The organism is Aminobacter sp. HY435 (assembly GCF_027568395.1).
Classification (GTDB): domain Bacteria; phylum Pseudomonadota; class Alphaproteobacteria; order Rhizobiales; family Rhizobiaceae; genus Aminobacter.
Genome location: NZ_JANKZL010000006.1, coordinates 168,500 through 276,925, shown reverse-complemented (window position 1 = coordinate 276,925; position 108,426 = coordinate 168,500). Strand labels below are relative to the sequence as shown.

Annotated in this window: 119 protein-coding genes, 1 tRNA gene, 1 other RNA gene and 1 pseudogene (1 of these 122 running past the window's edge); 62 read left to right on the top strand and 60 right to left on the bottom strand. The window is 63.5% G+C overall.

All coding sequences use genetic code 11. From position 1 onward, the window contains the following. The first annotated feature begins 30 nt into the window (after positions 1 to 30). Positions 31 to 252 carry a 50S ribosomal protein L31 gene (gene rpmE, locus PCJ21_RS10730; protein ID WP_269931388.1) on the top strand — a complete coding sequence of 74 codons (222 nt, stop codon included), beginning with the start codon at positions 31 to 33 and terminating at the stop codon, positions 250 to 252. 228 nt (positions 253 to 480) lie between these two features. On the opposite strand, the gene PCJ21_RS10725 is transcribed toward rpmE, so the two are convergent. Then, positions 481 to 1,104: a TetR/AcrR family transcriptional regulator gene (locus PCJ21_RS10725; RefSeq protein WP_269931387.1), complete on the bottom strand. Its 624-nt coding sequence runs from the start codon at positions 1,102 to 1,104 to the stop codon at positions 481 to 483. Positions 1,105 to 1,199: 95 nt separating this feature from the next. Here PCJ21_RS10725 and PCJ21_RS10720 point away from each other — a divergent pair, with 95 nt between their 5' ends. Then, positions 1,200 to 2,042, top strand: a complete 843-nt coding sequence (locus tag PCJ21_RS10720; protein ID WP_269931386.1) for an SDR family oxidoreductase — start codon at positions 1,200 to 1,202, stop codon at positions 2,040 to 2,042. Further along, entirely contained in the window at positions 2,039 to 2,527 is a 489-nt protein-coding gene (locus PCJ21_RS10715) for an anthrone oxygenase family protein (protein ID WP_269931385.1), read from the top strand. The genes PCJ21_RS10720 and PCJ21_RS10715 overlap by 4 nt, the downstream gene beginning before the upstream one ends. A gap of 137 nt (positions 2,528 to 2,664) precedes the next feature. Here PCJ21_RS10715 and PCJ21_RS10710 read toward each other — a convergent pair whose 3' ends face one another. From PCJ21_RS10710 to PCJ21_RS10700, 3 genes are all read right to left on the bottom strand, one after another. Further along, the gene (locus PCJ21_RS10710) at positions 2,665 to 3,741 is read right to left on the bottom strand and encodes a D-alanine--D-alanine ligase family protein (protein WP_269931384.1); all 1,077 of its coding nucleotides are present in this window, start codon (positions 3,739 to 3,741) and stop codon (positions 2,665 to 2,667) included. Between the two features lie 96 nt (positions 3,742 to 3,837). Beyond that, entirely contained in the window at positions 3,838 to 4,149 is a 312-nt protein-coding gene (locus tag PCJ21_RS10705; RefSeq protein ID WP_269931383.1) for a SelT/SelW/SelH family protein, read from the bottom strand. Positions 4,150 to 4,388: 239 nt separating this feature from the next. After that, positions 4,389 to 5,138, bottom strand: a complete 750-nt coding sequence (locus tag PCJ21_RS10700) for a YebC/PmpR family DNA-binding transcriptional regulator (RefSeq protein WP_269931382.1) — start codon at positions 5,136 to 5,138, stop codon at positions 4,389 to 4,391. 166 nt (positions 5,139 to 5,304) lie between these two features. On the opposite strand from PCJ21_RS10700, the gene PCJ21_RS10695 reads away from it, so the two are divergent. Next, positions 5,305 to 6,111 (top strand): MBL fold metallo-hydrolase, encoded by an 807-nt coding sequence (locus PCJ21_RS10695; RefSeq protein WP_269931381.1) that lies wholly within the window; start codon positions 5,305 to 5,307, stop codon positions 6,109 to 6,111. Positions 6,112 to 6,339: 228 nt separating this feature from the next. On the opposite strand, the gene PCJ21_RS10690 is transcribed toward PCJ21_RS10695, so the two are convergent. The 4 genes from PCJ21_RS10690 to ssrS form a co-directional block, all read right to left on the bottom strand. After that, the gene (locus PCJ21_RS10690) at positions 6,340 to 7,101 is read right to left on the bottom strand and encodes a TerC family protein (protein WP_269931380.1); all 762 of its coding nucleotides are present in this window, start codon (positions 7,099 to 7,101) and stop codon (positions 6,340 to 6,342) included. 111 nt (positions 7,102 to 7,212) lie between these two features. Continuing rightward, positions 7,213 to 8,037, bottom strand: a complete 825-nt coding sequence (locus PCJ21_RS10685; RefSeq protein WP_269931379.1) for a TIGR00282 family metallophosphoesterase — start codon at positions 8,035 to 8,037, stop codon at positions 7,213 to 7,215. Positions 8,038 to 8,045: 8 nt separating this feature from the next. Beyond that, the gene (locus PCJ21_RS10680; RefSeq protein ID WP_269931378.1) at positions 8,046 to 8,633 is read right to left on the bottom strand and encodes a 5-formyltetrahydrofolate cyclo-ligase; all 588 of its coding nucleotides are present in this window, start codon (positions 8,631 to 8,633) and stop codon (positions 8,046 to 8,048) included. Positions 8,634 to 8,748: 115 nt separating this feature from the next. After that, a non-coding RNA gene (gene ssrS / locus PCJ21_RS10675) (6S RNA) lies at positions 8,749 to 8,904 on the bottom strand. Positions 8,905 to 9,042: 138 nt separating this feature from the next. Here ssrS and PCJ21_RS10670 point away from each other — a divergent pair. After that, positions 9,043 to 9,882: an AAA family ATPase gene (locus PCJ21_RS10670; protein WP_269931377.1), complete on the top strand. Its 840-nt coding sequence runs from the start codon at positions 9,043 to 9,045 to the stop codon at positions 9,880 to 9,882. Between the two features lie 277 nt (positions 9,883 to 10,159). Then, entirely contained in the window at positions 10,160 to 10,606 is a 447-nt protein-coding gene (locus PCJ21_RS10665; protein WP_269931376.1) for a GNAT family N-acetyltransferase, read from the top strand. Positions 10,607 to 10,650: 44 nt separating this feature from the next. On the opposite strand, the gene PCJ21_RS10660 is transcribed toward PCJ21_RS10665, so the two are convergent. After that, positions 10,651 to 11,730, bottom strand: coding sequence for a GH25 family lysozyme (locus tag PCJ21_RS10660; protein WP_269931375.1), 1,080 nt, complete (start codon positions 11,728 to 11,730; stop codon positions 10,651 to 10,653). A 231-nt stretch (positions 11,731 to 11,961) separates the two neighbouring features. On the opposite strand from PCJ21_RS10660, the gene PCJ21_RS10655 reads away from it, so the two are divergent. Continuing rightward, positions 11,962 to 13,152 carry a vWA domain-containing protein gene (locus tag PCJ21_RS10655; RefSeq protein WP_269931374.1) on the top strand — a complete coding sequence of 397 codons (1,191 nt, stop codon included), beginning with the start codon at positions 11,962 to 11,964 and terminating at the stop codon, positions 13,150 to 13,152. Positions 13,153 to 13,267: 115 nt separating this feature from the next. Beyond that, positions 13,268 to 13,669 (top strand): peptide-methionine (R)-S-oxide reductase MsrB, encoded by a 402-nt coding sequence (msrB, locus tag PCJ21_RS10650; protein ID WP_269931373.1) that lies wholly within the window; start codon positions 13,268 to 13,270, stop codon positions 13,667 to 13,669. Here the strand turns inward: msrB and PCJ21_RS10645 are convergent. Both PCJ21_RS10645 and PCJ21_RS10640 read right to left on the bottom strand, forming a co-directional pair. After that, the gene (locus tag PCJ21_RS10645) at positions 13,666 to 14,019 is read right to left on the bottom strand and encodes a hypothetical protein (protein ID WP_269931372.1); all 354 of its coding nucleotides are present in this window, start codon (positions 14,017 to 14,019) and stop codon (positions 13,666 to 13,668) included. The genes msrB and PCJ21_RS10645 overlap by 4 nt on opposite strands. Positions 14,020 to 14,165: 146 nt before the next feature. Beyond that, on the bottom strand, positions 14,166 to 14,636 hold the full coding sequence (locus PCJ21_RS10640) for an Lrp/AsnC family transcriptional regulator (RefSeq protein WP_269931371.1): 471 nt from the start codon (positions 14,634 to 14,636) through the stop codon (positions 14,166 to 14,168). Between the two features lie 128 nt (positions 14,637 to 14,764). Here PCJ21_RS10640 and PCJ21_RS10635 point away from each other — a divergent pair, with 128 nt between their 5' ends. After that, complete coding sequence (locus PCJ21_RS10635; protein ID WP_269931370.1) at positions 14,765 to 16,222, top strand: aminotransferase class V-fold PLP-dependent enzyme; 1,458 nt, start codon at positions 14,765 to 14,767, stop codon at positions 16,220 to 16,222. A gap of 273 nt (positions 16,223 to 16,495) precedes the next feature. Here PCJ21_RS10635 and PCJ21_RS10630 read toward each other — a convergent pair whose 3' ends face one another. The 3 genes from PCJ21_RS10630 to PCJ21_RS10620 form a co-directional block, all read right to left on the bottom strand. Next, positions 16,496 to 16,756 carry a DUF2312 domain-containing protein gene (locus tag PCJ21_RS10630; protein WP_269931369.1) on the bottom strand — a complete coding sequence of 87 codons (261 nt, stop codon included), beginning with the start codon at positions 16,754 to 16,756 and terminating at the stop codon, positions 16,496 to 16,498. Positions 16,757 to 16,899: 143 nt separating this feature from the next. Continuing rightward, on the bottom strand, positions 16,900 to 17,208 hold the full coding sequence (locus PCJ21_RS10625) for a DUF1244 domain-containing protein (protein ID WP_269931368.1): 309 nt from the start codon (positions 17,206 to 17,208) through the stop codon (positions 16,900 to 16,902). 11 nt (positions 17,209 to 17,219) lie between these two features. Continuing rightward, positions 17,220 to 18,017 carry an N-formylglutamate amidohydrolase gene (locus PCJ21_RS10620; RefSeq protein ID WP_269931367.1) on the bottom strand — a complete coding sequence of 266 codons (798 nt, stop codon included), beginning with the start codon at positions 18,015 to 18,017 and terminating at the stop codon, positions 17,220 to 17,222. Between the two features lie 243 nt (positions 18,018 to 18,260). Here PCJ21_RS10620 and PCJ21_RS10615 point away from each other — a divergent pair, with 243 nt between their 5' ends. Next, positions 18,261 to 18,749 (top strand): DUF1036 domain-containing protein, encoded by a 489-nt coding sequence (locus PCJ21_RS10615; RefSeq protein WP_269931366.1) that lies wholly within the window; start codon positions 18,261 to 18,263, stop codon positions 18,747 to 18,749. Then, positions 18,746 to 20,182, top strand: a complete 1,437-nt coding sequence (gene pyk, locus PCJ21_RS10610; RefSeq protein WP_269931365.1) for a pyruvate kinase — start codon at positions 18,746 to 18,748, stop codon at positions 20,180 to 20,182. Before PCJ21_RS10615 ends, pyk begins: the two co-directional genes overlap by 4 nt. 83 nt (positions 20,183 to 20,265) lie before the next feature. Here pyk and PCJ21_RS10605 read toward each other — a convergent pair whose 3' ends face one another. The 6 genes from PCJ21_RS10605 to PCJ21_RS10580 all read right to left on the bottom strand — a co-directional run bounded on the left by PCJ21_RS10605 (position 20,266) and on the right by PCJ21_RS10580 (position 24,349). Continuing rightward, entirely contained in the window at positions 20,266 to 21,315 is a 1,050-nt protein-coding gene (locus tag PCJ21_RS10605) for an alpha/beta fold hydrolase (RefSeq protein WP_269931364.1), read from the bottom strand. A gap of 124 nt (positions 21,316 to 21,439) precedes the next feature. Beyond that, positions 21,440 to 22,021, bottom strand: coding sequence for a tetratricopeptide repeat protein (locus PCJ21_RS10600; RefSeq protein ID WP_269931363.1), 582 nt, complete (start codon positions 22,019 to 22,021; stop codon positions 21,440 to 21,442). Positions 22,022 to 22,100: 79 nt separating this feature from the next. Further along, the gene (gene ykgO / locus PCJ21_RS10595; RefSeq protein WP_269931362.1) at positions 22,101 to 22,226 is read right to left on the bottom strand and encodes a type B 50S ribosomal protein L36; all 126 of its coding nucleotides are present in this window, start codon (positions 22,224 to 22,226) and stop codon (positions 22,101 to 22,103) included. Positions 22,227 to 22,484: 258 nt separating this feature from the next. Beyond that, positions 22,485 to 23,567, bottom strand: a complete 1,083-nt coding sequence (locus tag PCJ21_RS10590) for a 5-(carboxyamino)imidazole ribonucleotide synthase (protein ID WP_269931361.1) — start codon at positions 23,565 to 23,567, stop codon at positions 22,485 to 22,487. Continuing rightward, the gene (gene purE / locus PCJ21_RS10585; RefSeq protein WP_269931360.1) at positions 23,564 to 24,061 is read right to left on the bottom strand and encodes a 5-(carboxyamino)imidazole ribonucleotide mutase; all 498 of its coding nucleotides are present in this window, start codon (positions 24,059 to 24,061) and stop codon (positions 23,564 to 23,566) included. The genes PCJ21_RS10590 and purE overlap by 4 nt, the downstream gene beginning before the upstream one ends. A gap of 84 nt (positions 24,062 to 24,145) precedes the next feature. Next, positions 24,146 to 24,349 (bottom strand): YdcH family protein, encoded by a 204-nt coding sequence (locus PCJ21_RS10580; protein WP_269931359.1) that lies wholly within the window; start codon positions 24,347 to 24,349, stop codon positions 24,146 to 24,148. Between the two features lie 238 nt (positions 24,350 to 24,587). Here PCJ21_RS10580 and PCJ21_RS10575 point away from each other — a divergent pair, with 238 nt between their 5' ends. Beyond that, a complete protein-coding gene (locus tag PCJ21_RS10575; protein WP_269931358.1) occupies positions 24,588 to 24,767 on the top strand; it encodes a YdcH family protein in 180 nt (59 codons plus the stop codon). Between the two features lie 269 nt (positions 24,768 to 25,036). On the opposite strand, the gene PCJ21_RS10570 is transcribed toward PCJ21_RS10575, so the two are convergent. The 3 genes from PCJ21_RS10570 to PCJ21_RS10560 form a co-directional block, all read right to left on the bottom strand. Then, a complete protein-coding gene (locus PCJ21_RS10570; RefSeq protein WP_269931357.1) occupies positions 25,037 to 25,300 on the bottom strand; it encodes an ArsR/SmtB family transcription factor in 264 nt (87 codons plus the stop codon). 65 nt (positions 25,301 to 25,365) lie between these two features. Beyond that, positions 25,366 to 26,613 carry an MFS transporter gene (locus PCJ21_RS10565; RefSeq protein ID WP_269931356.1) on the bottom strand — a complete coding sequence of 416 codons (1,248 nt, stop codon included), beginning with the start codon at positions 26,611 to 26,613 and terminating at the stop codon, positions 25,366 to 25,368. A gap of 80 nt (positions 26,614 to 26,693) precedes the next feature. Next, entirely contained in the window at positions 26,694 to 26,894 is a 201-nt protein-coding gene (locus tag PCJ21_RS10560) for a DUF1192 domain-containing protein (protein ID WP_269931355.1), read from the bottom strand. A gap of 113 nt (positions 26,895 to 27,007) precedes the next feature. Here PCJ21_RS10560 and PCJ21_RS10555 point away from each other — a divergent pair, with 113 nt between their 5' ends. Continuing rightward, positions 27,008 to 28,018 carry an NAD(P)H-quinone oxidoreductase gene (locus tag PCJ21_RS10555; RefSeq protein ID WP_269931354.1) on the top strand — a complete coding sequence of 337 codons (1,011 nt, stop codon included), beginning with the start codon at positions 27,008 to 27,010 and terminating at the stop codon, positions 28,016 to 28,018. A 62-nt stretch (positions 28,019 to 28,080) separates the two neighbouring features. On the opposite strand, the gene PCJ21_RS10550 is transcribed toward PCJ21_RS10555, so the two are convergent. Beyond that, positions 28,081 to 28,878 (bottom strand): class I SAM-dependent methyltransferase, encoded by a 798-nt coding sequence (locus PCJ21_RS10550; RefSeq protein WP_269931353.1) that lies wholly within the window; start codon positions 28,876 to 28,878, stop codon positions 28,081 to 28,083. Positions 28,879 to 29,144: 266 nt separating this feature from the next. Here PCJ21_RS10550 and PCJ21_RS10545 point away from each other — a divergent pair, with 266 nt between their 5' ends. Both PCJ21_RS10545 and PCJ21_RS10540 read left to right on the top strand, forming a co-directional pair. Next, positions 29,145 to 29,510: a hypothetical protein gene (locus PCJ21_RS10545; protein WP_269931352.1), complete on the top strand. Its 366-nt coding sequence runs from the start codon at positions 29,145 to 29,147 to the stop codon at positions 29,508 to 29,510. Then, complete coding sequence (locus tag PCJ21_RS10540; RefSeq protein ID WP_269931351.1) at positions 29,507 to 30,022, top strand: hypothetical protein; 516 nt, start codon at positions 29,507 to 29,509, stop codon at positions 30,020 to 30,022. The genes PCJ21_RS10545 and PCJ21_RS10540 overlap by 4 nt, the downstream gene beginning before the upstream one ends. Positions 30,023 to 30,091: 69 nt before the next feature. Here PCJ21_RS10540 and PCJ21_RS10535 read toward each other — a convergent pair whose 3' ends face one another. Then, the gene (locus tag PCJ21_RS10535) at positions 30,092 to 31,696 is read right to left on the bottom strand and encodes a hypothetical protein (protein WP_269931350.1); all 1,605 of its coding nucleotides are present in this window, start codon (positions 31,694 to 31,696) and stop codon (positions 30,092 to 30,094) included. A 327-nt stretch (positions 31,697 to 32,023) separates the two neighbouring features. On the opposite strand from PCJ21_RS10535, the gene PCJ21_RS10530 reads away from it, so the two are divergent. The 4 genes from PCJ21_RS10530 to PCJ21_RS10515 all read left to right on the top strand — a co-directional run bounded on the left by PCJ21_RS10530 (position 32,024) and on the right by PCJ21_RS10515 (position 35,865). Next, positions 32,024 to 33,691 (top strand): sensor histidine kinase, encoded by a 1,668-nt coding sequence (locus tag PCJ21_RS10530; RefSeq protein ID WP_269931349.1) that lies wholly within the window; start codon positions 32,024 to 32,026, stop codon positions 33,689 to 33,691. Further along, complete coding sequence (locus PCJ21_RS10525; protein ID WP_269931348.1) at positions 33,688 to 34,278, top strand: response regulator transcription factor; 591 nt, start codon at positions 33,688 to 33,690, stop codon at positions 34,276 to 34,278. Before PCJ21_RS10530 ends, PCJ21_RS10525 begins: the two co-directional genes overlap by 4 nt. Before the next feature lie 181 nt (positions 34,279 to 34,459). After that, positions 34,460 to 34,948 carry a GlcG/HbpS family heme-binding protein gene (locus PCJ21_RS10520; RefSeq protein ID WP_269931347.1) on the top strand — a complete coding sequence of 163 codons (489 nt, stop codon included), beginning with the start codon at positions 34,460 to 34,462 and terminating at the stop codon, positions 34,946 to 34,948. 221 nt (positions 34,949 to 35,169) lie between these two features. Beyond that, positions 35,170 to 35,865 carry a DUF1013 domain-containing protein gene (locus PCJ21_RS10515; RefSeq protein ID WP_269931346.1) on the top strand — a complete coding sequence of 232 codons (696 nt, stop codon included), beginning with the start codon at positions 35,170 to 35,172 and terminating at the stop codon, positions 35,863 to 35,865. A 77-nt stretch (positions 35,866 to 35,942) separates the two neighbouring features. Here the strand turns inward: PCJ21_RS10515 and PCJ21_RS10510 are convergent, their stop codons facing one another. The 5 genes from PCJ21_RS10510 to PCJ21_RS10490 all read right to left on the bottom strand — a co-directional run bounded on the left by PCJ21_RS10510 (position 35,943) and on the right by PCJ21_RS10490 (position 39,041). Further along, positions 35,943 to 36,368, bottom strand: coding sequence for a GFA family protein (locus PCJ21_RS10510; protein ID WP_269931345.1), 426 nt, complete (start codon positions 36,366 to 36,368; stop codon positions 35,943 to 35,945). Between the two features lie 166 nt (positions 36,369 to 36,534). Then, positions 36,535 to 37,251: a helix-turn-helix transcriptional regulator gene (locus tag PCJ21_RS10505; RefSeq protein ID WP_269931344.1), complete on the bottom strand. Its 717-nt coding sequence runs from the start codon at positions 37,249 to 37,251 to the stop codon at positions 36,535 to 36,537. Positions 37,252 to 37,351: 100 nt separating this feature from the next. Continuing rightward, positions 37,352 to 37,945: a DJ-1/PfpI family protein gene (locus PCJ21_RS10500; RefSeq protein ID WP_269931343.1), complete on the bottom strand. Its 594-nt coding sequence runs from the start codon at positions 37,943 to 37,945 to the stop codon at positions 37,352 to 37,354. 28 nt (positions 37,946 to 37,973) lie between these two features. Then, a complete protein-coding gene (locus PCJ21_RS10495; RefSeq protein ID WP_269931342.1) occupies positions 37,974 to 38,144 on the bottom strand; it encodes a hypothetical protein in 171 nt (56 codons plus the stop codon). A 117-nt stretch (positions 38,145 to 38,261) separates the two neighbouring features. Then, the gene (locus PCJ21_RS10490; protein WP_269931341.1) at positions 38,262 to 39,041 is read right to left on the bottom strand and encodes an SDR family NAD(P)-dependent oxidoreductase; all 780 of its coding nucleotides are present in this window, start codon (positions 39,039 to 39,041) and stop codon (positions 38,262 to 38,264) included. 115 nt (positions 39,042 to 39,156) lie between these two features. Here PCJ21_RS10490 and PCJ21_RS10485 point away from each other — a divergent pair, with 115 nt between their 5' ends. From PCJ21_RS10485 to ybaK, 3 genes are read left to right on the top strand one after another with little or no spacing between them, the layout of a single operon-like run. After that, complete coding sequence (locus tag PCJ21_RS10485; protein WP_269931340.1) at positions 39,157 to 39,426, top strand: metal/formaldehyde-sensitive transcriptional repressor; 270 nt, start codon at positions 39,157 to 39,159, stop codon at positions 39,424 to 39,426. After that, positions 39,423 to 40,397, top strand: a complete 975-nt coding sequence (dmeF, locus tag PCJ21_RS10480) for a CDF family Co(II)/Ni(II) efflux transporter DmeF (protein ID WP_269931339.1) — start codon at positions 39,423 to 39,425, stop codon at positions 40,395 to 40,397. The genes PCJ21_RS10485 and dmeF overlap by 4 nt, the downstream gene beginning before the upstream one ends. A 45-nt stretch (positions 40,398 to 40,442) precedes the next feature. Beyond that, on the top strand, positions 40,443 to 40,916 hold the full coding sequence (gene ybaK / locus PCJ21_RS10475) for a Cys-tRNA(Pro) deacylase (protein ID WP_269931338.1): 474 nt from the start codon (positions 40,443 to 40,445) through the stop codon (positions 40,914 to 40,916). Positions 40,917 to 41,051: 135 nt separating this feature from the next. Here the strand turns inward: ybaK and PCJ21_RS10470 are convergent, their stop codons facing one another. Both PCJ21_RS10470 and PCJ21_RS10465 read right to left on the bottom strand, forming a co-directional pair. Continuing rightward, the gene (locus PCJ21_RS10470) at positions 41,052 to 42,704 is read right to left on the bottom strand and encodes an alpha/beta hydrolase (protein WP_269931337.1); all 1,653 of its coding nucleotides are present in this window, start codon (positions 42,702 to 42,704) and stop codon (positions 41,052 to 41,054) included. A 293-nt stretch (positions 42,705 to 42,997) separates the two neighbouring features. Beyond that, positions 42,998 to 44,908: a propionyl-CoA synthetase gene (locus tag PCJ21_RS10465; RefSeq protein WP_269931336.1), complete on the bottom strand. Its 1,911-nt coding sequence runs from the start codon at positions 44,906 to 44,908 to the stop codon at positions 42,998 to 43,000. Positions 44,909 to 45,159: 251 nt separating this feature from the next. On the opposite strand from PCJ21_RS10465, the gene PCJ21_RS10460 reads away from it, so the two are divergent. After that, positions 45,160 to 45,315, top strand: coding sequence for a hypothetical protein (locus tag PCJ21_RS10460; RefSeq protein WP_269931335.1), 156 nt, complete (start codon positions 45,160 to 45,162; stop codon positions 45,313 to 45,315). A gap of 420 nt (positions 45,316 to 45,735) precedes the next feature. Then, positions 45,736 to 45,894: a hypothetical protein gene (locus PCJ21_RS10455; protein ID WP_269931334.1), complete on the top strand. Its 159-nt coding sequence runs from the start codon at positions 45,736 to 45,738 to the stop codon at positions 45,892 to 45,894. A 71-nt stretch (positions 45,895 to 45,965) separates the two neighbouring features. On the opposite strand, the gene PCJ21_RS10450 is transcribed toward PCJ21_RS10455, so the two are convergent. Continuing rightward, positions 45,966 to 46,220, bottom strand: coding sequence for a DUF982 domain-containing protein (locus PCJ21_RS10450; RefSeq protein WP_269931333.1), 255 nt, complete (start codon positions 46,218 to 46,220; stop codon positions 45,966 to 45,968). A 181-nt stretch (positions 46,221 to 46,401) separates the two neighbouring features. Between PCJ21_RS10450 and PCJ21_RS10445 the strand changes: the two genes are divergently transcribed. After that, complete coding sequence (locus PCJ21_RS10445) at positions 46,402 to 46,866, top strand: hypothetical protein (RefSeq protein WP_269931332.1); 465 nt, start codon at positions 46,402 to 46,404, stop codon at positions 46,864 to 46,866. A 151-nt stretch (positions 46,867 to 47,017) separates the two neighbouring features. Here PCJ21_RS10445 and PCJ21_RS10440 read toward each other — a convergent pair whose 3' ends face one another. From PCJ21_RS10440 to tkt, 5 genes are all read right to left on the bottom strand, one after another. Next, on the bottom strand, positions 47,018 to 48,043 hold the full coding sequence (locus PCJ21_RS10440) for a class I fructose-bisphosphate aldolase (protein ID WP_269931331.1): 1,026 nt from the start codon (positions 48,041 to 48,043) through the stop codon (positions 47,018 to 47,020). A 169-nt stretch (positions 48,044 to 48,212) separates the two neighbouring features. Next, positions 48,213 to 49,409 carry a phosphoglycerate kinase gene (locus tag PCJ21_RS10435; RefSeq protein WP_269931330.1) on the bottom strand — a complete coding sequence of 399 codons (1,197 nt, stop codon included), beginning with the start codon at positions 49,407 to 49,409 and terminating at the stop codon, positions 48,213 to 48,215. A gap of 861 nt (positions 49,410 to 50,270) precedes the next feature. Further along, positions 50,271 to 52,139 (bottom strand): potassium/proton antiporter, encoded by a 1,869-nt coding sequence (locus PCJ21_RS10430; RefSeq protein ID WP_269931329.1) that lies wholly within the window; start codon positions 52,137 to 52,139, stop codon positions 50,271 to 50,273. Positions 52,140 to 52,421: 282 nt separating this feature from the next. Continuing rightward, the gene (gene gap / locus PCJ21_RS10425; protein ID WP_269931328.1) at positions 52,422 to 53,432 is read right to left on the bottom strand and encodes a type I glyceraldehyde-3-phosphate dehydrogenase; all 1,011 of its coding nucleotides are present in this window, start codon (positions 53,430 to 53,432) and stop codon (positions 52,422 to 52,424) included. Positions 53,433 to 53,455: 23 nt separating this feature from the next. Continuing rightward, a complete protein-coding gene (gene tkt / locus PCJ21_RS10420) occupies positions 53,456 to 55,444 on the bottom strand; it encodes a transketolase (protein WP_269931327.1) in 1,989 nt (662 codons plus the stop codon). A gap of 286 nt (positions 55,445 to 55,730) precedes the next feature. Between tkt and PCJ21_RS10415 the strand changes: the two genes are divergently transcribed. After that, positions 55,731 to 56,003 (top strand): DUF4164 domain-containing protein, encoded by a 273-nt coding sequence (locus tag PCJ21_RS10415; protein ID WP_269931326.1) that lies wholly within the window; start codon positions 55,731 to 55,733, stop codon positions 56,001 to 56,003. Between the two features lie 7 nt (positions 56,004 to 56,010). After that, a complete protein-coding gene (locus PCJ21_RS10410) occupies positions 56,011 to 56,373 on the top strand; it encodes a cell division protein ZapA (protein WP_269931516.1) in 363 nt (120 codons plus the stop codon). Positions 56,374 to 56,470: 97 nt separating this feature from the next. On the opposite strand, the pseudogene PCJ21_RS10405 reads toward PCJ21_RS10410, so the two are convergent. The 4 genes and pseudogenes from PCJ21_RS10405 to PCJ21_RS10390 all read right to left on the bottom strand — a co-directional run. Continuing rightward, a pseudogene (locus PCJ21_RS10405) lies at positions 56,471 to 56,620 on the bottom strand (sigma factor-like helix-turn-helix DNA-binding protein); the annotation flags it as partial. Between the two features lie 93 nt (positions 56,621 to 56,713). After that, complete coding sequence (locus PCJ21_RS10400; RefSeq protein WP_269931325.1) at positions 56,714 to 58,507, bottom strand: sensor domain-containing diguanylate cyclase; 1,794 nt, start codon at positions 58,505 to 58,507, stop codon at positions 56,714 to 56,716. A 186-nt stretch (positions 58,508 to 58,693) separates the two neighbouring features. Then, positions 58,694 to 59,593: an RNA polymerase sigma factor RpoH gene (gene rpoH / locus PCJ21_RS10395; RefSeq protein ID WP_269931324.1), complete on the bottom strand. Its 900-nt coding sequence runs from the start codon at positions 59,591 to 59,593 to the stop codon at positions 58,694 to 58,696. A gap of 186 nt (positions 59,594 to 59,779) precedes the next feature. Further along, complete coding sequence (locus PCJ21_RS10390; protein ID WP_269931323.1) at positions 59,780 to 60,808, bottom strand: RluA family pseudouridine synthase; 1,029 nt, start codon at positions 60,806 to 60,808, stop codon at positions 59,780 to 59,782. A 24-nt stretch (positions 60,809 to 60,832) separates the two neighbouring features. On the opposite strand from PCJ21_RS10390, the gene PCJ21_RS10385 reads away from it, so the two are divergent. The 6 genes from PCJ21_RS10385 to PCJ21_RS10360 all read left to right on the top strand — a co-directional run bounded on the left by PCJ21_RS10385 (position 60,833) and on the right by PCJ21_RS10360 (position 64,158). Beyond that, a complete protein-coding gene (locus PCJ21_RS10385; protein WP_269931322.1) occupies positions 60,833 to 61,219 on the top strand; it encodes a fimbrial protein in 387 nt (128 codons plus the stop codon). Next, a complete protein-coding gene (locus PCJ21_RS10380) occupies positions 61,216 to 61,626 on the top strand; it encodes a VOC family protein (RefSeq protein ID WP_269931321.1) in 411 nt (136 codons plus the stop codon). Before PCJ21_RS10385 ends, PCJ21_RS10380 begins: the two co-directional genes overlap by 4 nt. 88 nt (positions 61,627 to 61,714) lie before the next feature. Continuing rightward, positions 61,715 to 61,789 (top strand) — tRNA-Glu (locus PCJ21_RS10375). Positions 61,790 to 62,034: 245 nt separating this feature from the next. After that, entirely contained in the window at positions 62,035 to 62,730 is a 696-nt protein-coding gene (locus PCJ21_RS10370; protein WP_269931320.1) for a YoaK family protein, read from the top strand. A gap of 259 nt (positions 62,731 to 62,989) precedes the next feature. Further along, complete coding sequence (locus PCJ21_RS10365; RefSeq protein WP_269931319.1) at positions 62,990 to 63,592, top strand: outer membrane protein; 603 nt, start codon at positions 62,990 to 62,992, stop codon at positions 63,590 to 63,592. Positions 63,593 to 63,855: 263 nt separating this feature from the next. Beyond that, entirely contained in the window at positions 63,856 to 64,158 is a 303-nt protein-coding gene (locus PCJ21_RS10360) for a helix-turn-helix transcriptional regulator (RefSeq protein ID WP_269931318.1), read from the top strand. A 6-nt stretch (positions 64,159 to 64,164) separates the two neighbouring features. On the opposite strand, the gene PCJ21_RS10355 is transcribed toward PCJ21_RS10360, so the two are convergent. After that, entirely contained in the window at positions 64,165 to 64,560 is a 396-nt protein-coding gene (locus tag PCJ21_RS10355; protein WP_269931317.1) for an iron chaperone, read from the bottom strand. Between the two features lie 181 nt (positions 64,561 to 64,741). Between PCJ21_RS10355 and PCJ21_RS10350 the strand changes: the two genes are divergently transcribed. Beyond that, positions 64,742 to 65,092: a hypothetical protein gene (locus PCJ21_RS10350; protein WP_269931316.1), complete on the top strand. Its 351-nt coding sequence runs from the start codon at positions 64,742 to 64,744 to the stop codon at positions 65,090 to 65,092. Positions 65,093 to 65,298: 206 nt separating this feature from the next. Further along, positions 65,299 to 65,433, top strand: coding sequence for a hypothetical protein (locus PCJ21_RS10345; protein WP_269931315.1), 135 nt, complete (start codon positions 65,299 to 65,301; stop codon positions 65,431 to 65,433). Positions 65,434 to 65,491: 58 nt separating this feature from the next. Here the strand turns inward: PCJ21_RS10345 and PCJ21_RS10340 are convergent, their stop codons facing one another. The 3 genes from PCJ21_RS10340 to PCJ21_RS10330 form a co-directional block, all read right to left on the bottom strand. Beyond that, the gene (locus PCJ21_RS10340; protein ID WP_269931314.1) at positions 65,492 to 66,214 is read right to left on the bottom strand and encodes a hypothetical protein; all 723 of its coding nucleotides are present in this window, start codon (positions 66,212 to 66,214) and stop codon (positions 65,492 to 65,494) included. 33 nt (positions 66,215 to 66,247) lie between these two features. Further along, a complete protein-coding gene (locus PCJ21_RS10335) occupies positions 66,248 to 66,475 on the bottom strand; it encodes a hypothetical protein (protein WP_269931313.1) in 228 nt (75 codons plus the stop codon). Positions 66,476 to 66,549: 74 nt separating this feature from the next. Beyond that, on the bottom strand, positions 66,550 to 66,753 hold the full coding sequence (locus tag PCJ21_RS10330) for a hypothetical protein (RefSeq protein ID WP_269931312.1): 204 nt from the start codon (positions 66,751 to 66,753) through the stop codon (positions 66,550 to 66,552). Positions 66,754 to 67,295: 542 nt separating this feature from the next. Between PCJ21_RS10330 and PCJ21_RS10325 the strand changes: the two genes are divergently transcribed. The 8 genes from PCJ21_RS10325 (at position 67,296) to phoB (ending at position 77,356) form a co-directional block, all read left to right on the top strand. After that, positions 67,296 to 67,652, top strand: coding sequence for a putative quinol monooxygenase (locus PCJ21_RS10325; RefSeq protein WP_269931515.1), 357 nt, complete (start codon positions 67,296 to 67,298; stop codon positions 67,650 to 67,652). 130 nt (positions 67,653 to 67,782) lie between these two features. Beyond that, positions 67,783 to 70,719, top strand: coding sequence for a response regulator (locus PCJ21_RS10320; protein WP_269931311.1), 2,937 nt, complete (start codon positions 67,783 to 67,785; stop codon positions 70,717 to 70,719). Between the two features lie 356 nt (positions 70,720 to 71,075). After that, entirely contained in the window at positions 71,076 to 72,113 is a 1,038-nt protein-coding gene (locus tag PCJ21_RS10315; protein ID WP_269931310.1) for a PstS family phosphate ABC transporter substrate-binding protein, read from the top strand. Positions 72,114 to 72,204: 91 nt separating this feature from the next. Continuing rightward, entirely contained in the window at positions 72,205 to 73,671 is a 1,467-nt protein-coding gene (gene pstC, locus PCJ21_RS10310) for a phosphate ABC transporter permease subunit PstC (protein WP_269931309.1), read from the top strand. Continuing rightward, entirely contained in the window at positions 73,668 to 74,984 is a 1,317-nt protein-coding gene (gene pstA / locus PCJ21_RS10305) for a phosphate ABC transporter permease PstA (protein WP_269931308.1), read from the top strand. Before pstC ends, pstA begins: the two co-directional genes overlap by 4 nt. Before the next feature lie 20 nt (positions 74,985 to 75,004). Further along, the gene (gene pstB, locus PCJ21_RS10300) at positions 75,005 to 75,826 is read left to right on the top strand and encodes a phosphate ABC transporter ATP-binding protein PstB (protein ID WP_269931307.1); all 822 of its coding nucleotides are present in this window, start codon (positions 75,005 to 75,007) and stop codon (positions 75,824 to 75,826) included. Positions 75,827 to 75,865: 39 nt separating this feature from the next. Continuing rightward, on the top strand, positions 75,866 to 76,570 hold the full coding sequence (gene phoU, locus PCJ21_RS10295; protein WP_269931306.1) for a phosphate signaling complex protein PhoU: 705 nt from the start codon (positions 75,866 to 75,868) through the stop codon (positions 76,568 to 76,570). Between the two features lie 96 nt (positions 76,571 to 76,666). After that, positions 76,667 to 77,356, top strand: coding sequence for a phosphate regulon transcriptional regulator PhoB (gene phoB, locus PCJ21_RS10290; protein WP_269931305.1), 690 nt, complete (start codon positions 76,667 to 76,669; stop codon positions 77,354 to 77,356). Here phoB and PCJ21_RS10285 read toward each other — a convergent pair. Then, the gene (locus tag PCJ21_RS10285; RefSeq protein WP_269931304.1) at positions 77,353 to 78,585 is read right to left on the bottom strand and encodes an ROK family protein; all 1,233 of its coding nucleotides are present in this window, start codon (positions 78,583 to 78,585) and stop codon (positions 77,353 to 77,355) included. The two genes, phoB and PCJ21_RS10285, sit on opposite strands and share 4 nt — an antisense overlap. 343 nt (positions 78,586 to 78,928) lie before the next feature. Between PCJ21_RS10285 and xylF the strand changes: the two genes are divergently transcribed. The 4 genes from xylF (at position 78,929) to PCJ21_RS10265 (ending at position 83,983) form a co-directional block, all read left to right on the top strand. Next, positions 78,929 to 79,969 carry a D-xylose ABC transporter substrate-binding protein gene (gene xylF, locus PCJ21_RS10280; protein ID WP_269931303.1) on the top strand — a complete coding sequence of 347 codons (1,041 nt, stop codon included), beginning with the start codon at positions 78,929 to 78,931 and terminating at the stop codon, positions 79,967 to 79,969. 146 nt (positions 79,970 to 80,115) lie between these two features. Further along, entirely contained in the window at positions 80,116 to 81,468 is a 1,353-nt protein-coding gene (locus PCJ21_RS10275) for a sugar ABC transporter permease (RefSeq protein WP_269931302.1), read from the top strand. 21 nt (positions 81,469 to 81,489) lie between these two features. Then, positions 81,490 to 82,272, top strand: a complete 783-nt coding sequence (locus PCJ21_RS10270) for an ATP-binding cassette domain-containing protein (RefSeq protein ID WP_269931301.1) — start codon at positions 81,490 to 81,492, stop codon at positions 82,270 to 82,272. A 109-nt stretch (positions 82,273 to 82,381) separates the two neighbouring features. Next, a complete protein-coding gene (locus PCJ21_RS10265; RefSeq protein ID WP_269931300.1) occupies positions 82,382 to 83,983 on the top strand; it encodes a CHASE domain-containing protein in 1,602 nt (533 codons plus the stop codon). A 72-nt stretch (positions 83,984 to 84,055) separates the two neighbouring features. Here PCJ21_RS10265 and PCJ21_RS10260 read toward each other — a convergent pair whose 3' ends face one another. The 5 genes from PCJ21_RS10260 to PCJ21_RS10240 form a co-directional block, all read right to left on the bottom strand. Then, a complete protein-coding gene (locus tag PCJ21_RS10260) occupies positions 84,056 to 84,301 on the bottom strand; it encodes a YMGG-like glycine zipper-containing protein (RefSeq protein WP_269931299.1) in 246 nt (81 codons plus the stop codon). A gap of 131 nt (positions 84,302 to 84,432) precedes the next feature. After that, entirely contained in the window at positions 84,433 to 84,750 is a 318-nt protein-coding gene (locus PCJ21_RS10255; protein ID WP_269931298.1) for a hypothetical protein, read from the bottom strand. Between the two features lie 107 nt (positions 84,751 to 84,857). Further along, positions 84,858 to 85,847 carry a sensor histidine kinase gene (locus PCJ21_RS10250; protein WP_269931297.1) on the bottom strand — a complete coding sequence of 330 codons (990 nt, stop codon included), beginning with the start codon at positions 85,845 to 85,847 and terminating at the stop codon, positions 84,858 to 84,860. Positions 85,848 to 86,015: 168 nt separating this feature from the next. Further along, complete coding sequence (locus PCJ21_RS10245) at positions 86,016 to 86,183, bottom strand: DUF1328 domain-containing protein (RefSeq protein WP_269931296.1); 168 nt, start codon at positions 86,181 to 86,183, stop codon at positions 86,016 to 86,018. A gap of 79 nt (positions 86,184 to 86,262) precedes the next feature. Continuing rightward, positions 86,263 to 87,057 carry a response regulator gene (locus PCJ21_RS10240; RefSeq protein WP_269931295.1) on the bottom strand — a complete coding sequence of 265 codons (795 nt, stop codon included), beginning with the start codon at positions 87,055 to 87,057 and terminating at the stop codon, positions 86,263 to 86,265. A 222-nt stretch (positions 87,058 to 87,279) separates the two neighbouring features. Here PCJ21_RS10240 and PCJ21_RS10235 point away from each other — a divergent pair, with 222 nt between their 5' ends. Beyond that, positions 87,280 to 87,477: a NepR family anti-sigma factor gene (locus PCJ21_RS10235; protein WP_269931294.1), complete on the top strand. Its 198-nt coding sequence runs from the start codon at positions 87,280 to 87,282 to the stop codon at positions 87,475 to 87,477. A 6-nt stretch (positions 87,478 to 87,483) separates the two neighbouring features. Next, positions 87,484 to 88,032, top strand: coding sequence for an RNA polymerase sigma factor (locus PCJ21_RS10230; RefSeq protein WP_269931293.1), 549 nt, complete (start codon positions 87,484 to 87,486; stop codon positions 88,030 to 88,032). Here PCJ21_RS10230 and PCJ21_RS10225 read toward each other — a convergent pair. Beyond that, positions 88,018 to 88,350, bottom strand: coding sequence for a response regulator (locus tag PCJ21_RS10225; RefSeq protein ID WP_269931292.1), 333 nt, complete (start codon positions 88,348 to 88,350; stop codon positions 88,018 to 88,020). The genes PCJ21_RS10230 and PCJ21_RS10225 overlap by 15 nt on opposite strands. Positions 88,351 to 88,825: 475 nt before the next feature. On the opposite strand from PCJ21_RS10225, the gene PCJ21_RS10220 reads away from it, so the two are divergent. After that, positions 88,826 to 89,152, top strand: a complete 327-nt coding sequence (locus PCJ21_RS10220) for a DUF883 family protein (protein WP_269931514.1) — start codon at positions 88,826 to 88,828, stop codon at positions 89,150 to 89,152. A gap of 21 nt (positions 89,153 to 89,173) precedes the next feature. Further along, a complete protein-coding gene (locus tag PCJ21_RS10215; RefSeq protein WP_269931291.1) occupies positions 89,174 to 89,629 on the top strand; it encodes a hypothetical protein in 456 nt (151 codons plus the stop codon). 92 nt (positions 89,630 to 89,721) lie between these two features. On the opposite strand, the gene PCJ21_RS10210 is transcribed toward PCJ21_RS10215, so the two are convergent. Continuing rightward, complete coding sequence (locus PCJ21_RS10210; protein ID WP_269931290.1) at positions 89,722 to 91,200, bottom strand: sensor histidine kinase; 1,479 nt, start codon at positions 91,198 to 91,200, stop codon at positions 89,722 to 89,724. 67 nt (positions 91,201 to 91,267) lie between these two features. Between PCJ21_RS10210 and PCJ21_RS10205 the strand changes: the two genes are divergently transcribed. Together PCJ21_RS10205 and PCJ21_RS10200 are read left to right on the top strand one after the other, a co-directional pair. Beyond that, a complete protein-coding gene (locus PCJ21_RS10205) occupies positions 91,268 to 91,444 on the top strand; it encodes a hypothetical protein (RefSeq protein ID WP_269931289.1) in 177 nt (58 codons plus the stop codon). A gap of 206 nt (positions 91,445 to 91,650) precedes the next feature. Further along, complete coding sequence (locus tag PCJ21_RS10200) at positions 91,651 to 92,595, top strand: PRC-barrel domain-containing protein (protein ID WP_269931288.1); 945 nt, start codon at positions 91,651 to 91,653, stop codon at positions 92,593 to 92,595. A gap of 60 nt (positions 92,596 to 92,655) precedes the next feature. Here the strand turns inward: PCJ21_RS10200 and PCJ21_RS10195 are convergent, their stop codons facing one another. Beyond that, the gene (locus PCJ21_RS10195) at positions 92,656 to 94,212 is read right to left on the bottom strand and encodes an alkaline phosphatase family protein (RefSeq protein WP_269931287.1); all 1,557 of its coding nucleotides are present in this window, start codon (positions 94,210 to 94,212) and stop codon (positions 92,656 to 92,658) included. Positions 94,213 to 94,441: 229 nt separating this feature from the next. Here PCJ21_RS10195 and PCJ21_RS10190 point away from each other — a divergent pair, with 229 nt between their 5' ends. The 5 genes from PCJ21_RS10190 (at position 94,442) to PCJ21_RS10170 (ending at position 97,978) form a co-directional block, all read left to right on the top strand. Then, the gene (locus tag PCJ21_RS10190; RefSeq protein ID WP_269931286.1) at positions 94,442 to 95,374 is read left to right on the top strand and encodes a VOC family protein; all 933 of its coding nucleotides are present in this window, start codon (positions 94,442 to 94,444) and stop codon (positions 95,372 to 95,374) included. Positions 95,375 to 95,383: 9 nt separating this feature from the next. Next, the gene (locus PCJ21_RS10185; RefSeq protein ID WP_269931285.1) at positions 95,384 to 96,004 is read left to right on the top strand and encodes an alpha/beta hydrolase; all 621 of its coding nucleotides are present in this window, start codon (positions 95,384 to 95,386) and stop codon (positions 96,002 to 96,004) included. After that, on the top strand, positions 96,001 to 96,300 hold the full coding sequence (locus PCJ21_RS10180; RefSeq protein WP_269931284.1) for a GNAT family N-acetyltransferase: 300 nt from the start codon (positions 96,001 to 96,003) through the stop codon (positions 96,298 to 96,300). Before PCJ21_RS10185 ends, PCJ21_RS10180 begins: the two co-directional genes overlap by 4 nt. A gap of 319 nt (positions 96,301 to 96,619) precedes the next feature. Beyond that, positions 96,620 to 97,030 carry a hypothetical protein gene (locus PCJ21_RS10175; protein ID WP_269931283.1) on the top strand — a complete coding sequence of 137 codons (411 nt, stop codon included), beginning with the start codon at positions 96,620 to 96,622 and terminating at the stop codon, positions 97,028 to 97,030. Between the two features lie 174 nt (positions 97,031 to 97,204). Continuing rightward, positions 97,205 to 97,978 (top strand): glucose 1-dehydrogenase, encoded by a 774-nt coding sequence (locus PCJ21_RS10170; protein ID WP_269931282.1) that lies wholly within the window; start codon positions 97,205 to 97,207, stop codon positions 97,976 to 97,978. A gap of 236 nt (positions 97,979 to 98,214) precedes the next feature. On the opposite strand, the gene PCJ21_RS10165 is transcribed toward PCJ21_RS10170, so the two are convergent. Together PCJ21_RS10165 and PCJ21_RS10160 are read right to left on the bottom strand one after the other, a co-directional pair. Then, the gene (locus tag PCJ21_RS10165) at positions 98,215 to 100,299 is read right to left on the bottom strand and encodes a PAS domain S-box protein (protein ID WP_269931281.1); all 2,085 of its coding nucleotides are present in this window, start codon (positions 100,297 to 100,299) and stop codon (positions 98,215 to 98,217) included. Positions 100,300 to 100,325: 26 nt separating this feature from the next. Beyond that, on the bottom strand, positions 100,326 to 101,105 hold the full coding sequence (locus tag PCJ21_RS10160) for a response regulator (protein ID WP_269931280.1): 780 nt from the start codon (positions 101,103 to 101,105) through the stop codon (positions 100,326 to 100,328). A 199-nt stretch (positions 101,106 to 101,304) separates the two neighbouring features. On the opposite strand from PCJ21_RS10160, the gene PCJ21_RS10155 reads away from it, so the two are divergent. Continuing rightward, on the top strand, positions 101,305 to 102,012 hold the full coding sequence (locus tag PCJ21_RS10155; RefSeq protein WP_269931279.1) for a response regulator transcription factor: 708 nt from the start codon (positions 101,305 to 101,307) through the stop codon (positions 102,010 to 102,012). Positions 102,013 to 102,034: 22 nt separating this feature from the next. Here PCJ21_RS10155 and PCJ21_RS10150 read toward each other — a convergent pair whose 3' ends face one another. After that, positions 102,035 to 102,187 carry a hypothetical protein gene (locus PCJ21_RS10150; RefSeq protein WP_269931278.1) on the bottom strand — a complete coding sequence of 51 codons (153 nt, stop codon included), beginning with the start codon at positions 102,185 to 102,187 and terminating at the stop codon, positions 102,035 to 102,037. Positions 102,188 to 102,958: 771 nt separating this feature from the next. Here PCJ21_RS10150 and PCJ21_RS10145 point away from each other — a divergent pair. Beyond that, positions 102,959 to 103,420, top strand: coding sequence for a L,D-transpeptidase (locus PCJ21_RS10145; RefSeq protein WP_269931277.1), 462 nt, complete (start codon positions 102,959 to 102,961; stop codon positions 103,418 to 103,420). A gap of 35 nt (positions 103,421 to 103,455) precedes the next feature. Here the strand turns inward: PCJ21_RS10145 and fcl are convergent, their stop codons facing one another. Continuing rightward, positions 103,456 to 104,397, bottom strand: a complete 942-nt coding sequence (fcl, locus tag PCJ21_RS10140) for a GDP-L-fucose synthase (protein WP_269931276.1) — start codon at positions 104,395 to 104,397, stop codon at positions 103,456 to 103,458. A gap of 1 nt (position 104,398) precedes the next feature. Further along, a complete protein-coding gene (gene gmd, locus PCJ21_RS10135; RefSeq protein WP_269931275.1) occupies positions 104,399 to 105,478 on the bottom strand; it encodes a GDP-mannose 4,6-dehydratase in 1,080 nt (359 codons plus the stop codon). 590 nt (positions 105,479 to 106,068) lie between these two features. Here gmd and PCJ21_RS10130 point away from each other — a divergent pair. Both PCJ21_RS10130 and PCJ21_RS10125 read left to right on the top strand, forming a co-directional pair. After that, positions 106,069 to 107,871, top strand: coding sequence for an ABC transporter permease (locus PCJ21_RS10130; RefSeq protein WP_269931513.1), 1,803 nt, complete (start codon positions 106,069 to 106,071; stop codon positions 107,869 to 107,871). Between the two features lies 1 nt (position 107,872). Continuing rightward, on the top strand, positions 107,873 to 108,426 hold the 5' end (the start) of the coding sequence (locus PCJ21_RS10125; protein ID WP_269931274.1) for an ABC transporter ATP-binding protein. The gene runs 577 nt beyond the window's last position; only the first 554 of its 1,131 coding nucleotides appear in the window; its start codon is at positions 107,873 to 107,875; the stop codon falls past the right edge of the window.

The following is a 108,426-nucleotide window of genomic DNA, read 5'->3' as shown; positions in this document are numbered from 1 at the left end:
AATCCGCGCCGCGACAGCAGGAATAGAGCGATGAAAGCCGATATCCATCCCGACTACCACGTCATCAAGATCGTGATGACCAATGGCACCGAATACATGACCCGCTCCACCTGGGGCAAGGAAGGCGATACGATGAACCTCGATATCGATCCGACCACGCACCCGGCATGGACCGGCGGCCAGCAGACCCTGCTCGACCGCGGCGGCCGTCTGTCGAAGTTCAAGAAGCGCTACGAAGGCCTCGGCATCTAAGCCGACCTGTATCGCTGGCTATCAAGAACCCGCCCTCGTGGCGGGTTTTTTGTTTGGTGTAGGCCCGCACAACTCGCGTCAGCTTGCGCTGCCCCTCACCCTTACCCTCTCCCCGCAGGCGGGGAGAGGGGGCGTCGACGCCGCGGCCAGCCTCCTTCTCCCCGTTCTTACGGGGAGAAGGTCCGGCAGGGGATGAGGGGCGGTGCAAAGCTGGCCAGGTAGCCGCGCTTAGCCAATCGCCGCGATCTCCCGCAGCGCCATCGCCTTGTAGTCGGCCACCAGCGCATCGCCCTCCGCCCGCTCGACCGAGATCGCCAGCCGCATCGCCGCCTCGCCCAGCGACATGATCAGGAACGCCTTGCGCTCGACCTCGCCAGTATCGACGCCCGGCATGACGCGGTGCCAGGCCTCGGCCAGGAGCGCGCCGTTGGTCCTGGAGTCGCGCAGGTCGATGTCGCGCAGCGCCTTGTCGGCCTGCGTGCCCGACCAGATGTCGCGCATCACCGGTTCGGCCAGGAAGATGCCGTAATAGGTGTCGACCAGCCCGCCGAAGGCCTGGAGCAAGCCATCCACGTCGCGCACGCCTGCCAGCCCGTCGGCGATGCAGGCGCGGCCCTCGGCGTTGTAGCGCTCGGCCAGCGTGCGCACGATGGCGCCCTTGTCGGGAAAGTATTGGTAGAGCGAGCCGATCGAGACGCCGGCGCGCTCGGCCACCTCGCCCATGCGCATGGCATCGCTGCCGCTTTCCTCGATCAGGGCGGTGGCGGCCCGCAGCATGCGCTCGACCCGCTCCTGGCTGCGCTTCTGGCTCGGCGCCCGGCGCAGCGCGCCGCTCTCTTCGGTCTTGTCCATGTCCAGGCCCACCGCGATTCCGCTTGACGGCCATAATATGAGGGTTTATCACATTTGCAAATGTGAGTATTGCTCACGTTATGTTGGAGGCCAAGATGCAGTCTGAGAATGCGAATGCTCCATTCCTCATCCTCGGCGGCACCGGCAAGACCGGCCGCCGTATCGCCGAGCAGCTTGCGGCCCAAGGCCTGCCGGTCCGCATCGGCTCGCGCAAAGCCATGCCCGCCTTCGGCTGGGACGACCGCTCGTCCTGGGCCGAGGCACTTGAAGGCGTGCGCGCCGCCTACATCGCCTACCATCCTGATCTCGCCGCACCGGGCGCGGCCGAGACCGTCGGCGAGTTCGCCCGGCTTGCAGTCAGCAGGGGCGTCAAGCGCCTGGTCCTGCTGTCCGGTCGTGGCGAGCCCGAAGCCCAGCGCGCCGAACAGGCGGTCATCGCCTCGGGCGCCCAGTGGACGGTTCTGCGCTGCAGCTGGTTCGCCCAGAACTTCAGCGAAAGCTTCATGCGCGACATGGTGCTCTCCGGCGAGGTCGCCTTGCCGGTCGGCGACGTCGGCGAGCCGTTCGTCGATGCCGACGACATCGCCGATGCGGCCGTCGCTGCGTTCACCGACGACCGCCATATCGGCCAGCTCTACGAACTCACAGGTCCGCGTCTGCTCAGCTTCCGTGACGCCGTTGCCGAAATTGCCGCCGCCAGCGGCCGGGATATCCGCTTCACCGAGATCACGCCCGCCGATTTCGAGGCAGGACTGGTCGCCGAAGGGCTGCCGCCGGACCTGAATGCGCTGCTGACGATGCTGTTCACCGAAGTGCTCGACGGGCGCAACGCCCATCTCGGCGACGGCGTCGAACGGGGACTTGGTCGTCGTGCGCGGGACTTTCGCGACTACGCCACCGCAGCTGCCGCATCGGGTGCCTGGGGAGAGACAAAATGATCGCCACAATGTTTCCCGCGCTCACCTTCCTCGCCGTGATCGGCAGCGGCCTTGCCGCCGGGTTGTTCTTCATCTTCTCGAACACGATCATGGCGTCGTTTGCCAGGCTGCCGGCGGCACAGGGCATCGCCGCCATGCAGCAGATCAACCTGACCATCATCAACCCGGCCTTCATGGTCGTGTTCATGGGGCTGGCGGTGCTGTCTCTGGCTCTCGCGGCCAAGGCGGTCTTCGGCTGGAGCGAACCCGGCGCGGCCTGGCTGCTCGCCGGCAGCGTCGCCTATCTGCTCGGCTGCCTTGCGGTGACGCTGGTCTTCAACGTGCCGCTCAACGACGCGCTCGCCGCCGTCGATCCCGCAAGTGCCGATGGGGCCGCGATGTGGGCGCGCTATCTCAAGGAATGGCTGCCGTGGAACCATGTTCGCACAGCCGCCTGCATGGGCTCGCTCGGCGCCTTCGTCATGGCGCTTGTGCGCGCCGCCTAGAGCAATTCCAGGAAAAGTGTGACGCGGTTTTCCGCCGGAATTGCGTCAAAACAAGGAGATGGAGCGTTTTCGCGATTCGAGGAAAAGCGGAAACGCTCCAAGAAAAAGGCCGGGGCAGCCCCGGCCTTTCTTGTCCCTCAAGCCTGGCGCTTCCAGCGCGCCACGGCGTGCTCGATCAGCCGGTCGACGAGATCGGGATACGAAACGCCCGAGGCCGCCATCGTCTTCGGATACATGCTGATGTTGGTGAAGCCGGGGATGGTGTTGACCTCGTTGACCAGCGCCGAGCCGTCCGCCCTCACGAAGAAGTCGACGCGCGCCATGCTTTCGCAACCCAGCGCCAGGAAAGCGCCGCGGGCGATTTCCTGCAGCCTGGCGATGGCGCCTTGCGGCAGCTCGGCCGGAATGCGCAGCGCAGCGCCATCGGCATCGATGTACTTGGCCTCGTAGGTGTAGAAGCCGTGGCTCGCCGCCGGCACGATCTCGCCCGGCACCGAGACGGACAGCGATCCGTCGGGCGCTTCGAGCACCGCGAACTCGACCTCGCGGCCGGCGATGAACTCCTCGATCAGCACCTTGCGGTCGTGCCTGAAGGCCTCGGCCAGGGCCGTCTCCAGCTGCGCCGGCGTTTCGGCCTTGCTGACGCCGACCGACGAACCTTGCCGCGCCGGCTTGACGAAAACGGGCAGGCCGAGCGCCGTTTTTATTGTTTCGAAACCCGGTGCCTGGCCAACATGCACGGTGATTCCGCGTGCCACTGGCAGGCCGGCTTCCTTCATCAGCCGCTTGGCCGTGTCCTTGTCCATGGCGTTGGCCGAACCCAGCACGCCGGAGCCGACATAGGCGATGTCGACGACCTCGGCTAGGCCCTGCACCGCGCCGTCCTCGCCGAATGGTCCGTGCAGCACTGGAAACAGCACGTCGACCTTCGGCAATTCGAACGGCGCCTCGTGCGGGGGCAGGGCGACCAGCCGGCCCTTGCCGCCGGGCACCAGCGCCACCTCGGCGCTATCGGTCGGCACGGACTTGGGCAGCGCGCCGTCACGGTCGAGTTCGGCGAGGAACCAGCGGCCGTCGCGGGCGATGCCTATCGGCACGACCTCGTATCGGGACGCGTCGATCGCCTTCACCACATTGCTTGCGGACATGATGGAAACGTCGTGCTCGGCGGAGCGCCCGCCGAAAAGGACTGCAATGCGTGGTCGCGAGGTCATGCGTTCTCCCAATTGTCCGGCCTGCCGCTCCTCGGGCCACGGGTGGCGGGCGATTCCAGCTTATGTGTGGCAACTTCCGGGCGTTGCGGCGGTGTTTCAGCCCTGCGCCTTTGCCTTATGTCCCTTGCGGTCGGAATGGCCGAGATCGCGCTCGGGGTCGATTACATCGCGCACCAGCTGCTTGAGCTGGGCCGCATCGGGAAAGCCGCCGTCGCGCTTGCGGTCCCAGATCAGCTTGTCGTTGCAGGTCACCGTGAAGATGCCGCCGGTGCCCGGCACCAGCGTCACCTCGCCCAGCTCGGCGCCGAAGGTCGACAAAAGCTCCTGCGCCATCCAGCCGGCGCGCAGCAGCCACATGCACTGGGTGCAGTAGGTGATGCGGATCTGGGGCAAGGGGGCGTCGGTCATGGGCAACCCGGAGCTGAGTGGTGCGTCCTTCGAGGCCCGCTTCGCGGGCACCTCAGGATGAGGAAGGACGGTGTCGCCCCTCCACGGTTCAATGTTCAGGCCAGTGACAGCGCCAGATCATCATGCCGGCTGCCACGGTCCTCATCCTGAGGTGCTCGCCCAACGGGCGAGCCTCGAAGGACGCAGAACAAAAAAGGCGTCAAACGAAAACGCCCCGACGTAGCCGGGGCGTTCAAAGGTCAAGCCGCGCTGAGCTTGGCCAGTGTCGCTTCGTCGACTTCGAAGTTGGCGTAGACGTTCTGGACGTCGTCGTCGTCTTCGAGCGTGCCGACCAGCTTCATCAGCGACTGGGCGCGTTCTTCGTCGACCGGCACGTTGTTCTGCGGCTTCCAGATGATCTTCACAGACTCGGCGTCGCCGAGCGAGGCTTCGAGCGCTTTGGACACTTCGGAGAGGTTTTCGAAGGCGCAGGTGATGGTGTGGCCGTCCTCGTCGGACTGCACGTCGTCGGCGCCGGCCTCGATGGCGGCATCCATGACCTTGTCGGCGCTGCCGACCTTGGCGTCATAGACGATCTCGCCGACGCGGTCCCACATGAACGACACCGAGCCGGTTTCGCCGAGCGCGCCGCCGGATTTGGTGAAGGCGGCGCGAACGTTGGACGCGGTGCGGTTGCGGTTGTCGGTCAGCGCCTCGACGATCAGCGCGATTCCGCCCGGGCCGTAGCCCTCGTAGCGCACTTCTTCGTAGTTTTCGGCATCGCCCATCGACGCCTTGGAAATGGCGCGGGCGATGTTGTCCTTGGGCATCGACACGGCCTTGGCGTTCTGGACAGCCAGGCGAAGGCGCGGGTTCATCGAGGGGTCGGGCACGCCGGTCTTTGCTGCAACGGTGATTTCACGCGCGAGCTTGGAGAACATCTTGGAACGCACCGCGTCCTGGCGGCCCTTGCGGTGCATGATGTTCTTGAATTGTGAATGGCCGGCCATGGGACCCCTGTTTTGTCGCTTTGGCGAGATTGGAATGGGCCGCGTTATAGATAAATCGGCTCAATACGTCCAGACTTCAGGCTTTTCAGCACTCGCGAAAACGTGACTCCGCGTGGCAGCTGGCAGCTGAGATAGTGCGGCGACGCCTCGAACGCACGAGACCGCGATGCCCCTTCGCCTGCTCGCCGCCTGCTTCGCTGTTGTGATCTGCCAGGGCACGCCCGCGCGCGCCGCCGACGATCCGGTACCCAGCAAATGCATGGCCATCGCCCAGTCCTTGCCCGAGGTCACCTACGCCAGCTTCATGCCGGCGCAAACCTTCGTCGATGGCGAGGTGACCATCACCTATGCCGGCCACTCGACCTATGTCATCGAAACGCCCGGCGGCGTGCGCATCGCTACCGATTTCAGCGGCGTCTATGGCGCGGAGCCGCTGCCGCGCGTCGCCACCATGAACAAGGCGCATCGCACGCACTACACCGACTTTCCCGACAAGGGCATCGAGCACGTGCTGCGCGGCTGGAACCCGGAAGGAGGGGCAGCCAAGCATGCGCTGGTGGTCGACGACGTCTACATTCGCAACGTGCCGACCGACATCAGGCGCTTCGGCGCCATGGAAGCGGGCGGAAACTCGATCTTCATCTTCGAGGTCGCAGGCCTGTGCATCGGCCATCTCGGCCACCTGCACCATCGCCTCGAAGATGCGCATTACGGCGCCATCGGCAGGCTCGACGTCGTCATGGTGCCGATCGACGGCGGCATGACGCTGTCGATCGATGCCATGACCGAAATCACCAGCAGGCTGTATTCCTCGATGATCCTGCCGATGCACCGGCATTCGACTGACATCGGCGAGTTCACCGGCATGATGGGCGACGGTTTCGCCGTCGAGTTCCGCGACAGTCGTTCCGTCGCGGTCTCGATCAGGTCGCTGCCGAACCGCCCGACGATCGTCGTGCTCAACGGCGTCTAGATGTGAGCTTTCAGGAGGTTGTCCATTCGGTCCGAGGAGACTGGAGTTACCAAGCTGCAGCACTCTCCGGAGGGTCCGAATGAACATCCACAAGAATGCCCGCCTCACGCCGCTGCGTCGAGAAGAAATGGCTCGGGCGGTGTATGAGAGCCTGGCCCAAAATGCGGCGCCCGGAATAGGCCCGGATGCGAAAACGGCGAACCTTGCGGTTCGCCGTTGTCTGGGTGGTCAGTGGCTGTCGGCCCGATGTTGCTTGCGGCGATTGCGCTGCAGCATGTTCAGACCTTCGACAAGGGCCGAGAAGCCCATCGCGGCATAGATGTAGCCCTTGGGCACGTGGTAGCCGAAGCCGTCGGCGATCAGCGTCATGCCGATCATCAACAGGAAGCCCAGCGCCAGCATGACGATGGTCGGGTTCTTCTCGATGAAGTTGGCGAGCGGGGTGGCGGCCAGCATCATCACCGAGACGGCGACGATGACGGCGATGTACATGATGCCGATCTCGTCGGTCATGCCGACGGCGGTGATGATCGAGTCGATCGAAAACACCAGGTCGAGCAGCAGGATCTGGAAAATCGCCGCGCCCATCGAGAGCTGCAGCGTGCGCGATACGATCTCGTCCTTGTGATCCTCGGGGTCGACCGAATGGTGGATTTCCTTGGTCGCCTTCCACACCAGGAACAGGCCGCCGGCGATCAGGATCAGGTCACGCCACGAGAAGCCGTGGCCGAAGGCGGTGAAGACGGGTGCCGTCAGCGCGACGATGAAGGAAATCGTAGCCAGCAGCACAAGGCGCATGACCAGTGCCGCCGAAATGCCGAGGCGGCGCGCCTTGGCGCGCTGGTGTTCCGGCAACTTGTTGGTCAGGATCGAAATGAAGATCAGGTTGTCGATGCCGAGCACGACTTCCAGCGCGATCAGCGTCAGCAGCGCTATCCATGCGGTCGGATCGTTGACGAAGGTGAAATACGGCGCAAGGAATTCGATCATCTTGGTGTCCCCGTTGTCCTTCTGGATAACAATCGAGCGGCCGCGCGGGGCCGCTCTAACATCTGCTGACGTGTCGCGGGCAAGTAGGTATCCACTGGCCCCTCGTCAATGTCAGGACCAGAAAGATGGGAAAGTTTCTTCGAGGCGCGGACCGCGGCGCAACGGAGCAATCCGTTCGGCGAGGCCGGTGCGGTCGGAGATATCGAGGCCGACGCCGCAGATCGTCGCCTGCCCGTTGGCGGCCTCGAAGCGGCCCTTCGGCACCTTCGACAGGAAGCGGTTGAGCGGCTCCTCCTTGTCCATGCCGAGCGAGGAATCGTAGTCGCCGCACATGCCGGCGTCGGTCAGGTAGGCGGTGCCGCCATTGAGGATCTGGTGGTCGGCGGTCGGCTGGTGGGTGTGCGTGCCGACGACCAGGCTGGCGCGGCCGTCGACGAAATGCGCAAAGCACATCTTTTCGCTCGTCGCCTCGGCGTGGAAGTCGATGACCACCGCATCGGCCTGCTCGCCAAGCGGGCAGGCGGCCAGTTCGCGTTCGCCGGCCTGGAACGGATCGTCGAGCTCGGGATGCATGAACACCCGGCCCATGATGTTGGAGACCAGCACGCGTGCGCCGTTCCTGGCGATGTAGACGCCCGAACCGCGTCCGGGCGTGCCCTTGGGAAAATTCGCGGGGCGCAGGAAACGTTCTTCGCGCGGCGCAAACGCCAGGGCCTCGCGCTGGTCCCAGACGTGGTTGCCCGTGGTCACCACGTCGGCGCCGGCATTCAAGGTTTCGCGAAAGATCTCCTCGGTGATGCCGAAGCCGCCGGCGGCGTTCTCGCCGTTGACGATGACAAAATCGAGCCGGAAATCCGAAATCAGGCCGGGCAGCTGGTTCCACACCGCTGTGCGCCCAGCCTTGCCCACCATGTCGCCAAGAAAAAGAAGTCTCATGACGTCATCTACAATTCAGGGACGAAGCTGCGCAACCCGCTTTCGGTCAGTATTTCGGGGATGATGACGTCATGGTTTTCGTCCGGAACGCGCTCGACCTCCTGGCAGTCGAAGGCGATGCCGATCAGTCTCGGTTCGATTCCCTTGTCCTGCAGCCTCGAGATCGCGCGGTCGTAGTAGCCAGCGCCGTAGCCGATGCGGTGGCCGCGCCTGTCGAAGGCGGCCAGCGGCACGAGCATGATGGCCGGGTCAAGAACCTCGGCCTCTTCGTGCGGGCCGACCGTGCCGAAGCCCATGTCGACCATCGGCGCGCCGCGTACCAGTTCGCGAAAGACAATGGTGGTCTTGTCGAGGATCGCCGGCAGGCAGAGCCGCGCCCCATGCTCGCGCAGTGCAAACATCATCGGCCGTACGTCGACCTCCGAGCGCATCGGCCAGAAGCCGGAGACGACCGTGCCGGGCTCGAACTGGAGATTGTCGCGCGCCGTCTCGGCCATCTCCAGCGCCGCCTCGATGCGCCAGAACTGGTCGAGCGCGTCGCGCCGGGCCAGCGCTTCCTTGCGCAATTGCTTCTTGATCTCACGGTGAGAGGTCATGCCGTGCCCCATTCTCCTGTCGTAACAAGTGTTTGGCACATCGGCTGTCGCAACGGCAACGCAGAAGTCGCCGCTTTAAGGGCGTGGGTAGGCAGGTTTTATCCGGGTGGGGAGGTGACGATCCACGCAACCGGTGAAGAAGTCGATCCCGGAGACCTACAAAGTAGGTGGGCGCCGTATGGAAAAACCCACGGGTCTTCCCAGGGACAGCTCCCTAAGGATCGTTAAGGCCCCGGGGAAAATGCTCTCCTGCCGCGAGGCGCAGACCGTCATGCCCAATATAGGCCCTGCGGCCGCGATGCGCCATGGCAATGCGACCGTCCGTGCAACGATATTTGCGGCCCGGGCGCGACCTTGCTCCTCGGCCCGCACCTGCCTAGTGTCTGCGCCGACGAATTGGGAGTTACGCATGCGTTTTGAAGGAACGGCGGCCTATGTCGCCGACAAGGATCTGATGGTGGCGGTCAACGCGGCGATCGCGCTGGAGCGGCCGCTTTTGGTCAAGGGCGAGCCCGGCACCGGCAAGACCGAGCTTGCCCGCCAGGTGGCCGCAGGCCTCGGCCTCGAGATGATCGAGTGGAACGTCAAGTCGACGACCAAGGCGCAACAGGGGCTCTACGAGTATGACGCGGTGTCGCGGCTGCGCGACAGCCAGCTTGGCGACAGCCGCTTCAACGACATCAGGAACTATATCAAGCGCGGCAAGCTGTGGGATGCGTTTGCCGCCGGCAGGAAGGTCGTGCTTTTGATCGACGAGATCGACAAGGCCGACATCGAGTTCCCCAACGACCTGCTGCAGGAACTCGATCGCATGGAGTTCTTCGTCTACGAGACCGGCGAGACGGTTCGCGCCGATGTCCGGCCGATCGTCATCATCACCTCGAACAACGAGAAGGAATTGCCGGACGCCTTCCTGCGCCGCTGCTTCTTCCACTACATCCGCTTCCCCGACGTCGAGACGCTGCACAAGATCGTCGAGGTCCATTATCCCGGCATCAAGCAGAACCTGGTGCGCGCGGCGCTGACCCAGTTCTACGAGATCCGGGAGGTTGCCGGTCTCAAGAAGAAGCCGTCGACTTCCGAAGCGCTCGACTGGATTCGCCTGCTCGTTGCCGACGATGTCGCACCGGAGGACCTGCGCGCCGACCCCAAGAACGCCTTGCCCAAGCTGCATGGCGCGCTGCTCAAGAACGAGCAGGACGTGCACCTGTTCGAGCGCCTGGCGTTCTTGGCGCGGCGGCAGGGGTGATCCGACGAGCCCATTGAAGGCACCCCCACCCCTAACCCCTCCCCACAAGGGGGAGGGGAACCTGCAGATGCCCCTTGCCACCACGAGCGCTGGGGAACGAATTTGGCGGGTGGTGCGGGAAAATTCCCCTCCCCCTTGTGGGGAGGGGTTAGGGGTGGGGGTGCAGGGGCAGGCCACAACTCCCGGCCAGCGCATTTCCACGCTGTGGACCGTTGGCCGGATGGCAATGCTCGGGCAGTTTCCCCGCAGCCGACGCAATCACGGAAAAGCAAACGCCATGACCGAAATCACTATTCGCCCGCTTCAGTTCGCCGACCATGCCGAGTGGCGCCGGTTGTGGACTGCCTATCTCGATTTTTACAACACGGTGCTGCCCGAAAACATCTACCAGCTTGCCTGGAAGCGACTGTTCACCGAGGGCGAGTTCGAGCCCAAGGGGTTCATCGCCATCGTCGACGGCAAGGCGGTCGGGCTGACGCATTACCTCTACCACCGCTCGGGCTGGTCGGAGGCCAACAACTGCTATCTGCAGGACCTGTTTTCCGACCCGGCCGCGCGTGGCAAGGGCGTCGGTGCCGCCCTCATAGACGCGGTAAGGCAGCAGGCGGCGGCGATCGGCGTCACCAATGTCTACTGGATGACCCACGAGACCAACGCCACCGCGCGCAAGCTCTACGACCGCGTCGCCCGGCGCACCGGCTTCATCGAATACGATCTGCTCTGAGGCGACAGGCGATCTCCCGGATCGCCTGCTACGCCGCCGAAAGCTCAGCCCGCTGTGCGCTCCACCCACTGACGCCACTGGGCTTCGTTACCGCGGAAGACATTGAGGTCGATCTTGCCGTCGACGCCGTGCGACAGGCCTGAACCCGAATACTGCCAGAACACCCAGTTGCGGCCCGGATAGACCTTGGACGGAGGCTCGGCCACGGCGCGCAGCCAGAACGGATAGTTCTGGAAGTGGCCGCGCAGGTTGTCCTTGTAGAAGTCGGGCGCGGTGTAGATGACCGGGCGCTGGCCGTAGTGGCGCTCGAGCTTGTCCATGAAGACCTGCATCTTCTCGCGGATCTTCTCCGGGCTGTGACGGCGCTTGCAGCTCGATTCGCCGTTGTATTCGACGTCGATGACCGGCGGCAGCGCGCCTGGAACCTTGGGCACGTTGCGGATGAACCATTCGGCCTGCTCGCCGGCGGTGCGGCACCAGTAGAAGAAGTGGTAGGCGCCGCGCTTCAGGCCGGCGGCCTCGGCCGCGCGCCAGTTCTTCTTGAACATCGGGTCGAGATGGTCGCCGCCGTCGGTGGCCTTGATGTAGGCGAAGTTGGCGCCCTGCGTGCGCAGCTTCGGCCAGTCGATGTCGCCCTGCCAGCGCGAGACGTCGACGCCGTGGACGGCGAAATTCTTGGGCGACATGGCCTTGCCGAAATTGATCGGCTTGGCGTCGCGGAAGCGGCGGCCATAGATCTGGCCGGGCGCGAAGGGTGTTGCCTTCATCGGGTTGGAAGGCGCTATCAGCGCGATCGGCTTGGCGTCGGGCGTGGGCACGTTGTCGAGTTCGATGCGAGGTGCCGCCATCGCCATCTGCACCGGCTCCTCGGTGACGATCCCGGACGGCACCGGCGCGACCAGCACGTTGGCTCGCGGCATGGGCGCCATGGCGGCCTGCATGGGCGCGACGGGTGCTGCGGCGGTGATCTCGGCCTGCGGGATGGGGCTTGCCGGACGGGCGACCGAGGCCGTCGTTTCCTTCGACGGGGCAGACGACATGATGTCGCTGAGCCCCATGCTCGAGGTGCAGCCGGACAGAGCCAGGCTGGCGAGAACGATCGCTGATGCCGCTGAGAAACGCATTGGAACCCGTACGCTAGACAATTCGGATCGGAGGCAGACTTGCCCCCGTTTGCCCATTGACGGCAATTGCTAACGGGAAATTACCAAAAAAGACTGAATCCGATTTTTACTTTAATAGACTTCAAGTGTTGCAAGCGTGCCGAAAAGCTGCTCCCCACGGCTGGATGCCACGTGGACGCGGCATCGTTGGCCGGGCTTGCCTGCTGGCCCGCATGAAAGCACAGTGCCCGCATGTTCATACCCTTCTTTCTCGAACTCAAGGCGGCCAAGGTTCCGGTGTCGCTGCGCGAATATTTGACCCTCCTCGAAGGGCTCGACGCCGATCTCGTCAGCTATGACGTCGAGGGCTTTTATTATCTCGCCCGTGCAGCGCTGGTGAAGGACGAGCGCCACATCGACCGGTTCGACCAGGTTTTCTCCCGCTACTTCAAGGGCGTCGAGGCGATCTCCGGCGAGGGCGGCGTCGACGTCGCCAACATCCCCGAGGAGTGGCTGCGCCGGCTTGCCGAAAAGACCCTCAGCGATGAGGAGAAAAAACTGGTCGAGTCGCTCGGCGGCTTCGAAAAGCTGATGGAAACGCTCAGGCAGCGGTTGGAGGAGCAGAAGGGCCGCCACCAGGGCGGCTCCAAGTGGATCGGCACCGCTGGCACCTCGCCCTTCGGCGCCTATGGCTACAATCCCGAGGGCGTGCGCATCGGCCAGGAGACGAGCCGCCATCGCCGCGCGGTAAAAGTCTGGGACAAGCGCGAGTTCAAGAATTTCGACGACTCCGTCGAGCTCGGCACGCGCAACATCAAGGTGGCGCTCAAGCGCCTGCGCCGCTGGGTGCGCGAGGGCGCCGAGGAAGAGCTGGACCTTCCCGGCACCATCCACGCCACCGCCGACCATGGCTATCTCGACGTCAAGACACGGCCCGAGCGGCGCAATGCGGTGAAGCTCCTGATGTTCTTCGACGTCGGCGGCTCGATGGACGACCACATCAAGGTGGTGGAGGAGCTGTTCTCGGCGGCGCGCGTCGAGTTCCGCCAGCTCGAATATTTCTACTTCCACAACTGCCTCTATGAAGGCGTGTGGAAGGACAACCGCCGCCGTCATGCCGAGGTCATCGCGACGCTCGACGTGCTCCACAAATACGGCCACGACTACAAGGTGATCTTTGTCGGCGATGCCTCGATGAGCCCCTACGAGATCGCCTATGCCGGCGGTTCGGTCGAGCACTGGAACCCCGAACCGGGTGCGGTTTGGCTGCGCCGCCTGCTCGAACAGTGGCCTAACGCCGTCTGGCTCAACCCGACGCAGGAAAAGCACTGGGGCTACACCAGCTCGATCAAAATGATTTCGGAGATTTTCGCCAACCGCATGTACCCGCTGACGCTGGCCGGGCTCGAGGCAGCAACCAGGCAGCTGTCGCGGAAGCACTAACTCAAGGCGCGGCGCCGTACTGGCTCACCATGAAGTGATGCCCTGTCAGGCGGCGCCTCTCGTAACTATCTGTGCGAAGACCACGATGGACCAGAAAAGTCCGGGAGACCCCAGAATGGACGCCAAGACCTACCCTGTCACCCGCACCGACGCCGAATGGCGCCAGATGCTGACGCCCGAGCAATACCAGGTGATGCGCCACCACGGCACCGAGCGGCCGGGCAGCTGCGCGCTGCTCCACGAAAAGCGCGCCGGCACCTTCACCTGCGCCGGCTGCGACCAGCCCCTGTTCGAGGCCAAGCTGAAGTTCGAAAGCGGCACCGGCTGGCCGAGCTTCAACGATCCGGTCGAAGGTTCGGTCGAAACCACCGTCGACCGCAGCTACGGCATGGTGCGGACGGAGTGCCATTGCTCGCGTTGCGGCAGCCATCTCGGCCACGTCTTCCCTGACGGTCCGCCGCCCACCGGCCTGCGCTATTGCATCAATGGCGTGGCGCTGAACTTCAAGCCGGCCTAAAGCAGGCTTGCGAGAATGATCCAGATCGTGGCGCCCACCTTCATCGCGTTGGCGTTGGGGCTCTCGGTCAGGTCGGCCGTGCGCAACACGCTGCCATAGAGAAACAGATTATAGGGCAGCGGCACCAGATGCACGGCGACGGCCAGCAGGGCCGACATCTTCGCCGCCAGGATCAACAGCGCGATGATCGTGGTGGCGACGTTGATGATGCTGCCGATCACCACCATGTCCCACCAGAACAGCTGGCTGAGCGGCACCTCGCCGTGCCAGCGGCGCGAGAAGAACGCCGCCAGGCCGCCTTGTCCGATTCCGGTATTGCCTGAAGGGTGGAATTGTCCCGCACTGCTCATGCCCGACCTCTTCACCTTCGCAACGAACCGCCCCGCGGCTCGCGCTCCATGCCATTCTAGCAGGTAAATAGGGCATCATCCGGATCGTCTTTACAAGTCGGACGAACGCTTCACCTGCCAATACCGTGAACGATTGGGCGCCTGGGCTACTTCAGACGGTTCAGGTCGGCGGCGCGGTTGTCGATGATCGCCTCCATCGAGAAGAAGCCGGTCACCGTCGCCAGGTCGAAATTGGTGATGAGTTTCTGGTAGAAGGCATCGTAGCCGGACATACCCCGGGCCACCACCTTGATCAGATAGTCCCAGTCGCCGCCGATGCGGTAGAAGTCGATCACTTCGGGAAGGCGATCGACATGCTTGCGGAAATCGTCGGCCCATTCCTTGGAATGGTGGCGTGTCCGGATCATGACGAAGACGGTCAGGTCGTAGCCGAGGGCGGCCATGTCGATGTCGGCGTGAGTCCCGCGGATCAGGCCGGTGGTGTTCAGCCGCTGCAGCCGCCGCCAGCAGGCGTTCTGCGACAGTCCGACACGTTCGGCCAAATCACGCTGCGAGATCGAGCCGTCCTTCTGCAGGCATGACAGGATCTTGCGATCAATTTCATCTATCTTTTCCATCTTGGCGATCAAATGACACAAATCTGGCGGTCTGTCGCGAGAAAACGATGAAGTTTCTTCGCTGAATAACGATTAGACTCCTCGCTCATTCCGATTTGGAAGAGTTTCGCAGTCAGAGGAGCGCGAACATGAACGCCACCGCCGGTTTGCTGCAGGGTTTCAGGCTGAGCCTCGACGGCGACACGGTTGCCGCGCTGCAGGCCGGGCTGGTTGGCCAGAGCGCCCGGATCGAAGGCCCGTTCGGCGCGAAGGCGCTTGTCTATGCCGACTATGTCGCCTCCGGCCGCGCGTTGATGCAGATCGAACGTTTCATCCTCGACGAGGTTCTTCCCTACTACGCCAACAGCCACACAGAGGCGTCCTACTGTGGCGGCTTCATGACCCGGCTGCGCCGCGAGGCGCGGGCCGCGATCGCCGGCTGCTGCGGCGCGACCGGGGATCATGCGGTGATCTTCGCCGGCTCGGGCGCCACGGCCGGCCTCAACCGTCTGGTCAAGCTGCTCGGCGTTGCCGACGGTGTCGCCGCGGGCAAGCGCGTCCGCGTCATCATCGGCCCCTACGAGCATCACTCCAATATCCTGCCCTGGCGCGAGAGCGGCGCCGAGGTGGTCGAGATCGCCGAATGCGCTGACGGCGGCCCCGATCTCGCGGCACTCGATACAGCGCTCGCCGTGCCGGCGGATCTCACGGTGTGTGCCTTCTCGGCTGCGTCCAACGTCACCGGCAACATCACCGATGTCGCCGCTGTCACCCGTCGCATCAAGGCCGCAGGCGCCAAGGCCGTCTGGGACTATGCCGGCGCCGGGCCCTACCTGCCGGTCGCCATGACGCCTGCCGACGGCGTCGAGATCGACGCGCTCGTCGTCTCGCCGCACAAGTTCATCGGTGGCCCGGGCGCCTCGGGCGTGCTGATCGTCCGCCGCGATGCGGTTGTCACCGTCAAGCCGTCCTGGCCGGGCGGCGGCACGGTCAAGTTCGTCTCGCCCACCGCCCACGACTACAGCGACAACATCGAGGCGCGCGAGGAAGCCGGCACGCCCAACGTCGTCGGTGACATCCGCGCCGCGCTCGCCTTCCTGGTCAAGGATGCGCTGGGTGTCGAGGCAATGCAGGCGCGCAATGCCGAACTCACTCGCCGGGCGCTGGCTGCCTGGCGCGGCGTCGACCGGCTGGAATTGCTGGGTTCGCCCGACGTGGCGCGGCTACCGATCTTCTCGTTCCGGGTCAGGGACGGCAAGGGCGGCTACGTCCACCAGCAACTCGTCACCCGCATGCTGAGCGACCGCTTCGGCATCCAGGCGCGCGGCGGCTGTGCCTGTGCCGGACCCTATGTCCATCGCCTGCTCGGCATCGACGCCGAGGAATCGGAAGCCATGCGCGCGGCGATCAAGGCCGGCGAAGAAATGAAGAAGCCCGGCTTCGTCAGGCTTAATTTCAGCGTGCTGCTGTGCGAGGAGAAGATCGCCTTCATCCTGGCTTCGGTGGCGCAGCTGGCTGGCGATGCGCCGCGCTACGAAGGTCATTACGACTTCGATCCGGCCCGGGCCATCTTCTTCCCGCGCGAGGCCGAAATGGCGGTGGCCTAGCAACATCGCCTTGAGCGCGATGCGAGAGCATGTACCATCCATCGCTTGCATTGAGTTCGGTTTTTGTTTGCCATGAACGCTTGATATTTCGCTCCTGGCTGCCCCCCAAGCCGAGCGTCATGGAACATCGTTTGCGCCTCGGGGCCGCGAGCTGGCCCTGACGCGCCGCAGACCGGGCCGGTCCGGCTGGAGAATGCCTGAGGCCTCGGACGCCGGCACAAATGAAAACGCCGGCATCGCTGCCGGCGTCTTACATGGGCGATCGAAACGATCTCAGGTCATGCCGAGGGCGGCCTTGTAGAGGTCGAGGATCGCCTCTGCCTCGTCGCGCTCGGCCTGGTCCTGCTTGCGCAGGCGGATCAGGGTGCGTAGCGCCTTGGTGTCGAAGCCTGTACCCTTGGCTTCGGCGTAGACGTCCTTGATGTCGTCGGAAATGGTCTTCTTTTCTTCCTCAAGGCGCTCGATGCGCTCGATGAAGGCGCGCAACTGGCCTGCGGCAACAGTCTGGCTGGTCTCGGTGATTTCGTCGGCCATGGGGCACTCCGCATCTGTGACTGGGCATGTGACTGGGGATTGACGCGACTCGGGCGCGCCAAGGTGATTTCGGCGGTTCGATGCCTTATGCAGCAGGGAGGGTCAAGGGGACGCGACGGCGCAGCTGACACTGCGCCGCAGATTCAATGATCCTTCGGGCGGTTGGCCTCGAAGGCAGCCTTCTGGGCGTCGGTCGCTTCGCGCTGGTGTTTCGCCTGCCATTCCGCATAGGGCATGCCGTAGACGATCTCTCGCGCTGCTTCCTTGGACAGCTCCACGCCGGCGGCGTCGGCGGCGTCGCGATACCAGTTGGACAGGCAGTTGCGGCAAAAGCCGGCGAGCCCCATCATGTCGATGTTCTGCACGTCGCTGCGTTCGCGCAGGTGCTCCAGCAGACGGCGAAACGCGGCCGCCTCGAATTCGCGCTGCTGCGCCTCGGTGAGTTCGGCCATTTTCATCTCCATCACGGCGGCCCGGTGCGCGAGCCGAATTGCCTGACCTCATGTATATCGGGGCGCCGGTCGATGGCGTCAACGATTGGAGCCAGCCGCTGAGCCCAGGCTGTCGTCCCGGCGTCGTCGCCAATGAGGTCCTGGCGAATCTCGAGCAAGGCATGGGCAAAGCCGTTGACGATGCAGTGCTTGAACATGGTGTCGCCGCGCAAGGCGCCATCGTAGGGTTCGTTGTCGCCGACGACGAGTTCGGGATCGGTGGCCAGCAATTCGATCAGCGGCCAGGCGGCGCGATGGTCCATGTCCCAGAGCACGCCGGCATGCCATGGCCGGGAGCGTCCCTGCATGACAGGGGTGAAGGAGTGGATCGACAGGATCAGGGGCGAACTGGCCGACTGCTTGTGAACAGAGGAAATCATGGCGCCAACCGCGTCGTGATAGGGCCGGTAGAATTTTTCGAGCCGGCGTTCGCGCTCGTCCTGCGACATCGGATAGTTGCCGGGAATGACCGAGCCGTCATAGAGTTGGCGGATCAGGGTCGGGTCGTCCTCGCCGCGGTTGGGGTCGATCAGCAGGCGCGAAAAGTTCGCCAGGACCGCCGGCAGGCCCATGATGGCGGCCAGCTTGCGCGTCACCTGCTCGGCGCCGATGTCATAGGCGATGTGGCGGTCGAATTCGGCCGGCGGCAAGCCGAGATCGCCGTATTCCTCGGGGAGTTCGCGTCGGGCGTGGTCGCAAAGCAGCACGATGCCTCGCTTGCGGTCGCCTTCGATGATCTCGAAGGGAGCAAAAACAGCGGTTCGCGTCATCGGCGGCAATTTGTCCTTCGCTGGGGTCGACGCGGCGCCGTGGCCGTCGCTGATGTGGGGATATGTGCTAACGCCGTTGTTTTGCCAACCTTTTTTCGAATATGCCAGAGTGGGCAGCAAATCACGCCGGCCGCGCGCATCTAAATCGATTGGATAAGCGCCGCACCGCGCGTTGACATGCGCGTGGACATTGCCGAAAAGGGGCACCTGAAAATGCAGAACACGTCGAAGAGGGGCTTTGAAATGGGACTCGGAGGAGGGCCGCGCATACGCTCAGCCTTCGCAACGGTTGTTCTGTTTCTCTCGGTTCCGCTACTTGCAGCCGTCGCGGCGACGCCCGCAAGGGCCGACTTCAGGGTCTGCAATGCGACCCAGAGCCTTGTCGGAGTCGGCATTGGCTACCGCGCCAAGGCCGGCTGGATCACCGAAGGCTGGTGGCACATAGAAGGCTCGACCTGCAAGACGCTGATCGAAGGGCCGCTGTCATCGAGGTTTTATTATCTCTATGCGGAAGATGCCGAGCGCGGCGGCCGCTGGGATGGCCCGATCACCATGTGCGTGGCTGAAAAAGAGTTCAAGATCGCCGGCGTCACCGACTGCGTAGCGCGCGGATTTCAGCGCGCCGGCTTCCAGGAATACGACACGGGCGAACAGGCGAACTGGATGGTCCAGCTCACCGACGAGCCCGCAACGGGCGGCGCCACAGCCGCCTCGGGAACGAACGGTCAATGAGACGCAGCCGGAAGGTCAAGATACTCGCAACACTCGGACCCGCCTCCAACGACGAGGCGATGATCCGAAAGCTCTTCGATGCGGGCGCCGACGTCTTCCGCATCAATATGAGCCACACCGACCACGAGTCGATGCGCACCCTGGTCGGCCGTATCCGCAGCGTCGAAGAAGCGGTCGGGCGTCCGATCGGCATCCTGGCCGACCTGCAGGGCCCCAAGCTCCGCGTCGGCAAGTTCGCCAACGGCAACGAAGAGCTGAAGGTCGGCCAGACCTTCACCCTCGACGACAATCCCGAGCTTGGCACGTCGAGCCGCGTGCACCTGCCGCATCCCGAGATCCTCAAGTCGGTGCAGGAAGGCCATCGCCTGCTGATCGACGACGGCAAGCTCGAGCTCAGGGCTACCAAGACCGACGGCAAGTCGATCGTCTGCAAGGTCGTCGCCGGCACCAAGATTTCCGACAAGAAGGGCGTCAGCCTGCCCGACACCGACCTGCCGGTCGGCGCGCTGACCGAGAAGGACCGCAGGGACCTCGACGCGGTGCTCGAGACCGGCGTCGACTGGGTCGCGCTGTCGTTCATCCAGCGTCCCGAGGATCTGGCCGAAGCGCGCAAGATCGCGCAGGGCCGCGCGCTTTTGCTGTCCAAGATCGAAAAGCCGCAGGCTGTCGCACGCCTTGCCGAAATCATCGAGCTGTCCGATGCCCTGATGGTCGCCCGAGGCGATCTCGGCGTCGAAATGCCGATCGAGGCGGTGCCTGGCATCCAGAAGCAGATCACGCGCGCCGCGCGCCGCGCCGGCAAGCCGGTCGTGGTCGCAACCCAGATGCTGGAATCGATGATCACAGCACCCGTGCCGACCCGCGCCGAGGTCTCCGACGTGGCGACCGCCGTGTTCGAAGGCGCCGACGCCATCATGCTGTCGGCCGAATCGGCCGCTGGCCAGTATCCGGTCGAGTCGGTCGCAACCATGGACCGCATCGCCCAGCGGGTCGAGAAGGACCCGACCTATCCGGGCATCATCAACGCCCAGCGCTCGCAGCCGGAAGCGACCGGCGCCGACGCGATTTCGCTCGCGGCGCGCGAGATCGCCGAAACGCTGAAGCTGTCGGCGATCATCACCTACACCGCCTCGGGCGCCACCGGCCTGCGCGCCGCGCGCGAGCGGCCGCAGGTGCCGATCATCGCGCTGTCGCCGATCCTCGCCACGGCGCGTCGCCTGTCGCTGCTGTGGGGCACGCATTGCGTGGTGTCGCCCGATGCCGCCGACCTCGACGACATGGTCGATCGCGCCTGCCGCCTGGCCTTCCACGAAGGTTTTGCCGGTGAAGGCGACCGCGTCATCATCACGGCCGGCGTGCCGCTGAGGACGCCCGGGTCGACCAACATGCTGCGCATCGCCTATGTCGGGCCCGAGGGCAAGGGCAGCAGGTAAGTTACGGGATCAAGGCAGTAGGGGAGTAGGGCAACAGGCGGCTCCGGCCGTCCACGCGCCTGGCTCTCTACTGCCCTACTCCCCTAGATCGGCGCCTTCTCGTTCACGCACACATCCGTGCCGTAGGCATCATTGGCAATGCGGGCCTCGACCGCTTGCGCGGCGGCCCGCAGGTCGCGGTCCGTGCCGGCCAGCTTCTCGACGGCCGCCAGCACCAGATCGGGGGCAACCCAGTCCGGCTTGTGGCCGAGGTTGTGGACCCACACCAACTCGGCGCCTGGAATGTCGCGGGCGAGGCCGATGGAGTGGATCTCCTCGTAGACGACCGTATCCTCGTCGCCCGAAATCACCACCGTCGCCGCCTTGATCTCGTGATAGCGCGGCGCGGTCGCCAGAACCTGCCGGTACAGTCCTTCGACGTCGATCGCGTTGGCGCGGAAGGCCCTTGGGCGCAGCACCAGCTTGATCGACGCTTCGTCGACATAGCTATCGGGCACCTTGTTGGGCGAGAACACGCAGGTCGTCGCCGCGGCGATGCGCATGAGCCCGACCGGATTGGCAACCATTGCCGCAAACAGCCGGCCGACCACCGGCCTGGCGCTCAGGCTGTAGTACCAGGAGGTGTCGCCGCCCGGCCAAGGGTGCGTCGCCGCCGACAGGAACAGCAGGCCGCGCGTCTTGTGAGGATGTTCCAGGGCAAAGGCCGCCGCGATCGAGCCGCCGAACGAATGCCCAACGATGATAGCGTCCCGGATACCGAGCCTGTCCATAAGAGCAGCGATCGTCGCGGCTTGCGCTTTCTGTGTCTCGTTGTTGCCGTCGCCGCGCCCCGACCAGCCGTGGCCTGGGCGGTCGAAGAACAGCATCTCGGCGCGGCCTTCGAACAACGGCCTGAGCGGCAGCATCTGGTCCTTCAGATTGGCGCTGGCGCCGTGGATGAAGACCAGCGGCGGCAGATCCGCTCCGCTTCCGGCCGGCACATGGACGTAGTGGATTCTTGCGCCGTCGATGTCGGTGAAGTCGCCTACTGGCGCGTTGCCGCGCTCGATCAGCCAGGCGGCGGCCTGGGTGAGACCGGTGAGGGCAAGGACGATCGCAATCAGCAGTACCAGGACAAGGATGAGGATGTTCATGCAGCCGGGGCGGGTGAGGGAGCAGGGCGGGAAGGCGAACAGTGAATAGCGAGTAGTGACAAAGAACAACGCCAGCGCAGGCCGCACTGACGGCGCGCGGCCTAACTGATCACCATTAGCTGCTTCAAATGCCTTCGCCCGCAAGCTCTTCCGACAGCCGCGACACCTCGTTCTGGGCGTTGCGCATCATCGGATAGATGTCGAGCACGCGCTGCCAGGCCTGCAGCGCCAGCTGGTCGCGCCCGGCGCCGGCCATGATCTGCGCCATTCCGGAAATGGCGCCGAAATGGCGTGGTTCGAGTTCGAGGGTGTGCTCGATGTCGGCCATCGACTTGCGGTAGTTGCGCATCATGAAATGGACGGTGGCGCGACGGTTCCAGCCCTCGGCGTAGCCGGGCTGAAGCGTGACGACCTGATCGAGGAAATCGAGCGCGACGTCGAACTTCTTGGCTTCAAGCGCCTGTTGCGACCACAGCATCATCGCATCGATGGAGGCGCTGCCGGACTTGTTCCACTCGGCCCAGATGTTGCCAGCGATTCGCTCGGCGGCCTTCTCGTTTCGCTCGCGCTTCAGCGTGCCGAAAAGCGTGTCGAGGCGATTTTCAACCTTGGCCTCGACCGGCTTGCCCGTATTCTGGGCGAAAGCCGGAAGGGGCAGCTGGCATGCGATGAAAATCACGGCAAAAACGGCAAAAACGTTCCTCATGCGAAAAGTCTAGACCCTCGCATGGGAACGTCAAACTGAAATTGCCGTGATGCGCCGGCCGCGAGCGGCCGGGTCTGCATCAGCCCTGGCGAGCCTTGTAGCGCGGGGCGGTCTTGTTGATGATGTAGATGCGGCCCTTGCGGCGGACCAGCTGGTTTTCCCGGTGGCGACCCTTGAGCGCCTTGAGCGAATTCTTGATCTTCATGTTACCGACCCGTTGGATGGGCCCATGTCCGGGCCGAACTGAAAGGCAAGCCCGAAGGCGCGCCCAATTTGTGTGAGAGGCTCATAGACGAGGAGTCTTTGCCAGTCAACCGCGGGCAGCACTAAGGCTGCGGATTGATTCATCTATCTGTTCTCGACGCAGCCGTTTGAGGCGCGCGGGGAGCGCTTGCCGGCCTCAGGTCCCGCAAGCATGAGTGCAAAGAGCGGGACGCCAAAGGCTATCGCCGCACAGGTGCGCTTACCGGCGCGGCGATATGCGCGTGAAATGGCCCATCTTGCGGCCCGGCCGCGCTTCGGCCTTGCCATAGAGATGCATCGCGACATCCTGCTCGGCGAGCAGTGCCGGCACCTTGTCGATGTCGTCGCCGATCAGGTTCTCCATGACGCAGTCCGAATGCCGGTTGGCGTCGCCGAGCGGCAGTCCCGCGACTGCGCGAATATGCTGCTCGAACTGCGACACGACGCAAGCCGCCTCGGTCCAGTGGCCGGAATTGTGGACGCGTGGGGCAATCTCGTTGGCCAGCAGCGAGCCGTCGGCCATGACGAAGAACTCGACGCCGATCACCCCGACATAGTCCAGCGCATCGAGGATCCTGCGCGCCGCATCGCGCGCGGCCAGGGCGGTCGATTCGCCTGCCGCCGCCGGCACGGACGAACTGGCGAGGATGCCGTTGCGGTGGATGTTTTCCGCCGGATCGAACGCCGCGACGGCGCCGTCGACGCCACGCGCGGCGATGATCGAGATCTCGCGTTCGAAGGGCACGAAGGATTCGAGAATCAGCGGCACATTTCCAAGCGACGAACAGGCGCCGTCGAAGCCGCCCGACGTCATGTTGCGGAAGACCATCTGGCCCTTGCCGTCATAGCCCATGCGCCGGGTCTTGAGGATGCCGCTGCCATCGAAGGCATGCAGGGCGGCGGCGAGTTCCTCGTCGTTTTCAACGGCGCGGAAATCAGCCGTGGCGATGCCGATGCCGTTCAGGAAGGTCTTTTCGGCCACCCGGTCCTGGGCGACTTCGAGCGCGCGCGCCGGCGGATAGACGGCCACCGAGCGCGCCAGGTGCGCTGCGGCCACCACGGGCACGTTTTCGAATTCATAGGTGACGACAGCGCTGGCGCTGGCGAGTTCGTCGAGGGCTGCGGGGTCGTCGTAGGCGGCGACGATCTGGCCGTTGGCGACCTGGGCGGCCGGGCAATCGACCTGCGGTTCCAGCACCACCGTGCGGTAGCCGAGGCGGGCCGCAGCCATGGCAAGCATGCGGCCGAGCTGGCCACCGCCGATGATGCCGATCGTCGATCCGAGGGGAAGGGGGGCGGTCACGCGTCGTCCGTTGGCTTTTCGGCGACCTTGGCGGTCTGGGCGGCGCGCCACTCGTCGAGTCTTGTCGCCAGGGCGTCGTCGGAAAGAGCCAGAACGGCTGCGGCAAGCAGGGCGGCGTTGGCCGCCCCGGCCTTGCCGATGGCAAGCGTGCCGACGGGAATGCCGGCTGGCATCTGGACAATGGAGAGCAGCGAATCCTGGCCCGACAGCGCCTTCGATTCCACCGGCACGCCGAACACCGGCAGCGAGGTCATGGCGGCGGTCATGCCGGGGAGATGGGCAGCCCCGCCGGCGCCGGCGATGATGACACGGAAGCCTTCCGCCTTGGCGCCCTTGGCGAAGTCGTAGAGCCGGTCAGGCGTGCGGTGGGCGGAAACGATGCGGGCGTCGAAAGGGATGCCCAGCATTTCGAGCAAATCGGCGGCGTGTCGCATGGTTGCCCAGTCGGACTGGCTGCCCATGATGATGGCGACGTCTGCTCTGTCTTTGCTCATGCGCGGCATCCCTGCTTGCAAGGCCTGCGCATAACGGAAATGCAGCGCGACCGCAACCAAGGCGGCAGCTTGCCCGGCGGTTTCTCAGGCGATGATGTCGGGGATGATCCGGTCTTCGATCTGCGAGATCCGGTCCTTCAGGATCAGCTTCTTTTTCTTCATTCGCTGGATCTGGAGCGGATCGCAGCCGACAGCGATCATCGCGTTTATCGCGGCGTCGAAATCGGCATGTTCCTGCTTCAAGCGCGCAAACTCGAGGCGAACCTCGGCTTGTTCTTGTTCCGACATGTCTACCGTCTGCAAATTCACTGGCGCACCCGGGGCGCTCCTAAAGCGGGTCGGCGACTCCTGTCACCGGCGGAGAAGCCCTTATCACATTTCATGCTGTCAGGAAATGCTACCACGGTTTATTCGACATTGCCGGATGGCGGTGGCAGAGTGTCACGGTTCCGTCACAGAGCGCTGTCTGCGGTGGGCAGGCTCAGTGCGCGGTGCTTCGAGGAAACCATGAAAGGGAGAACCAATCATGTCTCTTGCATCCCATCTTGAAGAGCTTCAGCGGAAACATGGCGATGTCGAGCGTCAGCTTGACGAGGCGATGAATCATCCGTCGATGGACGACCTGCAAATTGTCGCGCTGAAGCGTCGCAAGCTGGCACTCAAGGACGAGATTGAGAAACTCAGAACGGGACCGACCCAACACTAGGTCTCGAGCTTGGAGCGAAATACATCCTGAACATCAAGGATGCTCTAGGTCTTTGAATCTGCCGATCCTTGTTCCGCAGATGATTTTCGTTTGCGGGAGACTGGGCAGTTTTTCTCATGATGATCCGCCGGCAAGACCGGCGGAGCAAGCGCCGGCGGCAGTGACTGCCTGCCGCCGGGAAAATGCCGGCATTCGTCATCGGGCAGGCTGGAAGCGGAGATAATCCTGGCTGCGCCGATGCTCGCACCGGGCATGTCCCAAGCCTGCTTTCAGGCGTCCCAGAACTGGTCCAGCCAGATGTTCAGCCGCATGAAGCCGGTCGAGCTTATTGCGTAGACGCGGCTCGTACCTTCGGGTCTCGCGCTGACCAGGCCAGCATCGAGCAATACCTTCAGATGCTGCGAAACCGCAGGCCGCGACACCGGCAATCCGGCGGCAAGCTGGTTGACCGTCTTGGGGCCACGGCGAAGCTCCTCCAGCAGATGGCGCCGGTTGGCGTCGGCAATCGCAAGGAACGGGTCTTCGACTATCATGGTTCAGTTGTGCCGCAAGAAGCGACGATTCTCAACCGCTGGTCGCGGGCCGGTGGAGCGCGCCATCAGTTGTCGTCTTCGGGTTTCTGGCGCGGGTCGAGCCGCAGCGATTCCGGCGTCGCGGAACGGTCGGCGGGAAGCGTCTTGAAAGCCTCGCGATCCTCGATCGGCACGGCCGCGCGCCGCCTGATGCGAAGGGCGGTGTAGCCGGCAAGCGCGAAATGTGCGGCAGCGGTTGCCAGGAACAGCGCCTCGGGCCGCAGCACATCCATCAGGCTGGCGCCGAGCAGCGGGCCGACCATGGTGCCGAAGCCGTAGAGCAGCAGCAGTCCGCCCGAAACCTTGACGAAATCTTCCGGCTTGGCGTGGTCGTTGGCATGCGCCACCGCCAGGGAATAGAGCGTGTAGGCAAAAGCGCCGTAGCAGGCGGCCATGGCGATGACGAACGGGCCGGAACGGGGCGCGACGAGAAAGATCAGCACGGCGGCGACAGCCGAGGCGAGCGATGCGCCGATCAGCACATAACGGCGGTCGGTGCGGTCGGAAATCTTGCCGATCGGAATCTGCAGGGCGGCGCCGGCGATGACGACAAGGCTCATCATCAAAGCGATTTCGGGCGTCGAGATGCCGATGCGCGCGCCATAGACCGCGCCCAGCGTGCCCCAGTCGCCGTTGGCGACGCCGATCAGGAAACAGGCGACGGAGGCGACCGGCGAGTTGGCGTAAAGCCCCTTGATGTCGAGGGAGACGTCCTGCAGCGGCTTGGGATGGGCGGCGCTCGAAACGGCGGTCGGGATCAGCGACAGGCAAAACAGGATGCCGGTGACCATGAACAGCGCGTCGCTTTTCACGTCGCCGCCGGCAACCATCATCTGCCCGGCCATGATCGAGGCGTAGGTGACCATCATGTAGAGGCCGAAGACGGTGCCGCGGTTCTCGTTGGTGGCGCGCTCGTTGAGCCAGCTTTCGATGACCATGAAGGCGCCGGCCATGACGAAGCCGGTGAAGGCGCGCAGCAGGATCCAGACATACTCGTCGACGATCAGCCCGGTCAGCAGGGCGACGATGGCGGCCGATGCGGCGAAGGTGCCGAAGGCGCGGACATGGCCGGCGCGGCGCACGACGCGCGGGGCAAAATAGCACCCGGCGACGAACCCGCCGGCCCAGGCCGAACCCATCAGGCCGAGCGCTGCGGTGGAGAAACCTTCCTCCTGGCCGCGCAAGGGCAGCAGCAGGCCGTGCAAGCCGGAGGCCGCGAGCAAGAAGGCCGTGCCGCGCAGCAAGGACAGGATCGGCCGGTAGGTTGCAAGCATCAGGTGTCCCACCACGAATCAATCAGGAAGCTATGAGGTGATGATAGCCTCTTTGGGGCCTATATGGGGCGGGGCAAGGCTCAGCCGCGCTTGAACTTGAACAGCGCCTCGGCCGCCGATTTGGTCGAGCCCTTGGCCGCCAGCTCGGCTTCGAGCCGCACGATTTCGGCGCGCAGGGCAGCGATGCGCTCATTAAGCTCGCCGACGGACAGCAGCGACAGATCCTGGCCGATCTCGTGGACGGTTTTCTTGCGGGCCGGTTCGTCGTCGAACATCGCCATGTGAACTCTCCATTCGCGGTCGGGCGTTTGCCTGATTTGACAATCAGAATACATAGAGCGGCCAACGACATGTAAAGTCCGGCGTGGGCCGGAGCAGCGGAGACCGAAAAGACATGGCCACTGTCGCCAGACTTCCCGAAAAGATGCTTGCGGTTGCGATTTCCCAGCCGGGCGGGCCGCGCGTGCTCAAGGCGGAAAAGCGCAGCCTGCCGGAGCCGGGCGCGGGCGAAATCCTGATCCGCGTGCATGCGGCAGGCGTCAACCGGCCCGATGTGCTGCAGCGCAAGGGGGCCTATCCCGCGCCGCCAGGCGCCTCCGACCTGCCCGGGCTCGAGGTCGCCGGCGAGGTCGCGGCACTTGGCGAGGGCGCGACGCGCTTCCGCATCGGCGACCAGGTCTGCGCATTGACGCCGGGCGGCGGTTATGCCGAATTCGCCAAGGTGCACGAGAGCAATGCGCTGCCGCTGCCCAAGGGCTTCACCTACAGCGAGGCCGCGGCGGTGCCGGAGACCTTCTTCACCGTCTGGCACAATGTGTTCGAGCGCGGCGCGCTGAAGGCGGGCGAGACGCTGCTCGTCCATGGCGGCTCGTCGGGCATCGGCACTACCGCGATCCAGCTCGCCTCGGCCTTCGGCGCCTATGTCATGGTCACCGCCGGCTCGGAGGACAAGTGCGCCGCCTGCCTCAAGCTGGGCGCCGACCGGGCGATCAACTACCGCAGCGAGGATTTCGTCCAGGCGGTGAAGGACGCCACCGACGGCAAGGGCGCCCAAGTCATCCTCGACATGGTCGGCGGCGACTATGTCGGCCGCAACTATGATGCCGCGGCGGTCGACGGCCGCATCGTCCAGATCGCCACCCAGGGCGGGGCGGTGGCCAGCGCCGACTTCTCCAGGCTGATGGTCAAGCGGCTGACCCATACCGGCTCGACGCTGAGGCCGCGCACGGTCGAATTCAAGGCCGGGATCGCCGCAGCGCTCGAGGCGCAGGTGTGGCCGCTGCTCGCCACCCGCCGGGTGGCGCCCGTGATGGACATGATCTTCCCGCTCAAGGAAGCCTGGCGCGCGCATGAGCGCATGGAAGAGGGCGAGCACATCGGCAAGATCGTGCTGGACGTGGGCTGAAATCCTTTTCGAAGAGGCGTCGGGGCGGGGGAAAGGCCATCCCCGCTCCTGGAGATGTCCACCTACGCGATGCCGCGCACGGCCCAGGCGATGCTGGCAAAGGAGCGCGGACCGTCGGGGCGGCCGGCCTGATAGGCATCGCGCACGGCAGCCTCGGCGCGCGCCTTGTCCGCCTGGTCGAGCGTGGCGACATATTTGCCGATCGGGCCTTCGCCCGCACCGATGGGCGCCCAGAGATCGCCGAAATCTCGGTAGTCCATGCGCAGCAAAAGCTGGGTTTCCTCGACGCCTGACAGCCCTTGCGCGACGAAGGCGCTCTTCATCTCGCCCGGCTGCATCATCGGCTGGAAGCAATAGCGGGCGCGCAATTGCCGGCCGGCTTCGCTGAACGCGGCAAGCGCGTCGACCATCATGCGCATGCCGGGCATGCCGCCATAGTGGTCCCACACGGTGGCCGCCACCACGCCGCCCGGCCGCGTCACCCTTGCCATCTCCGCGATCGCCCTGGGCGCCTCGGGCACGAAATGCAGCACCAAAAGCGCCAGCGTGCGGTCGAAGCCTTTGTCCTCGAAGGGCAGGGCGCAGGCATCGGCCTGGCTGATTTTTATGCGCGGGTCCGTGTTGCGCGCCTGAGCCGCCGCAACAAAGACCGGCGAGAAGTCGATGGCCGCTATTTCCCCGAGGTTTTTTGCCTCGGCCAGCGCGAAAGTCAGGCTGCCGGTGCCGCAGCCGACGTCGAGCACCTTGTCGCCGTCGGCGACGCCGGCAAAGTCGATGAACGGAACCGCGAGTTTCCGGCTCCAGCGGCCCATCAGTTGCTCATAGCCGGCCGCGTCATGCACGTTGAAGCTTGATGTCATCGAAGCCTCCTATGCCTGAGGCATCGTAGGCCGGGGTGGGGGTGTTGGGAAGGTGATTCCTCGATCAAACTCGGATCGATGCAGGCAACGGCGCTTGGTGGCGCATAATCTGCTCACACAGCGGGCAAAAATTGTGTGCTTTGCAATTAATGAATGACAACGAAATTGTCCTAAATATTATGCTGCCTCGGCAGGGGCCAGAGTGCGCACTTAAGACTTAAATTTGCTCTGCAGCTAGACTGTATTGCGTTTGGATGAGGTTATCGGTGGGTAGACGGCTTTTCTTCGCAGCGCTGATATTTGTCTTGATCGAGCCGCATTTTGCTGCAGCAGATGAATACCGCGTCTATCGATCTCAGCTAGAATGCGTTCGCGACAACGCCGAAAAATACCTGAATCAACCCGGAGACGTCATAACGATCATCCTTCCTGCGTGCCCAATTGTCGATCCACTCGAGGCTTTTCGCTCGCTGGCCAAAAACAACGCTTTCAAGCGCAATGACAATGATCAATCGAAAACCGATGCAATTTTAAGAATTATGAGAAACAAACTTCCCTGTATCTTGAAGGAAATGGATAGCACAGCAGGTGACCCTATCAACATATCGACTGATGGGGCATGTGAAAGATGATGGATATAGAACGTTTCAATAAATTTGCAGAATTGATCGCGCACTCTGCTGTGGTAATTGGGTTAATTTTAGCTGTTGTTGGGTATATGTCTGAGAGAAGTGCTCGAAGAGAACAATTCACGGTCGAATATTCACGGGTTTATAACGGCGAGCATTTGCAGTCTTCGAGGACTCGTATTAGAGCTCTCGTGAGGTCTATGGAAGTCGCCCTCTCAGGTTATAGAATCTCTAATACCTCAATCGCTGACTTATTGGTTAAGCAAATTAAAGCAGGTGGAGAGAAGACGCCGGAGAGTGACATCCTGGCCGTCGCAGAATATTTCAATGGTGCGTTAAGCTGTGTCGAGGCGGAACTATGCGACGACGAGTTATTCAAGAAAATGCATTCCAATGAGGCTTCCAGCTTGGCATGTTTTATTTCGCCGGCACTAGACGAAATCAGCCTACGAGGGGGGCAATCTGAGATGAAGAGAGGGCTTTTGCACTTTCGGTCGGCGAGTGTGATCTGCTGACCTGATGCTTGCTACGGTGCCTAAGAGGGTTCCAACGACGCGCGACCGATCGATCGAAGCATCAGCCGATCACATTCTATTCAGCCGATAGATAGTAGTCGCATACGCGCTCTTGATGCAATCGGCGTTTCTACCGCATTTGTTGCGCAGTTTCATCATTTCCCTCGCGACGGATGTTGCCGCATCTTTGGCGGTGGCTTTCTTTAATGCAAATTTGCCTTCGAACTCGATATCCAAACGAGAGAGCTGCGGGTCCTCACATATCCTGCGCTCCGTTTCACTGGCTGCTTGTGCGCACCATCTAGGCTTTGGGTAAGTTTTTGCGTTTGTGCTCTCGAGCAAAGAGAGCTTGTCCTCAATGTTAACCAGTTTCGTATCCGCTGGCAGGGCCAAGAGTGCTGCCGGTAGCCGGACAAGTTCCTGCGTCGGATCAAATTCAGTGCCGACGGCGTAAAATCCCGCTGGCATATCTTCGTCCTCTTCTGACGGGAGGGTAATTGCGCACCACTCTGGTCGATCCCTGATGTTCTCATCGTGAGCGCCGACAACGCCGGGGCTCGGAAAGAGGTAGCTGTAGTCTTTGGACCAGTCATTTGCTTTCCAACGCAAGAAGCTTGGCGCGATAACATCAAAATCGGGACCAAGCCGTTCTGACATCATCTGCCAGAAACGGAACAATGATTTTGGTGTTTGCGAGGCCGCGTCGGCGAGACCTACGATTTCGTTGGAATTTTCCTCCACAAAGTTTCGGAGTTGTGCAGCGAAATTGGTTGTACTTAAAAATGAAGAAAGTCCGTAAACATACTTCGTTGAGACGCCGGTTATAGTCGCCTCGCTTAGAAAGCGTACGTAATCTTCCGAGCTGCTGAACGAAGATGAATTGTTTGAGAATGTCTTATTGGAATCAGCATTCGCCGATCTATTTTTCCCCCAATGGCTCAGATTAAAGCAGATATTCCCTAAAGAATAAATGCTTTCTAATGCTTTGTTTTTGGTCTTTGTGTGGATTGTTGCCCCGACTAGATTCGCGTCTTCTATAGTATCGATTGTATAGAAATTTTCGGGATCGGGATAGAGGAGCTTTGCAGCAAACCACATCGGTATTCTATGATCTTGAAATCGAACGAGCAGTTCCTGTGCAACTTTGAAGGATAGAGTGCCATTCACCATTACGTCGTAATTCGTGTAATTACCATCGCTGAGGAAAACATACGGTGCGTGAAATCCTACGATGCCACTAGGATCTAACCGGCGATACGCATGAGGGTTATCTAAATTGTGTCCACCTGGTACCGAGCCCCCCAGCCACATGATGGCGCAAGCTGAATAGCAACTTGCCCCAGCTTCAACTGAAGTTGCGATCATGGATGAGAAGAAATAATCCATGATCTTGACTGCTTCAGAGAAGTTACCGCCATTGCTGTAAAGGTAGACAATATCGCAACGAAGCTGGACGTTGCCAGCTTTTCGCGTCCCGATAAACGCTTGGAGTTTTTCGAGATCGCCATCCACGACATCCCCTTTCACCAAGCATGCGCGCGGGGTGTCAAAGTGGGCGGGCATCGTGGCGTCGGGTGCTTCTAGAGAGCCGATTTCGAGGCCGATTGCTGATTGCGCGAACATCTGAAGTGTCAGAAAAGAAGCAATTGCCAGTAACAAAATGTGTTTGTGCATAAGCGTATCCGATCTGGACGTACTTTTTGTTGATCTACTCATTTCGGATCGACCAATGCAATATATGTTTACACTTCGTGCACCAATGCTCTCCTGCTACGTGTGCATGTCTAATGATAGGTTCCAGATCATAGGAATGGCTTAGATGGAAACGTACGGACCAAGGAAGGTGGTGGTTCATAAGTGTGGCAGTGGCATGTAGGATTTCCGCGTCGGCCCTTAAGCAGAACATGGCTGCATAGCAAGGAAAGCCACGCTGGTACTTCGTTCCCTTCCGATTGGTCTGCGACTATGGTGGTGCCAATTTCTGGTTCAACGTTACCCCACGTGACCCCGTTCCTCTCCACCCCCCGCCTCCTCTCCCTCGCGCTCTGGCTTGCCGCGCTCGTGGCGTTCGTCGCCGTGTCCGTCGAGACGTCGCGCACTCGGCTGGCCGACGAGCTCGAGGTGACGGGGCGGACCTTGCACCGGTTGATCTCGCAGCGGGTGGCGCAGCATGATGCGCATCTGACGACGCTGATCGCCTTGTCGAGCGGGGCCGAGCCTGCGCCCACAGGAGCCGTGCGGCAGGTGATGGAGAGCATTTCGCGGTTTTATCCGCGCATTGCCTGGCTGGCGCTGGTTTCGCTCGAACCGGAGGGGGCGGCCAGTGGCGCTGCTGGCGCGGGGCAAGGATCGGCCGCGCTCGGCAGTCCGGGGGCATCGCAGCCGGCAGGCGGCACATCAGGTCCGACCGTGTCCGTGCGCGAGGTGGTGGACGTGCCGTCAGGCGGTGGCGTCGATCTGGCGCCGCTCGCGGCGGAGATTGTGGCGCAGGTGCGGGGCAGGCCGGGCGTCCATGCCGCTGGCGCAGGGCACTATCTCCTGGCCAAGCGCGCGCCGGAGCCTTCCGATCTCGCCGTGGTGCTGATGATCGATGCCGCCAGGCTTGTGGAGCCGGAGGAGCGGCCTGGTTTTGCGCATCTCAGGATCAGCCTCGACGGTTCCGACCTGGTGGACCTGCCGGCCGATGCGTCGGTTGGACCGGGGATTTTGTGGCTTGTGCCGCCGCATTTCGAAAAGGTGATCGACGGCGAGGGGCAGCGGCTGTTGCTTACGCTCGACCGGTCGCTGCCTTTGGCAGCGCTGGTGCCGCCGGGGCGGCTTTTGGGCTTTGCCGCGGTGGCGGGGTTGCTGGCGGCAGCCTTGAGCTTCGGGCTCGGGCAGCGGGCGGCGGTGAAGCGCTCCGAGCTTGTGGCGCGGGCGGCGGAGGCGCGGGCGCTGTTGCAGGAGCGGGAGACGCTTCTGGCGCATGCCTCGCGCGTCAACGCCATGGGCGAGCTGGCGTCGGGCATAGCGCACGAGCTGACGCAGCCGCTGACAGCACTTTTGAGCCGCAGCCAGGCGGCACTCAGGCTTGCGCGGGTCGACAGGCCCGACATGGCGATGATTTCTGAGGCGCTCGACGTCAATGTGCGCGAGGCCAAGCGCGCCGGCGAGATGCTGAAGCGGATGCGCGACTATGCCTCCAACAAGGCGCCCGAGCGGGCGCGGCAGGACCTGAACGCCATCGTGGCCGAGGTGGTGGCGCTGACCCGCACCGACCTCGAGCGGCGCGGGGTAGCACTTGTGCTGGAGCTGGGCCAGCCGGCGCCGGAGGCGGTGGTCGACGCGATCGAGATCGAGCAGGTGCTGCACAACCTGATCCGCAACGCGGCGGAGGCGACCGGCAGCGGCGGGACAGTGACGATCGCGACTGCGCGGGCCGGGCGCGAGGCGAAGGTTGTGGTCAGCGACGACGGGCCGGGGATTTCGGCCGAGGTGCTGCCAAAACTGTTCACTCCGTTCTTCACCACCAAGGCCGACGGCATGGGGCTGGGCTTGTCCTTGTGCGCTTCGCTGGTGGAGCGGGTGGACGGGCGGATCGCAGCCGAGAACGGGGCGTCGCGCGGGGCGCGGTTCACGGTGACGTTGCCGCTGGCAGGGGGACCGCTGGCCCCGGAGGGCAGGGGATGACGCACAGGGTCTATCTGGTCGACGACGACGAGGCGGTGCGCGAGGCGCTGGCCTTCCTGCTCTCGACCTATGGGATTGCGGCGGAGACTTTTGGCGATCCGCAGACGTTTCTGGCGCATGTCGATGACAAGAAGCCGGGCGTGCTGGTGGTGGATTTGCGCATGCCGCTGGTGTCGGGCCAGCAGCTGCACCAGAAGCTTGGCGAGCGCGGCATCGACTGGCCGACGATCATGATCACGGGGCATGGCGACGTCGCCGCCTGTAGGCGGGCGTTCAAGGCGGGCATCCAGGATTTTCTCACCAAGCCGGTCGACGGCGAGGTGCTGGTCGATGCCTTGCAGCAGGGGTTTGCCAGCCTCGACGCGGGGCTGGAGACGCGCGAGGCGCGGGCGCTGCTTGCCAGGCTCACGGAGCGCGAGCGCGAGGTGCTCGACATGGTGGCGCGGGGCTGGGCGAGCAAGGAGATCGCGGCAGCGCTCCAGGTCTCGGTGCGCACCATCGACGCGCACCGGGCGAAGGTCGCGGAGAAACTGGGCACCAGTTCGGTGGCCGAGCAGGTGCGGCTGGCTCTTCTTGGTGGGGCATGACCTTGTCCAAAAACCGGCCTCCACTTTTTGGGGTCATGCCCTGGCGGTCGCAGCAGTAGGTAATCCTACCTAGGCCAGGTGGTGGCATCGCGGATTCAGCTGCCGATGCGATGCGGGTAGTTCTGATCCCGGACAAGCGAAACGCTTTCTCCCGAGACACCATCAGGACAGGAACCCAGTCATGATCAAGAACATCCTCCTTGCAGCCGTCGCCACCGTCGCCGTCACCGGTGCCGCTTCCGCCCAGGTGCTGACCGAGAAGAACATCTCGTCGAGCCTCGCCGTCGAGATCGCTGAGGGCGCGGTCGCGGCATGTGCCGCCGACAAGTACAACGTGACCGCCGCGGTGGTCGACCGTGCCGGTGTGCTGCGCGCGCTGGTTCGCGCCGACAATGCCGGCACACACACGGTTTCGGCCGCCCAGGACAAGGCCTTCACCTCGGCCTCTTCGCGCACCCCGACCGGCAAGATGGCCGAGAACGTCGCCAAGAACCCCGGTGCGGCTGAGCTGGTCAACATCGACGGCTTCCTGGTGCTGGCCGGCGGCATGCCGATCAAGGCTGGCGATGCGGTGATCGGCGCCATCGGCGTCGGCGGCGCGCCGGGCGGCAACTTCGACGAGGCCTGCGCGGTCAAGGCGATCGAGGCCGTCGCCGACAAGCTGAAGTAAGCCGGCGAAGACCGAGCGGCCCCGTTCCGGCACGCGCCGGAGCGGGGCCTTCTGGCGTTCTGGCGGGCCGAGATGGCGGCAAAGCAGCCCGTTGCGAACCCTGGCCAAAATCGTTGCGGTGGCGGGCGAATACGTCTATATACGGGCCGAATTTCCCATTTTCTGGTGGCTTGATCCACCGCCCGCGTGAGGGACGCGGGCGAGCGAAGAGGATATATCGCATGGCCAATACCCTGCTTATGCCCAAGGCGACCGCCGTCTGGCTGGTCGACAATACGGCGCTGTCGTTCGACCAGATCGCGCAGTTCTGCTCGCTGCACCCGCTCGAGGTGAAAGCGATCGCCGATGGCGAATCGGCCCAGGGCATCAAGGGCATGGACCCGATCATGACCGGCCAGCTGACGCGCGCCGAGATCGCCAAGGGCGAGGGCGACATCAACCATCGCCTGAAGCTCTCCGATCCGAAGGTTCGCGTGCCGGAAGCCAAGCGCAAGGGCCCGCGCTACACGCCGCTGTCGAAGCGCCAGGATCGCCCGAACGCCATCTACTGGCTGGTCAAGAACCATCCCGAACTGAAGGACGCGCAGATCTCGCGCCTCGTCGGCACCACCAAGGCGACGATCGAGCAGATCCGCGAGCGCAAGCACTGGAACATGGCGACGCTGACGCCGCTCGACCCGGTCGCGCTCGGCCTGTGCTCGCAGATCGACCTCGACATCGAAGTGCAGCGCGCCTCGCGTGGCCGCGAGGCAGCACCTGCGGTCGGCGACACGCTGCTGCCGGCAGCGCTGACCGAGCGCCTGACGCCGGAGCAGGCAGCGCCGAGGGACGAAGACAAGGAACTCGACGCCAACGCGGTGTTCGCCAAGCTGACGGCGCTGCGCGCCAAGAAGGAAGACGAGGACGAAGAGGAATAATCGCTCCCGTCCCGGCAGATATCGATGAAAAAGCCCGCTTCGGCGGGCTTTTTCATGTCGTGACTCCGGCCGTCCGACTATTCGGATGCGATGAACTTCAGCGTTCCGGCGACGCGTGGCCCGCCTGGATGATCGGAGGGATGGTTGATGCCGTCCATGACCGGAATTTCGGTGAAGTCGAACGGGCTGACACCGTCGAGGATGGCGGCGTTGACGCCGTACTGGTTCTGGTTGGAGCGGCGCTGGTGGTGTGTGTAGATGCCGCATTTCGAGCAGAAGTAATGCTTCGCGGCCATGGTGTTGAACTGGTAGGTGGTGAGCGCGTCGGCTCCCGCGACGACATCGATGCCGCCGAGATCCGCCGAGAGCGCGACCGCACCCTTCATCCGGCAGTAAGAGCAGGTGCAGCGGCGGGCCGAGCGCAGGCCGTCGCTCAGGCGCACCCGCAAGCGCACCGTGCCGCAATGGCACGCGCCGTCGATCTCTTTGATGTCCAGGTCCATGGTCCAGCCCCTATTGCAGTTTGGCAGGTGCAGCGCTTCGCAACACGCAGCCGAGCTTCAAGTATGCGCGACTGCAAGCATTGTCGCAGCGAGTCGTTTGGGCCAGCAAAAAAAAGAGCCCGGCGCAGGGGCCGGGCGTTTCAGGCGGGGAGGGACATGGGAGGGGTCAGCCGCGCGAATTCCTGTCGGGCGCGCCAAAGGATTCGCTGCGCTCGACGCTGCGGTAGTAGTCGACAAGCAACTTGCCGCGTTCGGGTTTGAAGATGCGGCCCGCCGACGTGACCGCCGAGATGCGGTCGATGCGGAAGGCCCGGAAATCGTCACGCATTTCGCACCACGCGATCAAGGTCCAGACCTTGCCCCAGAACCACAGGCCGAGCGGCCGCACATCGCGGGCAGAACCACGGCCGGCTTCGTCGGAATAGTCGAGCCTGAGCACCTGGCGGCGCTCGACGGCGCGTTCGATGAGGTCGATGGCTTCGCGATCGGCATCGGAGACGACCCACATCGGCGTGTGGATTTCGGTGCGGGCAATACGGTCGCGCTCGCTGTCGGGCAGCACCGCGCCAATCTTGACCAGTGCTTCGTCGGCGGCCCGCGCCATGGCTGCGCCACCAAAGGCCCTGACCATGCGGGCGCCGGCGACCAGTGCCACGATTTCATCTCGTGTGAACATCAGCGGCGGAAGGTCGAAGCCCTCCCTCATAATGTAGCCCACACCGGCCTCGCCATCGATCGGCACGCCCGTCGATTGCAGGTCGGAGATGTCGCGGTAGATCGTGCGCTCGGACACTTCGAGCCATGCGCCGAGCTTCTGCGCAGTAACCAGGCGGCCGCCGCGAAGATGCTGCACGATCTGAAAAAGCCTGTCGGCCCGTCTCATTCATAGACCCCGATTCATGTGCGCGCCCGCAGTGCTGATGCGGCAGGGCGCGGCGCAACTTTGCAGTCTACCATCGCACAGGGCTCCTGACAGCATATTGTCAGGAGTGGTCAGCATACTCGCGCGCGAACATGGCGCGCATGTGGGCGAATTGTTCGGCGTTGCCGGGCAGAACCGTGTCGAGGAAGGCGACCGCGAAAGTGCCCGGCGCCGAACCTGGAGCGGTGACAATTCTTGCATCGGCAACAGCGTGCGGCACATCCTGATAGCCCGATGCGCCGGCATAATCAGGTTCATGCCCGAGGATCCAGTCGCGGCCGTTGCTGGTGTGGCGGACACCGTCGAACAGGCCGGCGCGGGCGAGCGCAAGCGTGCCGGCGCAAATGCCGCCAACCGTGCCGCCGCGCCCCGCGACAGCTTTCAACAGTCCCGAAACATCAGGAGCATCCTTCGCCGCCCAACCGTCCGAACCAATGACGGCAATGGCGTCGAGGTCCTGATTTTCGCCGATTTCTGCGCCTCTGTCGGCCATCAACCTGAAACCGCCTATTGATTTCAGCGGCGAGACATGCGGCGACAGGGATACAGCCTTGATACCGAACCATTCGACGGCGGAAGCGGCGAGGAGACCATACTCCCAGTCGGCAAAGCCTTGGATGAACAACAGGCCGATGGTTTTCGGTGCAACGGTCATGATCCCTGTCCTTTTCGTTGCAGGGCTGTCAGTGGCGTCCGCGGCGGTCGGCGAAGCGGTCTGGCCAACCAATGTCCTTGCGCAAATCCGCGGGCAGCGAGTTCATCAGACGCTCCGTGCGGATCTCGTTCTGCATGGTCCTGATCTTGCCGGCATAATGCCTGACGGCGCGGAAGATGCCGGGTCTAAACGTGCTCATGACTGATCCTCCAAATCTTTTACGGGAGGAGTATCTCACATGCCTCCTGACAGCAGTCTGTCAGGAGCTGACAGACCCGACGACAATGTTTCGGAACGCCGCGCCAGCGGTGCGCCATCAGTCCTCCCGAGGCATCATGTAGTTGAGCGCCAGGCGCCCGCCATCGGCGAAAATTGTCTGGCCGGTGATGTAACTGGCGTCGTCGGAGGCGAGGAACGCGGCGATGGCGGCAATCTCCTCCGGCTCGCCGATGCGCCCCAACGGGGTACGCGACAAGATGCGGTTCCTGGCATCGCGGTTTTCGGTGGCGCGGGCCAGCATGTCGGTGGCGATCGAGCCGGGGCCGATGGCGTTGACGCGGATACCGTGCGGCGCAAGGCCAAGGGCCATGACCCTGGTCAGTTGGGCGATGCCGCCCTTGGAGACAGCGTAGGGAACCTGATCGGCGATGGCGACGACGGCATTGATCGAGGACATGTTGACGATCGACCCCGGCGCTCCGCCCGACTTGGCCTTCTCGACCATGAAGCGCGCAACGGTCTGGCCGGCGAGGAACGCGCCCTTGAGGTTGACGGTCAGAACGCGGTCGAAATCCTGCTCGGTGATATCGAGGAAGTCGGCGCGATGGTCGATGCCGGCGTTGTTGACCAGAATGTCGATGTCGCCAAAGGCATCTATGGTGGCGGCGACCAGATTGTGAATGTCGAGGCGCCTGCCGACATCGGTCCGGACAAAACGTGCGTGCTGTCCGAGATCGCGTTCGGCGGCCGATCCTTGCTCGAGGTCGATATCGGCGATGACGACGCGGGCACCCTCCTGGACGAAGCGCTCGGCGATAGCGAAGCCTATTCCCCTGGCGCCGCCGGTGACGATGGCCGTCTTGCCTTCGAGCTTCATGAGGCACTCCCGATCCGAATCCAGGCTGGAGAGTGGCGACAAGCACCGGCGCGGTCAACGTTGCCAGAAATGCCTGACGGCTATAGGATAGCCCCCTATATTATTGAGGCAGGCAATGCACACGATCAAGGACAAGACCAAGCTGCTGGCGCGGGTGCGCCGGATCAAGGGGCAGGTCGAGGCGGTCGAACGGGCGCTGGAGGCGGAAATCGGCTGTGCCGATGTGCTGCAGCTGATTGCGTCGGTGCGTGGCGCGGTCGGAGGGCTCACGGCAGAGCTCATGGAAGACCATATCCGCCGCCACGTGCTGCATCCAGGCGATGCGGCCGAACGCCAGCGCGGCGGCGAAGAGCTTGTCGATGTCATCAGGACCTACCTGAAATGAGCCACGATCATCCGCATCGCCATCCGCATGACGGCCATCACGCTCATGGGCAGGAGGGGCTCACGGCGGACCACAGCCACGTCTTTCTAGGCGAGCGACATGACCGCAATGCGCGGCGAACGATGTTCGTCATTGCGCTGACAGCGGCGATGATGGTGGTGGAGATCGTCGCCGGCAACATCTACGGTTCGATGGCGCTGGTGGCCGATGGCTGGCACATGTCGACTCATGCGGCAGCGATGCTGATCGCTGCTCTTGCCTATGTGTTTGCCCGCCGCCAGGCCAACAATCCGCGTTTCACTTTCGGTACTGGCAAGGTCGGCGATCTCGCGGCCTTCGCCAGTGCGGTGATCCTGGCCATCGTGGCGGTCTTCATCGGCTGGGAAAGCCTTGGCCGACTGCTGAACCCCATCGAGATCAACTACCGCGAGGCGACTATCATCGCCGTGGCCGGGCTGGTGGTGAACCTGGCCAGCGCGGCCCTGTTGCACGAAGGCGACCACGCCGGCCATGGGCGCAAGCAGCACGACCATGGCCATGCGCATGGCGGGCACGACAACAATCTGCGGGCTGCCTATCTCCACGTCCTGGCCGATGCGCTGACTTCGGTGTTGGCTATTGTCGCGCTGGTGGCGGGCGCTGCCTATGGCTGGCGCTGGATCGATCCGGCGATGGGCATCGTCGGCGCGCTGGTGATTGCGAACTGGTCGTGGACGATGATCCGCGACGCCGGCCGCGTGCTGGTGGACTACACGCCCGCCGGCGAGGACCTGCCGGACGAAATCCGGGACGCGGTGCAGACCGACATTGACGTGATTACCGATCTGCACGTCTGGCAGGTCGGGCCGGGACATCACGCGGCGATCGTGTCGCTGACGTCGAGCGCGCCGGCTGCGCCGGAAGTCTACAAGTCGAAACTCGCGCATATTCACGACCTGTCGCATGTGACCATTGAAGTCCAGCCGGCATAGGGTGAGTCTCTTGCGGGACGCCGTGCCGGTGATGCAATAAGGGCTATGTCCAAGACCACACCCGCCACGCTGATGCTGTCCAGGATCGGTGTTCCCTTCACGCTGGCAACCTACGACTATGATGCGGGCGCCGAGCGCGTCGGGCTGCAGGCGGCGGAGGCGATGGGCGTTGCGCCTGCCATCGTGCTCAAGACGCTGATGGTCGAGGTGGACGGCAAGCCCGGCTGCGTGGTGGTTCCCTCCGACCAGGAGGTCAACATGAAAAAGGTCGCCGCGGCCTTCGGGGCAAAGTCGGCGCAGATGATGAAGCCGGCCGATGCCGAGCGGCTGACGGGCTACAAGGTCGGCGGCATCAGCCCGTTCGGCCAGCGCAAGGCGGTGCCGACCGCGCTCGAGGAAATGGCGACGCTGGAGGACGAGATCTTCCTCAACGGCGGCCAGCGCGGGTTGCAGATACGCATGCGCCCGGACGATCTCGTCCAGGTGCTTCAGGCGAAGGTCGCCGATCTGATCCGTTAGAGCATTTTCGCTTTTCTTCGAATCGCGAGAACGCTCTGTCTTCTTGTCTTGACGCAACTCCGAACGGAAACCTGCGTCGCAGGTTCCCTGGAATTGCCCTAAGCGGCTGACGCTGCGCGGCCTGCCTGGCCAGCGCTACTTGCGGGCGTCGATGAAATGCTGCTTCAGCCGCTCGACTTCGGCCGGCGACCAGCCCTGGACATCCGTCACCTGAAGCCACGAGTCGATGTAGTGCTCGGCTGCGTAGACGTGGCCGTAGCCGATCGGCGAGGTCGTTGCCATGGCAAGGTCGAGCGTCAGCTGCAGGAAGGTGACGACAGGGTACCAGCGCAGGTCGGGCGAGACGTCGGGGCCGCGCGGCGGCTTCATCCAGTCAGGTTCGTGATAGAAGGCGTGCGGATCGTAGAAGGTGATCGGGTCGCTGGCATATTGCAGGTAGACGACCCTGAGCGGGCCCCAGATAGCGCCGGGAATGTCCAGCGCGTCCTTCTGGGCTGTGAAGCGGACATAAGAGCCGTCGCCAAAGCGCGGCAGCCATGCCGGCGTGCCGGGATCGCGACCTGCGGTGATGGCGTTCCAGATGCGGCTGGGGAAGGGCGGGCCGACCCAGAGCGCGCCCTGATAGGGGTCGCCCAGAACTTCGAACAGTTCGTTGGACAGCTCCGAGCTCAACGCGCCGAGGCTGAGACCGTAGATGTAGAGCTTGGGGCGCGTCTCCTTGGGCAAGGTACGCCAATAACCGTAGACCTCGGTGAACAGCGCGCGCGCCTGCTCGGCGCCGTAGCCGGGTTCGACCAGCAGCGACAGCCAGCTGGCGAGGTAGGAATACTGGGCGGCGACGCTGGCGATGTCGCCATTGTGCAGGAATTCGACCGGGTCGATGCCCTGTTCGTCGACCCAGCCGGTGCCGGTGGGCGTGATGATGACCAGCGCCGATCGCTCGAAGCCGCCGACGCGCTTGAGTTCGTCCAATGCGAGGCGAGCGCGCTGCTGTGGCGAGTTGCCGGATTGCAGGCCGACATAGACGCGCAGCGGCTCCATCGCCGGCTTGCCGGTAAAGCTGCCGATGTCGGCGCTGCCTGGTCCCGTCGCGATGTAGGAGCGGCCCATGCGGCCAAGGTCCTGCCAGCGCACCAGCGAGGCGGCGCTGCCGGTCTTGTCCGGATCGGTGGGTTGGGTGGTGTCCGGCGGCATCAGCGCGTCGAGGCGCTGGAACGAGCTGTCCATGACGCGCAGACCATAGCGGAAGATGATGCCGTCCGCGGCCGACCAGAACACCAGAATGGCGATGGTGGTGCCGATGACATAGGAGACGCGCTTGGGGACGTAGCGGTTGAGCCGCCGCGAGACGAAGTAGAGCGTGATCTTGAACAGCCGGGCGAGGGTGATCAGGATCACGAAGGTGACGAGGGCGATGGCGCCGACCTCGAAGGGGTGGGCGCTGTCGACAGGCTCCATGCCCATCACCGAGCGGATCGAATTCTGCCACTCGGCGGCGCGCCACAGGAACGTCAGCCCGATGACGGCGCAGAAGGCGACGGCAACCGCCTTGGAGACGCGCAGGATGCGCGCCTGCAGCTCGGGCAGTTCGAGATAGTGCCACAACCAGCGCAGGAAGAAGCCTACGCCATAACCGGCGGCGGCGGAGCAGCCGGAGAGGACGCCCTGGGTGACGTAGGTGCGGGGGATCAGTGTCGGCGTCAGCGAGGCTGCGAAGAACAGCGTTCCGATCAACAGTCCCGTCAGTGAGAACGAGTACCAGTACCTGACGATCCAGTTACGCAACATCTGCAAAAGCCCCCAGCATGCCAGTCTGGGGGCAACTTGCCTTGAGCCCGGCACGCAGGCAATAGCACAGAGTCCCAATCTGCCGGGAAAGGCTGGCGCCAGGCGCCCGCGTGGTTCGACAGGCTCACCATGAGGGGTTCGACAGGCTCATCATTAAGGCTTCGACAGGCCCACATGAGGGCGTCTGATCCGTCTCGGCTGTCACCAGAGTATCGCAGAGCTTGGCCCGGTCGACCCAAAATCCTCATGGTGAGCCTGTCGAGCCATGGGATCTGGGGGCCATCCAGAGGGTGCTAGACAACCTGGATGCCACGCGCCTTCAGCGCCTCCATGATTTCGTCGAGGATTGCCGGGTCGTCGATGGTCGCCGGCATCTTCCACTCCTCGTGGTCGGCGATCTTCTGCATGGTGCCGCGCAGGATCTTGCCCGAGCGGGTCTTGGGCAGGCGCTTGATGGTGACCACCATCTTGAAGGCGGCAACCGGGCCGATGCGGTCGCGGACAAGCCCGACGACTTCCTTTTCGATCGTTGCGGTGTCGCGGGAAACGCCAGAATTCAGCACGATGAAGCCGCAAGGGATCTGGCCCTTCATCGCATCGGCGATGCCGATGACGGCGCATTCGGCGACGTCGGGATGCTCGGCCACAACCTCCTCCATGCCGCCGGTCGACAGGCGATGGCCGGCGACGTTGATGATGTCGTCGGTGCGGGCCATGATGAACAGGTAGCCGTCGTCGTCGACATAGCCGGCGTCAGCGGTCTTGTAGTAGCCGGGAAACTCGGCGAGGTAGGCGTTGAAGAAGCGCTCGCCGGCATTCCACAGCGTCGGCAGGCAGCCGGGCGGCAAAGGCAACTTGACCACGACGTTGCCGAGCGTGCCATGCGCCACCTCGTGGCCGGCATCGTCGAGCACGCGCACGTCAAAGCCCGGCATCGGCACGCAGGGCGAGCCGTATTTGACCGGCAACTGGCCGAGCCCGATCGGGTTCTGGCTGATCGGGTGCCCGGTCTCGGTCTGCCACCAATGGTCGATGACCGGCACGTTGAGCTTGTGTTCCGCCCACTTGATGGTTTCGGGGTCGGCGCGCTCGCCGGCGAGGAACAGGGTGCGGAACGTCGACAGGTCGTATTTCGGCACGAAGGCGCCTTGCGGGTCTTCCTTCTTGATGGCGCGGAAGGCGGTGGGGGCGGTGAACAGCGCGACCACGCCATGTTCCGAAATGACGCGCCAGAAGGTGCCGGCATCGGGCGTGCCGACCGGCTTGCCTTCGAACAGGACGGTTGTGGCGCCGTGCAGCAGCGGGGCGTAGACGATGTAGGAATGGCCGACGACCCAGCCGACGTCGGATGCCGCCCAGAACACCTCGCCCGGCTTGACGCCGAACTCGTTGTCCATCGACCATTTGAGCGCGACCATGTGGCCGCCATTGTCGCGGACCACGCCCTTGGGCTGACCCGTGGTGCCCGAGGTGTAGAGCACATAGAGTGGATCGGTGGCGGCGACGGGAACGCATTCGACAATACGTCCGGCAGCCTTGGCAGCGCCAACCGCCTCGGCATAGTCGACATCGCGTCCGGCGACCAGCTCGCAGCCGAGCTGCGGGCGCTGCAGGACAACGCAAGCCGACGGCTTGTGGCTAGAGAACTCGATCGCCTGGTCGAGCAGCGGCTTGTAGGCGATGATGCGTCCGGGCTCGATGCCGCAGGACGCCGAGATGATCAGCTTGGGCGTGGCGTCGTCGATACGGGTGGCGAGTTCCTTGGCGGCAAAGCCGCCGAAGACCACCGAATGGATGGCGCCGAGCCGAGCGCAAGCGAGCATGGCGAAGGCCGCCTCGGCGACCATCGGCATGTAGATGATGACCCGGTCGCCCTTCTCGACGCCCTGGTCGCGCAGCACGGCAGCGAGCGCGTTCACCTTGGCGAGAACCTCGGCATAGGTGTATTTCGCCATCGTGCCGGTGATCGGACTGTCGTGGATGAGGGCCAGCTGGTCGGCTCGCCCGGTGGCGACATGACGGTCGAGCGCGTTGTAGCATGTGTTGCATTCGGCGCCTGAAAACCACTGGCCGTAGACGCCCAGGTCGGCATCGAACACTTTGTTCCAGGGCTTGAACCAGTCGATCGCTTCCGCAGCCTTGGCCCAGAATCCCTCGGGGTTGCGCATCCAGCTGTCATAGACCTCGTGATAGCGAGACGACATGGCGTTTCCTTCCCAGGACATCGGCCCTTCTGGGCGCTGTAATTGGCAGGCTTTGTAACGGCTCGTGGTGTTCGGCGTCCATTTGACCTTGGTTTAACAATACAAGCATCATATTGCCCGTTTTCACGAGGCGATTTTCCACACCCTCCGCTGGTCACGCGATGTAGCGCTGAGCTTGGGCGGCGCAGCCGATCTTAGCAGATGCCGCGAGCCGCTTTGACAGGGGCGCGGCAAATTGATCAAAGGCGGTCATGTCGAAGGCGCTGTCGCTCATCATCCTCGCCATCATGGCGATCCAGATCATCAAGCCGCTCGGTTTGCCCGGGCTGCGGCAGCGGCGCGACTTCTGGAAGCTGGCGGTGCTGGCGCTGGCGGCGATTTCGGTCACCGCGCTGCTCGGGCACTGACAGGTCGGCGCCGGGCAGCGGTCGGCGTATCGCAGTGCGCCGCCATCTGGCGGAAACTGGAGCTCGCCGAGGGAAAACCCCAGTCCCACCCCCGGCGAGCCTTTTACCTGATTTGAGACAAACCAGGCCCGGCTAGCGCCGGCGACACATGCCTTGCACGGTTCGTGCCAGCGCGGTCTGTGCCGCGGTGGGGCAGATTGGAGGCGCTGATGTCCCGGAAGAGGATTGTGGCGGGACAAGGCGAAGCGCAAGGACGCACCTCGAGCCTTCACAAGCGGCTGCGTCGGGCGGGCCTGCGCCATCGTCGGCTGCCTTGATGGCGATGGAAAGCGATGAGAGCAGCATGGCAGGGCCCGATACGGTTGTGTTTGGCGCCGTATCGCCCTAGGCAGGCGTGAACCATAACAAGAGGACAATCCCATGCCCAGACCGACGAACTACAATCAGGAACGCCGCGACCGCGACCGCGCCAAGGCGGCCAAGAAGGCTGACAAGCTTGCCGCCAAGGCCGAGGCCAAGCTGCGCGGAAATTCGGCAAGCGAAGACGACGCAGCGCCGGAAGCCGAAACGGAAGCCTGATGCGGGTGGTGGCGGCAACGCTGGGTGCCGCCAAACCTGCTTCGTGCTGAGTTCGGCGCTTGTGCGCCGGATCAGTCCTTGTCGTTGATGTAGACGCTGACTTCGCGCGCCGCCGCGATGAAGGCCCGCCGCGCCGCCATGACCGGCTTTTCGCCCGACATGGCGTCGGAGCACGCCTGGAGCGCCGCGCGATGCTTGGGGCTGCGCTTGCCTGGCCAGCTGTTGAGCAGGAAGGCCGAGGCTTCCTTGGCCGAGCGCAACAGAAGCGGAGTGCCTGCCGGATCGGCCTTTACGGTGATGGGAGTTTCAAACCTGATATTTTCCATGGCCGCTCATACGCCAAACTGGCCGTGGAAGCGAGGAACATAAAGTTCGGGACGGACATGCCGTGATCTTGCGGCGCAAGCGGAGCCGGGCAAGTACTGCTCGCCGACCCGAACGTGCTCGACGGATCGGGCAAGCGGTGATTGTGTGTTGGTGCAAAGACATTTGGATATGGCGGGGCAAATGGCTGGCGTGGCCAAGAGTTCGTTCAGGCCGCAGACGCTGGGCGCCATGGTCGTGGCGCTTGTCGTCTATGTGTTTGCCTCATTCACTGCCGCGACCCTTGTGACTATAGCCGCCAGCATGCTTGCGCCAGTTATCGACTGGCTATTGTTCGGCGCGCGCCCCAACCTCGTTCAGCTAGCCGGGGCGGTCGCCGCCGCCGTAGCCGGCATCGTCGCGGCGCGGCTGGTCTGCGATCTGGCGTTCAAGAACTACAGCAGACGCCTGGTGTTCGCCATGTTCGCCGTCGTCTTGACGATGACGACGCTTGGCGATGCATCGATGACATTCACGACAGCGCAGATGATCCTTGGGCTACAGTATCTGGCCGCGCTCGCCGCCGCATATTTCTGCTTTTGGCGCGTGCAGCCGCCCGCGCAGGAGCATCTGGGTCGAGGCGATATTCTGGATGGCGAGAATGGATAGAGCAGAACTGCTGACGGCGACCCTATCGCTCCTGATTGCCACGCCGGTCGCCGCGTCTTAAGTCCGATCACCCTGGCCTGGTGTCCTCGACAATAAGAAAAAGCCCCGGATCGCTCCGAGGCTTTTCGCATTTCGTGCCTGAAGGCTTGGCTTACGCAGCCTTTTCCAGCGCGGGCTTCCACTGGCCCAAGGCAGCCAGGTGGTTCATGTGGGCGCGGTGGGTGAAGGCGGCCTGGCCGGCGGCGAGGTTCTCGACCTTGCCCGACCATGCCTTCTGCGGCGCTGCCTGCAGCGCGCGGCCGTAGGAGAAGGTCAGCTTCCACGGATGCGGGCCAATCGCGTTGATGGCGTTGAGGTTGGCGGTCGCCTCTTCGTCGGACTGGCCGCCCGACAGGAAGGCGATGCCCGGAACCGCAGCCGGAACCGTCTCGCGGAACAGCTTGATGGTCTTTTCGGCGATCTCCTCGGCGCTGGCCTTTTTGGTGGCCTTCTTGCCCGAGATGACCATGTTCGGCTTCAGGATCGTGCCTTCGAGCACGACGCGGGCGGCGTAGAGCTCGTCATAGAGCTTGACCAGCGTCGCCTTGGTGACGTCGTAGCAGGTGTCGATGTCGTGGGCGCCGTCCATCAGCACTTCCGGCTCGACGATCGGCACGATGCCGGCTTCCTGGCACAGTGCCGCATAGCGGGCGAGCGCCTGGGTGTTGGCCGAGAGCGAATAGGCCGAAGGCACGTTCTTCGTCGTATCGATGTCGATCACGGCGCGCCATTTGGCGAAGCGGGCGCCGAGCTTGTAGTACTCGGCCATGCGCTCGCGCAGGCCGTCGAGGCCTTCGGTGATGGTGTCGCCCGGAAAATTGACGATGGCCTTGGCGCCGGCATCGACCTTGATGCCGGGGATGGCGCCTGATGCCTTGATGAGCTCGACCAGCGGTGTGCCGTCGGCGGCGGTCTGGCGAATGGTCTCGTCGTAGAGGATGACGCCGGAGATGTATTTGGTCATCGCTTCGGTGGTGCGGAACATCATCTCGCGATAGTCGCGGCGGCTGTCAGCGGTGGATTCAACGCCAATGACGTCGAAACGCTTCTTGATGGTGCCGGAGCTTTCGTCCGCAGCCAGAATACCCTTGCCGTTCGCCACCATGGCGACGGCGATGTCTTCGAGACGTTCGCTCATACACGTTTCTCCTGATCAGATGCCGGGCGCATAGCAGATGGTTTTCCCGAACGGAATGCCGGCAACAAGCCTATAACCGATTGAAATTATTTCAATCGGTTTAGGGCGCGGCGCTCTTCGGACGAGGCTGGCCGGCAAACGGCCGTGCCCTGCGCTTCCGGTTCCAGTCTCAGGCCTTGAGCACTTCGACGCCGGGCAGTTCCTTGCCTTCCATCCATTCGAGAAAGGCGCCGCCGGCGGTCGAGACATAGGTGAAGTCGTCGGCCACGCCGGCGTGGTTCAGCGCTGCCACCGTGTCGCCGCCGCCGGCGACCGAGACGAGCTTGCCGGCCCTGGTACGGGCCGCCGCATGCTGGGCCGCCGATACCGTCGCCTTGTCGAAGGGCTCGATCTCGAAGGCGCCGAGCGGGCCGTTCCAGACCAGCGTCGCGGCGCGGTCGATCCAGTCGTTGACGGAAGCGACGGTCTTGGGGCCGACGTCGAGGATCATGGCATCGGCCGGGACAGCGTCGATGGCGACGATCTCGTTTGCGGCACCCGCCTTGAATTCGCGGGCGACGACGCCGTCCGACGGCAGGATGATGGCGCAGCCCGACTGCGCTGCCTCGATCATGATCTGCTTGGCGGTGGCCGCGAGGTCGTGCTCGGCGAGCGACTTGCCGACATTGGTGCCGCGCGCGGCAAGGAAGGTGTTGGCCATGCCGCCGCCGATGACGAGTGCGTCGACCTTCTTCACCAGGTTCATGAGCAGGTCGATCTTGGTCGAGACCTTGGCGCCGCCGACGATGGCGACAACCGGCTTGACCGGGTTGCCGAGGCCCTTTTCCAGCGCCTCGAGTTCGGCCTGCATGGTGCGGCCGGCATAGGCCGGCAGCTTGTGGGTCAGGCCTTCGGTCGAGGCATGGGCCCGGTGGGCGGCCGAAAAGGCGTCGTTGACGAAGATGTCGCCATTGGCGGCGAGCTGTTCGACGAAAGCGGGGTCGTTCTTCTCCTCGCCCTTGTAGAAGCGGGTGTTCTCAAGCAGCAGGACGTCGCCGTCCTTCATGGCGCCAACGGCGGCGGCTGCCTTGTCGCCGATGCAGTCGGCGGCAAAACCGACCGGACGGCCCAAAACCTCTGACGTGGCGGTGGCGATGGGCGCGAGCGACAGGGCCGGATCGGGGCCGTCCTTGGGGCGGCCGAAATGCGCCAGCAGGATGACCCTGGCGCCCTTGCCGGCGAGTTCCGTGATGGTCGGCGCGACGCGCTCGATGCGGGTGGCGTCGGAAACCTTGCCGTCGGCCATAGGCACGTTGAGGTCCACGCGGACGAGAACCCGCTTGCCGCTGACGTTGCCGATGGTGTCGAGGGTCTTGAAAGCGGCCATGGGGTTTCCCTTTCCCTAGAGAGATCGCGCGGACCATAGCCAGCGACGGCGCGGATGCAAGGTTTGTGGAGGGCGGGAGCGAAATTTTGGCATAGAGGGCCCGATTGGTCGATGCGCGTCGTCATCACTCCCGTGGGGACTTCGTCACGGGCACAAACAGGATGCCAGTGCGGACCGTCCCCTGCTTCAGTGATCGGCTGCCGTCTCCATTTCGGCATCCCTGCGACGGTTACAGCGTCTGTGAATTGCATGATAGGCTCCGGTCGAGATGTCAGGGAGATTGATCGTTGGAACGGTTTACGGGCCCAATTCGGACTTGCATTAAGGACCAGATTTGGATGCCGGCGCTAATGTCAGCGCTCACGCTTCCAGATATCTGCGGGTGGTTGGAAACGCCGAAGGAAGCCGTCGGCAAGCGCTACAGACGTTGGTCAACAAAGTACATTCAACCAAAATACACGCGCCGAATCGGTTTTGCTCATACGGAAATGGTTTTCCTCTCGGCCGCAGACCTATACGCCTTGCGTTGTGCGGTTAGCCATTCAGGTAGTCAGGACATCAGTGATCAAAAAGCTCAGGAATCGTTGACCCATTTCGAGTTCACGAAGCCGCCTGCCTCTGGGAGCGTACACTGCAACCGAAGCAACAATACTCTGCAACTTCAGATAGACCATTTCTGCGGTGACATTTGCGATGGGGTGGACACTTGGTCCCAAGACACTCTTGGCGACGCAGAAATAGCGAAACGGAAGGACCATCTCGTTTCCATAAAGACGTTCGCTAGCTTTTTTGGATAGGCAGTGGCGATCTGCATCATCCTTGGTTGCAGCTTCAAACGCCGGCGGTGACTTGTCCTCGACCTTACGCGTCCTCGGGCAGGCCCTCGGACGTCGTCGCCGGTGCGGCGGCGGGCTTGGCCGGGGCCTTGCCCTGACGCCTGGCGAAGAAGCGCCTGATGCGGTCGCTGATCTCGCCGCCGCTGAGGAACACCGGCACTGGCGGCGGTGGCGGGGCGGGCTCGATCGACAGGCCGACGGCGACGATGCGGCCCTTTTCGTCGACGTCGCGGACGATCAGGTCGATCAGGCCGAGCGAGACGCGGTCGGCATATTCGACATGGCCACGCAGGCGCTGGATGACCAATTCGCCGATGGTGAGCTTGCGCTCCTCGTCGGTGATGGAGGCGCCATAGATGGCCTCCAGCTCGCCGGCCAGATGGGTCTGGTCGACGGTGAAGGCACCGAAGAAATCCTCGTCCTCGGCGTCGACCTCGGCGCGGCTGGCAAACAGCCGGTCGAGCAGGCGGGGGTAGCGGTCGGGCACGAAGATGTAGACGTTGTCGCCGGCGGCGAGGCGGCCCATGTCCTGGAAGCGCATCGAACGGCCCTCGCGGACGACCAGGGATGGCCGCGCCCAGCGCGGGATGCGCTGGCCCCGGGCGACCGGCGATCCGGGCACGACGCGATAGGCAAGCAGTTCGTGATGGGCGGAGCCTGGCAGTTCGAGCTCGACCTTGTCGAGCGGGCCATAGCGCTGCGGCACGATCAGCCCGAGACGGCGAGCGAGCGGCCCGACCGTCCAGCCCTGGATGATGAGCGAAGTCAGCACGATGATGAAGGCGATGTTGAAGATGTCGCGGCCGTGTTCCAGGCCGCCGAGCACGGGGGTGATGGCAAGCAGGATGGAGACCGCGCCGCGCAGGCCGACCCAGGAGATGAAAGCGGTTTCCTGGCGTGGGATGTTGAAGGGGATTAGGCACAGCCACACCGCCACGGGCCGGGCGACGAACATCAGGAACAGCCCGAGCACGAGCGCCGAAGCGAGGATCGCCGGAAACTGCGATGGCGTGGCGAACAGGCCGAGCACCAGGAACATGATGATCTGGGCCAGCCAGGAAATGCCGGACTGGAAGCGCTTGAGGGTGGAGACCGCGCGGATGTCGGAATTGCCGGCGACGAGACCGGCGAGATAGACGGCGAGGAAGCCCGAGCCACCGATGGCGCCTGCGGTGGCAAAGACGAGCAGCGACAGCGTCAGGACGAAGATCGGCAACAGGCCTCGGTCGAGGTTGAGCCGCTCGACGAGCTTGACGATCAGGAAGCCGCCGATCAAGCCGATGGCCGCACCCAGGATCATCTGGACGAAGAAGCCGAGGACAAGGTCGATCAGCAGGATGTCGGTGTCCGGCTTGGCGCCTAGCGCGATGATTTCGACCAGGGTGATGGTCAGGAAGATGGCGATGGGATCGTTGGTGCCGGATTCGATTTCGAGCGTCGAGCGGACGCGCTCGCGCAAATTGATGTTGCCGGCGCGCAGAAGGAAGAACACGGCGGCTGCATCTGTCGAGGCGACAGCCGCGCCCAGGAGGAACGATTCAAGCCAGGTGAAGCCGGTGAGATAATAGGCGGCGATGCCGAAGATCAGCGTCGTGATGGCCACGCCGATGGTGGCCAGCGTCAGCGCCGGCATGCCGGCCTGGCGCAGGACGCCAAGCGGCGTGCCAAAGCCGGAATCGAACAGGATGACGGCGAGCGCTATGGAGCCGACGAAATAGGCGAGATGGGCGTTGTCGAAAGCGATGCCGAGGCCATCGACGCCGCTGGCAAGCCCGATGCCGAGGAAGAGCAGCAGCAGCGGCGCACCGAAGCGGAAGGCGATCAGGCTCGAAAACGCAGCGGCAACCACCAGGGCGGTGCCCACCAGCGTGATCAGATATATCGCCTGTTCCATCCCGACCCGTCCGCGAAACAGAGAGAGCCGGTTTGGTCCGATGGGTTCGGAACAGGCTCTACGCTCTTGCTGAAGCATGACCGCTCAGAGCACCGATTCAGTGTTCGCGATCACACCTTAGCTGCGTCGGTCGAGAGTGCGGCGAAGAAAAGGCCGGGCGCAAGGCGGAATGAATTTTCGGCGACTTGGACCAATTATTTTTTGCACTGCGGCAAAAACGAAAACGCCCGGCCGAAGCCGGGCGTTGTGAGATGGATCGAACGATGCCGAAAAGGCGTCAGATCAGGCGATGGTCTTGCCCATGACGACTGCCGTGTCGGCCATGCGGTTGGAGAAGCCCCACTCGTTGTCGTACCAGGACATGACGCGCACGAGGTTGCCCTCGATGACCTTGGTCTGGTCGAGCGCGAAGGTCGACGAGGCCGGGTTGTGGTTCATGTCGATGGAGACCAGCGGCTCGTCGGTGAAGGCGAGAACACCCTTGAGCGGGCCATTGGCGGCAGCGACGAGCACTGCGTTGACCTCTTCGACGGTGACGTTGCGCTTGGCGACGAACTTGAAGTCGATGCACGAGACGTTGGGGGTCGGCACGCGGATCGAAACGCCGTCGAGCTTGCCCTTGAGTTCCGGCAGGACCAAGCCGACGGCCTTGGCGGCACCGGTCGAGGTCGGGATCATCGACATCGCCGCTGCGCGGGCGCGGTAGAGATCCTTGTGCATGGTGTCGAGGGTCGGCTGGTCGCCGGTGTAGGCGTGGATCGTGGTCATGAAGCCCTTTTCAATGCCAAAGGCATTGTTGAGGACCATGGCGACCGGCGCCAGGCAGTTGGTGGTGCAGGACGCATTCGAAATGACGATGTGGTCCTTGGTGATCTGGTCGTGGTTGACGCCGTAGACCACGGTCAGGTCGGCACCGTCGGCAGGCGCCGAGACGATGACGCGCTTGGCGCCGGCGGCCAGATGCGCCGAGGCCTTGTCCTTGGAGGTGAAGATGCCGGTGCATTCGAGCGCGATGTCGACGCCGAGTTCCTTCCACGGCAGCTGCGACGGATCCTTGATCGCGGTGACCTTGAACTTGTCGGTGCCGATGTTGATGGAATCGCCTTCGACCTTCACCTCGTGCGGGAAGCGGCCGTGCACGCTGTCGTAGCGCAGCAGGTGGGCGTTGGTCTCGACCGGGCCGAGATCGTTGACGGCGACGACGTCGATGTCCTTGCGGCCCGATTCATAGATCGCGCGCACGATGTTGCGGCCGATGCGGCCGAAACCATTGATGGCAACTCTAACGGTCATGTCTGGTCCTCCTGGGGAACGTCTTAAGCCTGAAGCCGTGCCTGGGCTGCCGAAACGGCAGCCTCGGCGGTGATGCCGAAATGCTTGTAGAGGTCTTCGATCGGAGCGCTGGCGCCGAAGCCGTGCATGCCGATGAAGATGCCGTCGGTGCCGATGAAGCTGTCCCAGCCCATGCGGATGCCGGCCTCGATGGCGACCTTGACCTTGGCGTTGCCGATCATCGCCTTGCGGTACTCGGGGCTCTGCTTTTCGAACAGCTCGAAAGCGGGAACCGAGACGACGCGGGTCGGATGGCCGGCTGCCTGCAACTGCTTGCGGGCTTCGAGCGCGATCTCGACCTCGGAGCCGGTGGCGAAGATGGTGACTTCGGCATCGCCATCGGCGGTGGCCAGCTCGTAGGCGCCGTAACCGCAGAGGTTTTCCTCGACATATTCGGTGCGCACGGCCGGCAGGTTCTGGCGGGTCAGCGCCAGCGTCGACGGCGCGGTGCGGTTTTCCAGCGTCAGCTGCCAGCATTCGGCGGCTTCCATCGCGTCCGCCGGGCGGAAGACAATGTGGTTGGGGATGGCGCGCAGGGCGGCGAGATGCTCGACCGGCTGGTGGGTCGGGCCGTCTTCGCCAAGACCGATGGAATCGTGGGTCATGACGAAGCCGACGCGAATGCCCATCAGCGATGCCAGGCGCATGGCCGGGCGGGCGTAGTCGGAGAAGCACAGGAAGGTGCCGGAATAGGGGATGACGCCGCCATGCAGCGCCATGCCGTTCATCGCAGCGCTCATGCCGAGCTCGCGGATGCCATAGTGAACGAAGCGCTGGCCATAGTCGCCAGGCGCGATGTTCTGGGTCTGGCTGGTCTTGGTGTTGTTGGAACCGGTGAGATCGGCCGAGCCGCCGATGGTCTCGGGCACGATGCCGTTGATGACCTCGAGCGCCATTTCCGACGACTTGCGGGTCGCGACCTTAGGCTTGTCGGCGGCGAGCTTCTTCTTGTAGTCGGCGATGGCAGCGTCGAAGCCAGCCGGCAGGTCGCCGCGCATGCGGCGCTCGAACTCGCCGCGCACTTCAGTGCCGGCCTCGGCCAGACGCTTTTCCCAGTCCTTGCGCTGCTTGGCCGAATTGAGGCCGGCCAGGCGCCAGGCGTCGAGGATGTCGGAGGGGATTTCGAAAGCCGGGTACTCCCAGCCGAGCGCCTTGCGGGTCGCCTCGATCTCGGCGGCGCCGAGCGGCGAACCGTGCACCTTGTTGGTGCCGGCCTTGGCGGGTGAGCCGAAGCCGATGGTGGTCTTGGCGGCGATCATCGTCGGGCGGTCGGAACGCTTGGCAGCCTCGATGGCGCCGGCGATGGCTTCCGGGTCGTGACCGTCGATGGCGATGGTGTTCCAGCCCGAGGCGGCGAAGCGAGCCAGCTGATTGGTCGAGTCGGCGAGCGAGATCGGGCCGTCGATGGAGATGTTGTTGTCGTCCCAGAAGACGATCAGCTTGTTGAGCTTGAGGTGGCCGGCAAGCGTCAGCGCTTCCTGTGAGATGCCTTCCATCAAGCAGCCGTCGCCAGCGAGCACGTAGGTGTAGTGGTCAACCAGCGCGTCGCCGAACTGGGCGTTCATGATGCGCTCGGCGAGCGCCATGCCGACGGCGTTGGCGAAACCCTGGCCGAGCGGGCCGGTGGTGGTCTCGATGCCCGAGGCGTGGCCGTATTCGGGGTGGCCGGCGGTCTTCGAGCCGAGCTGGCGGAAATTCTTGATTTCCTCGATGGTCATGTCCTCGTAGCCCGAGAGGTAGAGCACCGAGTAGAGCAGCATCGAGCCGTGGCCGGCAGACAGAACGAAGCGGTCGCGGTCGTGCCAATGCGGATTGGCCGGATCATGCTTGAGGAAGCGGGTGTACAGCACGGTTGCGATGTCGGCGGCGCCCATAGGCAGGCCGGGGTGGCCGGAGTTGGCCTTCTCGACGGCGTCCATGGACAGAAAGCGGATCGCGTTGGCCATCCGGTCGTGTTTTTCGCGCGAGGACATCGTCCCTCCCATAAGCCGTGGAAAGTGGGCCGCTCGAGACCCCTGAAAAGTGCGCGACACATAGCAGGCGCTGGGCTTGAGTCAATAAATCGGTGCGTTTTCGCACACCCATTGCAGGCGCCAAAGTGCCGCGCGGCACGGATTGCGTCATGCGACGGAGGCGCTTTGCAGGGGAAAGACAAAACAGCTTTGTTGACGCCTCCTTCAACCGGTGCCTAATGTTTCAGACATAACGCGTTCTGAAACGTGCGCGATTCGGTGATGGGCGAGGGTCCATTAGGGAACCATGACCGGGGAAACGACACTCAAGGAAGTTATTGGCCGGCTCGGCAGGGCCATCGAGGCGCTGGAGGATGCGGCCGCGGCCCGTCTTGAGCACGAGCAGGACTATGGCGAAGCCGAAGCCGAGGTCCAGCGCATGAACGCCGACCGGGCGCGCCTGGCGCAAGAACTCGACAATTCCGAAGCTCGTGCCGAAAGGCTGGAGGAAGCCAACAAGGAAGTCTCGCGGCGGCTCGTGACCGCCATGGAGACGATCCGCGCCGTGCTGGACAGGTAGGATGGAGATGGCGCAAGTCACGGTTACCATCGACGGCAAGCAGTACCGCATGGCCTGCGACGAAGGGCAGGAAGAGCATCTGATCGATCTCGCCAACCGCTTCGACCGCTATGTTTCGCACCTCAAGGATTCGTTCGGCGAAATCGGCGACCAGCGGCTGACCGTGATGGCCGGCATCATGGTGATGGACGAGCTGAGCGAACTGCAAAAGCGCGTCAAGGGCATGGAAGGCGAGGTGCTGACGCTGCGCAAGACGCGCGACGACGCGCTGACCAAAGCCGACAAGAACGACACCGCATTGACCGGTGCGCTGAGCTCGCTGGCGCAGCGCATGGAAGACCTGGCGGCGAAGCTCGCCAGAAAAGGGTAGGGACGGGCCGGTTCATTTCCCAGCGGAAATGGAGGCCAGAACGAAAGCGCGCCGGTGTTGCCGGCGCGTTTTTTGTTTCCGAGGCTCTATGTGCCCAGGCGTCGATGGTGCGGAGCGCCTGGGCCTGCTTCTTGGCGGCGGCCTTGACCGCGTCCTGAACCTTTTCGAAGGCGCGAACCTCGATCTGGCGGACACGCTGACGACTGATGTCGAACTCGGCCGACAGTTCTTCGAGCGTCAGCGGCTCGCCGCCGCTCAGCATGGCCAGCGTCGCCCGGTCCGGCAGGGAGGCTGGTCGATGTCCTCGAGACTTCGGCCCAGTCAGACTGTATGCGCGCTGCTAAGACTGACGCGCGTAGTTCCCCAGTTTGGAGGATATCGAACGTCGCTCGATGTGGATTTGCTCTGCGCCAGTCACAGTATCAAAGTCGGCATCCGCATCATTCTTCGATCCTTGCGCCAGTGCAATTTTGGTTCGATTGCGGCCAGCAAGCTTGGCGTTGTAGAGCAGCCTGTCGGCTTGTTCGTAGAGCTCTGCGAACTTCGCATCAGCATTTGGCGAGGCATCCGTCATGCCCATGCTGGCAGTTACGGGGCGCTCAAGGCCTGGAACGGCATTGGCGACGATGGCGGGGATCGCCTGGCGCCGACGCTCCGCCTTGGCCTGGGCATCTTCTCCGCGCACAAGCAGCACGAATTCCTCTCCGCCGAGGCGGAACGCATGAACCTGCGGGTCGGCCTGGAGCGCTTCGGCCACGGCTTTCAGTACGGCGTCGCCGACCACGTGGCCGTGAACATCATTGATTGCCTTGAAGTGATCCAGATCGAGCACGGCAAGCGTGCGGTAGCCCTCGGCGCGGAATTTCTCGAAGTTCTGCTCGATTGCCCGCCGGTTGAGCAATCCCGTCAGCGCGTCGCGTTCGGACAGGCGCTCAAGCATGTCGGCTTCGAAGCGCGCGCTGTCGCGCTGGCGCTTGATCGTCATGAAGCGGTCCGCCACGCCGAGCGTGGTGAACACAACTTCCCAGACGCAGCCCACATAGAACAGGAGCATGGCATCGTTGCTCTGCAGCCCGGGAACCACACCCGTGACCAGGCGTACCAATCCAACCATGATCACAGGCATATAGCCGACCGCCTGGAACTTGGCGGCCCGACTTCCGCGCCGCAGGGCGTCGGCAACTGACACTATGAAAATGACGATCACCGGAGCAAAAGCCGCCGTGTACACGGTCGACTGAACCGCGCGCCCCACGAACGGAAATGCCGCGTGAGACGTGCTGAGAAACATCGCCCATGCGGCGCACCAGACCAGTGCCCGGCGCAGCCGCGGATGCATGCGGCCGGGTTCGATGAAGCTGCGCGTAAACATCGCCCCGGAAGCGACCGTAAGGCCGAAGATCACTGTCGTCATCCAGCTCAACGTCATTGCCGGCGGATCGAAGAGAACGACTGCAAGACCCGAAGTGACCTGGATGGTCAGCAGCAAAGAGATCGTGAGCATGGAATGCCAAAGCACGAATGGCTCGCGCAGGATCCGGTAGAAGGCCGCGTTGAAGATGAGCGGCACGGCAAGCATTCCGGCAAGGGTAGCCAGGAGAAGCAGGGACCGTAGAAAGTCCGGGTCCAGAGCGATGTCAGACGGCGACAGAAAGGCTCTCTCCAGCGTCATCCGGTGGCTTGGCAAATCGAACGCGACAACGACCTGCAGCGTGTCGCGGGTTACATCAGGCAGAGGGGCCTTGAAATACCCGCCACGCAGAGCGCTAGACAGCTCACCCGCCGACAAGGAGGTCTGGCGCATTGCGCCGTCTCGGTCGATCGCCAGCAGATGCACGGCCGCGAGCGCACCTCGCCTTGAAAAGAGATATTGGGGAAGGACATCGTGTGGACCGATTTCAAAAAGCAGCAGCGTCCGCTCGCCCTCGAGCGAATAGATCCGATCTCCGCAGGTCCAGCGCCCGGGCGAGTGGACGACAGTGACCAAGTCGTCGGACAAACTGCTTGATGTCCAGCAGGAGCTGCGAATGTCGCTAGATTCAGCCGCGCCAAGGGGGGCAGCATACAGAGACGCAAGCATCACGAAGCTCAGCACCGTCGTCGCGAGCGCTTTTCGGAGGTCATTCCAGAACATGGATTGTCGCTACACGCCCAACATTGAGATGCGGTTACCGACCGCCAAAACAGTCCGATACCGGCCGTCGAGGGATGTGGAAGACACGAGCGCCGTGCGTCACGGATGACACACGGCGCGGTAGGGTAGTTCCGATTGCGTTTTCGTTTGCAGATGCGTTCAGACACGCAGTCTGCGGGCCAAGGCTCAGGCGTCGATGGTGCGGAGCGCCTGGGCCTGCTTCTTGGCGGCGGCCTTGACCGCGTCCTGGACCTTTTCGAAGGCGCGAACCTCGATCTGGCGGACGCGCTCACGACTGATGTCGAACTCGGCCGACAGTTCTTCCAGCGTCAGCGGCTCTTCGGCGAGGCGGCGCGCCTCGAAGATGCGCTTTTCGCGATCGTTGAGCACCGACATGGCGCTCGACAGCATGCCGCGACGGTTTTCGAGCTCGTCCTGCTCGATCAGCATGTCTTCCTGGCTTTCGTGGTCGTCGACCAGCCAGTCCTGCCACTCGCCGGATTCGCCTTCGCTGGCGCGGATCGGCGCATTGAGCGAGGCGTCGCCCGACAGGCGACGGTTCATCGACACCACCTCGGCCTCGGAGACGTTGAGGCGAGTGGCGATCTCCTTGATCTGGTCAGGCTTCAAATCGCCGTCGTCGAGCGCCTGGATCTTGCCCTTCACCTTGCGCAGGTTGAAGAACAGACGCTTCTGGTTGGCGGTGGTGCCCATCTTGACCAGCGACCACGAGCGCAGGATGTATTCCTGGATCGAGGCCTTGATCCACCACATGGCGTAGGTGGCGAGGCGGAAACCACGCTCCGGCTCGAACTTCTTGACGGCCTGCATCAGGCCGACATTGCCTTCCGAGATGACTTCGCCGATCGGCAGGCCGTAGCCGCGATAGCCCATGGCGATCTTGGCCACGAGGCGCAGGTGGCTGGTGACCAGCTTGTGGGCCGCGCCGGTGTCCTCATGCTCGTTGTACCGCTTGGCGAGCATGTACTCTTCCTGCGGCTGGAGCATCGGAAAGCGGCGGATTTCTTCCAGGTAGCGGCTCAGGCCGCCTTCGCCGGAAACGATACTGGGTAGTGACTGGGCCATAAAGCGCCCTCCCTCTCTACGAGATGTGCTCCCTGAATTAGGCGAGCATGCGGCGCGGCTGCGTTCTGCACTGTCGCGCCATGGGTTCTATATCGGAACATAACGGGAAAAGACACCATTTGTTCAACGCGAAACAGACTGTCACGCCAAAGTGAACAATACGAGTCAGGTTTTCTGATCGGAGGATCAGAGATTCCGAAAGCCTTCGACCAACTCCCCCATGTCGTGAGGCAAAGGCGCCTCGAACCGCATCAACAGATGGGTAGCCGGATGGCGAAATGCAAGGAGACGGGCATGCAGGGCCTGGCGCGGAAACGCCTTGACGGCGGAGCTGAGCGGCTCGGGCAGGCGGTTTGACTTGGTGCGGAAGGCCTGGCCGTAGTCGGGGTCGCCGACGACGGGGTGGCCGATATGGGCCATGTGGACGCGGATCTGGTGGGTGCGGCCGGTTTCGAGCCGGCACTCGACGAGGCTCGCGGTGGTGAACTCGGTCTGGTCGCCGCCGAAGCGCTCCTCGACGGCGTAGTGGGTGACGGCATGGCGGGCGTCGTCGCGATGTTCTGGCACGACGGCGCGGCGGACGCGGTCGGCATGGCGACCGAGAGGCGCGTCGATGGTGCCGGTCACGCGCGGCAGGATTCCCCATACCAGCGCCGAATAGGCGCGCTCGAGATCGCCGGTGCGGCCGTGGTCGGCGAAGGCCTCGGACAGCGCCTTGTGGGCGCGGTCGGTCTTGGCGACGACCATGACACCGGAGGTTTCCTTGTCGAGGCGGTGGACGATTCCGGGGCGCTTGACGCCGCCGATGCCCGACAGGCTCTCGCCGCAATGGTGGATCAGGGCGTTGACCAGGGTGCCGGTCCAGTTGCCGGCGCCGGGGTGGACGACCAGGCCGGCGGGCTTGTTGATGACGATCAGCTCGTCGTCCTCGAACAGGATGTCGAGCGGGATGTCTTCGCCCTGCGGTTCGGCCGGTTCGGCCTCGGGCATGTCGATGGCAACCTCGTCGCCCATGGCGAGCTTGCGCTTGGCTTCCGCGACGGTCTTGCCGCCGATGCTGACGGCGCCCTGCTTGATCAGCGCCTGCACGCGGCTGCGCGACAGGTCGGGCGCGAGCCGCGCCGCCAGCCACTGGTCGAGACGCAGGCCTGCGGCATCGGCACCGGCCGCCAGCACTATCAAAGTGCCGTCCTGTTCGCTATCTGATGCGCTCATGCCAATTGTTCCGGAAATTTGCCCATGACAGGCCCTCACGTCGACGTAGCAGAAGAGGACAAGCCGCTCGACCCGGCGGTCGAGCGTGTTCGCAGGAAACTCGTCCGCTTCGTGGCGATCAATCTCGGGCTGCTTTTCCTGGCCCTTATGGCGGTCGTCGGGGCGCTTGTCTACAAAGCGCGCACCTCGCAACCGTCCGAAGCCGTTGCAAGCAGCGACATCCAGATGCCGGCAGGCGGCCAGATCAGCGGCGAGATCGTATTGCCTGTCGGTTCCAAGGTGATGTCGCAGGCGCTGTCAGGCAACCGCCTGTCGATCGATGCCGAGCTTGCCGACGGCAGCCGGACGATCTTCCTCTACGATATCGCCGAGCGGCGCGTGATCGGCCAGTTCGCAGTGCGCAACAGGTGAGCGGGTTTCCAGCCGCAGGCCGACGGATCGCCACAGTCGCCGTGATTGTCGCCGATTACGACGCTGCGATCGCCTGGTACACGGACAAGCTCGGCTTCCGGCTCGCAGAAGACGTCGACCTCGGTGGCGGCAAGCGCTGGGTGACGGTAGAGCCGGGCGGCGGCCAGGGCGCGCGGCTGCTGCTGGCGCAGGCGGATGGCGAGAGGCAGGCAGCGAGCATCGGCAACCAGACCGGCGGCCGCGTCTTCCTGTTTCTCGAGACCGACGATTTTGCCCGCGACCATGCGGCCATGCTGGAGAAGGGCGTCGAGTTCCGCGAAGCGCCGCGCCACGAAGCCTATGGCAGCGTTGCGGTTTTCGTCGATCTCCACGGCAATCTGTGGGACCTGATCGAGCGCAAGCGCTGATGCCGCTGCGGCAGGCGGGTCGCGGCAAATAACGCGTGCCGGGCTGTTGCTTTTTCGAAACCGCCCGCCTATATCGCCCTTCTCGGCTGCGCCCATCGTCTAGCGGTCAGGACACCGCCCTCTCACGGCGGGAACAGGGGTTCGATTCCCCTTGGGCGTACCAAGCTTTTCAGGCACTTCGTCTGGCTTGGGCTGAACTCATCAAATAACAGTCAAATAAGCCCTTCCCGGGATGGCCCGCGGAAAGCGTTCGCTCTACTCGGTGGCGTGCTGGGCGGGCATTGGTTTGGCCAAGATGATTTTGATTGATCGTTCGTTGTGGGCGTTGCCAAATCGGGTCTTGTCTGGCCACGATTCTCAAACCGTGGAAATCTTGTGCTGCCACATTGCCGGGGGCGGAGATTCGGGATGCTTATCCGTGAAGGCGATCAACGTTCGCTCGACATCGATGTCAGGCTTGCAGCGCTGCTCGCGGGAATTGCCGGTGCGGTGAACGCTGCCGGGTTTCAGGCGACGGGGTTCTTTTCGGCCAACATGACCGGCAACGTATCGGCACTTTCGGACTATTTCGGACTGGGCAAGTTTGGTCAGGCGACATTCTTCGGCTCGCTCGTCGTCGCTTTCATCGCTGGGGCCTTCGGGTCGGGGCTGCTCATCGAACTTGGTCGGCGTCAGGGCGTGAAGGCCATTTACGCTTATAGCATCACCGTCGAAGCCGGACTGTTGGTTGTCGTGGGGATATTCGACGTGTTGTTCCCGATCTCGGGCCAGGGCATGACACTGATCGTATGCCTCAGCTTCATCATGGGCATCCAGAACGCGGCATCAACCCGAATATCGCACGCGCGCGTAAGAACAACGCATGTCTCTGGCATGGCTACCGACATCGGGCTCGGGCTGGCTGCATTGGTTGTCAGTCCTCCCGATCGCCCTTCGGCTGTTGCACGTCTCAAGCTCTATTCCAGTACAATCATTGCCTTCATGCTAGGTGGGATCGTTGGCGTCTGCAGCTATGTCATGGCGGGTGGAGCCCTGTTCATAGCCGCCGCGGCTGTGCTGATCGCGGTTGCGGTGCCACAAGTGCTCCGAGCCAAAAAGATGTGACAGTAGACGAAAAGATATAAAGCCCGCTACCTTGAGGCGCAGGCTCTGGCCGCCGCCCTACGTTAGCAACATAGAATATGTGGCCAATCGGCAACGGAATATCCACAAGCATGCCGCGCCTTGGCAGCGTCGGCAAGCTGAAGACCTGAAGCGGTGCATCCAATTCTTCTTGTCGTCGATAAATTCGCCGAGCATCATTCCTTTCAATACTTCTGGAAGCGTGTTACCGACGCAAGGATGATCTTGCTCGGGAGAACTCATGAGAACTCTACTGCTTGCAGCAGGCTTGCTTGCACTCAACGTCGGAAGCGCCGTCGCGCAGGACCGGATTTACGACTGGTCGGGAGCGTATGTCGGCGTGCAGGCCGGGTATGCTGTGGGTCAATCTCTCTACACCAACACGGATTTCCCCGGCGAATACGTCAATTACGATCCTGACGGCTTCTTCGGTGGCGTCTACGCGGGCTACAATTTTCAGATGTCCAATGGTGTCGTTCTGGGTGTTGACGGTGATCTGAACTTCACGAACATCAAGGGAAGCAACGACTACTGGTGGCTGGGCCTGCGCCCGGTTCCGACAGCAAGCGCGGAGATCAAGTACACAGCCGCGCTTCGTGCGCGTCTCGGCTATGCAATGGGTCGGTTCCTGCCATACGTGGCCGGCGGGCTTTCCGCGGCAAAATACGACTTCGATTTCGTTCTGGATACCGGCCATGTGTACTATGCGGAAAGCAAGTCCATGGTCGGCTGGAATGTCGGCCTGGGCGCCGAATATGCGGCCACCGATAATATCGTCGTGCGCGCCGAGTACGCTATTCCGATTTTGGCTCCAAAGGCTTCGCGCAGCCGGACTTCTTCATGATTGATGATGCACATATCAACCTGTCGTCGCACGACTTCCGCCTCGGCGTCGCCTACAAGTTCTGACCGGCACGCTTTCGCCGTACGAAAACCCCGGCCTCGCGCCGCAAGTCGACGCGGCGCATGGCAGGGGGATTTTCTCGAGCCATGGCGCGACCTACAATTTGATGGGCGGTTCCGACTTCGCCCGATTGAACCGGCAGCGGCTGCCGCGCTAACCTCGTGCTTCGTGCTGGCACAGAGCAGAATACGGAGTGGCTGCTGATGATATCGGGATCGGTCTGCAAGGCGGCGCGTGCGCTGGTTGAAGTCACCAGGGAGAAACTGGCAAAGCGTTCGGGCGTGGCCGAAGAGGTCATCGAAGCGTTCGAACGCAAGATTTCGACGCCCGGCGATGGTGCCATCGAAGCGTTGCAGTCTGCGCTCGAGGGGCTGGGAGCCGTTTTCATTGCGGAGCAAGGTGCCGACGGTGCGGGCGTTCGGCTGAAGTTCAGCCGATCGGTAACGCGGCGGCTGTCGACGCTGGAAGGCGAAGGCGGTCCGGTGGCGAGCGACGACGTGCCCTGATCTGGGTCAGCGACGTTTCGGCCTGGTTGCCTTTGCTCTGGTTTCGGCTGCGACTTCGTCGGCGCGAATACGCACGATGCGCTCGATCAGTCTTGCCGGGACAGGTTCGGCATAGGAGAAACGGAGCGTGCCCTTGCCGGCGACATAAGGCGCGATCTCGTCGGCCAACGCCTGCATGAGCGCAGCCGTCACCGGATAAAGGGAATAATGCTCTTTCCAGCCGGAGAAATAGATCACCCGGCCTCCATCGACCTTGTATGCCGGGATCTGGTAGGAAATGACTTCTTCCGCGGCCGGCAGCACTTGCCGGATGATCTGGCGTATTGCAGCCAGCGTGGGGCGCGCGGCTTCCGGCTGTGCTGACATATACTCATCGACGGACCTGAAGTCTGTGTTGGCCATGGTGTCCTCCTCGGCTGATCATATGACGACCGCCGCGACAGGCAACTGAGGCAGCGACTTTTTCGAGCCAAGGTTGAAACGGGCCGCGGGCGATGCCAAAAGGGACCCGACCAGGACAAGGCCAATCCAAATCCCGACCGAAAACAGCCCAGATTCCAGCAAGACCGCGAAAGGCGCCACGTTGCGCCTGATCGCGCTTCTGCTGACATGGGCGCTGGTTCTGCTGCCGCAGAGCCTCGAGGGACCGTCGCCCGAGCAACGCGACTGGCGCGCCGGGCAGGGCGTCGCCGACATCGGCAACCCGCAGCCCCTGCTGTCGAGCCACGACCGAAACCAGTCGGCCCTGCGCAGTTCCGAGACCAAGCATTCGGGCAAATCGACCGGTGGTTGGGGCAAGGCCGCGCTCGCCGTTGTTGCACAACTGATCTTGCATGAACCGGGGCAGGCTGCCGCCGTCGGGCCGGATCGCGCCGCAGCCCCAAAACAGCGCTTCGTCGCATTTTCGGCACGGGCGCCGCCGCTACCGGCCTAGGTCGTGACCACGAAAATCGGCATCGGTTTTCGGAAAAGATCACGCCGATCAAGGCGTTGCCAGTGTCCCTTGCGCGTCCAGCTGGGCGCGGGGCTGCAACGCAAATCCATCACCATCGCTGCGCTGGGGTTCTGAAGACCGGTTCGACCGGCCGGCAGACCGAGCGTCGTCGCACCTCGACATCTTTGCCCGAGAGGGAAATTCACATGAACACGAACGACACCAAGAACACGTCCGCCATCGAAAAGGCCGCAGGCGGCCGCGAAGCCGCCAAGGGCTGGCTGGTGATGCTGCTGCTTGTCGGCGCGGTGCTTGCGGTGGGGTATTTCTACACCCACTGACACCCTGCTTGACGACAACAGGCCCGCCGCCCGGCGCGCGGCGGGCCGGAAGCTTGCGTCACTGCACTGAAACGATCGGTGCGGACACTTCGGGCAACTGCGAAGCTGTCGGCAGCACCCGCGAAAACTCCACGCCGTCGATGACAAGCAATTCCGGCGTGGGCGCCTCTGCGATGCGCTCGATGCCATCGGCGCAGGCAAAGACCGGCCAGCCGGCGTCGCGGCAATCGATCTCGACAAACCAGTTGGCGAGAAGGTTGGTGAGGCTGAGGTGCATGGCGCCATCCGCCATGCGCCTTGCATGCGAGCCGTTTTGCGCCGTCCAGGTCCAGGGACCGCCGAATGGCGGCTTTGCAGACATGATGAATGGGTAGGTCCGGGGTGGCAGGTTCTCGCGCTCGACGGCGTAGCGGTAGCGCGTCATCGCTGTCGGATAGCTCATCGCAGCGCCGGGCCAGCGCGCATAGAGCGCGGTCATGCCGTTTTGCTGCGGCTGAGTGAGCAACAAACCGCCGCGTCGTTCCGCGCCGGACGCCGCCGTCGATACGGCAGCAACGGCGATGATCGCACAGACCATCGTGGCAAGCCGCTCCATGTTTCGCCCCGCCGGCACAGCCGGTGATTCGTGAACTGCTTGGCCGACATTGTCGTCTCCGATGCGGAGACTGGCAACGGCCATGGAACAGCAAACATGACGGCGCTCCGGCGCGCGCATGGATTTTTGGGCGCAGTGTCGAGCCGCGCCGGGAAAATCGGCAATACATGAAGAGGCCGGAGACAAGCTCCGGCTGTCAGGCGCTGCCGGCCATTGCTGTCAGGCGGCAGTCTTTGCCCGGAAACGCGGCACGCTGGCGGAGAGCAGCTCTTCGTCACGCACGCCGGACCGGTAGAGGGAGATCAACGTCCTGGCAATTTCGGTCGCCCAGACCGAACTCGGATCCTCGCCGCGTTCGGCGCAAATCTGGTCGAACACGCGTTGTATGAGCCTGAGGTCGGCGGGGTAAATCGGGGAGTTAGGCCGGGTGAAAAGTACATGCTCCATAGTCTTCTCCCATAGAGTTTACTTGGTTACGCCTTTTCAATGCGTTTCATGCACGTTGGGATGCTGTGTTGATTTCAAGCCGCTTGGTGGCCGCTTCCGATCATCAGCTTGACGAGCAGGGACTCGTCTTTCACGCCTGCGCCAAAGTGATGAATGAGTTCGGCAGCCCTTTTGTCGCGTTCGACCGAAGTTGCCGCCGGTTCGCATTGGGCAAGAACCCGCGCCAGCATCTTCATGTCTTCAGGTCTCAGAATTGCGCCGGCCACAGCCGCTTGCATCGACCTGCCTCCCAAACGCTGCGGTTGCAAGGAGCCGCTTTTCTATTACCGGGCGAAGCTTGCTCCACAACCTGGGAGATGTCGAGTCACTCTGGGTTGTGGCGGGATTGCAGCCGCAGAGGCAGGACGGAAGCGCAAAAAAGAGCCCGCCGCCGGAGAGCGGCGGGCCCTAATCGGCGTGGCTGAAAGGAACAAAGGCCGCGCCGGGCGCCACGATATCAACTCGTTGCCGAAACAGCGGTTCCGCTGCGATTTCGGCAATCAGCGAAAAAACGCGCTCTCGTCTTCACGAATTGTTCACCATCGGATCGGCACCATCCACCTGCGCAATGTATCGAGTGCGCGTCTTCGGCAACGCCCGGCGGGCAGCACACCTTCCAGCCCGCCGGTGCGCCCGCAAGTTCGCGGCACCAAGCCCGACCTTGCGGCGAGGTGGCCCGAAAATCGATTCCGCTTTCACCTGTGATGGGCTAGCCTGACAAGGCTGTGCCGTGGACAAACGACGGCATTTCCGCACCGAAAGGCAGACGCGCTTGGCTGAGATGACCATCATCGTAGAGTTCGAAACCCGCGACGGTTGCGAACAGCAATTCACCGACCTGATTTCGGAACATGCCCGGGCCACGTTGCACGAGGAGGCAGGCTGCCTGCGTTTCGAGGTGATCAAGCCGGTGGAGCGCGACGGCACGCCGATCGCCAACAAGGTGATGGTCAACGAGCTCTATGCCGACCTGGCGGCCGTCGCCGCGCATGAGCGCAACCCAAGGATGCCCGACGTGCAGAAGGCGATTTCGCCGCTGCTCAAGTCGCGGCGGCTGATACTGGCTGCCTCGCTCGGCGTTTCGGATCCCAATGGCGGCATGCGGCCGGAAGAGCTCAACGCGGCCAATGACGATTGATTGCGCCAGATCCGACGCGGGATAAGAACCGCGCGTTAAGGTTAGTCAGTCGTTAATTCTTATCCGGCAAGGTCTGTTGCGGCGTGTTGCGGAGGGGCAGCATCGCTTTTTGCATGCAGGGCTGGACGGGATGCGGAAAGAATTTGGGCCGGACGTCAACGATCCGGCCGGCGAGCCGGCAAACGGCCGGGCGGGCGGTATCGACAGCCGGCAGGGGCACGAGGGAAACCTGCCATATGTCGATCTCGAACGGACGATCGATTCCATGACCATGGGCGTGGTGCTGGTCGACGCCGCGCTCAATGTGCTGTTCATCAACAAGGCGTTCTACGAAATCTGGAAGGTCTCGGCCGAGCAGGTTTCGGCCGGCTGCCGTTTCCGCGCGCTGATGGACGTCAACAGACGCACGGGCGTCTATGCCGTTGGCGACGGCGAATGGGAAGACTACGTCGCCTCGCGCGAGTCCGAGATCAGCGGCGGCGACGTTGCGCCGCGCGAGTTCCGCCGCGCCGACGGCTGCACCATGATCTATTCGGTGACCGCGCTTTCGGGCGGCAAACGGCTGGTTTCCTACTACGACATCAGCGTGATGAAGCAGCGCGAGACAGAAGCGGTCGAAGCGCGCCAGCGCCTGACCGACGTTTTGGAATCGCTGCCGGCCGGCGTTGTCATCTACGATCGCAACGATCGTTTCGTGCTCGCCAACCGCAAGCTCAAGGCAGCCCTGCCGGCGCTTGCGCCGATCATGGTGGAAGGCAGTTCGCTGCGCGAAAGCCTCGTCCTGGCACAGCGGCACGGATACTATCGCGACACCGGCGACCAGGACCTGGACGTGCTCTACGACGCCGACCCGGAAAAATGGGTCGACGGCATGATCCGCCGCTATCACACCTCCCAGGCGGTGCGCGAGCGGCGCAATCCGGATGGGCGCTGGTACCAGATATTCGACCAGCGCATGGCGGACGGCACCTTCATCGGCGTCAGGGTCGACATCACCGAGCTCAAGCAGCGCGAGCGCGCCCTGCAAGACAGCATGCGCGAGAACGAAGTGTTCCGCAGCCTGATCGACAACGTTCCGGTGTCGATCTACGCCAAGCGCGAAGACCTCCGGCTGACATATGTCAACCAGGGCTGGTGCGAACTGACCGGCTATTCCAAGCAGGAAGCCATCGGCAAGACCGACGCCGAGATTTTCGGCCCCGAGGGCGAGCCATTCATGGAGGCCGACCGCGAGGTCATGCGCAACGGGGCGACGATCGAGGTCGAGGAGACCGCGACCGGGGCCGACGGCGCCGTGCGCCACCAGTTCGCCCGCAAGGGCGCGATGGTCGCCTCCGACGGCTCGCTCTACCTCATCGGTTCGACCACTGACATCACCGAGCTCAAGCAGCGCGAGCAGGAACTCGAGGTGGCGCAGCGCCGCGCCGTGCTGGCCGACCGCGCCAAGTCGGAATTCCTCGCCAATATGAGCCACGAAATCCGCACGCCGATGAATGGCGTGCTGGGCATGGCGGAGCTGTTGGCGAAGTCGGATCTCGATCCCAAGCAAAAGACCTTCACCGACATCATCGTCAAGTCGGGCAATGCCCTGCTGACGATCATCAACGACATCCTCGACTTCTCGAAGATCGACGCCGGCCAACTGGTGCTCGACCCGATCCCGTTCAACCTGTCGGAGGCGGTCGAGGATGTGGCGACGCTGATGTCGACGCGGGCGAAGGAGAAGGATCTCGAGCTGATCGTGCGGATGCAGCCGGATCTCAGGCATCTCTTTGTCGGCGATGTCGGGCGCATCAGGCAGATCATCACCAACCTGCTTGGCAACGCGGTGAAATTCACCGACGCCGGCCATGTGCTGGTCGACGTGACCGGCACCAGCGACGGCGACGAGACCAGGTTGCGCATTGCGGTGACCGACACCGGTATCGGCATTCCCGAATCCAAGCTCAAGCTGGTGTTCGAGAAGTTCAGCCAGGTCGATGCTTCGTCCACGCGCCGGCACGAGGGCACCGGCCTTGGCCTAGCCATCACCTCGCGGCTGGTCGAGATGATGAGCGGCCAGATCGGGGTGGAAAGCAAGGATGGCGAGGGATCGACCTTCTGGTTCACGCTCAATCTGCCCAATGCCGGGCAGCTCGAAGCGCGCCCGACCGCATTGATCGACGTGACCGGCGCACGGGTGCTGATCGTCGACGACAACGCCGTCAACCGCACCATCCTGACCGAACAGATGGTGTCGTGGGGCTTCGATTCCTGTGCGGCGCGCAGCGGCGACGAAGGCCTGAGGGTGCTGCACGCGGCCAACGCCATGGGCGTCCGCGTCGATTGCGTGGTGCTCGACTACCAGATGCCCGGCATGACGGGCGCCGAAATGGCGCGCGTGGTCCGCGACACGCCGGCGCTTGCGGACACGCCGATCGTCATGCTCACCTCGGTCGATCAGTCCTTGTCGGGGCCGGGCTACAATGACCTTGCGATCGACGCCCAGTTGGTCAAGCCGGCGCGCTCTTCGGCGCTGCTGGAAGCACTCGTCGCCTCGATCCAGCGGCGGCGCGCGCCCATGCTCACGCCGCAGCAGGCGGCCGAAGCACAGATGCCCGTGCTGAGCGAGGGCGATGCTGCGGCCAATGTGACACGGCTGCGCAACGGCCAGCGTCCGGTGGGCGACAGCGGGCTCGACATCCTCGTTGCCGAAGACAACGAGGTGAACCAGATGGTGTTCAGCCAGATCCTGGCGGAAACGAATCTGTCGTTTGAAATCGTCGGCAACGGACGTCGCGCGGTGGCGGCTTTCGGCGAACGACGGCCGGGGATGATCCTGATGGATGTCTCGATGCCCGAAATGAACGGACTGGAAGCAACCAGCGAAATCCGCAAGCTCGAGCGCGGCACCGGCACGCGCGTGCCGATCATCGGCGTCACCGCGCATGCGCTCAAGGGCGACAAGGACCGGTGCCTGGAGGCGGGCATGGACGACTACCTGCCGAAGCCGATCAGCCCGCGCGCGCTGCTCGAAAAGATCGAGCGCTGGTCATGGCGCGAAGAGGACCAGCGCGGCGCGGTTTGAGGATTGCGAGGGGCCGGCCGCGATGGCGGAACGGTTACTCCGGCGACCGGGCTCCGATCGATAGCGCGCCGCAGCGATGCGCGCGCTTGCCGCCGCACAACCAAGGCTGTGGAGATGTGACAATTGGGCGTGGGAAACCGTCGCCGGGCCAGGCTCCGGCGGCTTGCTTTCGCGCGTCTTCTGTTGTCTGCCTCGCGCCGGCAAAATGCCGTTCCGGGCAACCCTTGGGCACAATGCACAGCGACCGTTACAGGGGTGACACGAAACTGTCATCTAACTGTAATAGAGGGGGGCTATTGGCTCACCGGGCGCCGAAGACAGGCGTCATACGAGATACTCCAACAGGAGCAGGCCCTATGAAAAAAGCTCTTCTCACCGCGTCGGCCGCTGCCTTCGCGATCGCCGCCTCGGTAGGTTATGCCTCGGCCCGCGACCAGGTTCAGGTTGCCGGTTCCTCGACCGTTCTGCCCTATGCCAAGATCGTTGCCGAACAGTTCGGCGAGACCTTCACCAACTTCAAGACCCCGGTCGTAGAATCCGGCGGTTCGGGCGCCGGCATCAAGGAGTTCTGCAAGGGCGTCGGCGAAAACACCATCGACATCGCCAACTCCTCGCGTCCGATGAAGAAGGACGAAGTGCAGTCCTGCGTCGACGCCGGCGTCAAGGACATCCAGGAAGTGAAGATCGGCTACGACGGCATCGTCTTCGCAACCGACGTCAAGGGCCCGGACTGGGCGCTGACCCCCGAGGACGTGTACAAGGCGCTGGCCGCCAAGATTGCCGTCGACGGCAAGCTGGTCGACAACCCGAACACCAAGTGGAACCAGGTCAACCCGAACCTGCCCGACTGGGACATCGCCGCCTACATTCCGGGCGAAAAGCACGGCACCCGCGAAGTCTTCGAAGAGAAGCTGCTGATCGCCGGCTGCAAGAAGCTCGGCGGCGTTGAAGCCGGCAAGGCTTCGGGCCTCGACGACAAGGCTGCCGAAGCCGCCTGCAAGGCCGTGCGCAAGGATGGCAAGGCTGTCGACATCGACGGCGACTACTCCGAGACGCTGGCCCGCATCGACTCGAACAAGACCGGCGTCGGCGTGTTCGGCCTCGCCTTCTACGAAAACAACGCCGACAAGCTGAAGGTCGCCACCGTCGGCGGCATCACGCCTTCGGTCGAGACCATCGCTTCTGGCGAGTATCCGGTGTCGCGTCCGCTGTTCTTCTACGTCAAGAAGGCGCATCTCGGCGTGGTTCCGGGCCTGAAGGAATATGTCGAGTTCTTCCTCGACGACCAGATGGTCGGCCCTGAAGGCCCGCTGGCCGACTACGGCCTGGTCGCCGCTCCCGATGCAGAGCGCGCGGCCCAGCGCGACGCCTTCGGCGCCGGCAAGACCATGTAATGAACTGCCAGGGGGCGCCGGACAATCCGGCGCCCCTTGGGACTTGGCCGGCCAGCGCCGGCATGCTTTGCGAACCCACCGAGGCTGGTCCATGTCCTTCCTGTTTGTCTTCGCCATAGTGCTCGCGATCGGACTGGCCGCATTCCTGCTCGGCCGCCAAAGGGCGCGGGCGCAGGACGACGGTTCGGTCAAGCCGCACTCGCGTGCGCACTATCACGGCTGGTGGGCGTTCCTGATGGGCGTCGTGCCGGCGGTCATTTTCCTCGCCTGCTGGGACATCGGCGCCAACGCCTATCTCAACCGCCATGTCCACGCCGCGCTGCCGACCGATGTCGCCGACGGAACCGTCGCGCATGAGGACCTGGCCGTCGGGCTGGTCAAGAGCCTGGCCAGCGGCCTGACCCGTCTCGACGCACAGCAACTGGCGACGCTGCCGAAGACTTTTGCCGAAGTGCAGCCGATGCTGGCCGCCAAGGGCGTGGCATTGGCGCCGGACACGGCCGACTACATGCTTCCGATCGCGGTGGAAACTAACCGCATGTCGGACCGCCTCAACATGATCGCAGCGGTCGTCTCCATCGGCCTGGCGCTGATCGGGTCGGTCTACAGCCTGGGCCGCATCAGCCCGCGCGCCCGGGCTCGCAACAATGTCGAAAAGGTCATGCTGTGGGGGCTGCTCGGCGCCTCGACTCTGGCCATCCTGACGACTGTCGGCATCGTGCTGTCGATGCTGTTCCAGACCATCGCCTTCTTCGAGAAGGTGCCGCTGAGCAACTTCTTCTTCGGAACGGTTTGGGATCCGCGCTTCGCGGCCGCCGGCGCCGGTGCATCGGAAGGCCAGTTCGGCTTGATCCCGCTGCTTGCCGGCACGCTCTACATCGCCTTTGTCGCGCTGCTGGTGGCGGTGCCTGTCGGCCTGATGTCGGCGGTCTACATGTCGGAATACGCCGCCCCCAGGGTGCGCGCGGTGGTCAAGCCGGCGCTCGAGCTGCTCGCCGGCATCCCGACCATCGTCTACGGTATCTTCGCGCTCGTCACGCTCGGACCCTTCCTGCGCGACATCTCGGCTGCCCTTGCCGGCGGCACGCCGTTCATCCAGGCGCAATCGATCCTGACCGCCGGCTTGGTGATGGGCGTGATGCTTATCCCCGTCGTCTCGTCGCTGTCCGACGACATCATCACCGCGGTGCCGCGCGCCATGCGCGACGGCTCGCTCGGCCTCGGCGCCACGCGCTCGGAAACGATCAAGCGCGTCATCCTCCCAGCCGCGCTGCCGGGCATCGTCGGCGCCATCCTGCTGACCGCCTCGCGCGCCATCGGCGAGACCATGATCGTGGTCCTGGCGGCGGGTGTGGCGGCAAACCTGACGCTCAATCCGTTCGAGGCGATGACCACCATCACCGTCAAGATCGTCAACCAGTTGACCGGCGACCTTGAGTTCAACACGCCGCAGACGCTGGTGGCCTTCGCGCTCGGCATCACGCTCTTCGCGCTGACGCTGGTGATGAACATCGTCGCGCTTTACATCGTCCGGAAGTACCGGGAGCAGTACGAATGACCGATATTTCGCTCGACACCCTGCCGACCGCGACCGCGCCCGCGCGCCGCGATATCGGCCTCAAGAAGCGCTACGCCGCCGAACGCCGCTTCCGTATCTACGGTGTGCTGGCGATCTCGGTTGGTCTCGCCTTCCTGGCCGTGATGCTGTTTTCGATCATCTCGAAGGGGCATACCGCGTTCTGGCAGACCAGCATAACGCTGCCCGTCACCTTCGACGAGAAGGTCATCGACCCGTCCAACAAACGGGCGACCGACCCGAAGGTGCTGATCACGGCCAACTATCCGAAGCTGGCCGAGAATGCGCTGATCGCGCGTCTGGGGATCGACCCCGAGGACAAGGCGCAGGTGCGCAAGCTGAAGGGCTTCCTGTCGGACAGCGTGCGCGTCCAACTGCGCAGCATCGTCCAGGCGGATCCGTCGGTCATCGGCCAGACGCGCGACATCATCCTGCTTGCTGCAGCCAACATGGACTCCGCCTACAAGGGCCAGATCGACCTTTCGGTGCCCGAGGCGCGGCGCAAGGTCTCCGACCAGCAGGTCGAGTGGATGAACAAGCTGAAGGCCGAAGGCGCGATGGCCGAGCGCTTCAACACCGGACTGTTCAAGTTCGGCGCGTCGAGCCGGCCCGAGACATCAGGCGTCGGCGTCGCCCTGATCGGCTCGTTCTTCATGATGCTGATCGTGCTGATGCTGGCGCTGCCGATCGGCGTCGCCGCCTCGATCTATCTCGAGGAATTCGCCAAGAAGAACCGCTTCACCGATCTCATCGAGGTCAACATCAACAACCTTGCCGCAGTGCCGTCGATCGTCTTCGGCCTGCTCGGTCTGGCCGTGTTCATCAACTTCCTCGGCCTGCCGCGCTCGGCGTCCTTCGTCGGCGGACTGGTGCTGACGCTGATGACCTTGCCGACGATCATCATCGCGACACGTGCTGCGCTTGCCGCCGTGCCGCCGTCGATCCGCTCGGCGGCGCTTGGACTTGGCGCGTCGAAGATGCAGATGGTGTTCCAGCACATCCTGCCGCTGGCCGCTCCCGGCATCCTGACGGGCACCATCATCGGCCTGGCGCGCGCGCTGGGCGAAACGGCGCCGCTGCTGTTGATCGGCATGGTGGCCTTCGTTGCCGACTATCCCAAGTCGCCCTTCGATCCGGCGACGGCGCTTCCGGTGCAGATCTACATGTGGGCGAACGAGGCCGAGCGCGCCTTCGTCGAGCGCATGTCCGGCGCCATCATCATCCTACTCATTTTCCTCATGGCCATGAACATCGTCGCCATCGTCCTTCGGCGGCGCTTCGAGCGGCGCTGGTAGTGGACAAGGAGCATCCTGCTATGAACATCATGACCGAGAAAAAACTCGAAGACGCGGTGAACGCCGAGATGAACAAACCAAACGACATCATCAAGATGCGCGGCGACAAGGTCACCGTGCACTATGGCGAGAAGCAGGCGCTGTTCGGCGTCGACCTCAACGTGCGGCAGAACCAGGTGACGGCGCTGATCGGACCTTCGGGCTGCGGCAAGTCGACCTTCCTGCGCTGCCTCAACCGGATGAACGACACCATTGACGGCGCCAGCGTCGGCGGCAAGATCACGCTGGACGGCGAAGACATCTACGATCCGAAGATCGACGTGGTGGAACTGCGCGCCCGTGTCGGCATGGTGTTCCAGAAGCCGAACCCATTTCCGAAGTCGATCTACGAGAATGTCGCCTACGGCCCGCGCATCCACGGACTTGCCAGGAACAAGGCCGAGCTCGACGAGATCGTCGAGAAGTCCCTGCAGAAGGCTGCGTTGTGGAACGAAGCCAAGGATCGTCTCAACGAGCCGGGCACCGGCCTGTCGGGCGGCCAGCAGCAGCGCCTGTGCATCGCCCGCGCCATCGCCGTTTCTCCCGAAGTCATCCTGATGGACGAGCCGTGCTCGGCGCTCGACCCGATTGCCACCGCCAAGGTGGAGGAGCTGATCGACGAACTGCGCGAGAACTACACGATCGTCATCGTGACGCACTCGATGCAGCAGGCGGCGCGCGTGTCGCAGCGAACGGCGATGTTCCACCTCGGCTACCTGGTCGAGGAAGGCCCGACCGACAAGATGTTCACCAACCCCGACGACAAGCGGACGCAGGACTACATCACCGGCCGCTTCGGCTGAGTGAGTTTTCGCCACGGCACACGAGACGAGGAAGAAATCATGGGCGAACATACAGTCCGGTCCTTCGACGAAGAACTCCAGCACGTCGACCAGGTCATCTGCGACATGGGCGACCTGGCCGGCTCGATGGTGGCCGGCGCGATCCGGGCGCTGTTGTCGTCCGACCAGGCGCTGGCGCAGAACATCGTCGCCGACGACGTGATGATGGACGCCAAGCAGCGCGAACTCGACAACAGCGCAATCACGCTGATCGCCAAGCGCCAGCCGATGGCGCAGGACTTGCGCGCGGTGGTCGGCGCCATCCGCATGGCGGGCGATCTCGAGCGCATCGGCGACCTGGCCAAGAACATCGCCAAGCGTGTCGGCGCCGTCGGCCAGTCGCCGACGCCGCGCAACCTGTCGCACTCCATCGACGCGATGGCGCAGCTGGTGCTGGGCCAGGTCCGCGGCGTGGTCGACCTCTATGTCGCGCGCCAGGCCGAAGGCCTGAAGGAACTGCGCGCCGACGACCAGAAGATCGATATCCAGTACACGGCTGTGTTTCGCGAACTCCTGACCTACATGATGGAGGATCCGCGCAACATCACGGCCTGCACGCATCTGTTGTTCTGCGCCAAGAACCTCGAGCGCATCGGCGACCACGTCACCAACATCGCCGAGAACGCCTATTTTGTGGTCACCGGCACGCAACTGCCGCTCAACCGTCCGAAGGTCGACGAGACCTCGACGACCGTGCCGGTCTGAGAACTTCCGCAACCGCATGCGTTTGGCGCGGGCGCGCTGCACAGGTTAATCAGCGCATGGTCCGAAAGCGGCCATGCGCCAACATAAGGACAGCCGATGATCGCTCCCAAGGTCATGGTCGTCGAAGACGAAGAGCCGCTGGGCGTGCTGCTTCGCTACAATCTCGAATCCGAAGGCTACCAGGTCGAGGTCGTCACGCGTGGCGACGAGGCCGAGATCCGGCTGCAGGAAAACGTACCCGATCTCCTCGTCCTCGACTGGATGGTGCCGGCGCTCTCGGGCATCGAGCTGTGCCGACGGCTGCGGATGCGCCCCGACACCGAACGCCTGCCGATCATCATGCTGACGGCACGTGGCGAGGAAAGCGACCGGGTGAGGGGCCTGTCGACCGGAGCGGACGACTATCTCGTCAAGCCGTTCTCGACGCCCGAATTCATGGCGCGCGTCAAGGCGCTGCTGCGCCGCGCCAAGCCCGAGGTGCTGTCGTCGGTGCTCAAGGTCGGCGACATCCTGCTCGACCGGGAGTCGCACCGCGTCTATCGCAAGAAGAGCGAGATCAAGCTCGGGCCGACCGAGTTCCGCCTGCTCGAATTCATGATGCGTCACCCGGGCCGGGTGTTTTCGCGCAGCCAGCTGCTCGACAATGTCTGGGGCGAGACGATCTACATCGACGAGCGCACGGTTGACGTGCATGTCGGGCGATTGCGCAAGGCGGTCAACACCGGTCGCATGCCGGATGTGATCCGCACCATCAGGGGCGCCGGCTACGCCATCCGCGAGGATTAGGCGACGTCCTGGCGCAATGGCGCGCCGACGGCGAATATCTCCTGGTCGACATGGAGCAGGGCGCGCATCATCGAGCCTTCGCGGATGAGCGGCACCTCGTTCGGTTCGGTGTCGAAGGAAATCGCCTTGGAGTGCAGGCCGCCGGCCGTCTTGGCGATGGCTGCGCGAACATGCGGCTCCATCAGATCGAAAGCGGTCGCGCCAACGCCGACGAAGGCAAGCGGCGCCGGATCGAACAGCGCAAACATCGACCCAAGCCCGAAGCCGATGGCTTCGCCGGCCTTGCGGAACGCCTCGCGCTCTGGGCCGTCATGGTCGCGGGCGGCCCCGGCGAGGGCAGTGATGTCTTCATCCGACAGGTCGGCCGGCGGCTCGGCGTTTTCGTCGCCGATCCTGGCGTTGCGCCAGATGGCGTAGTTGCCGGCATAGGCTTCGATGCAGCCGCGGCGGCCGCAGCGGCAGAGCGCGCCGTCGGGGCGATGGATCATGTGGCCGAATTCGCCGCCCGAAGATTGGGTGCCGGTGAAAAGCTCACCCTTGATAACCAGGCCCATGCCGATGCCATGCGACAACAGGATGGCGATGAAGTCGTCGCGGTAGCGGACCGGGTCGCGCCAGCGCAATGCTTCGGCGATCATGTTACAGTCGTTCTCGACCGATACCGGCACGCCGAATTCTTGTTCGAGCCGGTCGGCGAAGTGAATGTCGTCATGCGGGGTGATCGGCGACCACAGCAGTTTGCGGGAGCCCGAGTCGGTGATGCCCTGCACGGCGAGCGTGATGCGCAGCAGCGGCGCGCCAACCAGCTCGCGCCCGTCTGTCAGGCGATGGATCATCGCCACGCATTCGTCGACCAGATCGTTTGCCGGCATCTGCTGGGTGTCGAGCTTGCGGCTTTCTTCGGCGATGGTGTTGCCGGCGTAGTCGATGACCGATGCCGACAGATGATTGAGCGACAGCACGACAGCCACGATCGATGCCGCCGACGCTTCCAGCTTGAGCGCGACCTGTGGGCGACCTCGCTTCATGGAGACCGGCTCGTAGCCCTTTGCCTCGGCCAGAATGCCTTCGGCGATAAGGTCGGAGGAGATTGTGGAGATGGTCGAATGGCTGAGGCCGGTGGTGGCGGCGATCTCGGTGCGCGAGGGCTGGCTGGCACGGCGAACGGCTGAAATGACCATCGCGCGATTGCGCCGTCTCAAATCGTCATGACGTACGCCGACTGACATTCCTCATCGTCCTCCCTGCGCGGGGCTGCCCTTCTGGTGCGGCAGTCGCGGTCGCATGCGCGTTGCCTCCACGGTCTTGGGCGAGGGAGGCGGATCGATGCGACTTTGTGCATGATCGGCGCTGAAAATCGATCCTCGCCGATGGGGTCATGCACAGGCATTCTGGCAGATGACGGGTGAATTGTCCCGAATTATTTCGACGCACGAAAAAAATATGGCGCCCGGCGAAACCATGTTGACAGTGCTGGGGCATTGAGTCACTATTTTTTCGAGGCTCGAAAAAAAGAGCTTCTCCAAGGGCTATCGCGAAGTAGGCGCGCCCATTGGGCGCAGGGAGGAAATCATGAGGAAATTTACCACCGCCATTCTTGCCGGTGTCGCCATGACTCTGTCGCTTTCGGCAGTGGCTTCGGCGAAGGACAAGGTCATCGGCGTGTCGTGGTCGAACTTCCAGGAAGAACGCTGGAAGACCGACGAAGCCGCCATGAAGGCCGCCATTGAGGCCGCCGGCGACAAGTACATTTCGGCCGACGCCCAGTCGTCGCCCGCCAAGCAGCTGACCGACGTCGAAAGCCTGATTTCGCAAGGCGCCAACGCGCTGATCATCCTGGCGCAGGACGCATCGGCCATCGGACCGGCTGTCGACAAGGCCGTCGCCGAGGGCATTCCGGTTGTCGGCTACGATCGCCTGATCGAAAACAAGGATGCCTTCTACCTGACCTTCGACAACAAGGAAGTCGGTCGCATGCAGGCCAGGGGCGTGTTCGCCGCCAAGCCTGAAGGCAACTACGTCTTCATCAAGGGCAGCGGTGCCGATCCGAACGCCGACTTCCTGTTCGCCGGCCAGATGGAAGTGCTCAAGGAAGCCATCGACGGCGGCAAGATCAAGAATGTCGGCGAGGCCTACACCGATGGCTGGCTGCCGGCCAACGCCCAGAAGAACATGGAACAGTTCCTGACCGCCAACGACAACAAGATCGACGCGGTCGTGGCCTCGAACGACGGCACCGCCGGCGGCGCGATCGCAGCACTCCAGGCGCAGGGCCTCGCCGGCTCGGTGCCGGTGTCGGGCCAGGACGGCGACCATGCCGCGCTGAACCGCATCGCGCTCGGCACCCAGACCGTTTCGGTGTGGAAGGATGCGCGCGAACTCGGCAAGAACGCCGCCGAGATCGCCTCGCAGCTCGCCGACGGCAAGAAGATGGAAGAGATCGCCAACGTCACCAAGTTCAAGACGCCGGGCGGCCTCGAGCTGAATTCGGTCTTCCTGACGCCTGTTCCGATCACCAAGGACAACCTCAACGTCGTCATCGACGCCGGCTGGGTTGGCAAGGACGTGGTCTGCCAGGGCGTGGCCGCCGGTTCGGTTCCTGCCTGCAACTAAACGATCGGCCTGATCGGTCAAACGCCGCGGTCCAAAAATGGAACCGCGGCGTTTTTCAAAAAGCGCCCGCTTCATGACATGGCGGATTGCCCCTATCATGCGCACACCGGCTGCCGCGAAGACGGCCACCCGGTTGGGAGGTAGCAATGACTGACACCACTTCCAACGCGCCGGCCGACCGTGCGCGAACGACCGAGCTCAGCCTGGTCGGACGCTTTCTCCGCGACACCGAGATCGACACCCGCATGCTTGGCATGATTGGCGCGCTGGTGCTGATCTGGGTCGGGCTGCAGGTGATTTCGAGCTGGCGTCTCGGCGTCAATCCGTTCGAGTTCGACAGCCGCACCTTCCTGACTGCCCGCAACCTGTGGAACCTGTCGGTGCAAGCTTCTGCCGTAGCCATCATGGCTACTGGCATGGTGCTGATCATTGTCATGCGCAACATCGATTTGTCGGTCGGCTCGGCCGAGGGCGTGATCGGCATGGTGATGGGCTTTGCCCAGGTGCATTTCCTGGTCAAGGCCGTCGGTCTCGAACTCGGAAATCCGTGGATCTGGGCCTTGGCTCTCCTCATCGGCATTGTGCTGGGTCTGGTGATTGGCGCTCTGCAAGGCTTCATCATCGCCTATATGGGGGTTCCCGCTTTCATCGTGACGCTGGGCGGATTTCTGATTTGGCGCGGGGCGGCCTGGTGGGTCACGTCAGGCCAGACGATCGCGCCGCTCGATGCGAATTTCCAGCTCATGGGTGGTGGTCCGCAGGGGGCCATCGGCGCTACGTGGAGCTGGATCATCGGTCTTGTCGCGTGCCTTGCTGTGGTCCTCGTACTGCTGAATGGCCGCCAGCAACGCAAGCGCTTCAAGTTCCCGCTGCGGCCACTCTGGGCCGAGGCGTTTCTTGGCACGATCACCTGCGGTGTGATTCTCGGTGCGGTGTGGATTGCCAATTCTTATCCCTGGCCGATCGGAATCGTGCGCAAATACGCCGAGGCCAACGGCATCACCATCCCTGAAGGCGGGCTGTTCATCGCCCATGGCATTGCCATTCCCGTGCTGATCGCGGTGGCGGTGGGCATCGTCATGACCTTCGTCACCAACCGCACCCGCTTCGGCCGCTATGTCTTCGCCATCGGCGGTAATCCTGAAGCAGCCAATCTCGCCGGCATCAACACGCGCTGGATCACTATGAAGGTGTTCATGATCATGGGCGTGCTGGCCGCGATCAGCGCTGCTATCTCTACTGCCCGCCTGAACTCGGCTACCAATTCGCTGGGCACGCTGGACGAGCTTCTGGTCATCGCGGCCGCCGTCATCGGTGGCACTTCGCTGGCCGGCGGTTCGGGCACGGTTGCGGGCGCCATGCTGGGTGCGCTTCTGATGCAGTCGCTGCAGTCGGGCATGGTGCTGCTCAGCATCGATACGCCGCTGCAGAACATCGTCGTCGGCATGGTGCTGATCGTGGCCGTGTGGCTCGACACGCTCTACCGCAAGCGCGTCTAACGAAATCCGGGAGCCAAGATCATGGAACAGACCCCGCTCGTCGACCTCAAGAACATCTCCATCGCCTTCGGCGGCATCCGCGCCGTCGACGATGCCTCGGTCGACCTCTATCCCGGCGAAGTGGTGGCGCTGCTCGGCCACAACGGCGCCGGCAAGTCGACGCTGATCAAGATCCTGTCGGGCGCCTACAAGCGCGACGCCGGTGCGATCTACGTCAATGGCGAGGAAGCTCAGATATCCAACCCGCGCGACGCCAAGAAATATGGCATCGAGACGATCTACCAGACGCTGGCGCTGGCCGACAATGTCGACGCCGCCGCCAATCTCTTCCTCGGGCGCGAGATCATGACGGCTTACGGCACGCTCGACGATGTCGCCATGGAGGCAGAGGCGCGCAAGGTGATGGGCCGGCTCAACCCGCGCTTCCAGCGCTTCAAGGAGCCGGTGAGCAAGCTGTCAGGCGGCCAGCGCCAATCGGTGGCGATCGCCCGTGCCATCCTGTTCAACGCGCGCATCCTGATCATGGACGAGCCGACGGCCGCACTTGGTCCGCAGGAGACGGCGCAGGTCGGCGAACTGGTCAAGCAACTGAAGGCCGACGGCATCGGCATCTTCCTGATCAGCCACGACATCCACGACGTGTTCGATCTCGCCGACCGCGTCTGCGTGATGAAGAACGGCCAGGTGGTGGGCACTGCGCGCACCCAGGACGTGACCAAGGACGAGGTGCTCGGCATGATCATCCTTGGCAAATGCCCACCCGGCGCCGTTCCCGGACCGGGAGCTATGCAGATCGCGGCCTGACCCGGCCTTTGCCGGCTCAGCCGTCACCTGTCTGCACGATCGCGAAAAGCAGTTTCACCTCTGTGCGATCGTGCTTTAATGGTTCGTGGGTGACGCGAGCCGGCCGGAATTGAGAAAGTACTTCCCCAGTCTGATCTTTGTTGCCATGACGCTCGTCAGCCTGACGATGGCTGCGCTCGTCTATCTGGCAACTGTGGAGGCGGCGCGGATCAAGTTCCAGTCGGTCGCCGACGATGCGCTCAACCGCATCGAGGGCAGGCTGGAGTTCGACCTTGCCTTGCTGCATGCGACGCAGGCGATGTTCGTGGCGCAGAAGGGCAATCTCTCACGCGACCAGTTCCGCGACTATTTCGCTTCGCTCGATGCCGAGAGGAATTTCCCGAGCCTGCGCGGCATAGGCTTCCTGCGGCTGATCGACAGCGGCCAAAGCGACATGGTCACGCGCGAACTGAAGGACGGCTACGGCATCAACCGGTCGCCATTCCCGGAAACAACGCTGGAATGGCGAACGCCCATCGTGCTGTTCGAGCCGATGAACAAGGCCAGCCTCGATGCGATGGGCTACGACATGGCGACCGATCCGCTGCGCCGTACCGCGATCGAATCGGCGATGGCGGCACAGGGGGAACCCAGGGCGACGGGCAGGGTGCTGCTCGGCCAAAGCGATAATGAACGGCAGCCCGGGATTCTGGTGTTTTCGCGCGTCGACCGCCCGGCGGCCGATGGTTCGGCGCCGGCCGGCTTCCTCTATGTCGCCTTCCGCACGGCAGAACTGTTCCAGGCAGCGCTTGGCAAGGCGCCGCTGCTGCCGGTCGCGGTGGAAGTATTCGACGGGACGATGGGCGATGACACGCTGCTGTTCCGCTCGGAAGTGCCGCCCGATCCCAGCTACGGCAACGAGTTCTCGGTTGCGCGCGAGGCCAATGTCGCCGGCCGCAAGTGGATCGTCAATTTCAGGCCGAGCACGGCTTTCGTGCCGCCTTCGCCGCGCGCCGCGCCACTGATGCTGGGGCTGTTCGGGCTGGTGCTGGCCGGTTCCATCGCACTGGTTGCCCGCTACCAGCAACGCGCCTACGAGGCGGCGGCGCAGCTTCACGAAACGACCGAAAAGAGCCTTCTCGAAAAGGACCTGATGCTTCAGGAAATGAAGCATCGCATCAAGAACTCGATCGCGCGGGTGTTGGCGATGGCTCGTCAGACGGCGGCGCACTCCAAGGATATCGATGAATTCTCGGCATCGTTCTCGGCGCGGCTGCAGGCGATGGCTGCGTCGCAGGACATGCTGACGCGTTCGCGCTGGCAAAAGGCCGACCTGAGCGAGTTGTTGCGGATCGAACTTGGCCAGGTGTTCGGCAAGGAATTGCCCGCGGACATGATGAGCGGTCCTGCGGTCGAACTCGACGAGACGACGACCCAGGCGCTCGGGCTGACCTTCCACGAACTGGCGACCAACGCGCTGAAATATGGCGTTGGCGACAATTCGGTTGGCGAGCTGAAGGTGGATTGGCGCCTGAACGGCCAGGGCAAGCGGCGGCGACTGGTGCTCAACTGGGCCGAACACAACGGCAATGGCGTATCTGCACCTGAGAAGACCGGCTTCGGCACCAAGCTGATCGACATGAACATCACCCGCGAACTCGATGGCCAGATCGTGCGGCGCTACGCCGAAGACGGGTTGAGGGTGGAGATCGACATACCCTATCGCGGCTGAAGGCCTCAACGTGGGCAAAGAAAAACCCGACGACGGCCAGAGCCGTCGCCGGGTTTTGGCTGCAAAGCCGTCTTAGCGGCAGCGAGCCGTGTAGATCTGGCCGCGGCTGTTGCGATATTCGCAGTAGCCATTGCGAAGATTGCGGACGAGCAGACCCGAGGCCGCGCCGACGGCGCCGCCGATCAGCGCACCCCTGCCGCCGCCGATCAGCGCGCCAGCGACCGCGCCAACGCCCGTGCCGGTTGCAACGTCGCGTTCGGTCGTCGTGCAGCCGGAAACAGCGATGACAGCTGCAACGGCCAGAATGACTTTCTTCATTTGGTTGAATCCTCTCACAAAAATAGCGTCCCCGCCGCTATTTAGCGTACTGGGCGCAAATTCCAAATCGAATTTGACGCCTGTCCGGCGCGATTTCTACAGAACGTTCGCTTCCGGCCGGCGAAACATGATCACTGGGTAAAACCTGTGGTTGAAGATAAGCTGGATGCGGTGACCACGCCGGAAACCGACAAATCGGCCACCAATGCACCGTTCGGCAGCACCTTCCAGGTCAACTGGTCGTAGTCGTCTTCAAGCGCCGGGTCGACCTGCAGGCACTTCGCAAACAACCTGGGATGTTGCGGCGCGAGCGTCCGCAAAGCCTCGGGCAGTTCGGACTCGCAATCGTCGAAGGCCTCGAAAACGGCGGTCGGCGGAGCCACCTCGCGGCACCCCGACAGGTCAGGCGAACAGGAGACGACAAGTAGCAGTGCTGCGATGTGTTCCATGGCATATCACCTTCTGCCAAGAACGATGATGCCCGGCGAAAAGTTCCGTACGCCAAATGGCTCACCTGCATTTGGCTGCTGGTGCCGAGTCGTCTCTCACCGGCCAATCACTCAAGCTCGAAATTGGACTTCGGCATGAAGAGGCGATAGCTCACCTTGTCCGGTCCGATGTCGAGCTCGGCGGTGCCGTTGAGCGCTGCCGGCACGATGCGTTCGAGCGCAACGCTGCCGAACTTTTTCTTGCGCGACACCGCGTCCGTCCCGGGGGCGATCGTTTCGATCCAGCTCAAACCCATCCTGGCATCGCCATTGGCGCCTTCCATCGCCACCGCCACATCGATGTAGCCGTCGGCGCGGGACAGCGCGCCATAGCTCACCGAGTTGACCGCAAGCTCATGGACTGCAAGGCCGACATGCAGCGCGGCGTTTGGATTGAGGTAGGGGTCTTCACCCGAGAAGCGAAGCATGCGCTGGGGGTTGGCCGCGTAGCGTCCTACCTGACCGACGACCAGTTCGCGAAACTCGGCGCCGCGCCAGTTCGACGAGGTGACCAGGTCCTGCGACGAGGCGATGGATTGCAACCGCCCGCGAAAACGCAGCAGGAAGGTGTCGATGGAACCCGAGTAGCGCCCGGTCTGGGTGGCGATGCTCTGGATGATGGCCAGCAGGTTCTTCGAGCGGTGGCTGACCTCGCGCAGCAGCGCCCGGAGGGTCTGTTCGCGGCGCTTCTGCTCGGTGGTCTCGACAATGGTCAGAATGAGGCCGTCGACCTCGCCACTTTCGCCGAGATCCGCGTCGATCCAGAGATCGTACCAGCGCATTCCCTCGCTGTGATCGGCAAGGCTTACCTCAAGGCCTTCGGACTTGCCCGACGCGATGACGTTCTTCTTGGCCGCCACCAGGCGGTCCGCCTGTTGCGGCGGCAAGGTGGCGTCATCGCCGTGCGCGGCCACCCATGGCGGCGTTGCGTTGTGGGACCAGATCGTGCGCAGGTTGCGATCTTGGTAGAAGACCGCGATGCCGGCATTGCGCGAGACATATAGCAGAGCGGCGTCCAGCTTGGCGTGGTCCGATTGGGTGGGTGGAGCTGCCATCATGGATGCCTAGGTTCGCGCCGGGATGACGCTTGCGAATTTCCAATGCTGCCGGTTCCAATAACGGCACCGCCGGGCAGCACATCCTTGGGAGGGCGCTACCCGGCGGGACTGGAAACCGGTTGAGGGGAACGGTCTCCAGTTTCTTGGATGGTCTTCATGTTGCCGACGTTAGCCCGCCCGCCTGAACAGGCCAGCGATGAGCGAAATCACCAGGAACGCCAGGAAGATGAAGAACAGAATTTGCGCGATGCCAGCTGAAGTTCCCGCAATGCCGCCAAAGCCGAGAGCGCCGGCAATGATCGCGACGACGAGAAATACAAGCGCCCAGTAAAGCATGATCTATCTCCTTCAAATCTCGTATCAAAAAACGTGCCGCCCCGCGGAATGTTCCGTGGGGCGGCATCAAAAAGATGTTTCAGGCGACCGCCTTTGCCTGGCGATCGAAAAATAACGCCTGACTTATCAATGCCTTGACCATTTCAGGATTGAAAGGCTTGGTGACCAGGAACGCCGGTTCAGGGCGCTCGCCCGTCAGCAGGCGCTCGGGGAAGGCGGTGATGAAAATCACCGGCAGGGGCGCTGTCGACAGGATCTCGTTGACGGCGTCGATGCCGGAGCTGCCGTCGGCGAGCTGGATATCGGCCAGAACCATCTTTGGATTGGTCTTCCTGAACAAGGCAGCGGCCTCGGCATGGGTTCGAGCGGTGCCGACGACACGATGGCCAAGGCTCTCGACCATCTCCTCGATGTCCATGGCGATGAGCGGCTCATCCTCGATGATCAGGATGTCGGTCGCGACCTGACGTGAAATCTCGTTGCTCGCCTCCTGGAGAAGCTGGGCGAATTCGGCGTCGCCAACGTCCAGAATTTCGGCGGCTTCCGAATCGTTGAAGCCCTCAACGGCTACAAGCAGGAATGCCTGGCGTGGGTGGGGTGACAATGCCGAAAGGTTGGCGGCCGTGCGCACTTCCCATGCCGGGCCTGTGTCTTCCTGCGGCACCCGGATCGACACCGAGGTAAAAAGCTTGGCGAACAACTTGTAGAGCGCAATACGGTCGTTGGAAGCGCCGGGAAAAATATCGATGTTTGCAATGATCGCCTCAAGCATGGCGGCCACCAACGCGTCGCCGCTGGCCTGCGACCCTGAAACGGCGCGCGAGAACCGGCGCAGGTAGGGCAGATGCGGGGCGATTCTGGTGGAAAGTGTCATGGTTCGACGGCTCCCTCAGGTGATGTGATTGGTTCTGTGCGGCAGGCGCTTCGCTCCGCGCTTTCAGAACGCCAACAACGTTCTCTCGCATAAAAAGTTCCTTGGCGTGGAACCTATCTCCCGCCGGTGAGTTTTGTGCAGCATTCGGGCTGACCTGGGAGGGTCATGCCATGCCCTGCTTGTACGGGCAACGATGGGTGGGGCAAAGGGCAAAGCAGGAATATGACAGGTCAAGCAAGTGGCGCAGGTGGCGCCAAGCCGAAGCGCCAAGGCGACAGCGAGTTGCTAGGTTCAAATTCGGAAATTGGTCGTAAGCTAAAACTCTATTATGACGAGCTCGTGTCTGATGAAGTGCCGGATCGTTTCGCGCAGCTGCTGAGCCAGCTCGAGGAAACCGAACCGACGCAGCAGAAGGACTAACGAGGCATGGCAGCTTCCTCCGGCTTCAAGGCCGACTTGCTTGCGGCCATTCCCGGTTTGCGAGCCTTCGCAATGTCCCTCGCGCAACATGCCGACCGCGCCGACGATCTGGTGCAGGAAACGCTGGTCAAGGCGTGGGACAAGCAATCCAGCTTCCAGCCCGGCACCAACCTCAAGGCGTGGCTGTTCACCATCCTGCGCAATGAGTTCTACTCGCAAATGCGCAAGCGTGGCCGCGAGGTGCAGGACAGCGACGGGCTGATGACCGCGCGACTGGCCGTTCATCCGAGCCAGCCCGGGCGGCTCGACCTTGCCGACTTCCGCAAGGCGCTCGAGCAACTGCCGGAAGACCAGCGCGAAGCGATCATCCTCATCGGCGCTTCCGGTTTTTCCTATGAAGAAGCAGCAGAGATCTGCGGGTGCGCTGTGGGCACCATCAAGAGCCGTGTCAGCCGCGCGCGCAACAGGCTGCAGGAGATACTCGATATTTCAGGCGAAGCCGACTACGGCCCGGACGCGATCGCCGCCCAGGTCATGGGCTCATCCGTCAGTTGACGAGGCGGGCTTGCCGAAGCTCGCCACAACAGCCTCGACAAGGTCCGTTCCCGAGTAGGGTTTGCTGATGAGCCCAACCCCCGGGAATCCGGAAAAGATCTCATCGATGCGGTCGTAGCCGGTGGCAAATACGAACGGGACGCCGCTTGCTTCCAGCCCCTTGGCAAAATCGAGCGTCGGTTCGCCGTCGAGCATCACATCGATGATGGCGACGTCGAACGGCTGCGAGATGTTTTGCGCGTCGCGCAGATTGCTGGCGATGACGATGTCTTGTGCGCCATTGTCGCGGCAAAGCTGCTCGACATCGAACGCAATCAACGCCTCATCCTCCAAAACGAGGATACGCAGTCCGGAAAGTTGGGCAGCGGCCAAAGGGCGTATTCTCCATGGGATTTGACAGTACATTGGCTGCTGTTGCGCTTGCTGTCATTCAAAAAAGCAGCAACACGTGGCCGACACGCTCGACCTGTCGCTGGTCCACGCCAACAAGACGATCCGGAAGCTGATCGACCTCAAGATGGTGCAGTGGCGACATGGCGGCTGACAGATTCTGGATATGGAGACCCTGAAAGAGCTGGCGGGCTGGGATGGCCTTGATGAAGGTCAAAGGCCCCTGCTGAGAGCGGTAGCGATAGCGCCCGCAAAGACTGGCGCATTTGCCAGGATTTGCGTCCATTTTTGGCAGGCACCGGGCTGGCAAAAGCTGCCGGGGTCGGCGATGGTTGACGACGCACAAGGAACCGACTGGCAGATCAGGCGTTTCGACCCCGACGAAACCACAGGGAGCAATGACATGGCAGCTGCCGCAGGAAAGACCAGCACCGGCGCAAAATCGACGCCCGATCTTGAAGCCGACATCAGGCAGCTGAAGGCCGATATCGAGGAATTGACACGGCACCTGACGGAAACCGGCCAGCACGGCTATCGCGCCGCGCGGAGTGCGGCAAGCCAGGGCGCCGACCAGATGCGCGTTCAAGGCGAGGCGGCATACGAGACCTTGCGACACGGCGCGCGTGACCTTGAGGACCAGTTTCTTGCAAGTGTCCGCGAAAAGCCGGTGACATCGCTGGCAATCGCTGCAGGCGTCGGCTTTCTCGTTGCGCTTCTGGCGCGGCGCTAACCCAGGCCGGCCGGGGGACACATGCTGTCATCATTGCTTGCAAGTTTTGCCGCCGCGGAAACGTCGCTTGCCATCCGGCGGACGCGCCGCGCCGCGACCGCCTATGGCGCGGCCGTCGTGGTTGCCTGCGTGGGCATCGGCTTTCTGGTTGCCGCGGCGTTCATCTGGACGGCGCAGGAGTTCGGACGCATCGAGGCCGCCATCGGCTTCGGCGTCGGCTTTCTGGTGCTGGCAGGGCTTATCCTTGGCGTCCACAAGATGCTGGCGACATCGCGCACCCGCGAAGAACAGCAGCAACGCCGGGCCGACATGACCGCGCTGGGCACCTCGGCGGCGATGGCGCTTCTGCCGGCCTTGATGAGAAGCAAGGGCGGCATCGGGGCGCTCCTTGGGCCGGTCGTCGCATTGGCCGCCTATGCGATCATCCGGGAACACCGCAAGGGTTCGGGCGATGGCGACGGCGTGGCCGGCGAATAGGCACGGCGCCGCGCATCCTTTTGGACGCGCAAGGGACGCTGCAGCGCCTTGAATCCTTCCCGGAATCGGTTCCGATTTTCGGGGGCCATGCACTAGACAGGCTCCGCCGCCTCGCCGAGCGGCATGGCGATGCGCGCATGCACGCCTTCCGGCAGATACTCATGCCTGACCTCGCTGGAAATGACCTTGGCGAGGCTGCGGCGGATGAGGATGGAGCCGAAGCCGTGATGCTTGGGCGGGGTCACTTCCGGGCCGCCGGTTTCGGTCCAGTCGAGCACCAGCCGCTTGTCATCCCTATTGCCCTGGATGACCCAGGAGACGACCACATTGCCCGAAGACACAGACAGCGAGCCATATTTCAAGGCGTTGCTGGCCAGTTCGTGCAGGACAAGCGCCAGGCCGAGCGCCTGGTCCGGGGTCAGCAGGGCATCCTGCCCGACAATGGAGATGCGGCGCGCGTCCGCCTCGTCGAAGGGTGCGAGCTCCGTCTGCGCGAGCTCCCTGATGCCGATGCCGCGCCACTCGTGCTCGGACAGCAGCCCGTGAGCGAGACCCAGCGAGCGCAGCCGCCCGGTAAAGGCGGTGAGGAATTCGCGTGGTTCACGGGCGTGGCGCACGGTCTGCGTTGCCAGCGCCTGGACGATGGACAAGGTGTTCTTGACGCGGTGGTTGAGCTCGCGCAGCAAAAAGCGCTGGCGATCTTCGATACCGCGCCGCTCGGTGATGTCGTAATTGACGCCAAATACCAGTGTCGGCTTGCCGTCGGCGTTGCGTTCGACGACGCGGCCGCGCGCCGCCAGCCAGCGCGCGGGATCCGAGCCCCTGACCCGGTACTCGCCTGAATAGTCGTCGTTGCCATCGAGGGCTTGCTTGAACAGCTTGCGGGTCTTGCCGATGTCGCGCGGGTCTATCGCGGCGACGATGTCGCGCGCGCGCATGCGAGTTGCTGCCCCCCGATTGAAAAGCTGCGGCAGCAGCGCGTCGCATTCGACGACGCCGGTACGTGGGTTCCAGACCCAACTGGCCAGGGCAGCCGCTTCGAGCGCGATGGTTCTCCGGGTTTCGGCGTGCACAAGCGCTGCTTCGGCCTTGGCTGCGGCTTGCGATCGATGACGCAGGGCGATGAGGCTGGCGGCAAGGTCGGCCAGCGCGCGCAACTGCGCGGACGTGCGTTCGTCGGGCGGCGGTCCAGGAATCCTGTCGAGGACGAGCAGCACACCGCCGCCGTCGTTTTCAAGGGCAAGCGGCAGGCTGACGACGAGGGCGAGGCGATCCTGCGCGGCGCCGTCGGGTGACGGGCGATCGCCGAGAATTGCGCCCAGCAATTGCGCTGCCGCGGCTGTTTCAGAGGCATCGAGGCCAAAGGCCGATTTGACCGACTGCTGGCCCGCCTGTGGGGCTACCGCCAGAATTGCGATCGGTGCGGCGGCGATCGAAGCGGCAAGCGCGGTCAGGCGGTCCAAATCCGGATCGGAGGCAACCGGGGTCGCCGGATGCCCGGCATCCTCAATCCTCGACGGCGTCGCAGGCCTGCCTGCCTGCCCGTTCTGGGCGATCTCGCTGTCGTCCACCCGCCACCCCCTTTGCCTGCCGGAAAACTAAACGTCCGTCGCCGGATTGAAAAGCCTGCGGTGCCGAATGTCGGAAACATCGTGTGCAGCCGCCCAGCAAGCACGCCAGGGCAACAACGGGCGGCAAATGCTGATCGTCCTGGCGGCGGCGCTGCTGCTGGCTGCTGCGGTGTGGGCGGGCGTAGAGCTCTATGGCGAAATGATCGACCACGACACCGTCCAGACAACGGTGGTGCCGAGCTAAGTATCTGGTGCGGAAACAGTTTCCAATTCGCCTCGTCAGTAGGCGAGGCCGACGCGCAAATAACAATGGAAGATCCAAGCCCGGGAAAGATCGGAACCAAGCACCGCCCGTCACGTTGTGAAGTAGTAATGGGCCGCGCCGAACTATCCCGCAAAAGACCGCTCGGCGCGGCATGCATGAATATCCACGCACGAGGAGAGACTACCATGATCCGCAACCTATTGGCTACGACCGCCTTGGCGGTACTGCTCACCACCGGCGCTTATGCGCAGGAGACGACTGCGCCGGCGCCTGCCGCGCCTGCGCCGACGGAAATGGCCCCGGCGGCTATTCCCCATGCTGACGGCTTCCTCGCCACCAACATCATCGGCGAGAAGGTCTATAACGGCACCGGCGACGACGCCGAGAATATCGGCGACGTCAATGACATCGTGCTTGCAGCTGACGGTACTGCCGACCAGCTGGTGATCGGCGTCGGCGGCTTCCTCGGGATTGGCGAGAAGAACGTCGCGCTGCCTTTCAAGGAGTTCGACTGGGCCGAGAAGAACGGCGACCGCTGGCTGGTGATGGCCACCACCAGGGAACAGCTGCAGGGCATGCCCGATTTCGAACGCGGCGCCTATGACCCTGCGCCCGCTCCGACCGCCGCCAGCGATCCGGCAGTGCCTGCAACCGATCAGACCGCGCAGGCACCGGTTGTGCCGGCCACTCCCGAGGCCGCGCCGCCGGTAACCGAGCAGAACGCCCAGGCGCCCGCAACTCCTGACGCCGCTGCGACTGACAGCACCAAGACGGCAGCCATCGACAAGTCGACGCTGAAGGATTTGCCGGCATCGGAAATCCGGGCAGAAGACATGGTGGGCACCACAGTCTATGGCGCCGATGACGCCAATATCGGCGAGATCGGCGACATCCTGCTGACCGCCGACGGCAAGGTGGACGCTTATGTCGTCGACGTTGGCGGCTTCCTCGGAATGGGCGAGAAGAAGGTTGCGGTCGGTAGTGAAAACCTGGCCTTCCTGATCGATGCCGAGGGCAATCGTTATCTCTACACCAGCTTCACCAAGGACCAGCTTCAGAAGCAGCCGGCCTATGATGCCAGCAGTTGGGCCGAAAAGCGCGACGCGCAGCGCCTGATCGTGGTGCAGTAGTCGGCTGGACTTCGGTCCTGAAAGCCCGCGTCGGCGCGGGCTTTGTGCATGCCGCGACGGTCAGGGCAGGCGAGCAAAATGGCCGACAGCGCCGGCCGGCGCCAGTTCGGACAGCGCAAGCGACTGGTCGAGATGCCTGGCCCTGAAGGCAAGCAGGCGCTCGGCGAATTCCAGCCGTGTAGGAAGCCAGGCCGGATCGCCGGCGAGGTTGCGGGTTTCGCCGGGGTCGTTGGCAAGATCATAAAGCAGCGGCGGCAGGCCGCCGCCGAAGTGCACGTACTTTACCGCCTCAGTACGGATGACGGCCAGGTTGAGCGAGCGCGAGTCCAGCCCGAAATAGGCTTCCGTCGCACCTTCCGCGACCGAGCGGAAATCATACTCCCAGAAGGCTGCGTCGCGCCATCCGGTTGGCTCGCGGCCGTCGAGGAAAGGCTTGAGCGACTGACCGTCGAGATGCGGCAGTGCTGCGCCGCTGATGAGATCGAGCAATGTCGGCACAATGTCGACCGCGCTGGTGAAGCGGTCGATCTTCGTGCCGGCGGACTGCCGGTGGCCGGGGGCCTTGATGACAAGCGGGATGTGGTAGCTGCCGTCGAACCAGCCGCCCTTGCCGAGCAAGTAGTGGTCGCCCATCATCTCGGCATGGTCGGAGGTGAGGATGATGATGGTGTCGTCCCAGCTGCCGGCCGCCTTGATGCCTTGCCAGATGCGGCCGAGCTGTGAATCGACTTCCGAAATCATGCCGTAATAGAGGGCGCGGATCGTGCGGAACTCGTCCTCGCTCCAGTCGCCGACCTTGCCCTTTGCGCCAGGAATGAAGCTCGACTTCTTCTGGTGGTGAGCGAGATGGTAGGCGAGGAAGGGATGGCTCGCCTTCTCGGCCTCAAGGGTGGCCGCGCGGTGGTAGTCGCTGCCCGCCGCCGGGTCGTACATGGTGTTGAACGGCCCGGGCACGATGAAGGGCGGATGCGGGCTGAGGAACGAGACATGGGCGAACCATGGCTCGCCCTTGTCCTGCTCGCCGAGCCAGCGCAGGAACTCGCCAGCGAGGAAAGCCGCCGGCGTCTCGTCCTTGGAATAGGCGGGGGCGGCGTTGCTCACCTCAGGCGCATTGACATCGACAGGGCGGTGGACATCGGGAAAGCCTGCGCTGGAATCGATGCCGCGCGCGGCGAGCCAGGACAGCCAGGCCTTCTGGTGCTCGGGCAAAAGCTGGCGGGTGGTGAAACCGGGCAGCACGCCCTCATAGGTGCGCAGGTACGGATCGCCGGGCGCACGGTTGCGCGGATCGGGCGAAACGTCGGTGTAGCCAAACAGCGTCGGGTCATAGCCGACACGACGCGCGGCGCGGGCAATGTTGTCGTGCCTGTCATCGAGCGGTGTGCCGTTGCGGCAGACACGATTGTTCATCTGGTAGAGGCCGGTGTAGAGGCAGGCGCGCGCCGGCGAGCAGGGCGCCGTGCCGGCGTAATGCCGCTTGAACAGCACGCCTTCACTGGCCAGCGCGTCGGCATTGGGTGTTTTCACCACTGGATGGCCGACTGCCGACAGGCTGTCGCCGCGCCACTGGTCGCACGTGATGAGAAGAATGTTCGGCCGTCCGCCCTTGATTGCCAAGCTCGCCCCCTGAAATTGAAATCGCGGTCAAGGAAGCCGGATTCACGCTACCGTGCAAGGACCTTGTCGCGCCGAAGGGAATGTCACGAAGTGTGAACATTTTCCTTTTGATTGTTCACTAGTTGAGCACGGACCATTCCGTGAGCGACCACTATCCCGCACCAGTCGATGCGCCCATATTCAGCCCAACAGAGCGGCAGGGGCCGCGGCAAGCGAAAGGAGCAAGACGATGCTCAACCAGATCAAGGGTCTGCACCACGTGACCTCGATGGCCAGGGATGCGGCCGAGAACAACCGGTTCTTCACCCACAAGCTCGGCCTGCGCCGGGTCAAGAAGACGGTCAATTTCGACGCGCCCGATGTCTATCACCTCTATTACGCCGACGAACTCGGCACGCCGGGTTCGGTCATGACTTATTTCCCGTTCCCCAACATCGGAAAGGGCCGTCCGGGCGTCGGCGAGGTCGGCACGACAGTGTTCTCCGTTCCCGAGGGCACGCTGCCCTTCTGGCAGCAGCGCCTTGCCGAACAGGGCGTGGCCGGGATGTCGCGCGACGAACAATTCGGCGAAAAGCGCGTGAGCTTCGCCGGGCCCGATGACGATGGTTTTGCACTCGTCGAGGCCAAGGGCGACACCCGTGCGCCCTGGATCAAGGGCGGTGTCGGCACCGACGAGGCGATCCGCGGCTTCCACTCGGCATCGCTCAGGCTGCGCGACGGCGGCGCCACCGAGGAACTGCTGAAGTTCATGGGCTACGAGGAAGTCGACACGTCAGGCAATATCAAGCGGCTGGCCGTGAAGGACGGCAACGGCGCCGATTTCATCGACATCGAGACGCTGCCGGGTGCGAACCTTGCCGGGCTTGGCGCAGGTTCGGTGCACCACATCGCCTTTGCGGTGGAGAACAGGGCAAAGCAGCTCGAGGTGCGCAAGGCGCTGATGGAGACGGGCTACCAGGTGACGCCGGTGATCGATCGCGATTATTTCTGGGCGATCTACTTCCGCACCCCCGGCGGCGTGCTGTTCGAGATCGCGACCAACGAACCCGGCTTCGATCGCGACGAGGACACCGCCCATCTCGGCGAGGCGCTGAAACTGCCTGTGCAGCATGCGCATCTGCGCGACCATCTGGAAAAGACCCTGCAGCCCCTGGGCGACTGAGGAAAAACGATGAGCAAGGACACATACATCCACAAGGTGCTGCCGGGGGAACCCGGCGGACCGCTGGTCTTCGCCTTTCACGGCACCGGCGGCGATGAAAACCAGCTGCTCGGCTTTGCCCGCGAGCTGGTGCCGGGGGCAACAGTGGTGTCGCCCCGCGGCGACGTGTCGGAAATGGGTGCGGCACGCTTCTTCCGCCGCACCGGCGAGGGTGTCTACGATATGGACGATCTCGCCCGGGCGACGGCCAAGATGGCCGGCTTTGTCACGGCGCATGTCGAGGCGGCCAAGCCGTCCGCGGTCTATGCGCTGGGCTATTCCAACGGCGCCAACATCCTGGCCTCCGTGTTGTTCGCAGCGGCCGATGCCTTCGACGCCGTGGCGCTGATGCATCCGCTGATTCCGTTTGCGCCGGAGGTCAATGGCAGCCTTGAGGGGCGGCGGGTGCTGATCACCGCAGGTCGGCGCGATCCGATCTGCCCACCCGAGCTGACGAGTCGTCTCGACGCCTATTTGCGCGATGCCGGCGCTGATGTCAGGCTGGAATGGCATGAGGGCGGACACGAGGTTCGACCCAACGAAATTGAAGCGGTGAAGCATCTGTTCGCCAGCGGGGAGCGTGAGAAGTGACTGAAGAGCTTGCAGCCATCGAACTCGAAGATCGCGGCACCAAGGGCCGTTATGTCATCCGCGCGCCGAGCGGGGACGAAGCGGAGATGACCTTCACCAAGGTCGGCGAACACCTGCTGATCATCGACCACACCGGCGTGCCTGACGCGTTCAGGGGACAGGGCGCGGGACTGAGGCTGGTTACCCGGGCAGTGGAAGACGCGCGCTCGGCAGGCAAGAAGATCATCCCGCTGTGCCCGTTCGCGGCGGCGCAGTTCCGCCGCCACCCCGAATGGGCCGACGTGCTGAACGGCTGACAGCGCCAAGCGCCGACATTTTACGTGGACGAGAGCCGGTGCGGGCAACCGCATCGGCTCTTTCGTTATGTTCGAGTTGGTTCGAATTTGGTCCCGAGTTGTTACGTAGCGTCATCTGCTGGAATTCCTGAAATGGTACAAGACTCTCTGCGACGTGACTGATTTTTGTGAGTTTTGTGACTGTAATGACAGAAATGTTGACCGTTATTGGAGCTTCAGTATTTGTTTCATTAGCGTATCCTGATCAGCATCGGGCGGTTACGTGGCGCGATTAAGTTCGATTTAACAGGGAATGAAATTTAGCGAAAAGGCGTTACCGATGCACGGCTCCAAGCAGCTTTCCGAATTCGACCGCCAGTTTCAGCCGCGTTCGCGCATCTATCGCCGCCCGCGTCTTGCGCTTCGCCAGCGCGCCAATGAACATCCGATGGCGATGTTCACGGTGTTCGTGTTTGCGTCGCTGTCGTCGATGGCGCTGATGCCGTCCAGCGGGCCGGCCTTTGCTTCGATGGGTTCGACGCAGCACCGGGTCGAGGGTACGCGGACGACGGAAAAGACCGATCGCCTGCCTCTGTCGGAGAGCGACATCGCTTGCCAGGGCCAGGCATGGGGCGCCGAAAGCGAGGTCTGCCTCGAAGCGATTGCCAGCGAAACCGGCATGGGCGAGGCGCGCAAGGTGCGGCTGATCGCCAGCGCCGAGCCGGTGCGCACGACGCCCAACATCTTCTAGGCGAAGCCTGAAGTTCCCTGCCGCGCACGAAATCCTCCAGCGCGTACCTCCCCCCGTGGTTTCGGCTGCGGGGGTCTTTTTTTGTGCGCAGGCGCAAGCCCGGGCTAGTCCCTTGGGACGATGCCGCACCCGCCGCCCAGGCGCGACGTTCGTTCCTTTCGGAGAGGAGCCGGCATGGGTCGCGTCGCAGGAAAAATCGCAATCGTCACCGGTGCGGCTTCCGGCATGGGCGAGGCAAGCGCCAGGCTCCTGGCGCGCGAAGGCGCGGCCGTGGTGATTTGCGACCTGCAGGCCGACAAAGGGCGCGACGTGGCCGCAGCCATTCAGGTGGCCGGGGGGCGCAGCCTCTATGTCGAACATGACGTGACGTCGGAGGCCGGCTGGCAACATGTCGTTGCGCAGACGCTCGAGGTATTCGGAGGGCTCCATATCCTGGTCAACAACGCTGGTGTCGGCGCGCCGTTCGGCAGTGTGGAGGATCTCAGCCTCGACGACTGGCGCAAGGTCATGGCGGTGAACATGGAAGGCGTCTTCCTGGGAACGAAATACGCCATCGAGGCGATGCGCAAGACCGGCAAGGGAGGCTCGATCGTCAACTTCTCGTCGACCATGGGGATTGTCGGCAGCCCTTCGACCGCGGCTTATGTGGCGAGCAAGGGCGGGGTCAAGCTGTTCACCAAGTCGGCGGCGCTGCACTGCGCGAGGGAGCGCTATGGCATCCGTGTCAACTCGATCTGTCCCGGCTGGATACGCACGCCGATGTCGTCGGGCGCACTCGACAAGCTGGCGGCGAGCGGCGAGGGCAACAAGGCGGTCGAGCTGACGCCGCTGGGCCGGGTCGGCGAGCCCGACGACGTCGCCTATGGCGTGCTCTACCTCGCTTCGGACGAAGCAGGTTTCGTCACCGGCACCGAGCTGGTGATCGACGGAGGCTACACCGCGCAGTGACGTCACCCGCCTTGATGCAGGCGCTGCATTCGGGGGCGTTTTGAGATGCCTTCGACCCATGCCCGCCACCCAAGGGAAGTGGTCAAGCCGCCGCGGTCGTGGTCGGTGAAGCAATATCCCAATCTGGTGCGCTGGACGGAGATGATGGGCATTGCGCGGCAATGGAACAGCCGGCCCCATTGGTCGAAGACGTCGGAGTTTCTTTCGCGACCGAAGCGGGAAGGATGTGAAACGGCTCAGCCGTTTTCGGCGACCTGGTCGCTGACGGCGCTGAGCGCGCTGCGCACGTCGAAGGTGCTGAACGGCTTTTCCAGAATGTGCGGCTTGAGGTTCGGCGGCAGCTGTTCGAGTTCGGCCTTGGCGCCGATCAGATCACCGGTGACGAGGACGAAGCGCTGGGCCATCTCGGGCTCCTGGGCGACGATCTCGCGGAAGATGGTGATGCCGCTCCGGTCCGGCATGCGAAGGTCTGAAAAGATGATGTCGGGCCGGCCGGCCAGTGCTTCGGCAACCGAATCCCAGGTCGAGACAATGCGCGACTTGACGCCCATCAGCTCAAGAATGTCGGCAAGCGATCCGGCGACATCGGGTTCGTCGTCAATGATGACGGCATGGCGCAAGCCACTCGACTTGGGAGCAGCTTCAAGGACTGCGCCTTCGCCAATGCCTGTCGGCGGCAACTCCACAATGAAACGCGCGCCCGTCGGCGCGACAGGTTCGAACCAGACCTTGCCATTGTGCCTGTCGACAATCGATTTCGATATCGAAAGTCCGATGCCGGTGCCAACTCCCACCGGCTTGGTGGTGAAGTAGGACTCGAAGACGCGGTCGCGGATGTTCTCGGCGATGCCAGGTCCGCTGTCTTCGACCTGGAAGCCTGCGGTGCCGTCGTCGTTGCGGAACGTCTTGACCCGAATGGTGCGCTCGCCGGAAGCGCCGGCGAGCGCGTGCTGGCTGTTGACCAGGAAATTGGCGGCCACCTGCGTCATGTGGTCGGCGTCGGCCAGGACCATCAGCGAGCCGGGTGCGAAATCGGTGTCGATGCTGATGCCGCTCGATCGTGCGCCATAGGCCGTGACTTCAAGCGCTGCCCGGATGACCTGATTGAGGTCGGTCTCGGAGCGCGAGGTCGGGTGCAGGCGCACCATGCCGAGGAAGCTCTTGACGATGCGGCCGCACCGCTCGGCTGCGGCGCGGACCTTTTCGGCGCGGATCTTGGTCTGGGCATCAGGCGCGAATTCGTGCAGCAATGTCGATTGCGCAACGACCACTGCGAGCGGGTTGTTGAGTTCGTGCGACACCCCGGCAAGCAGCGAGCCCATAGCCGCCATCTTCTCGTTCTGGTGCAGCTTCTCGCGTTGGCGATTGATCTCTTCTTCGGCGCGGTGTTTTTCCCTGAGGTCGCGGATCGAACCGAAGATCAGCCGGCGATCGGCCAGCCGCATCTCGTTCGCGGTGAGTTCGATCGGGATGATTTCGCCGGCGGCGTTCTGCGTCACGGTCTCCATGCGCTGGCCGACCATGGGGGCGCCGCGACCGACCATGTATTCGGCGCCATTGTTGAAACCCTTGCGGTAATAGGACGGGATGACCGTATCGAGCAGGTCCTTGCCGAGGATCTGGTCACGGGTCCAGCCGTACATCTTCTCGGCCGCCGGGTTAAACTCGATGATCGAACCGGTCTCGTCGACCACCATGATGGCATCGAGTGACGATTGCAGCATGGTTCGGCGAATGATTTCGCTGACATGATATTCTGAAAGCGAGCGTTCGATGGCGTCGCCCAAGGCTGCTGCAATGATCTCGAGAGCAGCAATCTCATCGTCGGTCCAATTGCGCTCGACGACGCAATCGTTGACGGCAAGAGTTCCCCACAGATGGCCGTGCGCCGACACCGAAACCGACAGGAACGACTTGATGTGCTGGTTTTCGAAGTCGCTGCGCAAGAAGCCGCTCAGGTCGCGGGTATGGCCGGCAAAGATCTTGCCCTGCCGGCCTTCTTCGGCCAGCCTCCCGAGCAATGGATCGGAATCGACGATCGTCTGATTGATGGTCGTCGGCGCCGCGGCGATTTCGTCGACCGCCGGGTCGACCCAGTAGGCTGCGATGGACTGGGCGAAGCCCTGGCCGGGCACGTCGCGTAGCCTGAACAAGATGGTTCGGTGGCCGCCAAATCCGCGCGCGAAGACCTCCAGGATATGATCGATCTCGATCTGCCAATCCTGGGCCTGACGCAGCCGGCGCACGATCTGCCCCGCCACCACGGTGGGGCTCGGCGTGCCCGACTGGATGTCGGTTCGTGAAGCGGTCAACAAAGCCATTGCGGTTTCCTGCGAGGCCGGAGGCGTCAGTAGCCTTCGCTGCCGGGCAAGGAGAAGATGTAGCCTTCTCCGCGAACGGTGCGCAGAAATCTCGGGTTCGCCGGGTCGTCCTCGATCTTCTTTCTCAGCCGCATGATGCGGATATCGACGGCGCGCGAGGATTCGGGATCCTCGGCGAAGCCGATGGCTTCCGAGATGGTGGCGCGGCTGAGCAGGCGGTTGGGTCGGGTCAGGAAGACCTCGAGCATGTCGAACTCGCTCTTGGCCATGTCGATGATCGCGCCGCTTCCGCCCGTGACCAGGCGTCCGTCGAGATCGGCCAGGAAGGAGCCGAAGCCTATGGTGCGGCGCTGCGGTTGGCTGGAGACGAGCGATTGGCGGAGGCTGTCGGGCTGCGGCACGCGGCGAATGACGCTGCGCACGCGAGCCAGCAACTCGCGCAACTCGTAAGGTTTGACCATGTAGTCGTCGGCACCGATCTCGAGACCGACGATGCGGTCGAGCGCAGTGCCCGCGGCGGTGGCGTAGATGATGCCGATGGGTATCCTGGATCGTAGCCAGCGGCCGAGCGACAGGCCGTCTTCGCCGGGCATGGCGATGTCGAGAATGGCAAGGTGGAAAGATTCGGTTTCGATGAGCGCACGCAGGGCGGCGGCGCTCTCGAGTGCAGTCACGTCGAAACCGTTCGCGCCGAGATACTCGGCGACGGCGTCCCGCAAGTCGGGCTCGTCTTCGACAATAACTATTCGGGCTCGCAGTTTGGTCTCGCCTCCGCTACCGGCGGAAAGTAGATTGGGTATAAACATGATGTCCAGCGATCATTTCAGGTGGGCAGTTGCCAATGGCGTTCTGCCTCGTTAGGGGCGATTTGAGGCTGTGGATGCGACGACTGGGGACCCATCCCCGGCCAAGCGCGTCGCGCGGCATCTTTTTGCCTCTGAAGACGCCGATCTGGCCGTTGCGGCAGGCATTGACGGCGCTGTCACAGACAATGCGGATAGATTGATGGCTGGAAGATCTGTCGTAACCCTTGTTGCCATAGCGGAGGTCGTCGCCTCCGAGCTCACCGATCACCTTGACCGGCGCGGGCATGACGTGCGCACCGCGCGGCGGCTTTGGGAGGCCGAGTCGCTGCTTTCGGCCAAAGGCATCGACGTCGTGGTGGTGGGTGACGGCCTGACGCCAGCCGAAGGCCGCGACCTGCTGCGCAGCTTCGGCGGCGAAAGCGGACCCGCGTTCATCCTGATCTGCCGGCCGGGCGAACTGGTCGACAAGGTGCTGGCGCTTGAACTGGGGGCCGCCGATGTCGTGGAGAGCCCGCTGAACGTGCGGGAACTCGCCGCGCGCATCGGCGGCCTTCTCGCACGCCGGGGACGCGGCACGCAGGAGCTGGTCGTGCTGGAGAACTCGACGGTCGACCTGCGCTCGGCGCTGGTCATGCATGCAACCGGCGAGGAGGAGCAGCTGTCGCCGGGCCAGATCGCACTGCTCAAGCTGTTCCTGTCGCAGCCGCGCAAGGTGCTGACGCGCGACGACATCATGGCTGCTGCGCCAGCGGAGAGCGCCGACGCCTTCGACCGCTCGATCGATTCCCGCATCGTACGCCTGCGCCGCAAGCTGGACACGGACAGCATCACCACCATTCGCGGCTCGGGCTATCGGTTCGACCCGCCGACGAAGCCGGCCAGCCCGGAGGCCGATAGCCAGAACTGAGGGCGTTGCGGCGTTCAAGGTTTCAGCGCGCCGGTGCGGATACGACCGTCGTGTCGACAAGGACCGCGGCATGCGCCCGGTCCTTGAGGAGGATGGTTGCCACGCCTGCGAAGCCCAGAAGTCCCTGGGCGTAAAGCAGTGCCGAAAGCACCGATGCTGCGAGCTTTGTCTTCATCCTGGTTGGCCCTGTTCCCGTCTCGGGGTCCACACAAATGCGACTGCGCATTCAATCGAGCAATCCGAGATACCCGCACCGTCTGACCTGCCATAGACGGTGCGGGTTCCCGGTCCCGCAGCGATCAACGCGCGGGGTTCTGTTCACCGCCGCCCGGTTTGTGCCGGGCACCCACGCCCATGGACCTGGCGGATGTACAGAGTGGTGACGAACACGGCTGTCAGGAATGCCTGCAAGGAGCGGGTTGCCGGGACACTGCCCTGTACCGGCAACAAATCCGCAGCTACGGCGCTGCCCGGGTCGGCAAGAACTCCAATTCCTGACAGAATCGCCGTAGCGACGCCCACCCTCAGGAACCAAGTTGCTGTCGACCGTCCAGTGCCCATGCTGCCTTCGCAACATTCGTTTCGTCGGGGCCGAATGTGAGGCGTGGCTGTATCAGGAAGATGCCGCCGAAGGCTGCTCGCTGAAACCTAATGTTTCATTGCCGTTGCCAGGCCCGCTGCGGCAAGGGTCGAAATTTCAACGGTATTCCTCGTTCGCGAGGAGGCCGGACATGCGATCTGCCGAAGGTAAGGCTTGCAGCGGGCGGGGCGGAAAGGGGAGGACAGCGTCTTGTTGAAGGTGGGTCATCCGAAAATGGACGCGGTATTTTAGAAACTTATATGAAACAATATTACTAGCTAAACGAAATTTTGCTGAAACAGAGCGCTGCCAGAAAGGCGTCCATTGCAAACGTATTGCCGGCGTGGCTGGCGCAGAGGGGACGTGATGGACACTGAACTGAAGAGAAGGCTGATCAACCTGACAGCGATTGCCGTGACGGGCGCGGCGCTGCTGATCGGCGCGGGGCAGGGGAGCGCGAGTGCTGCCAACAGGATCGTTGCGCGCGTTTCGATCGGCGAGCAGAAGATGCATGTGATGATCGACGGCCGCACGGCCTTCGTGTGGAAGGTGTCGACCGCCGGCCGCGGCTACGTCACGCCGAAGGGCTCGTTCAAGCCGACCCGCATGCATGAGATGTGGTATTCGCGGAAATACGACAACGCGCCGATGCCGCATTCGGTGTTCTTCAACGGCGGCTATGCGGTGCATGCGACGAACCAGATCAGCCGGCTTGGCAGGCCTGCGTCGCACGGCTGCGTGCGCCTGCATCCCGACAACGCCGCCGACTTCTACCAGCTGGTCGAAACCTTCGGGCCGTCGAACACCAGCATCCAGATCGTCAAGTAGACCCGCGCCGGCCAGGCCGGCGCAGTCTTTGCTGATCAGATCGACTTGAGGAACCACTCGTAGGTCGAGCGAATGCCTTCTTCGAGCCCGATGCGCGGGCGCCAGCCGAGCGCGGCGAGCTTCTCGCCGCTCATCAGCTTGCGCGGCGTGCCATCCGGCTTGGAGGTGTCGAGCACAATGCCGCCGGTGAAGCCGACGACGCGTGCGACCGTCTCGGTCAGTTCGCGGATGGTGACGTCGGTGCCCGAGCCGACATTGACATGCTGGTCGCCGCTATAGTGCTTGAGCAGGTAGACCATGGCGTCGGCGGCGTCGTCGACATGCAGGAATTCGCGCCGCGGCGTGCCGGTGCCCCAGATCGTAAGCTCCCTGGCGCCTGAAAGCTTCGCCTCGTGCGCCTTGCGGATCAGCGCCGGCAGGACATGGCTGGAGGCGAGATCGAAATTGTCTCCGGGCCCGTAAAGATTGGTCGGCATTGCCGAGATGAAGTCGACGCCATGCTGCTTGCGGTAGGCTTCGGCGAGCTTGAGGCCAGCGATCTTGGCAATCGCGTACCACTCGTTGGTCGGCTCGAGTGACCCGGTAAGCAGGGAATCTTCAGATATCGGCTGGGCCGCGAACTTCGGATAGATGCAGCTGGAGCCCAGAAATAGCAGCTTCTCCACGCCGACCTTGTGGGAGGCGTGGATGACGTTGGTTTCGATGGCGAGGTTTTCATAGAGAAACTCGGCCGGATAGGTGGCGTTGGCCAGAATACCGCCGACCTTGGCAGCTGCCAGAAGCACCGCATGCGGGCGCGTTTCCGCCAGCCAGGACTCGACTTCCGACTGCCGCGTCAGGTCGACGATGTCGCGGCCTGCCGTGACGATCTCGCAGCCTTCCGTTTCCAGTCGGCGCACCAGTGCCGCGCCGACCATGCCGCGGTGGCCTGCGACCCAGACGCGCTTGCCGGCGAGCGGATAGACGAGTTCAGCCATTTCAGCGCCTTTCGGTGGCCAGAAGGCGGCGATCTTCGCGAACCATCTCGGCAACGAGCTGGTCGAAGCTGGTCTGGTGGCGCCAGCCGAGAGCGGCGCGCGCCTTGGACGGGTCGCCGAGCAGATAGTCGACCTCGGTCGGGCGGAAGTAGCGCGGGTCGATTTCGACGAGAACGCGGCCGGTAGCTGCGTCGACGCCTTTCTCATCCAGGCCGTTGCCGCGCCACTCGATCGTCGTGCCGATTTCGGCGAAGGCCTTTTCGACGAAGGTGCGGATCTTGTGAGCTTCGCCGGTGGCCAGCACGTAGTCGTCGGGCTTGTCCTGCTGCAGCATCATCCACATGCCCATGGCGTAGTCGCGGGCATGGCCCCAGTCGCGGCGGGCGTCGAGATTGCCGAGATAGATACGGTCCTGGATGCCTGCGTCGATCGCTGCCACGGCGCGGCTGATCTTGCGCGTGACGAAGGTTTCGCCGCGCAGCGGGCTCTCGTGGTTGAACAGGATGCCGTTGGAGGCGTGGATGCCGTAGGCCTCGCGGTAGTTGGCGACAATCCAGTAGGCGTAGAGCTTGGCCGCCGCATAGGGCGAACGCGGCGCGAAGCCGGAGGTTTCGTGCTGCGGCGCAGGAATGTTGCCGTAAAGCTCCGACGTGGACGCCTGGTAGAAGCGGGTCTTTCCAACCAGTCCCAGCAGACGGATGGCCTCAAGCAGGCGCAACGGGCCGAGCGCATCGGAGTTGGCGGTATATTCGGGTGTCTCGAAGCTCACCTGGACGTGCGACTGGGCGCCGAGATTGTAGATCTCGTCCGGTTGCGTCTCCTGGACGATGCGGATCAGGTTGGTGGCGTCCGTCAGGTCGCCATGATGCAGGACAAGCCGCGGGTCCTCGACGTGGGGATCCTCATAGAGATGCTCGATACGGCCGGTGTTGAACGACGACGAACGGCGCTTGATGCCGTGGACGACATAGCCCTTGCCGATCAGGATTTCGGCGAGATAGGCGCCGTCCTGGCCGGTCACGCCGGTAATCAGCGCCACCTTGCCGTTCTTTGCCGGCGCTGAGTTCAAGTCCTTCAACATTTCAGAATCCCTGCAGGTCGATAAGTGCGGCGCACACTAGAGATATCGACCGGGTTTCGAAAGGGGCGATGGCTGCGAAGCCCGGAAGTCCAGGGTTTTGTCCGTTTTGAAGTGCATTGGCACCCGGCGTTTCGACCGCTTGCACGGCAGTGCAGCAATCCGCCGAAATGTAACCGGCATCTGATGAGAGATTGTCAAAAAAGTTCGAGAAACATGGAGTTTGTGGTGGGATCGCGATGATTTGCACGGCTGTGCAATATTGTGAAGAATCCGGATTGACACGAACATGCCGTCGATGGAATGAATATGCCAACGAGGTGCAGGAATGTGCCGCCCTGCCCTGAGGAAGGTGGAGACGCCAGAAGCGGGGCGCTGAGGAGCGTCTGGCCGGAGCCGGCCAGGTCCCATTTCGGGCGATACAGGGGAGGAAATCGCATGTTCGTGCCATTGCATGACTGCCCAGCCGTACGTCCGGTTCTCCGGGCTTGTTGCAAGGCGGCGTGTTGCCATTTCGGAGGCTGCGCCTCGTGACGAGCACCTCGCATGCATCGGATAAAAGCGCTGCGGTCCGCCGGACGGGCGTCGGCTCGATCGCCGCCCCGACGAGGGCGCAGCGGCTGCGCTACCGGCTGAAGGTCGCGCTGCGCGAGCCGACCACGACAATCGGCTTCCTGGCCGCGGCGCTGTTCACCTATCTCATCGTCGTGCCGATCATATCGATGCTTTCGGACGCAGCGCGCGTGCAGTTCGGCGACGAGCGCCGCATCAAGCAGGATGTCGGGGAGCTGACCTGGTACTATCTCGAGCGGGTCTTCATGTCGCGGGTGTCTCGCGACCTGTTCTGGGAACCGCTGTTCAACACGCTGAGCGTCGCGGTCGGCGCGATTGTGCTGTCGATGCTTGTCGGCGGCACGCTGGCCTGGCTGCTCAGCCGAACCGACATGTTCGGCCGGCGTTGGTTCTCCACCGCCCTGATCGTGCCCTACATGCTGCCGGCCTGGACGTTCGCGCTGGCCTGGACGACGCTGTTCAAGAACCGCACCGTCGGCGGCCAGCCGGGCTGGATGGAGTCACTCGGCTTTTCGCCGCCCGACTGGCTGTCCTACGGCCAGCTTCCGGTGACCATCATCCTGGCGTTGCACTATTCGCCCTTCGTCATTTTGCTGTTCGGCAACGCGCTGCGCCGCTTCGACTCGCAGCTCGAAGACTCGGCCCGCATTCTCGGCGCCGGCAGGCTGACGGTCGCCCGCAAGGTGATCATGCCGCTGATGCGGCCGTCGCTGATCTCGGCGATGGTGCTGATCTTCGCCAAGTGCCTCGGCGAGTTCGGCGTGCCTTACGTGCTGGGGCTTCCGGTCAACTTCGACGTGCTGGCGACCTCGCTCTATCAGAACATCGCCTCGCGCCAGGTCGGCGTCGGCGCCGTGCTTGCCGGCTCGATCATGCTGATCGGCATCATCACCATCACCATCGACGCCCGCCTGATGAAGGAGGCGCGCCGCTTCGTCACCATCGGCTCGAAGGGTTCGATGAACCGGCTGAACCCGCTCGGCATCATGCGGCTGCCGGCGACAGGGTTTGCGGCGCTGATGTTTTTGTTGAGCGTCGGTCTGCCGCTGGCCACGCTGTTCCTGTCGACGATCATGCGGGTGCCGGCGCAGTTCAATATCGACAATTTCACGCTCGACTACTGGATCGGCACAAATCTGAATACGGTTGCGCTGCAGACCGGCATCCTGCTCTCGCCCGACCTGTGGAACGCGGCCTGGAACAGCCTGCGCATCGTCGGCGTGGCTTCCGTCACCTCGGGCATCCTTGGTCTTCTGGTCGGCTATGTCGTGGCGCGCACCCAGGTAAAGCCGCTCGGCACCTTCCTGCGCCAGGTGACGTTTTTGCCTTACCTCGTGCCCGGCATCGCCTTTGCCGCCGCCTATCTCTCGCTGTTTGCGGTGCCGCGCGGGCCGATCCCCGCGCTCTACGGAACGACGCTGATCCTGATGCTGGCGCTGATCGCCGACCAGATGCCCTATGCCTCGCGCGCCGGTATCGCCGCCATGATGCAGCTCGGCAAGGATCCGGAAGAGGCCGCCCAGGTCGCCGGCGCCGGCTGGTTCCGCCGCATGATCACCATCGTCATCCCGATCCAGAAGGGCTCGCTGACGACAGGCATCCTGCTGCCCTTCATCTCCGGCATCAAGGGCCTCAGCCTGTTCGTCGTGCTGGCGGTGCCGTCGACCGACGTGCTGACCACCTATTCGCTGCGCCTGGTTGACTACCACTACACGCAGGCCGCCAACGCCGTCGTGCTGATCATCGCCGGCCTCGCCTATTTCGGCGCGCTGCTTGGCCAAAAGCTGACCAAGACCAATCTCGCCCAAGGACTGGGGAACTGACATGCCGAAAATCAACCTGCGCGGCGTCGAGAAGAACTACGGGGCGAATGCGGCCAATGCGGTCGCCGATCTCGACCTCGAAATCGGCGATGGCGAATTCATGTGCCTGCTGGGGCCTTCGGGCTGCGGCAAGACCACCACGTTGCGGATGATCGCCGGGCTGGAGCACCTCACGGCGGGCGAAATCCGGGTCGGCCCGCGCGTCGTCGACTCGGTCACCGAAGGCGTGTTCATCCCGCCGGAGCGGCGCGAGATGGGGCTGGTGTTCCAGAGCTACGCGCTGTGGCCGCACCTGACGATCGAGCGCAATACCGACTTCGGCCTGCGTCTGCGCAAGATGCCGAAGGCCGAGCGCGAGGAGCGCGTCGAGCGCGTAATGAAGACGCTCGGCATCGAAAAATACCGCGACCGCTATCCCTCGCAGCTGTCGGGCGGACAACAGCAGCGCGTGGCGCTTGCCCGCATGCTGGCGGTCAATCCGGAGGTGCTGTTGCTCGACGAGCCGCTGTCGAACCTCGACGCGGCGCTCAGGCTCGAGATGCGTGCCGAGCTCAA

Bases quoted from the DNA above. Each gene is read 5' to 3' on its own strand.
- PCJ21_RS10665 (WP_269931376.1), top strand. From the start codon at position 10,160: ATGACCGAAATCACTATTCGCCCGCTTCAGTTCGCCGACCATGCCGAG.
- PCJ21_RS10620 (WP_269931367.1), bottom strand. From the start codon at position 18,017: ATGACGCGAACCGCTGTTTTTGCTCCCTTCGAGATCATCGAAGGCGAC.
- PCJ21_RS10275 (WP_269931302.1), top strand. From the start codon at position 80,116: ATGACTGACACCACTTCCAACGCGCCGGCCGACCGTGCGCGAACGACC.
- PCJ21_RS10250 (WP_269931297.1), bottom strand. From the start codon at position 85,847: ATGATGGCAGCTCCACCCACCCAATCGGACCACGCCAAGCTGGACGCC.
- ybaK (WP_269931338.1), top strand. From the start codon at position 40,443: ATGTCCAAGACCACACCCGCCACGCTGATGCTGTCCAGGATCGGTGTT.
- PCJ21_RS10515 (WP_269931346.1), top strand. From the start codon at position 35,170: ATGGCCAATACCCTGCTTATGCCCAAGGCGACCGCCGTCTGGCTGGTC.
- PCJ21_RS10680 (WP_269931378.1), bottom strand. From the start codon at position 8,633: ATGACCTCTCACCGTGAGATCAAGAAGCAATTGCGCAAGGAAGCGCTG.
- PCJ21_RS10725 (WP_269931387.1), bottom strand. From the start codon at position 1,104: ATGGACAAGACCGAAGAGAGCGGCGCGCTGCGCCGGGCGCCGAGCCAG.
- PCJ21_RS10655 (WP_269931374.1), top strand. From the start codon at position 11,962: ATGTTCATACCCTTCTTTCTCGAACTCAAGGCGGCCAAGGTTCCGGTG.
- PCJ21_RS10215 (WP_269931291.1), top strand. From the start codon at position 89,174: ATGCTGTCATCATTGCTTGCAAGTTTTGCCGCCGCGGAAACGTCGCTT.
- phoU (WP_269931306.1), top strand. From the start codon at position 75,866: ATGGGCGAACATACAGTCCGGTCCTTCGACGAAGAACTCCAGCACGTC.
- pstB (WP_269931307.1), top strand. From the start codon at position 75,005: ATGAACATCATGACCGAGAAAAAACTCGAAGACGCGGTGAACGCCGAG.
- dmeF (WP_269931339.1), top strand. From the start codon at position 39,423: ATGAGCCACGATCATCCGCATCGCCATCCGCATGACGGCCATCACGCT.
- PCJ21_RS10335 (WP_269931313.1), bottom strand. From the start codon at position 66,475: ATGGAGCATGTACTTTTCACCCGGCCTAACTCCCCGATTTACCCCGCC.
- PCJ21_RS10185 (WP_269931285.1), top strand. From the start codon at position 95,384: ATGAGCAAGGACACATACATCCACAAGGTGCTGCCGGGGGAACCCGGC.
- PCJ21_RS10175 (WP_269931283.1), top strand. From the start codon at position 96,620: ATGCACGGCTCCAAGCAGCTTTCCGAATTCGACCGCCAGTTTCAGCCG.
- PCJ21_RS10255 (WP_269931298.1), bottom strand. From the start codon at position 84,750: ATGGAACACATCGCAGCACTGCTACTTGTCGTCTCCTGTTCGCCTGAC.
- PCJ21_RS10540 (WP_269931351.1), top strand. From the start codon at position 29,507: ATGATGGATATAGAACGTTTCAATAAATTTGCAGAATTGATCGCGCAC.
- PCJ21_RS10165 (WP_269931281.1), bottom strand. From the start codon at position 100,299: ATGGCTTTGTTGACCGCTTCACGAACCGACATCCAGTCGGGCACGCCG.
- PCJ21_RS10695 (WP_269931381.1), top strand. From the start codon at position 5,305: ATGCCCCTTCGCCTGCTCGCCGCCTGCTTCGCTGTTGTGATCTGCCAG.
- PCJ21_RS10630 (WP_269931369.1), bottom strand. From the start codon at position 16,756: ATGGCCGACGAAATCACCGAGACCAGCCAGACTGTTGCCGCAGGCCAG.
- PCJ21_RS10240 (WP_269931295.1), bottom strand. From the start codon at position 87,057: ATGACACTTTCCACCAGAATCGCCCCGCATCTGCCCTACCTGCGCCGG.
- PCJ21_RS10445 (WP_269931332.1), top strand. From the start codon at position 46,402: ATGGCTGGCGTGGCCAAGAGTTCGTTCAGGCCGCAGACGCTGGGCGCC.
- tkt (WP_269931327.1), bottom strand. From the start codon at position 55,444: ATGTCCTCGCGCGAAAAACACGACCGGATGGCCAACGCGATCCGCTTT.
- PCJ21_RS10520 (WP_269931347.1), top strand. From the start codon at position 34,460: ATGATCAAGAACATCCTCCTTGCAGCCGTCGCCACCGTCGCCGTCACC.
- PCJ21_RS10565 (WP_269931356.1), bottom strand. From the start codon at position 26,613: ATGCTTGCAACCTACCGGCCGATCCTGTCCTTGCTGCGCGGCACGGCC.
- PCJ21_RS10600 (WP_269931363.1), bottom strand. From the start codon at position 22,021: ATGAGGAACGTTTTTGCCGTTTTTGCCGTGATTTTCATCGCATGCCAG.
- PCJ21_RS10635 (WP_269931370.1), top strand. From the start codon at position 14,765: ATGAACGCCACCGCCGGTTTGCTGCAGGGTTTCAGGCTGAGCCTCGAC.
- PCJ21_RS10435 (WP_269931330.1), bottom strand. From the start codon at position 49,409: ATGGCCGCTTTCAAGACCCTCGACACCATCGGCAACGTCAGCGGCAAG.
- msrB (WP_269931373.1), top strand. From the start codon at position 13,268: ATGGACGCCAAGACCTACCCTGTCACCCGCACCGACGCCGAATGGCGC.
- PCJ21_RS10190 (WP_269931286.1), top strand. From the start codon at position 94,442: ATGCTCAACCAGATCAAGGGTCTGCACCACGTGACCTCGATGGCCAGG.
- rpoH (WP_269931324.1), bottom strand. From the start codon at position 59,593: ATGGCCCAGTCACTACCCAGTATCGTTTCCGGCGAAGGCGGCCTGAGC.
- PCJ21_RS10150 (WP_269931278.1), bottom strand. From the start codon at position 102,187: ATGAAGACAAAGCTCGCAGCATCGGTGCTTTCGGCACTGCTTTACGCC.
- PCJ21_RS10465 (WP_269931336.1), bottom strand. From the start codon at position 44,908: ATGTCGTCTCGCTATCACGAGGTCTATGACAGCTGGATGCGCAACCCC.
- PCJ21_RS10355 (WP_269931317.1), bottom strand. From the start codon at position 64,560: ATGGCCAACACAGACTTCAGGTCCGTCGATGAGTATATGTCAGCACAG.
- gmd (WP_269931275.1), bottom strand. From the start codon at position 105,478: ATGTTGAAGGACTTGAACTCAGCGCCGGCAAAGAACGGCAAGGTGGCG.
- PCJ21_RS10160 (WP_269931280.1), bottom strand. From the start codon at position 101,105: ATGTTTATACCCAATCTACTTTCCGCCGGTAGCGGAGGCGAGACCAAA.
- PCJ21_RS10145 (WP_269931277.1), top strand. From the start codon at position 102,959: ATGGACACTGAACTGAAGAGAAGGCTGATCAACCTGACAGCGATTGCC.
- phoB (WP_269931305.1), top strand. From the start codon at position 76,667: ATGATCGCTCCCAAGGTCATGGTCGTCGAAGACGAAGAGCCGCTGGGC.
- PCJ21_RS10615 (WP_269931366.1), top strand. From the start codon at position 18,261: ATGGGACTCGGAGGAGGGCCGCGCATACGCTCAGCCTTCGCAACGGTT.
- PCJ21_RS10575 (WP_269931358.1), top strand. From the start codon at position 24,588: ATGTCTCTTGCATCCCATCTTGAAGAGCTTCAGCGGAAACATGGCGAT.
- PCJ21_RS10555 (WP_269931354.1), top strand. From the start codon at position 27,008: ATGGCCACTGTCGCCAGACTTCCCGAAAAGATGCTTGCGGTTGCGATT.
- PCJ21_RS10705 (WP_269931383.1), bottom strand. From the start codon at position 4,149: ATGACCGACGCCCCCTTGCCCCAGATCCGCATCACCTACTGCACCCAG.
- PCJ21_RS10710 (WP_269931384.1), bottom strand. From the start codon at position 3,741: ATGACCTCGCGACCACGCATTGCAGTCCTTTTCGGCGGGCGCTCCGCC.
- PCJ21_RS10505 (WP_269931344.1), bottom strand. From the start codon at position 37,251: ATGAGACGGGCCGACAGGCTTTTTCAGATCGTGCAGCATCTTCGCGGC.
- PCJ21_RS10285 (WP_269931304.1), bottom strand. From the start codon at position 78,585: ATGTCAGTCGGCGTACGTCATGACGATTTGAGACGGCGCAATCGCGCG.
- PCJ21_RS10490 (WP_269931341.1), bottom strand. From the start codon at position 39,041: ATGAAGCTCGAAGGCAAGACGGCCATCGTCACCGGCGGCGCCAGGGGA.
- PCJ21_RS10495 (WP_269931342.1), bottom strand. From the start codon at position 38,144: ATGAGCACGTTTAGACCCGGCATCTTCCGCGCCGTCAGGCATTATGCC.
- PCJ21_RS10440 (WP_269931331.1), bottom strand. From the start codon at position 48,043: ATGAGCGAACGTCTCGAAGACATCGCCGTCGCCATGGTGGCGAACGGC.
- xylF (WP_269931303.1), top strand. From the start codon at position 78,929: ATGAGGAAATTTACCACCGCCATTCTTGCCGGTGTCGCCATGACTCTG.
- PCJ21_RS10560 (WP_269931355.1), bottom strand. From the start codon at position 26,894: ATGGCGATGTTCGACGACGAACCGGCCCGCAAGAAAACCGTCCACGAG.
- PCJ21_RS10570 (WP_269931357.1), bottom strand. From the start codon at position 25,300: ATGATAGTCGAAGACCCGTTCCTTGCGATTGCCGACGCCAACCGGCGC.
- PCJ21_RS10460 (WP_269931335.1), top strand. From the start codon at position 45,160: ATGTCGAAGGCGCTGTCGCTCATCATCCTCGCCATCATGGCGATCCAG.
- PCJ21_RS10345 (WP_269931315.1), top strand. From the start codon at position 65,299: ATGAACACGAACGACACCAAGAACACGTCCGCCATCGAAAAGGCCGCA.
- PCJ21_RS10220 (WP_269931514.1), top strand. From the start codon at position 88,826: ATGGCAGCTGCCGCAGGAAAGACCAGCACCGGCGCAAAATCGACGCCC.
- rpmE (WP_269931388.1), top strand. From the start codon at position 31: ATGAAAGCCGATATCCATCCCGACTACCACGTCATCAAGATCGTGATG.
- PCJ21_RS10660 (WP_269931375.1), bottom strand. From the start codon at position 11,730: ATGCGTTTCTCAGCGGCATCAGCGATCGTTCTCGCCAGCCTGGCTCTG.
- ykgO (WP_269931362.1), bottom strand. From the start codon at position 22,226: ATGAAGATCAAGAATTCGCTCAAGGCGCTCAAGGGTCGCCACCGGGAA.
- PCJ21_RS10525 (WP_269931348.1), top strand. From the start codon at position 33,688: ATGACGCACAGGGTCTATCTGGTCGACGACGACGAGGCGGTGCGCGAG.
- PCJ21_RS10715 (WP_269931385.1), top strand. From the start codon at position 2,039: ATGATCGCCACAATGTTTCCCGCGCTCACCTTCCTCGCCGTGATCGGC.
- PCJ21_RS10700 (WP_269931382.1), bottom strand. From the start codon at position 5,138: ATGGCCGGCCATTCACAATTCAAGAACATCATGCACCGCAAGGGCCGC.
- PCJ21_RS10245 (WP_269931296.1), bottom strand. From the start codon at position 86,183: ATGCTTTACTGGGCGCTTGTATTTCTCGTCGTCGCGATCATTGCCGGC.
- pyk (WP_269931365.1), top strand. From the start codon at position 18,746: ATGAGACGCAGCCGGAAGGTCAAGATACTCGCAACACTCGGACCCGCC.
- PCJ21_RS10400 (WP_269931325.1), bottom strand. From the start codon at position 58,507: ATGTTCTGGAATGACCTCCGAAAAGCGCTCGCGACGACGGTGCTGAGC.
- PCJ21_RS10605 (WP_269931364.1), bottom strand. From the start codon at position 21,315: ATGAACATCCTCATCCTTGTCCTGGTACTGCTGATTGCGATCGTCCTT.
- pstC (WP_269931309.1), top strand. From the start codon at position 72,205: ATGTCCTTCCTGTTTGTCTTCGCCATAGTGCTCGCGATCGGACTGGCC.
- PCJ21_RS10690 (WP_269931380.1), bottom strand. From the start codon at position 7,101: ATGATCGAATTCCTTGCGCCGTATTTCACCTTCGTCAACGATCCGACC.
- gap (WP_269931328.1), bottom strand. From the start codon at position 53,432: ATGACCGTTAGAGTTGCCATCAATGGTTTCGGCCGCATCGGCCGCAAC.
- PCJ21_RS10370 (WP_269931320.1), top strand. From the start codon at position 62,035: ATGCTTATCCGTGAAGGCGATCAACGTTCGCTCGACATCGATGTCAGG.
- PCJ21_RS10455 (WP_269931334.1), top strand. From the start codon at position 45,736: ATGCCCAGACCGACGAACTACAATCAGGAACGCCGCGACCGCGACCGC.
- purE (WP_269931360.1), bottom strand. From the start codon at position 24,061: ATGAGCAAAGACAGAGCAGACGTCGCCATCATCATGGGCAGCCAGTCC.
- PCJ21_RS10320 (WP_269931311.1), top strand. From the start codon at position 67,783: ATGCGGAAAGAATTTGGGCCGGACGTCAACGATCCGGCCGGCGAGCCG.
- PCJ21_RS10410 (WP_269931516.1), top strand. From the start codon at position 56,011: ATGGCGCAAGTCACGGTTACCATCGACGGCAAGCAGTACCGCATGGCC.
- PCJ21_RS10315 (WP_269931310.1), top strand. From the start codon at position 71,076: ATGAAAAAAGCTCTTCTCACCGCGTCGGCCGCTGCCTTCGCGATCGCC.
- PCJ21_RS10155 (WP_269931279.1), top strand. From the start codon at position 101,305: ATGGCTGGAAGATCTGTCGTAACCCTTGTTGCCATAGCGGAGGTCGTC.
- PCJ21_RS10580 (WP_269931359.1), bottom strand. From the start codon at position 24,349: ATGTCGGAACAAGAACAAGCCGAGGTTCGCCTCGAGTTTGCGCGCTTG.
- PCJ21_RS10645 (WP_269931372.1), bottom strand. From the start codon at position 14,019: ATGAGCAGTGCGGGACAATTCCACCCTTCAGGCAATACCGGAATCGGA.
- PCJ21_RS10360 (WP_269931318.1), top strand. From the start codon at position 63,856: ATGATATCGGGATCGGTCTGCAAGGCGGCGCGTGCGCTGGTTGAAGTC.
- PCJ21_RS10720 (WP_269931386.1), top strand. From the start codon at position 1,200: ATGCAGTCTGAGAATGCGAATGCTCCATTCCTCATCCTCGGCGGCACC.
- PCJ21_RS10330 (WP_269931312.1), bottom strand. From the start codon at position 66,753: ATGCAAGCGGCTGTGGCCGGCGCAATTCTGAGACCTGAAGACATGAAG.
- PCJ21_RS10670 (WP_269931377.1), top strand. From the start codon at position 9,043: ATGCGTTTTGAAGGAACGGCGGCCTATGTCGCCGACAAGGATCTGATG.
- PCJ21_RS10470 (WP_269931337.1), bottom strand. From the start codon at position 42,704: ATGTTGCGTAACTGGATCGTCAGGTACTGGTACTCGTTCTCACTGACG.
- PCJ21_RS10535 (WP_269931350.1), bottom strand. From the start codon at position 31,696: ATGCACAAACACATTTTGTTACTGGCAATTGCTTCTTTTCTGACACTT.
- PCJ21_RS10260 (WP_269931299.1), bottom strand. From the start codon at position 84,301: ATGAAGAAAGTCATTCTGGCCGTTGCAGCTGTCATCGCTGTTTCCGGC.
- PCJ21_RS10430 (WP_269931329.1), bottom strand. From the start codon at position 52,139: ATGGAACAGGCGATATATCTGATCACGCTGGTGGGCACCGCCCTGGTG.
- PCJ21_RS10390 (WP_269931323.1), bottom strand. From the start codon at position 60,808: ATGAGCGCATCAGATAGCGAACAGGACGGCACTTTGATAGTGCTGGCG.
- PCJ21_RS10685 (WP_269931379.1), bottom strand. From the start codon at position 8,037: ATGAGACTTCTTTTTCTTGGCGACATGGTGGGCAAGGCTGGGCGCACA.
- fcl (WP_269931276.1), bottom strand. From the start codon at position 104,397: ATGGCTGAACTCGTCTATCCGCTCGCCGGCAAGCGCGTCTGGGTCGCA.
- PCJ21_RS10325 (WP_269931515.1), top strand. From the start codon at position 67,296: ATGACCATCATCGTAGAGTTCGAAACCCGCGACGGTTGCGAACAGCAA.
- PCJ21_RS10205 (WP_269931289.1), top strand. From the start codon at position 91,268: ATGTCGGAAACATCGTGTGCAGCCGCCCAGCAAGCACGCCAGGGCAAC.
- PCJ21_RS10230 (WP_269931293.1), top strand. From the start codon at position 87,484: ATGGCAGCTTCCTCCGGCTTCAAGGCCGACTTGCTTGCGGCCATTCCC.
- PCJ21_RS10500 (WP_269931343.1), bottom strand. From the start codon at position 37,945: ATGACCGTTGCACCGAAAACCATCGGCCTGTTGTTCATCCAAGGCTTT.
- PCJ21_RS10415 (WP_269931326.1), top strand. From the start codon at position 55,731: ATGACCGGGGAAACGACACTCAAGGAAGTTATTGGCCGGCTCGGCAGG.
- pstA (WP_269931308.1), top strand. From the start codon at position 73,668: ATGACCGATATTTCGCTCGACACCCTGCCGACCGCGACCGCGCCCGCG.
- PCJ21_RS10450 (WP_269931333.1), bottom strand. From the start codon at position 46,220: ATGGAAAATATCAGGTTTGAAACTCCCATCACCGTAAAGGCCGATCCG.
- PCJ21_RS10235 (WP_269931294.1), top strand. From the start codon at position 87,280: ATGACAGGTCAAGCAAGTGGCGCAGGTGGCGCCAAGCCGAAGCGCCAA.
- PCJ21_RS10510 (WP_269931345.1), bottom strand. From the start codon at position 36,368: ATGGACCTGGACATCAAAGAGATCGACGGCGCGTGCCATTGCGGCACG.
- PCJ21_RS10270 (WP_269931301.1), top strand. From the start codon at position 81,490: ATGGAACAGACCCCGCTCGTCGACCTCAAGAACATCTCCATCGCCTTC.
- PCJ21_RS10170 (WP_269931282.1), top strand. From the start codon at position 97,205: ATGGGTCGCGTCGCAGGAAAAATCGCAATCGTCACCGGTGCGGCTTCC.
- PCJ21_RS10485 (WP_269931340.1), top strand. From the start codon at position 39,157: ATGCACACGATCAAGGACAAGACCAAGCTGCTGGCGCGGGTGCGCCGG.
- PCJ21_RS10365 (WP_269931319.1), top strand. From the start codon at position 62,990: ATGAGAACTCTACTGCTTGCAGCAGGCTTGCTTGCACTCAACGTCGGA.
- PCJ21_RS10550 (WP_269931353.1), bottom strand. From the start codon at position 28,878: ATGACATCAAGCTTCAACGTGCATGACGCGGCCGGCTATGAGCAACTG.
- PCJ21_RS10385 (WP_269931322.1), top strand. From the start codon at position 60,833: ATGACAGGCCCTCACGTCGACGTAGCAGAAGAGGACAAGCCGCTCGAC.
- PCJ21_RS10625 (WP_269931368.1), bottom strand. From the start codon at position 17,208: ATGGCCGAACTCACCGAGGCGCAGCAGCGCGAATTCGAGGCGGCCGCG.
- PCJ21_RS10640 (WP_269931371.1), bottom strand. From the start codon at position 14,636: ATGGAAAAGATAGATGAAATTGATCGCAAGATCCTGTCATGCCTGCAG.
- PCJ21_RS10200 (WP_269931288.1), top strand. From the start codon at position 91,651: ATGATCCGCAACCTATTGGCTACGACCGCCTTGGCGGTACTGCTCACC.